The sequence below is a fragment of the Enterobacter cloacae complex sp. 370H10 genome, from assembly GCF_050031535.1.
Classification (GTDB): Bacteria; Pseudomonadota; Gammaproteobacteria; order Enterobacterales; family Enterobacteriaceae; genus Enterobacter; species Enterobacter intestinihominis.
Genome location: NZ_JBLGWG010000001.1, coordinates 627,771 through 743,113 on the forward strand (window position 1 = coordinate 627,771; position 115,343 = coordinate 743,113).

Consider the following 115,343-nt stretch of genomic DNA (forward strand, 5'->3'; position numbering starts at 1 on the left):
AGACCTCGTCCCTGCCAGTCCAGATGAACCGAAAGTTCCACAATAAACAGCGAAGATGGCTGGGCTTCGGCGAGAATAAAGCCCACGGGCCTGTCATCAGCCAGCGCCAGCCAGCTTAATCCGCGTCCGGCGTAACCGAGGTGATCTTCAACGGAAATAACCTCGCTGTCTGCCAGCCAGGCCAGCTCAGGAACGTCGCGAAATCGCTGCCCCGCAGCGCGTTCGATGGCGGGCAGGGCAGCGACGTCGTCGATGCACGTCGGGCGAAGGGTGAACGCCGTCATCAGCCAGCGCTGCTCACAATTTTAATCTCCACCATGCCGATCCCCAGCTTGCGCGGAGCGTGACCGAGAATATTCCCTTCGTTAGTGGACTGCGGCTCGGGCGGCACAATGACCAGCGTATTGCTGCGCGTGGGGTTATCGAAATGCAGCGTGCTGGTGGTGACATCATTGCTCAGCGTCAGCATCTGTTCTTTATCGCCGACGCGCACCGGCACAGGACGGTTTGCGTTGGGACCAAATGCCCTGGCGGTGATCACCAGATCGAATTTCTCCGGCAGCGGATGGGTATACTCAATTTTCACCTCATCACCTAACTGCGCGTTAGACCAGCGCCCCCAGGATTCGGGACGTGAAATACCGCTGAACTGCTTCACCTCTTCAGGCGCGCCAGCAACGTTAAAGATAAAGCTGTCAGCTTTATAACGAATGTCGTTGTCGACGATTTTCAGCAGGTCAACGTTGCGCTGATAGCGTGCGGTATCAATGACCGTATCTTTAAACGCGGTTTTCCCCTGCCACTGTGGTTTATCAACGTGTTGCACGGTCTGCTCGCCACCGAGTTGCCCCTGTGAGACGCACCAGTCGGTGGACAGTGACAGCTCTTGTGACCAGAGCTGGCCCATTTTGTAGCATTTATCGACCCAGACGAAATTATCGCGCGGGGCGAATTCCGCCAGCTGGAAGCGCAGTGGCGCGGAGTATTCGCTTTCCGGCAGCGGCTCGACGCGGTTATCCGACACGCGCAGCAGCAGAGGCAGGCGGAAATGGCTGCCGGAGAACGCGATCATTTTTTTATCCTGATCGATGGTGAAGTCGTTTATCTCTTTCGGGAAGTTCCACAGGCGAATGATATCCGGCTTCCAGGCGAGGATTTTTTCCTTCATGTTGAGGAAGATTTCCGACAGGGACTGGCCCGACAACGTACTGCGGCCCAGGCCAATGAAGTTATCGCCACCCAGAATATCCAGCACGGTAGCGCCGTTATCCATCGAGTTACGTTTAGCGGCAATGATCTCCTGCTGCGGTTTATCGCCGCGCAGCACAAAGAACAGGTTGCTGCGATCCAGCTTATTCAGCTCATCCCAGGCGCTGTTTTTCATCGCCAGATGGTCAGATGAAACGACGATGACCGTATTTTTGAAATACGGCGACGCTTTGATTTTCTCGATTAACGCCGCGATATGTTCCTGGCTACAGGTCACAGCGCTGAACGACTTGTTGTTTTTACCGTCAATGTCGTAGCCCTGACGTTTACAGGTGCGTGAGACGAAACCATCCGGATGATGCGTGTCGACGGTCAACGCAAACAGCGAGAAGCGTTTACCGGCGCGGGAAAGCTCCTCGAATTTCTTCCAGGTTTCATCCAGAACGGTATCGTCGTAAAAGCCCCAGTCGTTGCGGTAGGCCGGATCGGCGACCGTGGTTTTCAGCTCTTCGGAACCATATAAGTGATCGAAACCGTGGGATCTCAGGAACACATCTTTCCCGGCAAAACGCAGGTTAGCGCCCTGCATAAAGTAGTTTTCATAGCCCGAGTTTTTCAGGATATCGCCGAGGCAAATGTTCTGCGGGAAGAAGCTCGACATCGAGGCGGAGGCGTTGCCTTCAAACGGGGCGAACAGGGGAATGCCGCACTGGGAAGCCACCATCCCGGCGATGGTGTAATCCGTGCCAGGCAACTGCATGGTGTGGGTGAAGTCGAGGCCCTGGTTTTTCAGCGCGCCAAGCTCTGGCGTCAGGTTCGGGAAAGCATCGTTGTCAAACCAGGTGCGTTCCAGACTTTCGCCGTAGATATAGACCAGGTTGAGTTTGGGATTGTCGATCTTCTTCGAGGGTTCTTTGTAATAGGCCGCAAAGTCCGGATCGCCATCGCGCGACTGGGATTTTACCAGCTCGGTAATTTGATGGAATGCCGGGCTGGCATCCACGGAGGCCAGCGCCAGGCACAGCGCCAGCAGGCTGTAGCCATGATGATGCGGACGGTGACGGCGACGGCGCAGAACCCAGGCCAGCGCGGCGAAGATGCCCACCAGGGCGACCACCAGCCCCAGACCCGGAAGGATGTACTTACCCACACCTGCGCCGGTCAGACTGTTGGTCAATGTGTAGAGCACCGCGTCGTTAATACCGTCGCCGGTAAAGTAATCGCTGGCATATAACGTAATGTTTAAAACAATAAAAATACCGAGCACCACCAGGGTGGCCACAAACCACCAGGTGTGACGACCGGCTTTCCAGGCATAAACGCCGATGGAAGCCAGGAAAAGGACAAGGGACATTAACTCTGACAACAGCAGATCCTCATCATGCCGGACGCTTAGCCGGCTAATTGCTTATTTTTTGGGTAATACAATGTAATTGCGATGTCGCTTAGCTGCAATTTTAGTGTCACGAAAGTGTGCTGTTGTTAGGATTTGGTTTATAAAATCGGATTTTTGAATACAGTCGCATCGTGGCATACGGAGGCTGAGGTGGTGTCAGGGGGTAAAAAAACGCACTTCACGCCGCGGTATAAGACTAATGTAATAAACGCGGCGTGTTGTGGCAGAAAAAAGGGGGACAATCAGGAGAGGAAATTAACGCCTTGTTTCAGCACCAGATCGCAGGCTTTCGTTTTCACCTGTTTCGCCAGAGATGAATTTCCAAGGGTGCTGAGGTTCAGCTGCTGACCATTTTGCGCGTTCAGCAGGCCCTGAATACCGTCCATATAGTTGGTGTCCGCTTTCTGCGCCTGGGTGTCCAGTCCCAGTTTACCCAACACCTGGTTTTTGATGTTTTCGGTATCGGTGACGGAAGCCAGTTTCTGCTTCGCGCAGTATTCCAGAATACCCGCGGCGTTGTTCATCGTTCCGGCACTCAGGCTTTGGGAGCTGTTGCCCAGCAGGCCGGTGAGGGACGAGGCTGACAGTCCGCCCTGGGACGTGCCGCTCTCTTTGGTTAACTCACTTGCTGCGCTGGAGAGCGACTCCTGCCATGATGCGGCCTGCGCTGCGCCAGTCACCAGCAGGGCGCCAGTAAGGATGCTGATAAGAAATTGTTTTTTCATAATGATTTACTCAACAAGGTCCGTTTTGGGCCAGAAGTGGGTTCAGTATATACCTCTGCTCTTCCGGCGCTCCCTGGAAATATCTTAATACTCTTTGCCGGTGACGCGGCTGCGGTAGCTGTCCCAGTCGAAGATGACGTACAGGCTGTTACCCAGCTTCATGCGATCCATCACCCGCTCGCCAAGAAGTCGGGTCATCTCGTCGATATTGTGGTTCGTCAACATACCGGTTGGGCGTTTTGACGACGAACGGCGATCGACAATCTGGTTGATGATCACTTTTTCGTAGCGGGACTCCGTCTGGACACCGATCTCGTCGATGACCAGCAAATCCACGTTACTTAAATCATTTAGCAACTGTTCTTCGCTGGTTTCGCGATTACTGAAGGTGTCTTTCATGGCGGACATAATATCGGCCACGGTGATAATCAGCACTGACTTCCCGCGCAGCAGCAGCTCGTTGCAGATAGCGGCGGCGAGGTGATTTTTCCCGGTGCCGGGTTTTCCGCTAAAGATGAAGCTGGCGATGTTGCCGTCAAATTCATCCACGTACTGGCGCGCCTGGTTAAGGGCGTTCATCTGCCCCTGAGACTCGACCTTATAATTCTCGAAGGAGCAGTTCTGGTGCAGAGGGCGAATGCCCGAGCGGTTAAAGGTGCGCTGCATTTTCATCGCGCGGTTTTCGCGGGCGAGGGCAGCCGCGCGAATTTTACCCTGCTCTTTTTGCCATGCCAGCAGCTCTTCACCGGTGGTGAAGGCGGGCTTCACGTTGGCAGGCATCATCTTCTGCAAACGTTTCATCAGGTCGCCGACGTTTTTCATTTCGCACCTCGGAATCCATCAGGGATTTTTTTGTCCGGTTCTGAAAAAGCATTGATATCACGTTTTGGCTGGCCGTTGTTGCTGGCGCGGTTGATTTGCAGACTGCGCGCGAATTTTTGCTGCCACTGAACATGGTGGAAGACTTTTCCTTCAGCTTGCCAGTATGCGGTAAAGGCTGCCAGCTCTTCCGGTGTCGCGGGCTGCGAGAGGGCTATTCCCCATAAGGCCGCCTGCCGCTGAAAATCGGCGTCCGGCTGCCAACCGGCGTACATGGGAAATTTCCCCATTGGAACGGCCACCGGAGCGCTGGTGGGTTCGTCAAAAAACTGATTATCCAGCATGACATCGCTCGCCGGGCGCGACAGCTTCGCTTCAATGTCCAGAAGCTGCGCCAGACGTTCCGGCGTGACCGCATAAAACGCCGGGGCGTTGTCGGCAAATACCGCGAGCGTGCCGCCTTCGGCGTGCGTCAACACACCGCGAGGATCGCGCATAAAGGCATCAATGCCAGCAATGCTGGTGGTCAGAATTCTGGAGGACATAACACTTTCTCAACTGATTACTACGGGCGTGATTGAGGGTTATGGTAGCACAGAGAGAGGGGAGGAAAGGAGAGGATTTCCCCGGTGGCGTTACGCTTACCGGGGCTAAAATCACAGGGGCTGGTTACGCGATGATGTTCAGCGTCACGTCGATATTGCCGCGCGTCGCGTTAGAGTACGGACAGACGATGTGCGCCGCATCCACCAGTTTTTTGGCTTCCGCTGCGTCCATCCCTTCAACGTGGATGTTCAGCTTCGCTTCGATACCAAAACCGGTTGGCAGCGGGCCAATCCCCACTTCGCCTTCAATAAAGGCGTCTTTTGGCAGAGCGAATTTATCGCGTGCCGCAACGAACTTCATTGCGCCCAGGAAGCAGGCGGAGTAACCCGCAGCGAACAGCTGTTCAGGGTTGGTTACTTCACCCCCCATGCCGCCCATCTCTTTTGGCACACCCAGTTTGACATCCAGAACGCCATCGGAAGACGTGGCGCGGCCATCACGGCCTCCGGTTGCTTTGGCTTTGGCAGTGTAGACAACTTTTTCTAAAGACATGGCAGGTTCCTCATCTTACGTTTATATGCGCTATTAAATAGCGCGCGATGTTTTGAGTTAAAATTAGACGCGTAAAGTACAGCCTTACGCGCGATGCAGCTGTTGGCGCAAACTTTCGAGCTGTTGCTTGAGCGCCAGCATGGTGTCGGTATCACACTGCGCTGCACAGCCCACGGCGTGGGGTATCGTCACGGCCTGCTGTTGCAGCGCCCGACCCGCGTCGCTCAGGGTGACGGCGACCTGACGCTCATCCTGACGGGAACGCTGGCGGAGGATCAATCCTGCGCTTTCCAGGCGTTTCAGCAGGGGAGTCAGCGTGGCGGAATCCAGGAACAGCCGCTCGCCAATGTCTGACACCGTAATATCATCCTGTTCCCACAGCACCAGCATCACCAGGTATTGCGGGTAGGTCAGATTAAGCGGCGCCAGCAGTTGCCGGTACAGCTTGTTAAGCGCCAGATTTGCCGAATAGAGGGCAAAACAGAGCTGGTTATCCAGCAGAAGCGCGTTGGTGGTGTCGTTCGTTTTTGCGTCCATGAAATGAATATAGATAGTGCGCGATACAATTGCAAGCGATTTTATTATACGCGTGGACGTTTGCGGTAAAGCCATAAGCCGGGGATCGACAGGCCGATGGAGAGCGCACCCACGATCGACGAGGCTTTAAGGAAGTTGCTCAGGAGCAGGATCATCTGGGGTTCGCTGTAGCCAAAATGGCTGATTTTGACGGCGGAGATCATCGCCGTATAGGCTGAAATGCCCGGGAACATAGGAATCACTGCCGCCACGGTGAATACCTTCGGGTGCGCCAGATACCAGCGGGACCACTGAATACCGATGCTGCCAACCAGCATGGAGGCGATAAACGTCGACCATTCAATATTAAAGCCCGCTGTCATCATGATCATACGAGAGCCGTGGCCAATGGCACCCAGCAGCGCACACCAGGGTAATGCACGCTGTGGGACGTTAAACACCATCGCAAAACCAACGGCGGGAAGGGCAGACAAGAGCATGTCCTGTGCCAGTGCGAGCATAAAATCCATCACGCCCATCCGCGTAACCCCCAGAGTGTCATGGCCATTACCACCCCGATACAGGTCGCCAGCGTCAGCAGGCTGGCTATCGCCCAGCGCGCCAGACCGGTGTTGATATGGCCTTTGAACATATCAGCGACGGCATTAATTAAGGGAAAACCCGGCACCAGCAGCAATACGCTGGCGGCCATCGCAACAGTAGGCGTGCTGGCGAAGTAGGGCTGGCGCAAAAGCAGGCCGGATACGGTTGTCGCCACAAATGCCGTGATGCAGAAGTTAATTTGCGGATGTAGCTGTCTGTGCGTCAACAGCTGGCGGACATACATTGCGATGCTGCTGGCAAAGAAGGTCACGACAGCGCCGTCCCAGCCGCCCGCGTTGAGCTTGCAGAAGCAGGCGCAGGACAGTCCCACCATTAGCACAACCAGCCAGCGCGGATACCGGAGGGGTTTGATTTGATTGAAACGTTTTTCTATCTCCCCGAGATCGAGCAGCTTGTGTTCAGCAAGGATCACGATGTGCTGCACTTCCGTCACGACGTGCATGTTAATGCCGCGGTCATGATTTTTACGGGTGGAGGTCAGGCACTGTCCGTCTTTAATGGTGGTCAGCACAATGGCATTTGACGAGATGGAACTCTCAACGCTGTCCATCCCCAGCGCCAGCCCAAGGCGTGTGGAGAGCTCTTCGACGAGGGCGCTTTCTGCGCCGTGCTGTAAGAGAAAAAGCCCGCACTGAATACATAGCCGCGTGGTGGCACGTTGCGTAGACCGATCTGCCTGCATGAAACGCCCTGAAGAGAAGAGAGATTGCTTACTTTTAACACAAAGTGCAGGGCCCTTTGCGCTGGGCCAGATCAACATTTGTGCGATCAGTGGCGCGATGGGGGCGGAGGAAAGACAGCATTGTTATTTATTTAATGAATGTGAAATTAGGATTTATAAAAACAATATATTAAGTATTTCTAATTTCATATTTTCGATCTTTTCACGCAATTTGAATTAAATTTAAATGGTCTTTATGCGATATTAGGCCTGTATTGGGCGTTTCTTAACCCATGTGATATTTGTTCTATTTTGCGAGTATTAACCCGTTTGTACTTCGGAATGCAAACGTGTTTAACCTTGCAGGGTTAGTTCGTTCTTAAATAAAGAATTCATGACAGGGAGGGTCTATGTTGCCATTGAATGGTAAACACGGAGTGGTGATCAGCAGAGTACCGGTTATGCAAAATGGGTTAGGTGGCGTCATGTCGCGTCATTTTCCCGATTTTGAGATAACGTACTGCCGTTCGATGCAGGAGTTGACGTTATTACAATTGCGTCGCGCTGGGGTCGTTATTGCCGATATTTCGGGTGAGTATCGTAATCCACGCGGCACGCTTGAGCAATATTATGGGTTAATGAATCAGTACCGGGATATTCACTGGATATTCCTCGTTTCGCGCCCCCTTTATCCACTTGCAGTAGAGCTTCTTATGCGTCCGGAAAGCACGCTGCTTTCGGATATGGAACCCATTGAAGGCGTAATTAACGCTATTCGCGCGGGGAGTGAACGTGCCGAGCGAATAAGCCAGACGTTATTGATACCGGAAAATCCTGATATTGAAGAGGAGAGTGAGCAAATGATTGCGCTTACCCACTCTGAACGCAAGGTGTTGCGTTTGTTAGGTAAAGGTTGGGGAATCAACCAAATAGCCACGCTACTTAATAAAAGTAATAAAACGATCAGTGCACAGAAAAACAGTGCAATGCGTCGCTTATCACTTCGCAGTAATGCCGATATGTACGCGTGGATAAGCAGTACCCAGGGAATGCGAGAACTCAGTTTAATGTCGGCTTATGGAGAGTTTGAGGAATGGAAAAGACCACTGCAACAAAACATATCGCCGTCATCGAAAGCTGCTCAATGAGCGCTATGGGGCTGAAGCATCTTTTTGCGATGCCCGCCCTAAGCCATTACCAGGTGCACCTGTTTGCCAGATTTGACAGCTTCAAAGCGGCGCTCTCGGAAATCTCATTCTTTGCCGTAATTTATTCATTGTCCGATGAGCGTGAGGAGCGGCGAAACTGTCTGGCCTGTTTGCGGGATCTCACCTTCACCCACAGCGACGTCAAGCGTATCGTGCTGGCCTCTGATGAAATGGAGGCGAGACTGGTCAGCCATCTTTCGCCTTCTCGCTTACATGGAATTATCAGTAAATCGGTTCCGCTGAAGCAGTTAATGGAGGGGCTGGAGACATTACTCAGCGAAACGCATCACGTGAACGACAACGTGTACAATCACTGGTGTGTGAGCCAGCATCGTATGCTAAGCCCAACTGAAAGGGCGATTCTGCGATATATGTCATCGGGTTTTTCGATCCCTGAAATTGCGGCACAGCTTGAACGCAATATCAAAACCATCCGGGCGCATAAGTTTAACGCAATGGTAAAACTGGGCGTCAATTCTGATGTGGGATTACTGGATGCGGCAGATATCCTGGCGCATCTCCCGGTCAGGGAAATACGCCGTTCCGCTCTCACCGTTCCTTCTTTCTCGTAGTGTTAAGTGATGCGCCAGAATTTTTTTCTGGCGCAACGTTCAAATACAGACATCAACCCATTTCGCTGCGGTCAGTTCCGCCATTCTGTCGGGCGATATACGCACCGCACTGTGGATGGCGCCCGCTGCGGGTAACACTTCGGCGTACTGTTTTAAAGTGATGTCACAGTAAACAGAGAGCGGATTTTCCAGTCCAAAAGGGCAGACGCCGCCAACAGGATGACCCGTCAGGGTTACTACCTCATCGCAGCTGAGCATGCGGGCTTTTGCGCCGAATGTCTCTTTGAGCTTTTTGTTATCCAGACGCGCATCGCCTTTTGCAACCACCAGAATCACATCATTTTTAATTTTCAGTGACAGCGTTTTGGCAATTTGGCCGGGTTCAACGTTGTGCGCGGCAGCAGCAAGGGCAACAGTCGCTGTGCTTTGGTTAAGCTCGATGATTTCTATATCCGGAGCGTGTTCGGCGAAAAACTGCTGTACAGACTGCAAACTCATTGATTCCTCCTGACAAATATCTTCCGTAATCTGTCATAAGAATTTAGTCGCTGTAAATATCCCTTAAGTAACAAATATCCGTCAGGGGCGATTTCTGGATCGCCTTCACATTCACAGAAACCGGTTACAGTAACCGGTTGCAGAGCGTGATGCAGAGATTAATACTGAGTGTGTAACTTCCCCTGTATCGAATAATAAGAGCTAATTATGAAACCATTCCGTTTGAGCAGTACCGCAGGTACACGATCCGGCAAGGTTGTGACGCTGATGTATGGAACAACGTGTGACGTGAGAACGTCCGAAACGAACGTCTGACAGGAGATCTGCTATGTCTGCCAACCATGCTGCATTTAATCTGATTTTCCGCTTCGTTGAAAATTATGTCAGCCCTATTGCCGGGCGCATCTCTTCCCAGCGTCACGTTATGGCGATTCGTGACGGGTTCATCTCGGCAATGCCGTTTATGATTGTCGGGTCGTTTTTATTAGTGTTCGCTTACCCACCTTTTTCGCCAGATACCACCTGGGGCTTTGCTCGCGCCTGGCTGGATATGGCGAAGCAGTTTGAAGGTCAAATTCTGACGCCGTTTGATATGACGATGGGGGTGATGTCCCTCTATATCTGTGCGGCTATCGCCTACAACCTGGGCAAACATTACGTTAAAACCCATCAGTTGGATCCGTTCATGTGCGCGATGCTGTCGCTGATGGCGTTCCTGCTGGTCGCCGCGCCTAAAACCAAAGGCGCCTTACCGGTTGATAGCCTTGGAGGCACCGGGATTTTCACCGCGATCCTGGTGGCGATTTACTGCGTTGAGATGATGCGTTTCCTGAAAGCACACAATATCGGGATCCGCCTGCCAGACCAGGTTCCGCCGATGATCAAAAACTCGTTTGACCTGCTGATCCCGGTGCTGGTGGTGGTGCTGACGCTTTATCCGCTGAGTCTGTTGATCCAGTCGCAGTTCGGTATGCTGATCCCACAGGCCATCATGTCGATATTCAAACCGCTGGTCTCTGCGGCGGACTCGCTGCCAGCGATCCTGCTGGCGGTGCTGATTGGCCACCTGCTGTGGTTTGCCGGGATCCACGGCGCAGCGATTGTCTCGGGTATGCTGCAAATGTTCTGGCTGACGAACCTGGGGGCGAACCAGACCGCGCTGGCGGCGAGCCTGCCTTTACCACACATCTTTATGGAAGCCTTCTGGACGTTCTTTATTGTGATCGGTGGGTCAGGAGCGACGATGGGGCTGGTGTTCTGTTACCTGCGTAGCCGCTCCGCGCACCTGCGCTCCATTGGACGTCTGAGCGTGGTGCCAAGCATTTTCAATATCAATGAACCGGTGATTTTTGGTACGCCGATTGTGATGAACCCGGTGTTCTTTATTCCTTTCCTGCTGGCGCCGATGGTCAATGCCGTGCTGGCATGGGCAGCGATGAAGTTTGATCTGATTGGCCGCGTGATTTCCGTTGTGCCGTGGACGGCACCGGCTCCGGTTGGTGCCGCCTGGGCGCTGGGCTGGGATTTCCGTGCAGCCATTCTGGTGCTGGTTTTGGCCTGCGTTTCCGCCATTATCTATTTCCCGTTCTTCAAGGTGTACGAGAAACAGTTGCTTCAGCAGGAAGCGGAAGAAGCACAGCGTAATGGGGAAGAGGAAAATCAGCAGGTAGCCTAGATAAAAGCAAAACGGCAACGCAGGTTGCCGTTTTTAGTGTTTGTTCCCTCTCTCTGCGGGTTTCAGGCAGGGCCAGACTACTTAAGCGTGCAATCGCCGCACTGCTGGACATCCGGCAGACGGTAGCGCTGACAGCAGGTACGACGCACCAGAAGTCCCTCACGCGGAACCACGGTGCGGTAAAGAGGGTTATCCCGCCCATCCGACAGCTGTCTGGCAAAGAAACAGCTCTGACGCAGCGCATCCACTTTCTCGTCGCCGAGCAGCGGCTTCATCTCCGTTAAATACCAGTGGATAAGATACCCGGTATTACTCCAGATCAGTTTGCCGTTGATCTCCCCCGTCGCTTCCAGCGCATCAATGACCGGAACCAGCGCTCTTGTAATCAACCGTTCCATACGCGCCTGCGCTGACAGGTGACTCGCGCTCGGATCTTCGTGTACATCAATCCAGAAACAGGCGGCGCGTCCGGTCTCATGGAATTCGACGTGGAAATGTTCCGACGAGAGATCGAGCATCGTTTCCTGGGTCAACAGGGCCAGCATGACAGGCGGCACCATCAGCCCGATATACCATTGTGCCCAGAGGGAAAGCAGCGGTTTATTTTCCCGCGCCAGCGTCGGTTGGTTACGATAAATATGGTCGGAATAGGTTGCCAGCAGTGACCGCAGCTCGGCAGGTCGTTGCCACTGAGTCAGCGTCAGAGCATGATGCGGCGGTGCTTCATCCAGTTTGATGAAATCCAGCAGATGGGCGCGTGTTACGGCGATTTTTTCCCGAATGGCATCCGCAAGCGTCGTTTCTCCGGCGGAGAGTGGAGCTCGCCAGAGTAGTGGCTCAACGATGTGTGCGGTACGAGTCGCCATAGTGTGGATTACAAATCTAAATGATAATGATTGCCAATCCTAACTATAGATAAAACCGAGCGCAAGCGTTTTATCCTGGCGCTGTGAAGGCGGTTTCAGGCGATATGAAGCTCGTCGCTCAGCAGAATGCTGTTGCGTCCCATATGCTTGGCTTCATAGAGGGCTTTATCGGCTTTCGCCAGTGCGCCATCAACGTCTTCACCTTCGAACATGGCTATGCCAATGCTGATGGTCACGTTAGTGGCGACGCTTTCGTTAAACATGTGGGGGATTTTGAGATCGTAAACCTTCTGACGTATGCGTTCAGCTGTCTGGCGCGCTTGCTCCAGTGGGATGTTACTTAAAAGCACCATAAATTCTTCCCCGCCAAACCGGGCGACAACATCGCGTGAGCGCACGGCGTCGCGGATCGCAGCCGAGACCCTGATCAAGGCCTGATCGCCCATCATATGGCCGTAATGATCGTTGTAGGCTTTGAAATGGTCGATATCCATCAGCAGCACAAAGTGCTCGCCAGCGTCAGGCCTGGGGAGGTTCTCAAGCCGGCTTTGCAGCCCGCGACGGTTATATAGGCCGGTGAGCGGGTCCATCATGCTGAGATCGGTCAGGGTTTCACGCTCTTCGAGCAGTTCGGAAAGCAGCTCCTGGGCGAAACGGTCATTACGCCGCTGAAGAACATGATGGATACCAATGGCGACCACCGGCAGCGCGAAAAAATAGGCCATTCTCAACCAGTTTTCGGACGGGCTAAGCCACAGGCAGGATATAAAAGCGGGAAATGAATGTAACGTAAAGGCTTTAATATTACTGGCGAAAGCCAGAGACCCTATAAAAAGCACTGTTAATAGCGCCATCATTAAATAGGTTGCGTGATCGTGCGTTATTAACAGAAATTTTGAGACGATCTGCCATGCCCATAAAAACCCAAAAATAGCTGAAACAGCAGGGATATTTATTTTTCGCGTGCTATTTTTCCAGTGCCAGATAAGTAAGCCAGTGCTGGCAGTCAATACGGCAAACAGGGGGACTGATAACACACGAACGGAATAGAGAGGGTTTGTTACCGAGAACAATGCTGATGCAGCGTTCAGAAATAAAAATAAACGTAAAGAAAGCTGATATTTCTTGTTGACTAAGGACAGCCAGGATTGTGATGTCATATGCGTGCGTTTTTATTAAAACTCAATTAAAACAATGAGCAAGGTGTTGTTATGTATTATTGGTCGCTACAAAATTGAATTTTTATTATCAGAAAAACGTTATCGGAAGTTAACAGGTGGGCAATTTATCACCTTACACATTCTCTGTCATTATGGGAAAGCAATTGCTGGCGCAATTTCTTACGTCGCATGCTGACAAGTGATAATTACTATCATATGATACTGGTTATCATTATCAGTGCGAGAGGTGAAACCATGTTGAGCAAAGCGCTGGGAAGTGGGTGGGGAATATTGCTGCCTGGTTCCATTATCGGTGGGCTGATGTTTGCCGATCTTCCCATTGATGTCTGGAAAGCAATGATTGTTTCGGGCTTGCTGGTGACATCCGCGATGATCTGGCACAAACAGTTACGGCATTACGTGCTGTTGCCATCATGCGTTGCACTAATCAGTGGACTGCTGGTGATTCTGATGAGTTTGAAATAAAAGGGAAAAACAAGAGGTACTGCTGAAGGGATGTAAGATAATTGGTGCGAGGGGGGGGACTTGAACCCCCACGTCCGTAAGGACACTAACACCTGAAGCTAGCGCGTCTACCAATTCCGCCACCTTCGCACAGTCATCTTACTGGTTTGATATCGCCTCGTTGGTGCGAGGGGGGGGACTCGAACCCCCACATCCTAAGGACACTAACACCTGAAGCTAGCGCGTCTACCAATTCCGCCACCTTCGCCCAGTGCGAGCAATATCAACGTGATTTATGGTGCGAGGGGGGGGACTTGAACCCCCACGTCCGTAAGGACACTAACACCTGAAGCTAGCGCGTCTACCAATTCCGCCACCTTCGCATACCATCGACACTGTAAAAGTATCGTAACCACGGAGGCGCATTCTAGATGTTTTCAGCTTTACGTCAACAGAAAATTGCGCACGTTGTTTTGATTGCTGCAAAAATGGGCGATGGCAGCGTCAGCCATCGCCGGGCAGGGGAATTACTTTTTCGCCTGGCGCGTCATCACGGTGCGATACACCTTAAAGCGGCCTGTCTGGGCGATCACTTCGTGGAAGCCGAAGGTTTCATCCAGCACTTTCGGATACGCCAGGAAGGCATTCGCCACAATACGTAGCTCACCGCCGCTGTTAAGGTGACGGGTTGCGCCACGGATCAGCGTTTGCGCCGCTTCAAGGCTGGTTTCCATCCCGTCGTGGAACGGCGGGTTAGAGATGATCATGTCAAAGCGACCGGTCACGTCGGAGAAGACGTTGCTGGCGATCACTTCGCCTTCAATGCCGTTCGCAGCAAGCGTGGCGCGGCTGGCTTCTACCGCCGGGGCGCTCACGTCACACAGGGTTAAACGCACTTTTGGTGAGTGGCTGGCGAGAACCGTTGACAGCACGCCCGCGCCACAGCCGACATCCAGCACCTTGCCCTTGGTGTGCGGCGTCAGGGTGGACAGCAGCAGCTTGCTGCCCGTATCAAGCGCGTCACGGCTAAACACACCCGGCAGGGTTTTAATGGTCAGGCCGTCAAGCTGGTACTCGTCCCAGAAGGTGTTGGCATCAAAAGTGGTCTGTTTTTCCAGACGGCCATGATACAGGCCGCAGCGTCGGGCGCTGTCGATTTTCGTCAACGGCGCGTAGCCTTCGAGCATCTGCTCTGCGCTTCGCACCCCGCTGCGGTTCTCACCGACGACAAAAATATCGCAGCCGACCGGCAGCAGAGAAAGCAGGTTCATCAGCTGGAACTGGGCTTCCGGTTTGTTCTTCGGCCAGTAGTAAATGAGCGTATCGCAGTCAGCAATATCGCTCTGCTCCGCCACCAGGCTAAAGCGTGCGCGCTCGCCCATCTGGCGGCTCAGCACCTGCCAGTGGTGGTAGTATTGGGTGTGGGCACGGCTTTCAGCACAGTCGAAACGTGCGGGCAGGTCATCCTGCATATCTCCGGCAAACAGAATACGGCTTTCTTCGAAATCATCACTGTGACGCAGCAAGACTTCACTTGCCGGGGTAAATGCAGACATGAATTGTTCCTCAATAAACTCAGGCGGGGATTATAGTAGGTAGATGGCGCAGTTTCGACACATTTGCTATATTTGCGCGCCTGAGAGACAGGAGTTTTCGCTATGACATCCCGACGAGACTGGCAGTTGCAGCAGCTGGGCATCACCCAGTGGGCTTTGCGTCGCCCGACGGCGTTGCGGGGCGAAATAGCCATCTCCATCCCTGCGCATGTCCGCCTGGTGATGGTGGCAGAAGCGCCGCCTGCCCTGAACGAACCCCTGATTGAGGATGTCCTTCGCACCCTGAAGGTGACAAACGATCAGGTATTACAGCTGGCGCCCGAAAGCGTCGCGATGCTTCCCCCTGACAGCCGCTGTAACAGCTGGCGAATCGGGGCGGTGGATGAGCTACCTCTTGAAGGAAGCCAGATCAGCTCGCCAGCGCTGGACGAACTGAAAGCCAACCCAAAAGCGCGTAGCGCGCTATGGCAACAAATTTGCGAATATGAACACGATTTCTTCCCTCACGACGGCTGACCTGGCCACCGCGTTCGCGATTGAAACACGCGCCCATGCCTTTCCGTGGAGCGAAAAGACGTTTGCCAGCAATCAGGGCGAACGCTATTTAAATCTCCGCCTGGACGTTGACGGTGCGATGGCCGCGTTCGCCATCACGCAGGTCGTTCTGGACGAGGCGACGCTGTTTAATATCGCGGTCGATCCCGCTTACCAGCGCCGCGGGCTGGGCAGGGATCTGCTTGAGCACCTCATTCGTGAGCTGGAAACCCGTGACGTTTTCACCCTGTGGCTGGAGGTGCGCGCGTCCAATGTCGCCGCCATCGCGCTCTATGAAAGCTTAGGCTTCAACGAGGCGACTATCCGCCGTAACTACTACCCCACCGCAGAGGGACGTGAAGACGCCATTATCATGGCTCTGCCGATTGGATAACGAAAATAAGGTTGTAACGATGAAATGGGACTGGATTTTCTTTGATGCCGACGAAACGCTGTTTACGTTTGACTCGTTCGGCGGCCTACAGCGGATGTTTCTCGACTATAGCGTGACGTTCACCGCTGAAGATTTTCAGGACTATCAGGCGGTGAACAAGCCGCTGTGGGTGGATTACCAGAACGGAGCCATCACCGCGTTACAGCTTCAGCATCAGCGTTTTGACGTCTGGGCTGAACGCTTAAACATCAGTCCTGGGGTGCTGAACGAGGCCTTCCTGAATGCAATGGCAGATATCTGCGCGCCGTTGCCCGGCGCCGTTTCTCTGCTGGATTCGCTGAAAGGGAAGGTGAAGCTTGGGATCATCACCAACGGCTTTACCGCGCTTCAGCAGATCCGCCTTGAACGCACTGGCTTGCGCGATCATTTCGACGCGCTGGTGATCTCCGAAGAGGTAGGCGTGCCGAAGCCGGATCCGCGTATTTTCGATTATGCGCTGGCGCAAGCGGGCAATCCTGACCGCGATCGCGTGCTGATGGTGGGGGATACGGCAGAATCTGATATTCTGGGAGGTATGAGATCGGGCCTGTCGACCGTCTGGCTGAATGCGCATGGCCGCACGCTGCCGGAAGGCATCGAGCCGACCTGGACCGTTACGTCATTGAACGAACTGGAGCAGCTCCTGTGTAAACAATGATTGCCTGCCCCCTGTTGATGGGTAAAATAGCCGCATTTTTCGTATTCCATGATGCGCGGCCTGCTGCCGCGCTTACCTAAGAAGAATTGATTATGACGTTGTCTCCTTATCTGCAAGAGGTGGCCAAACGCCGCACTTTTGCCATTATCTCGCACCCGGATGCCGGTAAAACGACCATCACCGAGAAGGTGCTGCTGTTCGGACAGGCGATCCAGACCGCGGGTACCGTTAAAGGCCGTGGCTCCAGCCAGCATGCTAAATCCGACTGGATGGAGATGGAAAAGCAGCGTGGTATTTCGATTACCACCTCCGTGATGCAGTTCCCGTATCATGACTGCCTGGTGAACCTGCTGGACACCCCGGGGCACGAAGACTTCTCCGAAGATACCTACCGTACCCTGACGGCCGTGGACTGCTGCCTGATGGTGATCGACGCCGCGAAAGGTGTTGAAGATCGTACCCGCAAGCTGATGGAAGTCACTCGTCTGCGCGATACGCCGATCCTCACCTTTATGAACAAACTCGACCGTGACATCCGTGATCCGATGGAGCTGATGGATGAAGTGGAAAACGAGCTGAAAATCGCCTGCGCGCCAATCACCTGGCCGATTGGCTGCGGCAAGCTGTTCAAAGGGGTTTACCACCTCTATAAAGACGAAACCTACCTGTATCAGACCGGTAAGGGCCACACCATTCAGGAAGTCCGCATCGTGAAAGGGCTGGACAACCCGGAGCTGGACGCCGCTGTCGGTGAAGAGCTGGCCGCGCAACTGCGCGATGAGCTTGAGCTGGTCAAAGGCGCCTCTCACGAGTTCGACAGAGAACTGTTCCTGAGCGGTGACATTACCCCGGTCTTCTTCGGTACCGCACTCGGCAACTTCGGCGTTGACCATATGCTCGACGGTCTGGTTGAGTGGGCCCCGCAGCCGATGCCGCGTAAAACCGACACCCGCGAAGTAGAAGCGAAGGAAGAGAAGTTCTCCGGCTTCGTCTTTAAAATTCAGGCCAACATGGACCCGAAACACCGCGACCGCGTCGCCTTTATGCGCGTGGTTTCCGGTAAGTACGAAAAGGGCATGAAGCTGCGTCAGGTGCGTATTGGTAAAGACGTAGTGATCTCCGACGCGCTGACCTTCATGGCGGGCGACCGTTCGCATGTAGAAGAAGCCTATCCGGGTGACATCATTGGTTTACACAACCACGGTACCATTCAGATCGGCGATACCTTCACGCAGGGCGAGATGATGAAGTTCACCGGTATCCCGAACTTCGCGCCGGAACTGTTCCGCCGCATTCGCCTGCGCGATCCGCTTAAGCAGAAGCAGCTGCTGAAAGGCCTGGTCCAGCTTTCGGAAGAGGGGGCTGTACAGGTGTTCCGCCCTATCGCCAACAACGATCTGATCGTGGGCGCTGTGGGTGTGCTCCAGTTTGACGTGGTAGTTGCCCGTCTTAAGAGCGAGTACAACGTGGAAGCGATTTACGAATCGGTGAACGTGGCGACCGCGCGCTGGGTTGAATGTTCAGACGTGAAGAAATTCGAAGAGTTTAAGCGTAAGAACGAAGTTCAGCTGGCGCTGGACGGTGGCGATAATCTGACCTATATCGCCCCGACTATGGTTAACCTGAACCTGACGCAGGAACGTTATCCCGACGTTCAGTTCCGCAAAACGCGCGAGCATTAATTCCCTCACAGAGCACGGCAGCCGCCGTGCTCTTCTTTAATTCCAGTGTTATTAAACCCTTGCGGAATGTTCTTAATTCAACGTAATTTTTCGCTATTCGTTCGTTTTTTCCCCAATTCTGAATGCACCCCTCTGATTGTGATCTATATTTAACTCAGTGTTTAGCACCGGGCGTGGATGAATTAACTGTTCAATGCATGTCCACTGGTTCTCCACTTCGCCCGTGTGTTAATTCGCAATATATAAAACCAAGATTTAGGGAAGTATGTCGCCCAAATAACGGGCAAAACACAGGAATAAATCGATGAATATGACAAGACTGAAGATTTCTAAAACTCTGCTGGCTGTAACGTTGGGTAGTATCCTGGTAAGCGGTTCTGCTCTGGCGGAATCCAGCACCATGGATAAAGCGCAAAATACCGCTAATACCGCAGGGGAAAAAATCGATAGCTCTATGAATAAAGTCGGTAATTTCATGGATGACAGCTCTATCACAGCAAAAGTGAAAGCCGCACTGGTGGATCATGAATCCATTAAGAGCACCGATATTTCTGTTAAAACCGACAACAAGGTTGTCACTCTGAGCGGTTTCGTTGAAAGCCAGACCCAGGCTGAAGAGGCCGTTAAAGTAGCGAAAGGCGTTGAGGGCGTAAGCTCTGTAAGCGACAAACTGCACGTACGTGACAGCAAAGAATCGTCGGTGAAGGGCTATGCCGGAGATGCAGCAACTACCAGCGAAATCAAAGCTAAACTGTTAGCTGACGACATCGTGCCATCCCGTATGGTGAAAGTTGAAACCACCGATGGCGTGGTCCAGCTGTCCGGTACGGTTGAGAACCAGGCACAAAGCGATCGTGCCGAGTCAATTGCGAAAGCTATTGATGGTGTGAAAAGCGTCAAAAACGATCTGAAAACGAAGTAAAGCAGTACCACTCGCCCGTCTGGCTGAAAACCGCGGGCGAAATAAAAACGACTCTGGAAAAGCCGGTGAGTGACCTGAGCGCTCACGTTTAGCGGCCGACATTAACTATGGTAAAGGAGAGGCTTATGTTTCGTTGGGGCATTATATTTCTGGTTATCGCGTTAATTGCCGCCGCATTGGGCTTTGGTGGACTGGCGGGTACCGCGGCATGGGCAGCGAAAATTGTTTTCGTCGTCGGTATTATTCTGTTCCTGGTCAGCCTGTTTACGGGTCGACGTCGCCCGTAGCAAACGCAATAGTTATTAAACAAACTCAAGCCAGTCCTCGTGACTGGCTTTTTCTCGTTTGAGAACCATCGGGAATGTGCGTTACTGTGTCTCATCAAAATAATGAAAACAGGAAGGCAGAGGTGGGGCAACGAATTCCCGTGACGCTCGGCAATATTGCGCCGCTGACGTTAAAACCGTTTCATGCAGGCCAGCTTGCGCTGGTCTGTGAAGGGGGTGGGCAGCGCGGTATTTTCACCGCCGGCGTACTCGACGAATTTATGCGCGCGCAATTCAACCCGTTCGATCTCTATTTCGGTACCTCTGCCGGGGCGCAGAACCTCTCCGCCTATGTCTGCAACCAGCCCGGCTATGCGCGCAAAGTGATTATGCGCTACACCACCTCCAAAGAATTCTTCAATCCGGTACGCTTCGTACGCGGCGGGAACCTGATCGATCTCGACTGGTTACTGGATGCCACCTCCAGCCAGATGCCGCTGGCCATGGATACCGCGTCACGACTGTTCGATACCGGCAAAGCGTTCTGGATGTGCGCCAGCCGTGGCGATGACTATTCACCGGGTTACTTTTCGCCGCAGAAAGAGAACTGGCTGGATATCATTCGCGCTTCCAGCGCGATCCCGGGTTTCTACCGTACCGGCGCGCTGCTGGAGGGGATAAACTATCTTGACGGCGGTATCAGCGACGCGGTGCCGGTACAGGAGGCCGCACGTCGCGGGGCGAAAACCATTGTGGTGATCCGCACGGTGCCTTCTCAGATGTATTACACCCCACAGTGGTTTAAGCGGATGGAACGCTGGCTGGGCGACAGCAGCCTGCAACCGCTGGTGAATATCGCGAAGCAGCATGAAACCACCTACGGCGCGATGCAGCGTTTTATTGAAAAACCACCGGGCAAGCTGCGCATCTTTGAAATTTACCCGCCGAAGCCGCTGCTGAGCATGGCGCTGGGCAGTCGGCTGCCTGCGTTGCGTATGGATTACAAAACGGGGCGGCTATGCGGGCGATACTTCCTGGCGACCGTCGGGAAAATGCTGGCCGAGCAACCGCCTCTTCATCGGCATAAAAGCATCATATTGCCACCCGCTAGTGTGGCCAATGACGCGGTGGCGATGCCGCTGGTGGACGCGCCGCAGGCCAACGACGGCATACTCGATAACGAGGACCTGGCGTGACGCACTCTTTTATCGATACCCATTGCCACTTTGATTTCCCGCCGTTTAGCGGGGAGGAAACATCAAGTATTGCGCGTGCGGCTGAGGCCGGTGTGAGAGCCATTATTGTGCCCGCTATTGAAGCGGCGAGATTCGAGAAAGTCCTGGCGCTTGCCCAGGGTCACGATGCGCTGTATGCCGCGCTGGGTCTGCATCCGATCGTGATTGAGCACCATCTTGATGACCATCTCGACAGGCTGGATGCCACGCTGCAAAACGCGGATACGAAGCTGGTTGCCATCGGTGAGATCGGCCTCGATCTCTATCGTGAAGATCCGCAGTTTGAGCGCCAGCAGACGATCCTGGATGCGCAGCTCCGGCTGGCAAAGCGCCACGATCTGCCGGTGATCCTCCACTCCAGGCGTACCCATGACAAACTGGCGATGCACCTGAAGCGCATCGACGTGCCGCGCAGGGGCGTGGTCCATGGTTTCGCTGGAAGCCTTCAGCAGGCGCAGCGTTTTATCGAGCTGGGCTATAAAATTGGTGTCGGCGGCACTATCACCTATCCGCGTGCCAGCAAAACCCGGGATGTGATGGCGCAGCTCCCCCTGTCTTCGCTCCTGCTGGAAACGGATGCCCCTGACATGCCGCTGAATGGTTTTCAGGGCCAGCCCAACCGCCCGGAGCAGGCGGCGCGCGTTTTTGATGTGTTGTGCGAGCTGCGTCAGGAGCCTGAAGATGTGATTGCCAGCGCGCTGCTGGAAAATACCCGCGCGGTCTTCGGCATCACGCTATAGATAAAGGGTCGGGCGGATCACCGTGATCTGCTGCCTTTCCAGGGCCTGCGCCAGCGGCTCGATGTCCTCCGGCGCGGCGCTCCGCCATCGCGCCGCCTCCCCGTAAACCCCATGGGCATGAAACGCGTTGATCCGCACCGGAACGTTCCCCAACGCGTGGATAAAAGCGGTCAGCGATGACAGATGTTGCAGATAATCACACCGATCGGGGATCACCAGCAGGCGCAGCTCTGTCAGGCGATGACGATCGGCCAGCCAGCGGATGCTCTGCTTGATCAGCGTGTTTTCGCGCCCGGTCAGAAAACGGTGATGTTCATTGCCCCAGGCTTTCAGATCCACCATCGCGCCGTCAAACACCGGTAACAGCTTTTGCCAGCCGGTTTCGCTTAACAGGCCGTTGCTGTCCACCAGGCACGTCAGATGGCGCAGGGACGGATCGGCTTTGATCGCGGTGAACAGCGCAACCACAAACGGCAGCTGCGTGGTGGCCTCACCCCCGCTGACGGTCACGCCCTCAATAAACGGCGCGGACGTGCGGATCCGTGAGAGGATCTCCTCGACGCTGTATCGCTGCGCCATCGGCGTCGCCTGCTGCTGACACAGGTGCAGGCAGGTATCGCACTGCTGACAGTGACTCTCCTGCCACCAGACGCGCCCGGCCTGAATCGTCAGCGCATCATGAGGACAGTGGGGAACACAGTCGCCGCAGTCGTTGCAGCGCCCGATGGTCCACGGGTTGTGGCAGGTTTTGCAGCGCAGGTTACAGCCCTGGAGGAACAGCGCCAGGCGGCTGCCCGGCCCGTCCACGCAGGAGAAGGGAATAACCTGACTAACTAAAGCGCATCTGCTGTTCATGGCTTATCACGCGTGGCTGACGTTCCAGAATACGGGTATTGCGCGCGGCCTCCTCGCCGAGCCAGGTGGTGTTGGTGCGCGAGCCGGCCTCCCGATATTTCTCCAGATCGGAGAGCCGCACCATATACCCGGTAACGCGCACCAGGTCGTTTCCGGCCACATTCGCGGTGAACTCACGCATACCGGCGTTGAACGCCCCCAGGCACAGCTGCACCACCGCCTGAGGATTGCGTTTAACCGTCTCATCCAGGGTGAGAATATCGCTGATCCCCGAATGATAATGTTTATGGTGCGGGGCTACGGCCAGCAGGTGGCTGATGGGATCTGGCTCGTCACCGTACGGCAGACGCGCCCCCGGCGTGGTGCCTGAATCAGAACTGATCCCTGACTGCGCGTGCAGCATCGCGCGGTGCTGCCAGCCGTGTTTCACCGGCGTGTTTTCAACGAACGCCGCCAGCTGTTCACTGATGCGGTAACCCAGCGCATTGGCCTGCTCGTTTTTACCGTACCGTCCCGTAATGCCTGCTTTCTCGCACAGCACGTTTACCGCTTCGGCCAGACCGTACATGCCAAACATCGGTACAAAACGATCGGCATCAATCAGCCCCTCTTTCACCAGGAAGCTATTCTCAAAGAAGCCGGATTGTTCATATAAAAAATCGCAGCGCGCATTAATGATCGCGATTTGTTGCTGGCAGTAGTGGGGAAGGGTACGGGTGAAAAAGTCTTCCGGTGAGCGGCTGTGCTCCGCAATCGCTTTCAGGTTAAGGCGCACCAGCGTGCTGCCGCCGCCCGCCAGCGGCAGGGAGTTGTAACAGCTCACCACGCCATAGCGACCTTTTGTGAAAATTTTATCATTTACCGGGCCATTGGAAATATGCGGCTTACTACACTCACAAATGTTTTTCGCCACGCTCATCAGCAGATCGTCAGGGGTGACGTCCGGGTCGTAAATAAAGGTCAGGTTCGGCGCGACCTGCTTCAGCTCTGCGTCCGCTCGCAAAATGGCACGCGTGACGGGCGTATCCGCCGGGCCGATATTGGCATGCATAAAGGCATCGGGCAGGGTTCTGTCCAGGTAACGCCAGAAACGTTTTATTCGGCTATCGATTTCATCCTGTGTTAGAATTTTAACATATGGGTTGAGTATCTCATCGAGCTGACCCAGATAGACTGGCATCGATGTGACGGACGGAACATGGTGATAAAGGATAGTGAGCAGTGACAGGGCATCATCCAGATCTTTCGCCCCTTCCAGCTCCAGCCATTCTGAGCCGTTAGCCAGAAATTTAGCGTAGTCCGGCAGCACGTAGCGCGGTTTGTAAGGCGCATGACCTTCGAACATGTCGCAGATGTATCCCTCGTCCAGCGCGGCGCGGGCCGCCTCTGGCAGAGCGGGATAGAGCAGATTGTTCTCCGCTTCCAGCGCCAGAAAATGACGTTTTTGTTCCGGGGTTAACACCGGGCTGGTCACAATGTGCTGGCATCGTTGTTGCAGGGCGTCGGGCATGTTCAACTTCCTTGAGGGTTCTGCGGATGGTGAACGAATTGTAAGAAGCCAGCCTGCCGGGGCTTTTGATCCGACAGGGGGTATCGCTGCTTTTGTCGGCGGTTGACGCATGAAAGTTTGAAGAAGATCTCATTACAGTAATGCAAATTTGCACACAGTTTTCATTAACTGTGATGAATGTCGAAGTGTGGATGCGGGTGAATGTTAGAATACTCACAGACCCGCAAGGTAAAATTTATACGGCACTGCCGTTGGAGAATGTTATGACCGATTTAACTGCAAGCAGCCTGCGCGCGTTGAAACTGATGGACCTGACCACCCTGAATGATGACGACACCAATGAAAAAGTCATCGCCCTGTGCCATCAGGCAAAAACGCCAGTGGGTAATACCGCCGCCGTCTGTATCTACCCGCGCTTTATCCCGATTGCCCGCAAAACGCTGAAAGAACAGGGCACGCCGGACGTGCGCATTGCGACCGTGACTAACTTCCCGCACGGTAATGACGACATCGAGATCGCGCTGGCGGAAACCCGCGCGGCGATTGCGTACGGCGCAGACGAAGTTGACGTGGTTTTCCCGTACCGCGCGCTGATCGCCGGCAACGAGCAGGTCGGTTTTGACCTGGTGAAAGCCTGTAAAGACACATGTGCGGCGGCAAACGTGCTGCTTAAAGTGATCATCGAAACCGGCGAGCTGAAAGAAGAGGCGCTGATTCGTAAAGCGTCTGAAATCTCTATCAAAGCGGGCGCGGATTTCATTAAAACCTCTACCGGTAAAGTGCCGGTCAACGCGACTCCGGAAAGCGCGCGCATCATGATGGAAGTTATCCGTGATATGGGCGTGTCCAAAACTGTTGGCTTCAAACCGGCAGGCGGCGTGCGTACCGCAGAAGACGCGCAGCAGTTCCTGGCGATTGCCGACGAGCTGTTCGGCGCCGACTGGGCGGACTCCCGCCACTACCGCTTCGGCGCGTCCAGCCTGCTGGCCAGCCTGCTGAAAGCGCTGGGTCACGGTGACGGTAAGAGCGCAAGCAGCTACTAAGTTTGAATTGCCGGGTGGCCTACGCTAACCCGGCCTACAGGATCGTAGGGCGGGTCAACATACCCGCCGCCATTCACCCGATTCCGCATGGAGGTTACCGTGTTTCTCGCACAAGAAATTATTCGTAAAAAACGTGATGGTCATGCATTAAGCGACGAAGAGATCCGCTTCTTTATCAACGGCATTCGTGATAACACCATCTCTGAAGGGCAGATTGCGGCTCTGGCGATGACCATTTTCTTCCACGATATGTCGATGCCTGAGCGCGTGTCACTGACCATGGCGATGCGAGATTCAGGAACCGTTCTGGACTGGAAAAGCCTCAACCTCAACGGCCCGATTGTGGACAAACACTCCACCGGCGGCGTGGGCGACGTGACCTCCCTGATGCTTGGCCCGATGGTGGCAGCCTGCGGCGGTTACATTCCGATGATTTCCGGGCGCGGCCTGGGTCATACCGGCGGTACGCTCGACAAACTGGAAGCCATTCCGGGCTTCGATATCTTCCCGGATGACAACCGCTTCCGCGACATTATTAAAGACGTTGGCGTGGCGATTATTGGCCAGACCAGCTCTCTTGCGCCAGCAGACAAGCGTTTCTACGCGACGCGTGACATTACCGCGACCGTAGACTCCATCCCGCTGATCACCGCCTCTATCCTCGCCAAAAAGCTGGCGGAAGGGCTGGACGCGCTGGTGATGGATGTGAAAGTGGGCAGCGGCGCGTTTATGCCGACCTATGAACTCTCTGAGGCGCTGGCTGAAGCGATCGTTGGCGTTTCCAACGGCGCGGGCGTGCGCACCACCGCACTGCTGACGGACATGAACCAGGTGCTGGCGTCCAGCGCCGGTAACGCCGTTGAAGTCCGCGAGGCCGTGCAGTTCCTGACAGGCGAATACCGTAACCCGCGTCTGTTCGATGTCACCATGGCACTGTGCGTTGAGATGTTAATCTCCGGCAAGCTGGCCAAAGACGACGCTGACGCCCGCGCGAAGCTTCAGGCGGTGCTGGACAACGGCAAAGCGGCGGAGATCTTTGGTCGGATGGTGGCGGCGCAGAAAGGCCCGACCGACTTCGTGGAAAACTACGCGAAATACCTGCCCACCGCGATGCTCAGCAAAGCGGTCTATGCGGACAGTGAAGGCTTTGTCTCGGCTATGGATACCCGCGCGCTCGGCATGGCGGTCGTGTCTATGGGCGGCGGTCGTCGTCAGGCATCGGACACCATTGATTACAGCGTCGGCTTTACCGATATGGCCCGTCTGGGCGACAGCGTTGACGGCCAACGTCCGCTGGCGGTGATCCACGCGAAAGACGAAGCCAGCTGGCAGGACGCGGCGAAAGCGGTGAAGGCGGCAATAACTCTTGACGATAAAGCACCGGAAACCACACCGACGGTCTATCGTCGTATCACTGAATAGCGGTATACTGATCTGATCGCATTTTTATGAAGCACTAAGTACGGAGAACAATTATGAAACGTGCATTTATTATGGTGCTGGACTCATTCGGCATCGGCGCAACCGAAGATGCAGAACGTTTTGGTGACGTGGGTTCCGATACCCTGGGTCACATCGCGGAAGCCTGTGCAAAAGGCGAAGCGGACAACGGTCGTAAAGGCCCTCTGAACCTGCCAAACCTGACCCGCCTCGGGCTGGTAAAAGCGCATGAAGGTTCTACCGGTAAAATCGCAGCCGGTATGGACGGAAACGCGGAAGTGGTGGGCGCCTACGCGTGGGCGCACGAGCTCTCTTCCGGTAAAGATACGCCGTCCGGTCACTGGGAAATCGCTGGCGTGCCGGTGCTGTTTGACTGGGGTTACTTCTCCGATCACGAGAACAGCTTCCCGCAGGAGCTGCTTGATAAGCTGGTGAAGCGCGCCAACCTGCCGGGCTACCTCGGCAACTGCCACTCTTCCGGTACCGTGATTCTGGATCAGCTCGGCGAAGAGCACATGAAAACCGGCAAACCGATTTTCTATACCTCTGCTGACTCTGTGTTCCAGATCGCCTGCCACGAAGAGACGTTTGGCCTGGATAAACTGTACGAGCTGTGCGAGATCGCCCGTGAAGAGCTGACCGAAGGCGGCTACAACATTGGTCGTGTTATCGCGCGTCCGTTTATCGGCGACAAAGCGGGTAACTTCCAGCGTACCGGCAACCGTCACGATCTGGCCGTGGAGCCACCGGCGCCGACCGTGCTGCAAAAACTCGTCGACGAGAAAGACGGCCATGTCGTTTCCGTAGGTAAAATCGCGGACATCTACGCTAACTGCGGCATCACCAAAAAGGTCAAAGCGACCGGTCTGGATGCGCTGTTCGACGCCACCATCAAAGAGATGAAAGAAGCGGGCGACAAGACCATTGTCTTCACCAACTTCGTGGACTTCGACTCCTCCTGGGGTCACCGTCGCGACGTTGCCGGTTATGCCGCGGGTCTGGAGCTGTTTGACCGCCGTCTGCCAGAGTTGATGGAGCTGGTGGGGGAAGATGACATTCTGATCCTGACCGCTGACCATGGCTGTGACCCGACCTGGACCGGTACCGACCACACCCGTGAGCACATTCCGGTGCTGGTGTACGGCCCGAAAGTCAAACCGGGCTCGCTGGGTCATCGTGAAACCTTCGCGGACATCGGCCAGACGATTGCGAAATACTTTGGTACGTCTGACATGGAATATGGCAAGGCTATGTTCTAAACGGATTGGGTGAGGCCTGATGCCCTCACCCCGACCCTCTCCCACAGGGAGAGGGAGAACAGAATGTAGGCCGGGTAAGGCGCAGCCGCCACCCGGCAAAAACAACAATGTAAAAGGAACTGAAGATGGCAACTCCTCACATTAATGCAGAAATGGGTGATTTCGCTGACGTCGTATTGATGCCGGGCGACCCGCTGCGCGCGAAGCACATTGCTGAAACCTTCCTCGAAGACGTGCGTGAAGTGAACAACGTGCGTGGCATGCTGGGCTTCACCGGTACCTATAAAGGCCGCAAAATCTCCGTGATGGGTCACGGCATGGGTATCCCATCCTGCTCCATCTACACCAAAGAGCTGATCACCGATTTCGGCGTGAAGAAAATCATCCGTGTCGGCTCCTGCGGCGCGGTGCGCATGGACGTTAAGCTGCGTGACGTGGTGATCGGCATGGGCGCGTGCACCGACTCTAAAGTCAACCGCATTCGCTTTAAAGATCATGACTTTGCGGCCATCGCTGATTTTGACATGGTGCGTAACGCGGTTGACGCAGCAAAAGCGCTGGGCGTTGACGCGCGCGTGGGCAACCTGTTCTCTGCCGATCTGTTCTACTCGCCAGAAGGCGATATGTTCGACGTGATGGAAAAATACGGCATTCTGGGCGTAGAAATGGAAGCGGCCGGTATTTACGGCGTGGCGGCTGAATTCGGTGCGAAAGCGCTGACCATCTGCACCGTGTCTGACCATATCCGTACTCACGAGCAGACCACCGCTGCCGAGCGTCAGACCACCTTCAACGACATGATCAAAATCGCGCTGGAATCCGTTCTGCTGGGCGATAAAGAGTAAGAGCTGTTGTGCCGGGTGGCGGCCTCGCCTGACCCGGCCTACGGTTTTGTAGGCCCGCTAAGCGCAGCGCCAGCGGGCTTTTTTACTAGCGCACGGCCTGAGCAATCCACGCCGATACATCCCGCAGCTCTTTTTCCTGCTCCGGAAAATCCCCAATTAATGCATCACACTCCTGCTGCAACATATCCGCCCGATACAGACAGCCCTGTAAACGTGCGGCCAGCGCCTCCAGCGGTGCAGGATTGAGACTATCCGTAAAGACCTGCGTGCGGGTAATATGGCCCTTCTCCACGTCAAAGTGCAGCTCAACGCCGCCCCATGTAAATCGCTCATCCAGCAGGTGTGAAAACGCCGGTGCCTGACCGAAGTTCCACTCCCAGCTGCTCTGGCGCGCAAAGGTTTCCGCGAAGTTGGGCAGGTCCGGTGTTTTGTCAGGGGAGATCACTTCAGCTTCTACCCGCTCACCGTAATGTTTGAAGAAGGCTTCACGGATCGCATCGCAAATGCGTTCATGAGTAATCCCCGGCAGCAGATCCACCAGATTCGCCACGCGACCGCGCACGGAGGTAATGCCTTTCGCCTGGAGCTTTTTCTTGTCCGGGTTCAGATAGTTTGCCAGACGGCTCAGATCGGCATTCAGCAATAATGTGCCGTGGTGGAATCCGCGATCCATCGTTTCGCGGTAGGCTGAGCCTGACACTTTCCGGTCGCCTTCAGGTGTTTTCACTACCAGATCGTTACGACCCGAGGCTTCAGCCGTCACGCCGAGCGAATTGAGCGCGTTGAGCACAATGGAGGTCGAGATGGTTTTGTCGTATTCCGGCTTGCCCGCCATAAAGGTAAAGCAGGTGTTGCCGAGATCGTGGAACACCGCACCGCCGCCGCTGCTGCGGCGCGCCAGGCGGACGTTGTCCTCTTCCATACGGCGGGTGTTACACTCTTTCCACGGATTTTGCGCGCGGCCAATAACGACCGTATCAGCGTTGCGCCAGAGAAACAGGACGCGCTGGGTGGCGGGCATCTGGCGGAAGATGCACTCTTCTACCGCGAGATTAAACCAGGGATCGTAAGAGTCAGAGATAAGCAGGCGTAACGTCGACATGGCAGAGTTCCTTTTCCGAATCATCCGCCTACTTTATCACTATTCTTTCTTCTCGCTCTCTTCCTCTTCGGGAACTGACTTGCTGGCGGTTAACAGGAACGGCGACTGCTGCCAGCGGGTGCGCTTGCCTTGCAGCAGCGTGCGCGCCAGTACCACGCCAATCGCCAGCGAGAGCAGCAGCATCAGGCGCAAAATATTGGTGGTGTTATCCACCTGTTTGGCTTCGGTTGGCAGGGTGTGGGTGTCGAGTGTCAGACGTAAATAGCCGAGTGGGCCATTCTTGCCCTGAATGGGTTCAACGATTTGTTGATTGAAATAACCGCCAGCTTTTTTGCCGTCCAGCGCCAGCCTGTCGCGCACGTCGACATGCTCACCCGCGCGGGCAATCAGGTCGCCCTGTTCATCGTACACGCCCGCATCCAGAATGCGGCTGTTTTCCGTAAGCTGGCGCAATACCTGCGCTATCCGCTTGTCATCCGGTGTTTCGGTGCGCATAGACGGCGCAACGTTGAGCGTCACCTGGCGCGCCAGCGTACGGGCCAGTTCTTCAAACTGTGGGTTACGCTGTCGTTGGTGATTCTGGCTAAACCAGGATGCCCCCTGCATAAGCGCCACTAATAGTGCGAGACAGATAAGGACAATCACGGCGCGATGAAGCCGGAATTTCAGTTTTGCGCGAGCCATATTCCACCTGCTTAAAATTTACGGCTTAATGTTGCCAGAAGTGATGGTTACAGGGTAGCCTCATGCGTTATTTTCCCTCTGGAACCTTCCGGCGCGAACGAAATTACAGGAGCTTCAATGCCGAACATTACCTGGTGCGACCTGCCAACGGATGTCTCTTTATGGCCAGGATTGCCGCTCTCTTTAAGTGGCGATGAGGTGATGCCTCTCGATTACCACGCTGGCCGTAGCGGCTGGCTGCTGTACGGACGCGGCCTGGATAAGCAACGCCTCACCCAGTATCAAACTAAACTGGGCGCAGCGATGGTCATCGTTGCGGCCTGGTGCGTGGAAGATTATCAGGTTATTCGCCTGGCGGGTTCCCTGACGCAGCGCGCCACGCGTCTGGCGCACGACGCCGGGCTGGACGTAGCCCCGCTCGGCAAAATTCCGCACCTGAAAACGCCCGGCCTGCTGGTAATGGACATGGACTCCACCGCCATTCAGATCGAATGTATTGATGAGATTGCTAAACTGGCGGGTAGCGGCGAGCTGGTGGCGGAAGTCACCGAGCGCGCGATGCGCGGCGAGCTGGATTTCACCGCCAGCCTGAGACAGCGCGTGGCGACCCTGAAGGGGGCCGATGCTAACATTTTGCGTCAGGTGCGCGATGAACTGCCCCTGATGCCAGGGCTGACGCAGCTGGTGCTCAAGCTGGAGACGCTCGGCTGGAAAGTGGCGATTGCCTCCGGTGGGTTCACCTTCTTTGCCGATTACCTGCGTGACAAGCTGCGTCTGACCACCGTGGTGGCAAACGAGCTGGAGATCATGGACGGCAAACTCACCGGACAAGTGATTGGCGACATCGTGGATGCGCAGTACAAAGCCAATACGCTGACGCGTCTGGCGGAGAAATACGCCATTCCGGTCGAACAGACCGTCGCCATCGGCGATGGCGCGAACGATCTGCCGATGATCAAAGTTGCCGGACTGGGTATTGCCTACCACGCCAAGCCGAAAGTGAATGAAAAGACGGAAGTCACTATCCGTCATGCTGACCTGATGGGCGTGTTCTGCATTCTCTCCGGCAGCATTAATCAAAAATAGCGGCCTGCTTTTGTAGGCCGGGTAAGCGTCAGCGCTATCCGGCGCGCAGACCGCACAGAAATAACGAGGTAAACCGTGGCGAAAGCTCCAAAACGCGCATTTGTCTGTAATGAATGTGGTGCGGATTATCCGCGCTGGCAGGGGCAATGCAGCGCCTGTCATGCCTGGAACACCATCACCGAAGTGCGTGGTGTGGCGGCTTCGCCGAGCGTGGCTCGCAATGAACGGCTGAGCGGCTATGCGGGCAATGCAGGCGTGTCGAAGGTACAAAAACTTTCGGATATCAGCCTTGAGGCGCTGCCGCGCTTCTCAACCGGATTCAAAGAATTTGACCGCGTGCTCGGCGGTGGCGTAGTGCCGGGCAGCGCTATTCTGATCGGCGGTAACCCGGGCGCGGGTAAATCGACCCTGCTGCTGCAAACGCTCTGCAAGCTCGCCGAACAGATGAAAACCCTGTACGTCACGGGCGAAGAGTCACTCCAGCAGGTGGCGATGCGCGCGCACCGCCTCGGTCTGCCGACCGGCAATCTGAATATGCTCTCGGAAACCAGCATCGAGCAGATCTGCATGATCGCCGAAGAAGAGCAGCCGAAGCTCATGGTGATCGACTCCATCCAGGTGATGCACATGGCGGACATTCAGTCGTCACCGGGGAGCGTGGCGCAGGTGCGTGAAACGGCTGCGTACTTAACGCGCTTTGCCAAAACGCGCGGCGTAGCGATAGTGATGGTGGGCCACGTCACCAAAGACGGCTCGCTGGCCGGCCCGAAAGTGCTTGAGCACTGTATCGACTGCTCGGTGATGCTCGACGGCGATGCGGATTCCCGTTTTCGTACCCTGCGCAGCCATAAAAACCGCTTCGGCGCGGTGAATGAACTGGGCGTGTTTGCCATGACCGAGCAGGGGCTACGCGAAGTCAGCAACCCGTCGGCCATCTTCCTGAGCCGTGGCGACGAAATTACGTCCGGTAGTTCGGTGATGGTGCTGTGGGAGGGGACGCGTCCGCTGCTGGTTGAAATTCAGGCGCTGGTGGATCACTCGATGATGGGTAATCCGCGGCGCGTGGCGGTCGGTCTGGAACAGAACCGCCTGGCGATCCTGCTGGCGGTGTTGCACCGTCACGGCGGCCTGCAAATGGCGGATCAGGACGTGTTCGTCAACGTGGTTGGTGGGGTGAAGGTTACGGAAACCAGCGCGGATCTGGCGCTGTTGCTGGCGATGGTCTCCAGCCTGCGCGACAGACCGTTGCCGCAGGATCTGGTGGTATTTGGCGAAGTAGGGCTGGCGGGCGAAATTCGCCCGGTGCCGAGCGGTCAGGAGCGTATCTCCGAAGCGGCAAAACATGGCTTTCGCCGCGCAATTGTTCCGGCCGCCAACGTGCCGAAAAAAATCCCGGAAGGGATGCAGGTTTTTGGCGTTAAAAAACTCGCAGATGCGTTAAATGTCTTTGACGACTTATAATTACGTATTCGATTTTGCAGGAGGCACCGTAATTTATGTCATCATTTGACTACATCAAGACCGCTATCCGCCAGAAGGGCTGCACGTTGCAGCAGGTGGCGGACGCCAGCGGCATGACCAAGGGCTACCTGAGCCAACTGCTGAACGCCAAAATCAAAAGCCCCAGCGCGCAGAAGCTGGAAGCGCTGCACCGTTTTCTGGGGCTTGAATTTCCGCGGATGCAAAAGAACATTGGCGTGGTGTTCGGTAAGTTCTACCCGCTGCATACCGGGCATATCTATCTGATCCAGCGCGCCTGTAGCCAGGTCGACGAGCTGCATATCATCATGGGTTATGATGAAACCCGCGATCGCCAGCTGTTTGAAGACAGCGCTATGTCGCAGCAGCCCACCGTGCCGGACCGCCTGCGCTGGCTGCTTCAGACCTTTAAGTATCAGAAAAATATTCGTATTCATGCCTTTAACGAAGAGGGCATGGAGCCGTACCCGCACGGCTGGGACGTGTGGAGCAACGGCATCAAAGCGTTTATGGAAGAGAAGGGCATTGCACCTAACTGGATCTACACCTCTGAAGAGTCCGACGCGCCGCAGTTCCGCGAGCATCTGGGTATCGAAACCGTGCTGATCGATCCTAAACGCACCTTTATGAACATCAGCGGGGCGCAGATCCGCGAGAACCCGTTCCGCTACTGGGACTACATTCCGACCGAGGTGAAGCCGTTCTTCGTGCGTACGGTGGCGATCCTCGGCGGCGAGTCGAGCGGGAAATCGACGCTGGTGAATAAGCTGGCGAATATCTTCAATACCACCAGTGCGTGGGAGTATGGCCGCGATTACGTCTTCTCACACCTCGGTGGTGACGAGATGGCATTACAGTATTCCGACTACGATAAAATCGCGCTTGGTCATGCCCAGTACATTGATTTTGCGGTGAAATACGCCAATAAAGTCGCGTTTATTGATACCGATTTCGTCACCACGCAGGCATTCTGTAAAAAGTACGAGGGGCGCGAGCACCCGTTTGTGCAGGCGCTGATTGATGAATACCGCTTTGATCTGGTTATCCTGCTGGAAAACAACACCCCATGGGTAGCCGACGGCATGCGCAGCCTGGGCAGCTCGGTAGACAGGCGTGAGTTCCAGACCATGCTGGTGGAGATGCTTAACGAGAACAACGTTGAGTTTGTGCATGTGGAAGAGTCGGATTACGACACCCGTTTCCTGCGCTGCGTCGAGCTGGTGAAAGAGATGATGGGTGAGCAGGGGTAAAAGATTTACCCCTCACCCTAACCCTCTCCCCAAAGGGGAGAGGGGATCGCACGGAGCTGTCTTTACCCTCTCCCCCGTGGGGAGAGGGCAGGGTGAGGGGGAACAAACCACTCAGAACTCAACCACCACTTTCCCACGCATATGCCCCTCCAGCACCATGCGGTGCGCTTCGGTAATGCTTTCCACGCTCAGCCCGTGCAGCGTTTCGCTGAGCGAGCTTTCCACCACGCCGTTATCCACCAGCTTCGCCACCTCATTTAAAATCTCGCCCTGGCGCGCCATATCCGCGGTCTGGTACATGCTGCGGGTGTACATAAATTCCCAGTGCAGGGCGGCAGATTTGGACTTCAGCTTGTCCTGGTTTAGCGGATGCGCATTTTCAACGATGGAACAAATGTGTCCCTGAGGGGCAATCAGATCGCTGACCGCATCCCAATGCCCGTCAGTGTCGTTGAGGATAAAAATGTAATCCACAAAGGTGAGCCCCTGTTTCGCCAGTTCACCCTTCAGGTCGCGGTAATCTACGACAACGTCAGCCCCGCGATCGCGACACCATCGGGCGGAATCTTCTCGTGAGGCGGTTGCGACGATCTTCACCTTACTGTTGTGCTTCGCAAACGGGATCGCCAGCGATCCGACTCCACCCGCGCCGCCAATTATCAGCAGCGTTTTATCTGCGTCGGCATCCTGAATCTTCAGCCGTTCAAACAGGCCTTCCCACGCGGTGAGCGCCGTCAGCGGCAGTGCTGCCGCAGAGGCCCAGCCAAGGTTTGCAGGCTTGTGCCCGACAATGCGCGCATCGATAAGCTGGTGCGTGGTATTGCTGCCCGGTCGGGTGATATCCCCCGCGTACCATACTTCGTCACCCGGTTTAAATCCGGTGACGCCAGCCCCGACGGCTTTGACGATCCCGCTGGCATCCCACCCGAGAATGCGCGGCTCCTTCAGCCCGCTTTTAGCAATGCCTGCATGTACCTTGGTGTCCACCGGGTTTACGGAGACGGCTTTCACCTCCACCAGCAGATCGTACTCGCCGGGCTGCGGCATCGGCGGGGTAATTTCAACGAAGGTGGAGGGATTTTCTGGGTTAACGGCAATGGCTTTAACAGACATGATGTTCTCCTCAATGAATGCGTTGTGTTGAGGCTAGTCTATTAAGTGGTCAGTTGCATGATAAGATGGACAATCAAGAACTCAGCGTTCGTACAGGGTGAACAATCATGTTTAAACAGCTACAGGATATGGCGCTGTTTGCGCTGGTGGCTGAGATGGGCAGCTTTACTGCGGCGGCCCAGAAGGCTGAACTGCCGAAATCCAGCGTCAGCCAGCGCATTAGCCAGCTGGAGCAGCAGGTGGGGATCCGCCTGCTTAACCGCACGACGCGCAGAATAAGCCTGACGTTTGCGGGCGAGCACTATCTGGTGCACTGCCGCGAGATGCTGGCGGCCAGCGAGCGCGCGGAGTATGCCATTCAGCGCCTGCGAGAAAACCCCAGCGGACGGCTGAGGATCACCTGTCCGGCAGGGATTGGCGCGACGCTGCTGGCGCATATGAATGCCGAGTTCCAGCTTCGCTACCCTGACGTGTCGCTGGATGTATCAATCTCAGACGATGTGGTGGATCTGGTCGAGGCGGGCTTTGACGTGGCGCTGCGTACCGGTAAACCGCAGGATTCTTCCCTGATTGGTCGCATGATTGGGCACTGTCCGCGCTACATGCTGGCCTCGCCTGACTATCTGGCACGTCGGGCGCCGTTAATCCATCCACGACAGCTGGTGGATCACCGCTGCATTACGCACCGGGCATGGTCGGAGTGGCTTCTGCGAAGCGAGAGTGAAGATTACCGCTACCTGCCGGATAACGCCCACATGACGGATAACCTGGTGTACGCCCGAGAATGCGCCATTGCCGGGGCGGGGATCACGCTGTTACCCGCATTCCTGCTGGAAGATAAAATCGAAAAGGGCGCGCTGGTAAAGGTGCTACCGGAGTGGCGCGTTGAGGGGAACGATCTCTGGCTGGCCTATCCGAGCCGTAAGCTCAATTCGCCTGCGCTGATGAGCTATATCGACTTTGCGATGCAGTTTGATGAGGTGAAGCGGTATTACGTGGGCAAATAAAAAAGCCGGGTGGTGGCTTCGCCTTACCCGGCCTACACACTGTGCGGCCTGATGCCCTCACCCAGGCCCTCTCCCACGCGGAGAGGGAACAAACATAAAAAACGGCAACCGAAGTTGCCGTTTTGCTTTTATTTCGCAATACGCTTGTACTTAATACGCTTCGGCTCCAGCGCGTCTGCGCCCAGCGTGCGTTTCTTGTACTCTTCGTATTCGGTGAAGTTACCTTCGAAGAACTCCACTTTACCTTCGTCCTGGTAGTCCAGAATGTGGGTCGCGATACGGTCAAGGAACCAGCGGTCGTGCGAGATAACCATGGCGCAGCCCGGGAATTCCAGCAGGGCGTTTTCCAGCGCGCGCAGGGTTTCGATGTCCAGGTCGTTGGTAGGTTCGTCGAGCAGCAGAACGTTGCCGCCAACCTGAAGCAGCTTCGCCAGGTGCAGACGACCACGCTCACCGCCAGACAGCTCGCCCACGCGTTTGCCCTGGTCGGTGCCCTTGAAGTTAAAGCGGCCAACATAGGCGCGGCTTGGCATCTCGGTGTTGCCGATACGCATGATATCCAGACCGCCGGAGACTTCTTCCCACACGGTTTTGCTGTTGTCCATCGCGTCACGGAACTGGTCAACGGAGGCCAGCTTCACGGTCTCACCCAGGGTGATAGAGCCGCTGTCAGGCTGTTCCTGACCGGACATCATGCGGAACAGGGTGGATTTACCCGCGCCGTTCGGACCGATGATGCCGACGATAGCGCCTTTCGGTACGGAGAAGGTCAGATCGTCGATCAGCAGGCGGTCGCCGTATGACTTACGCAGGTTGGTCACTTCAACCACTTTATCCCCCAGACGTGCTCCAGGCGGGATAAACAGTTCGTTGGTTTCGTTACGCTTCTGGTATTCGGTGTTGTTCAGCTCTTCGAAGCGCGCCAGACGGGCTTTGCCCTTGGACTGACGGCCTTTCGCGCCCTGACGAACCCACTCCAGCTCTTTCTCGATAGACTTACGACGCGCCGCTTCCTGAGACGCTTCCTGCGCCAGACGCTGATCTTTCTGTTCCAGCCAGGAGGAGTAGTTACCTTCCCACGGAATACCTTCGCCGCGGTCCAGCTCCAGGATCCAGCCCGCCACGTTGTCGAGGAAGTAGCGGTCGTGGGTAATTGCCACCACGGTGCCTTCGAAGTCGTGCAGGAAGCGTTCCAGCCACGCCACGGATTCCGCATCCAGGTGGTTGGTCGGTTCGTCGAGCAGCAGCATGTCTGGTTTTTCCAGCAGCAGGCGGCACAGCGCCACGCGGCGGCGTTCACCACCGGAGAGATTCGCGATTTTCGCATCCCAGTCCGGCAGACGCAGGGCATCTGCCGCGCGCTCCAGCTGCACGTTCAGGTTGTGACCGTCGTGCGCCTGGATAATCTCTTCAAATTTGCCTTGCTGAGCGGCCAGTTTGTCGAAGTCCGCATCCGGCTCGGCGTATTTGGCATACACTTCATCCAGACCTTTCAGGGCGTTAACCACTTCGGATACCGCTTCTTCAACGGATTCACGCACGGTGTGTTCCGGGTTCAGCTGAGGTTCCTGCGGCAGGTAGCCGATCTTGATGCCAGGCTGCGGACGGGCTTCACCTTCGATGTCTGTATCGATGCCGGCCATGATGCGCAGCAGGGTGGACTTACCGGCACCGTTGAGACCCAGAACACCGATTTTTGCGCCCGGGAAAAAGCTCAGCGAGATATTTTTAAGAATATGACGTTTCGGCGGGACAACTTTGCCGACACGATGCATGGTATAAACGAATTGAGCCACGTTGGACTTCGCCTCTTTTATCGTGATGAGAATGAATTTCAGCCTCGAAGTGTAGCCTTTTTCACGCCCTAATCCCAGCCAGGAACGTCGGGAGTGTTAAAACGCGCAAGAAAGGTAAAAAAGTGTCCATGACGTGGCGCGTTGTGGGATGCCTGGTTAGCATAAGTTGAGGTAACTTTAACGTGGCAAGACGCTGCAACTGACGAAAAACAATGAGGAAGAGCTTGTGGAAAAAGCCAAACGGGTGGTCTGGCGTCTGCTGGCTGCCAGCGTATGCGTAATGGCGGTAAGCCAGGCGGTGCATGCCGATTCACTGGATGAACAACGTAACCGCTATGCCCAGATTAAGCAGGCATGGGACAACAAGCAGATGGATACCGTGCAGGCGCTGATGCCGACGCTGAAGGATTATCCGCTGTATCCGTATCTGGAGTATCGTCAGATCACTGATGATCTCATGAATCAACCGACCGTCACCGTAAATAACTTCATTCAGGCGAACCCGACACTGCCGCCTGCGCGTACCCTGAAGTCCCGGTTTGTGAACGAGCTGGCCCGTCGCGAAGACTGGCGCGGCCTGCTGGCTTTCAGCCCGGATAAGCCGGGCGCGACGGAAGCGCAGTGTAATTACTATTATGCGAAATGGGCGACCGGTCAGCAGGAGGAAGCCTGGACCGGCGCGAAAGAGCTGTGGTTGACGGGCAAAAGCCAGCCAAACGCCTGTGACCCGCTGTTCAGCGCCTGGCGCGCCTCGGGCAAGCAGGATCCGCTCTCTTACCTGGAACGTATTCGCCTGGCGATGAAGGCCGGAAACACCCGGCTGGTTACCGTGCTGGCGGGCCAGATGCCCGCGGATTATCAGACCATTGCCTCTGCCGTTATCAGTCTGGCAAACGATCCCAATACCGTGCTGACGTTTGCGCGTACCACCGGCGCGACCGATTTTACCCGCCAGATGGCGGCGGTGGCCTTTGCCAGCGTGGCGCGTGAGGATGTGGAAAACGCCCGGCTGATGATCCCGCAGCTGGTGCAGGCCCAGCAGCTTAATGACGATCAAACCCAGGAACTGCGCGATATTGTGGCATGGCGACTGATGGGAACAGATGTCACCGACGAACAGGCGCGCTGGCGTGACGACGCGGTAATGCGTTCAAACTCTGTCTCGCTGGTGGAGCGTCGCGTGCGCATGGCGCTGGGAACGGGCGATCGTCGTGGCCTCAATACCTGGCTGGCGCGCCTGCCGATGGATGCTAAAGAGAAAGATGAATGGCGTTACTGGCAGGCGGACCTGCTGCTGGAGCGTGGTCGTGAAGACGAAGCCAAAGCGATCCTCCACTCCCTGATGCAGCAGCGCGGCTTCTACCCGATGGCGGCGGCGCAGCGTCTGGGCGAGGAGTACACCCTGAAGATCGACAAAGCGCCAGCCAACGCGAACCCGGCGCTGACGCAGGGTCCGGAAATGGCGCGCGTGCGCGAGCTGATGTACTGGAATCTGGATAATACCGCGCGCAGCGAATGGGCCAACCTGGTCACTAGCCGTACCACCGACGAGAAGGCGCAGCTTGCCCGCTATGCGTTTGATAATCGCTGGTGGGATCTGAGCGTGCAGGCGACGATCGCCGGCAAGCTGTGGGATCATCTCGAAGAGCGTTTCCCGCTGGCTTATAATGATCTGTTCGATCGCTACACCAGCGGCAAAGATATTCCGCAAAGCTACGCGATGGCCATTGCCCGTCAGGAAAGCGCCTGGAACCCGAAAGTGCGTTCACCGGTGGGGGCCAGCGGCCTGATGCAGATTATGCCGGGCACCGCGACGCACACGGTGAAGATGTTTAATATTCCAGGCTACAGCAGCCCGTCCCAGCTGCTGGATCCGGAGACCAACATCAACATCGGTACCAGCTACTTGCAGTACGTCTATCAGCAGTTCGGTAATAACCGCATCTTCGCGTCAGCGGCGTACAACGCCGGGCCAGGCCGCGTGCGGACATGGCTTGGTAACAGCGCAGGGCGACTCGACGCCGTGGCGTTCGTCGAGAGCATTCCGTTCTCGGAAACGCGCGGATATGTGAAGAACGTGCTGGCGTATGACGCCTACTATCGGCACTTCATGGGGGAGAAAGATGCCCTGATGAGCGATGCCGAGTGGCAGAGACGTTACTGATCGGCGCGGGTTGTGTTATGCTGTACTCGCTAATGAGTACAAGAGGCAGCATAACATGACCCAGCATTCCCCGTATTCCTCGGCCATGGCCGAACAGCGTCATCAGGAGTGGCTTCGTTTTGTGGAGTTGCTCCGCCAGTCTTACGACAAAGATCTGCATTTACCCTTGCTACAGCTGATGCTGACGCCAGACGAGCGTGAAGCGCTGGGTACACGGGTACGCATTATTGAGGAACTGCTGCGTGGCGAAATGAGCCAGCGTGAACTGAAAAACGAGCTGGGCGCGGGCATCGCGACGATTACCCGGGGTTCAAACAGCCTGAAGTCGGCGCCGGTTGAACTGCGTCAGTGGCTTGAAGCGGTATTGCTGAAAAACGCCGGATGACGGCTTCGCCTTATCCGGCCTACAAACTTAACGATAAATCGCGTTATGGAACGGACTTAACGCCAGAATAACGGCTTGGTGGTAAACGCTCGAACGGGTGAGCTTGCCCGCGGTAAAGACGCCAATCGCCCCCTCTTTACGACCAATCTCATCAATGCCGGTGTAGTGCGACATTACCGGCCCCAGCGCCTCACCCGCGCGGACTTTCTCCAGTATGACCTCCGGCAGCGGCAGCGTGGCTGAACGCGCTTCGCCGCGCTGTTCGCGGCTTTCGATGACAACCCAGCTGAAGGTCGCCCCTTCGTCGATACCTGCTTCAATCGCGACCCAGAAGTCAGCATCTGGCGCGGCGGCTTTTGCATTCGCCACGCGATTTCGTGCGCCAGCGCGTGTTTCCTCGCTGCCAAACGGCTGTTCCGGCACACCGCTCTCGACGCCGACGGCGTCAATATGGCAGGATCCTTCGCCGAAGATCTCTTCAAATGCCCTTAGAATTGCCTGAATTTTGGCAGGATTGGTGGTAGCAGAGACAACATGGTGCATAATTAAGCTCGATTTAAAAAATTCATCGCAGTATAACGGAAAAAAAGCATGTTACAGGTATACCTTGTTCGCCACGGTGAAACGCAGTGGAACGCCGAGCGACGTATTCAAGGCCAGTCAGACAGTCCTCTCACCGACAAAGGTGTGCAGCAAGCGTGGCAGGTGGCGGAGCGCGCCAGAACGCTGGGTATCACTCACGTCATCTCCAGTGATTTAGGCCGCACGCAGCAGACGGCACGCATCATCGCTGATGCCTGTGGCTGCGACGTGACCCTTGAACCGCGCCTGCGCGAGCTGGATATGGGCGTGCTGGAAAAACGCCCTATCGATACGCTGACGGAAACCGAAGAAGGCTGGCGTCGCACGCTGGTGAACGGCACTGAAGATGGTCGCATCCCTGAGGGGGAATCCATGCAGGAGCTGAGCGTGCGCATGCATGCCGCGCTGGCCGAGTGCCTGAAACTCCCGGCAGGTAGCCGACCGCTGCTGGTGAGCCACGGTATCGCGCTGGGTTGCCTGGTGAGTACCATTCTGGGGCTGCCAGCTTACGCCGAGCGCCGTTTGCGTCTGCGCAACTGTTCCATTTCCCGTATCGACTATCAGGAAAGTGCCTGGCTGGCATCGGGGTGGGTGGTTGAGATGGCAGGGGACATTTCGCATCTTGATGCCCCTGCACTGGATGAGTTGCAGCGTTAACGACGTACCGGAATCAGGAATTCCATACGCAGATTGATAGGGCCTTCTTCCGGTTTTGCATCTTGCGCCGGATAGTAGCGCTCAATGTCCTGACCTTTACGGCGATTCAGATTCAGCATTGGCATGCAGGTCCCGTAAACGGTCAGGATGAACTCCTGAACGCCCGTTCCTAACCCTTCGTATGAGAACATCACATACTCGCCGCCTTCCAGCACGACAGGCTTCGAGCCATGAATGTAACCGTTCGCCATGTCAGGCGTCAGCGCCGTGGTATAGAACACTTCCTGCTCGTCGTCTTTTTCCTGGCTTGGATACGTTTCGTTCAGGCCATACAGAATCGGCGGGATCGCCGGAGCGTGACTTAAAAATTCGCGCCAGAACTGAACGCGCATCTGATGGCGGAACTCGGAGATCTGCTCCAGGGAACAGGAGTAGCTCTGCGTGGTGCCGACCAGGTGCGTTTCCAGCAGGGTGATGATTTCATATTTTGGCATCGCAAACTCGCCCAGACGCAGCGGCGGACGCATACCAAAGGAGCTCCAGTCCGGCGAGCGGCGATAAAGCGCTGGCGTTAACGAGAACTGTTTTTTAAAGGCGCGAGTGAAGGTTTGCTGTGAATCGAAGCGATATTGCAGGGCAATATCCAGGATTGGTCGCGCGGTCAGGCGCAACGCGACAGCAGACTTTGATAAACGACGTGCGCGAATATAGGCACCGATAGCATGACCGGTGACATCCTTGAACATCCTTTGCAGATGCCACTTGGAATAGCCTGCTTTTGCCGCCACATTATCCAGTGACAAAGGCTGGTCGAGATGACCTTCCAGCCAGGTGAGCAGGTCGCGAATAATTCCAGCCTGATCCATATACTATCCTCATCCTTAAAACTGCCGCAGGTGCCTGTTTACAGGTTAGCGGATAATAGCATTTTTTGACGTTTTAGCATTCAGTGTTTTTTTTGCGCATAAATGCTTTTTGTGGTGATTTAAGTGCGGATATATTCTAATCCTGTGATCTTGCTACATTTTTATCTAACCTGTTGAATAATCGCTCAGCGTAATTTTTATGAATGGTAACAATATGAAATACAAGGTTTTAGTCTTTGCAGCACTGGCGCTGATGGCAGGGCGCGTGGCACAGGCGGAGCAAATTGGCTCCGTGGACACCGTGTTTAAAATGTTTGGGCCGGACCACAAAATTGTGGTTGAGGCCTTTGACGATCCGGACGTTAAAAACGTCACCTGCTATGTCAGCCGGGCGAAGACCGGCGGGATTAAAGGCGGCCTGGGGCTGGCTGAAGACACGTCTGACGCGGCCATCTCCTGCCAGCAGGTTGGTCCGGTGGAATTGAGTGACAAAATTAAAAACGGCAAAGCGCAGGGCGACGTTGTATTCCAGAAACGGACCTCGCTGGTGTTCAAAAAGCTACAGGTGGTCCGTTTTTATGACGCGAAGCGCAACACACTGGCTTATCTGGCTTATTCCGACAAAGTCGTGGAAGGCTCACCGAAAAACGCGATTAGCGCGGTGCCGATTATGCCGTGGCATTGATAAAAAAAACGGCGCAAAAGCGCCGTTTTTTACTGCGTGACGGGAGGATTACTCCTGGAGGTCACCGCAGAAACGATAGCCTTCACCATGGATCGTGGCGATGATTTCCGGCGTATCAGGCGTAGATTCGAAATGTTTACGAATACGACGGATGGTTACGTCAACGGTACGATCGTGTGGCTTCAACTCACGACCGGTCATTTTCTTCAGCAGTTCTGCACGGGACTGGATCTTGCCCGGGTTTTCGCAGAAGTGCAGCATCGCGCGGAATTCACTGCGCGGCAGTTTGTACTGCTCACCGTTCGGGCTAATCAGCGAACGGCTATTGATATCAAGTTCCCAGCCGTTGAATTTGTAGCTGTCGACGCTACGACGCTCTTCACTGACCGTACCCAGATTCATGGTGCGGGACAGCAGGTTGCGTGCACGAATGGTTAACTCGCGAGGGTTGAACGGCTTGGTGATGTAGTCATCCGCGCCGATTTCCAGACCAAGAATTTTATCAACCTCGTTGTCACGGCCTGTCAGGAACATCAACGCGACGTTCGCCTGTTCACGCAGTTCGCGCGCCAGAAGAAGCCCGTTTTTGCCCGGCAGATTGATATCCATAATCACCAGGTTGATATCATTTTCAGAAAGGATCTGATGCATCTCTGCGCCATCGGTCGCTTCAAAGACATCGTAGCCTTCTGCTTCGAAAATGCTCTTTAACGTGTTGCGTGTTACCAACTCGTCTTCAACGATAAGAATGTGCGGGGTCTGCATGTTTGCTACCTAAATTGCCAACTAAATCGAAACAGGAAGTACAAAAGTCCCTGACCTGCCTGATGCATGTCGCAAATTAACATGATCGGCTTAACGTGACTAAAGTACGTAATTGCGTTCTTGATGCACTTTCCATCAACGTCAACAACATCATTAGCTTGGTCGTGGGTACTTTCCCTTTGGACCCGACAGTGTCAAAAACGGCTGTCATCCTAACCATTTTAACAGCAACATAACAGGCTAAGTGACACCGGACACCCAATAAAACTACGCTTCGTTGACATATATCAAGTTCAATTGTAGCACGTTAACAGTTTGATGAAATCATCGTAGCTGAATGCTAGCCTTTGTCACAATTTTTCAATAAACCAACTAGTTGCGGACATTGATTGATAAACGGTACGAATCCAATCGGAAAAGAGTATTCATAAGGTCATTATCATTACAAAACATAAGGATAATGGACTTCTGTTAACATTCTAACTGATTGTTCAGCCACAAAATAGTTTAGCTTTTTTTAATTGTTATGAAACGCTATTTCGGTGATTTGTGTTGCAAAATTGTAAATTCGTGCTGCGTAATATGTTGAAGTGAATCACATTTTTACCTGCTAACTGATTAAAAAGAGAGCATAAATGCATCTGTCGATTGTGCTGGTGGCACCAGCAAGAGCTGAAAATATTGGCGCTGCGGCGCGTGCCATGAAGACCATGGGTTTTACCGATTTGCGTATCGTAGACAGCACGGCGCATCTGGAGCCTGCTGCGCGATGGGTGGCGCACGGTTCGGGTGATATTCTCGATAATATAACCACTTACGCTACGCTCGCTGAGGCGCTGCATGATATTTCGTTTACCGTCGCGACGACCGCGCGCAGCCGGGCGAAGTTTCATTATTACGCCACGCCTGCTGAACTGGTGCCAATACTGGAAGAAAAAAGCCAGTGGCTGGAGAAAGCCGCGCTGGTGTTTGGGCGAGAAGATTCCGGGCTAACTAACGAAGAACTGGAACTGGCTGACGTGCTGACGGGCGCGCCGATGGTGGCGGATTATCCGTCACTCAATCTGGGGCAGGCGGTGATGGTGTACTGCTATCAATTAGCATCCTTAATACAAATTTCTCAGCCGCCAGCGTCAGTAACGGATGAAAACCAGCTGGCGGCGCTGCGTATTCGTGCAGATAAGCTTCTCGAGCAACTGGGCGTCGCTGACGATCAAAAAATGGTGGACTGGTTACAGCAGCGCCTGGGGCGTCTTGAACAGCGCGACACGGCAATGCTGCACCGATTGCTTCATGATATTGAAAAAAAATTAGCCGAGTAAAATAGTGTCATAGGTTTTTATTATGGCCGATCCTGCTGATGTTTGGGGTTGCATCTGGGGTATTCCGATGAAAATAAATCTGCACGCAGCGGGACGTGAGAATGTCCCGAATTGTGATCAAATTAAAAATTCATTGACTTAAGGTGTCCGATCCTTTAACCCTAAAAGAATAGAGCACAGACAGATAATAATGACAGAGTACACAACATCCATGAAACGCATCAGCATCACCACCATTACTACAACCATCATCATTACCACAGGTAACGATGCGGGCTGACGCGTACAGGAAAAACAGAAAAAAGCCCGCACCTGAACAGTGCGGGCTTTTTTTTCGGCTAAAGGAAATGAGGTAGAACCATGCGAGTGTTGAAGTTCGGCGGTACATCAGTGGCAAATGCAGAGCGTTTTCTGCGTGTTGCCGATATCCTGGAAAGTAACGCCAGGCAGGGGCAGGTTGCTACCGTGCTCTCTGCCCCGGCAAAAATCACGAACCACCTGGTGGCGATGATTGAAAAAACCATCGGTGGCCAGGATGCACTTCCGAACATCAGCGACGCCGAGCGTATCTTCGCTGAACTGCTTCAGGGGCTGGCAGACGCCCAGCCTGGCTTCCCGCTGGCGCAGCTGAAAAGCACCGTGGAACTCGAATTTGCCCAGATTAAACATGTCCTTCACGGTATCAGCCTGCTGGGTCAATGCCCGGACAGCATCAACGCGGCGCTAATTTGCCGGGGTGAAAAACTCTCTATCGCCATCATGGCAGGCGTGCTGGAAGCGCGCGGTCACCACGTGACGGTCATCGATCCGGTTGAAAAACTGCTGGCTGTGGGACACTACCTTGAATCCACCGTCGACATTGCCGAGTCGACACGCCGCATTGCGGCGAGCAAAATCCCGTCTGACCACATGATCCTGATGGCAGGCTTCACCGCCGGTAACGAGAAGGGCGAACTGGTGGTGCTGGGGCGTAACGGCTCTGACTACTCCGCTGCCGTGCTGGCGGCCTGTTTACGTGCAGACTGTTGTGAGATCTGGACTGACGTTGATGGTGTATATACCTGTGACCCGCGCCAGGTGCCGGACGCCAGGCTGTTGAAGTCGATGTCGTACCAGGAAGCGATGGAGCTTTCCTACTTCGGCGCCAAAGTGCTTCACCCACGTACCATCTCCCCGATTGCCCAGTTCCAGATCCCTTGCCTGATTAAAAACACCGGTAATCCGCAGGCGCCGGGTACGCTGATTGGCGCCAGCGCTGATGAAGATGACCTGCCGGTAAAAGGCATTTCGAACCTTAATAACATGGCGATGTTCAGCGTCTCTGGCCCGGGTATGAAAGGTATGGTTGGCATGGCGGCACGCGTGTTTGCGGCCATGTCCCGTAATGGGATCTCCGTGGTGCTGATCACGCAGTCTTCTTCCGAATACAGCATCAGCTTCTGCGTCCCGCAGGGCGATTGCCTGCGCGCCCGTCACGCGCTGGAAGAAGAGTTCTACCTGGAGCTGAAAGAAGAGCTGCTGGAGCCGCTCTCTATTCAGGAGCGTCTGGCCGTGATCTCCGTGGTAGGCGACGGCATGCGCACCCTGCGCGGAATCTCCGCCAAATTCTTTGCCGCCCTGGCGCGGGCCAATATCAATATCGTGGCGATTGCCCAGGGCTCATCAGAGCGTTCAATTTCCGTTGTCGTGGATAACGATGACGCCACTACCGGCGTGCGCGTGGTGCATCAGATGCTGTTCAACACCGACCAGGTGATTGAGCTGTTCCTGGTGGGCGTCGGCGGCGTCGGCGGCGCGCTGCTGGAGCAGGTAAAGCGCCAGCAGGAGTGGCTTAAGAAGAAACATATCGATTTGCGCGTCTGCGGAATTGCGAACTCGAAAGCGTTGCTGACTAACGTCCACGGTCTGAACCTGGAAAACTGGCAGGCGGAACTGGAAGAGGCGAAAGAGCCGTTCAACCTGGGTCGTCTGATCCGTCTGGTGAAAGAGTATCACCTGCTTAACCCGGTGATCGTCGACTGTACCTCCAGCCAGGCGGTGGCCGATCAGTACGCGGATTTCCTGCGCGAAGGTTTCCATGTGGTGACGCCGAACAAAAAGGCCAACACCTCGTCGATGGATTACTATCACCAGCTGCGTCTGGCGGCGAGCAAGTCGCGCCGCAAGTTTCTGTATGACACCAACGTGGGCGCAGGCCTGCCGGTCATCGAGAACCTGCAAAACCTGCTGAACGCGGGCGACGAACTACAGCGTTTCTCCGGCATCCTCTCCGGCTCCCTGTCGTTTATCTTCGGCAAGCTGGACGAAGGGATGAGCCTGTCGGAAGCCACCCGCGCCGCGCGCGAGCTGGGCTACACCGAGCCGGATCCGCGCGACGACCTCTCCGGTATGGATGTGGCGCGTAAGCTGCTGATCCTGGTGCGCGAAACCGGCCGCGAGCTGGAGCTTTCGGATATCGTGATTGAGCCGGTGCTGCCAGCAGAATTTGATGACAGCGGCGACGTCAGCGCTTTTATGGCCAGGTTACCGCAGCTTGACGACGCCTTTGCCGCCCGCGTTGCGAAAGCCCGTGATGAAGGTAAGGTATTGCGCTATGTTGGCAATATTGAAGAAGACGGCGTCTGCCGCGTGAAGATTGCCGAAGTGGATGGCAACGATCCGCTGTACAAGGTGAAAAACGGCGAGAACGCCCTGGCGTTCTACAGCCATTATTATCAGCCACTGCCGCTGGTACTTCGCGGCTATGGCGCAGGGAATGATGTGACGGCGGCGGGCGTGTTTGCCGATCTGCTGCGTACCCTGTCATGGAAGTTAGGAGTTTAAGATGGTTAAAGTATATGCCCCGGCTTCCAGCGCCAATATGAGCGTCGGATTTGACGTGCTGGGCGCGGCGGTTACGCCGGTGGATGGTTCGCTGCTGGGCGATACGGTAACGGTTGAGGCGGCAGAGCGCTTTAGCCTGAATAACGTCGGCCGTTTTGCCAGCAAGCTGCCGCCTGAACCGCGTGAGAATATCGTTTATCAGTGCTGGGAACGCTTCTGTCAGGAGATCGGTAAAAACGTGCCGGTCGCCATGACGCTGGAAAAGAGCATGCCGATTGGTTCGGGACTCGGCTCCAGCGCCTGCTCGGTGGTCGCCGCGCTGGTGGCGATGAATGAGCACTGCGGCAAGCCGCTGAACAACAGCCGCCTGCTGGCGCTGATGGGCGAGCTGGAAGGGCGCATCTCCGGCAGCATTCATTATGATAACGTGGCGCCGTGCTTCCTTGGCGGCATGCAGCTGATGATTGAAGAAAATGGCATCATCAGCCAGCAGGTGCCAGGGTTTGATGAGTGGCTGTGGGTGCTTGCCTATCCGGGCATTAAGGTTTCTACCGCAGAAGCGCGTGCGATCCTGCCGGCGCAGTATCGTCGTCAGGACTGTATCGCCCACGGGCGTCATCTGGCGGGCTTTATTCATGCCTGCTATACCCGACAGCCGCAGCTGGCGGCGAAACTGATGAAAGACGTTATTGCCGAGCCGTATCGCACGAAGCTGCTGCCGGGCTTTAACGAAGCGCGACAGGCATCCATGGATATCGGCGCACAGGCGTGCGGCATCTCCGGCTCCGGCCCAACGCTGTTCGCCTTATGCGACAAGCCAGACACCGCGCAGCGCGTGGCGGACTGGCTCTCTAAACACTACCTGCAAAATCAGGAAGGCTTTGTTCATATTTGCCGTCTGGACACGGCTGGCGCACGAGTACTGGGATAACGAATGAAACTCTACAACCTTAAAGATCATAACGAGCAGGTCAGCTTTGCGCAGGCGGTAACGCAGGGTTTGGGCAAAAATCAGGGGCTGTTCTTCCCCCACGACCTGCCGGAATTTCAACTGACTGAAATCGATGAACTGCTTAAGCAGGACTTTGTCACCCGCAGCACCAAAATTCTGTCTGCGTTTATTGGCGACGAAATCCCGCAGGAGCTGCTCGAAGAGCGCGTGCGCGCGGCGTTTGCTTTCCCGGCCCCGGTGAAGCAGGTGGAGCCTGACGTTGGCTGCCTGGAGCTGTTCCACGGCCCGACGCTGGCGTTCAAAGATTTCGGCGGTCGCTTCATGGCGCAGATGCTGACCCACATCAGCGGCGACAAACCGGTGACCATCCTGACCGCGACCTCAGGTGATACCGGTGCGGCGGTGGCTCATGCGTTCTACGGCCTGAAAAACGTCCGCGTGGTGATCCTCTATCCGAAAGGCAAAATCAGCCCGCTTCAGGAAAAACTGTTCTGCACTCTTGGGGGCAACATTGAAACCGTGGCGATCGACGGCGATTTCGATGCCTGCCAGGCGCTGGTGAAGCAGGCCTTTGATGACGAAGAGCTGAAGGCGGCGCTGGGGCTGAACTCTGCCAACTCCATCAACATCAGCCGTCTGCTGGCGCAGATCTGCTACTACTTCGAAGCGGTGGCCCAGCTGCCGCAGGACGCGCGCAATCAGCTGGTAGTTTCCGTGCCAAGCGGGAACTTCGGCGATCTGACGGCGGGCCTGCTGGCGAAATCACTCGGCCTGCCGGTGAAGCGCTTTATCGCCGCTACCAACGCCAACGACACCGTGCCGCGTTTCCTGAAGGACGGAAAATGGGCGCCGAACGCGACGCAGGCCACGCTCTCCAATGCGATGGATGTGTCACAGCCTAACAACTGGCCGCGTGTGGAAGAGCTGTTCCGCCGTAAGGTCTGGCGTCTGGGCGACCTGGGCTACGCAGCGGTGACGGACGAAACCACGAAAGCCACCATGCGCGAGCTGAAAGCGGTGGGCTATACCTCTGAGCCGCACGCGGCGATTGCCTATCGTGCCCTGCGCGATCAGCTTCAACCGGGTGAGTATGGCCTGTTCCTCGGTACCGCCCATCCGGCCAAGTTCAAAGAGAGCGTGGAAGCGATCCTGGGTGAAACGCTGCCGCTGCCAAAAGAGCTGGCCGAGCGCGCCGACCTGCCGTTGCTGTCCCATGAGCTGCCCGCAGACTTTGCCGCACTGCGTAAGCTGATGATGACCCGAGCGTGAGTTTATTGCCCGGTGGCGGCTACGCCTTACCGGGCCTGGAACATTTCAGAAAGTAGGCCGGGTAAGGCGAAGCCGCCACCCGGCTTTTTTATGGAGAAAATAAGGAGAAAAATAGCAGGAAAAAAGCAGAAATTCCCAATAAATGCGGTCACTTAGGGTTTAGGATTGCAGAGAATAACATCCACCGTTCCCATCACGTACTCTCCTTACATCGGCCCACGTTGGGCAAGAAGAATAAGGAGTCACCTATGTCTACACTGAAACCTGCACTTATCGCGCTTTCACTGATGCTGGTCGCTCCCATGGCGGTGCAGGCAGCTGAGATCACCCTCGTCCCTGCGGTAAAACTGCAAATTGGCGATCGGGATAATAACGGACACTACTGGGATGGCGGCCGCTGGCGCGACCATGACTGGTGGAAAGCGCACTATGACTGGCGCGATAACCACTGGCGTCCGCACGATGAACATCGCGATCGTCACGATCATCACCGTCATGACGATCATCGCCCGGGGCCGGACCGGAAGCACCATTAACACAAACCCCGCCAGCTGGCGGGGTTGTCTTTTATTGCTCGTGACGCTTAAACACCAGCTCGTTTTTTCCTGACGATGCCTCGTCGAAGAAATACCCTTCACTGTTAAAGCCAGTGAGCTGCTCTGGCTTCGTCAGGCGGTTTTGAATGATGAAGCGGCTCATCAGACCGCGCGCTTTTTTGGCGTAGAAGCTGATCACTTTAAATTTGCCGTTTTTCTCGTCGAGGAACACCGGCTTGATAATGTCCGCATCCAGCTTTTTCGGCTTCACCGATTTGAAGTACTCATCGGAGGCCAGGTTGATCACCACGTTGTCCCCCTGGGCTTGCAGCGCCGCGTTAAGCTTATCGGTAATGACATCGCCCCAGAACTGGTACAGATCTTTGCCTTTGGCATTTTCCAGGCGGATACCCATCTCCAGACGATACGGCTGCATCAGATCCAGCGGGCGCAGCACCCCGTACAGGCCGGATAACATGCGCAGATGCTGCTGGGCAAAATCGAAATCGGCTTCGCTAAACGTTTCTGCTTGCAGGCCAGTGTAGACGTCACCTTTGAAGGCCAACAGCGCCTGGCGGGCGTTAGCGGGCGTGAAGTCAGGCTGCCACTCGTGAAAACGGGTGGCGTTCAGGTCGGCGAGTTTATCACTGATGCTCATCAGCGAAGCGATTTGCGGAGCCGAAAGCTTACGCGCCTCGTGGATCAGCTGTTGCGAGTAGTCCAGCAATTCCGGCTGGGTATAACGCTCAGTGGCGAGCGGGCTCTGGTAGTCGAGCGTTTTGGCAGGTGAAATCAGAATCAGCATATCCAGTCCTTGCAGGAAATTTAGAGCGACTTTAACAAAAAATCGCCCTGAATTGATCGATAGCTGTTATTGCCGCGGCAAATCATCCCAGGTGCCAGGGGCAATTTGTGATTCGATTTCGGGATAGCGTGAGGCGTCAAAGACGGGCTGTACGCCGAGCTTGCGCTGACGCAGATAATCGCGCGCGATCAGCGCCACAACCGGTGAAAGAAGCAAAATTGCCGTCAAATTGGTGATGGCCATCAGCGCCATAATGACATCCGCCAGTTGCCAGATCATCGGCATGCTGAGCAGGCAACCGACAAATACCATCGCCAGCACACCCGCGCGAAGGATGTTGCGGGCCAGACGCGAGTCAACTTTCAGGAAAATAAGGTTGTTCTCGGCATAGATATAGTTCACCACAATAGAACTGAAGGCAAAAAGCCCCACGACAAGGGCGACAAGGCCTGCGCCCCAACCGCCGACGAGGGAGACCAGCGCCTGTTGTACCCAGTGAATGCCTGCTGTACTGCCGGATGGATGTTCAACGGCGCCGGACAGCAACATTATCATCGCACTGGCGGAGCAGATAACAATGGTGTCTGTGAAGACGCCAATCATCTGTACAATGCCCTGCGCGGCGGGATGCGGGGGCCAGGATGCGGCCGCTGCGGCGGCATTCGGCGTGGAGCCCATTCCCGCTTCGTTGGAGAACATGCCTCGCTGAAAACCCGCAGTGAGAGCCTGGCTAAGGGTGTAACCCAGCGCGCCGGAAGCCGCTTCGCGCCAGCCGAACGCGCTTTGGAAAATGGTGACGATGACGTTCGGCACTTCGTCGATATGTATCGCGCATACCAACAGGCTGGTTGACACCCACAGCAGCGCCATCAGCGGAACCAGCCACTGCATCAGGCGGGCTACCCCTCTCAGCCCGGTCACAATGGTCAGCAGGGTGAGAAGGGCAAGCGCGCTGCCCGTCAGCCACTCCGGACAATTGAAGGCAAAGCGCAGCGCGTGGGCGACGGAATTAGCCTGAACGGTATTGAAAATAAGACCATAGGCCATCAGTAAAAAGATTGAGAACAGGACGCCCATCCAGCGCATTCCCAGTCCGCGAGCCATATACCAGGCGGGGCCGCCGCGAAATTGACCGTTGCCGTCTTTTTCTTTGTAGAGCTGCGCAAGCGAGCATTCAGCAAAGGAGGTGGCCATACCGATAATCGCCGTCACCCACATCCAGAATACCGCGCCCGGACCGCCCGCGCCGATTGCCAGCGCGACACCGGCCAGGTTACCGCTGCCGACGCGCGCGGCCAGGCTGGTACAGAGCGCCTGAAATGAGGTCAGGCCGCCCGGCTGTGGTGTGACGCTGTTTTTCAGACTTCTGCCAAATTTGCGAATATAGCGAAACTGAATCAGTCCGCTGCGCCACGTAAACCAGATACCTGCCCCTGAAAGCAGGTATATCATGATTGAACCCCAGAGAACTTCGTTAATAAAGAAAAAGAAATCAGGCACTAACGTCCCTCTTGTTGATGCCAACGTGAATATGTAAGCGCTACCACTGATTGTGCATGCTGTTACTTAGCAGCCTGTTAATATTCTGAGTTTATCATACTCTGCCTAAGCGCACTGTCTGCGGTTGCGCTGCCTCTCACTCGTGTTATCATCAGGGCAGACCGGTTACATCCCCCTAACAAGTAAACCTGTCATTTTTCCGCTGCTGGCAGGCTGTCGGTAGTGTGAATTATCCAGGGAACGTTAAAAGAGAAACACTATCATGACGGATAAATTGACCTCCCTTCGTCAGTTCACCACTGTCGTCGCTGACACCGGAGATATTGCGGCAATGAAGCTGTACCAGCCGCAGGATGCTACAACCAACCCTTCTCTGATCCTTAACGCCGCGCAGATCCCTGAGTATCGCAAACTGATCGACGAGGCGGTGACCTGGGCAAAAGCACAGAGCAATGACCGCGCGCAGCAGGTTGTGGATGCGACTGACAAACTGGCAGTAAACATCGGTCTGGAAATCCTGAAGCTCGTTCCTGGCCGTATCTCTACTGAAGTTGATGCTCGCTTGTCCTACGACACCGAAGCGTCTGTTGCCAAAGCAAAACGCCTGATCAAACTGTACAACGATGCGGGCATCAGCAACGACCGTATCCTGATCAAACTGGCCTCTACCTGGCAGGGCATTCGCGCCGCTGAACAGCTGGAAAAAGAAGGGATCAACTGTAACCTGACTCTGCTGTTCTCCTTCGCACAGGCGCGTGCATGTGCCGAAGCTGGCGTATACCTGATTTCTCCGTTTGTGGGCCGTATTCTGGACTGGTACAAAGCCAACACCGACAAGAAAGAGTATGCGGCGTCTGAAGATCCAGGCGTGATTTCCGTGACAGAAATCTACGAATACTACAAACAGCACGGCTATGAGACCGTTGTTATGGGCGCAAGCTTCCGTAACGTCGGTGAAATCATTGAGCTGGCTGGCTGTGACCGCCTGACCATCGCCCCTGCGCTGCTGAAAGAGCTGGCAGAAAGCGAAGGTGCTATCGAGCGTAAACTGTCCTACACCGGCGAAGTGAAAGCGCGCCCAGAGCGCATCACCGAATCCGAGTTCCTGTGGCAGCACAACCAGGATCCAATGGCCGTAGATAAACTGGCAGACGGTATCCGTAAGTTTGCTATCGACCAGGAAAAACTGGAAAAAATGATCGGCGACCTGCTGTAATCATTCTGCGTGACCGGGTTCCCGGTCACGCCTCTTTCCCCCGCCTCTGTCTGAATTTTCTCTCTGCGTGTATCATTCCCTTTAATCAGTACTTTTTGAATGGAATGGATATGAATACCTTACGCATCGGCTTAGTGTCGATTTCTGACCGCGCCTCCAGCGGTGTTTATCAGGATAAAGGCATCCCTGCTCTGGAAGCGTGGCTGGGCAGCGCGCTCACTACCCCGTTTGAGATCCAGACTCGCCTGATCCCGGACGAGCAGCCGATCATCGAGCAGACCCTGTGTGAGCTGGTGGATGAGATGAGCTGCCACCTTGTGCTGACGACGGGCGGAACCGGCCCCGCGCGCCGCGATGTAACGCCGGACGCGACGCTGGCTATCGCCGATCGTGAAATGCCGGGCTTCGGTGAACAGATGCGCCAGATCAGTCTACACTTTGTCCCGACGGCCATTCTTTCCCGTCAGGTCGGGGTGATCCGCAAACAGGCGCTGATCCTGAACCTGCCGGGGCAGCCGAAGTCGATAAAAGAAACGCTGGAAGGAGTAAAAGCCGAAGACGGGACCGTTATCGTCCACGGTATCTTTGCAAGTGTACCGTATTGTATACAACTGCTTGACGGTCCGTACGTGGAAACTGACGGCAACGTGGTAGCAGCATTTCGCCCTAAAAGCGCTCGCCGCGAAACAATCTCCTGAAAATGCTTTAAATGTGACATTAGCGCCAGCCGCAGTAGCGTGTAAATGGATTTACGATATAGTAATTTTTTCTTTACGATTGCTGTAAAAAATAATCCACAACACATGCACAATGGTTCGCTATGTCACATAACACCCGACCTCTGAATCGACAGGACTACAAAACCCTCACGCTCGCTGCTCTGGGCGGCGCGCTGGAGTTTTACGACTTCATCATCTTTGTCTTCTTCGCCGCCGTCGTGGGGGCGCTGTTTTTCCCGGCGGATATTCCTGAATGGCTGCGTCAGGTGCAAACCTTCGGCATTTTCGCTGCCGGGTATCTGGCGCGTCCGCTGGGCGGCATTGTTATGGCGCACTTTGGCGATCTGGTTGGGCGCAAGAAGATGTTTACCCTCAGCATCCTGCTGATGGCCGTGCCGACGCTGGCGATTGGCCTTTTGCCTACCTATGAGTCGATGGGCATTATCGCCCCGTTATTGCTGCTACTGATGCGTATTCTCCAGGGCGCGGCCATCGGCGGGGAAGTGCCGGGCGCGTGGGTGTTTGTCGCTGAGCACGTCCCGGTGCGCCGCATCGGCATTGCGTGCGGAACGCTGACCGCAGGGCTGACGATTGGGATCCTGCTTGGCTCCGTGGTTGCAACCATCATCAATACCAGCATGACGCAACAGGCCGTTCACGACTGGGGCTGGCGTATCCCGTTCCTGCTGGGCGGGGCGTTTGGGCTAGTGGCAATGTACCTGCGACGCTGGTTGCAGGAGACGCCAGTATTTCTGGAAATGCAGCAGCGGAAGGCGCTGGCGCAAGAATTGCCGGTAAAAACCGTAGTAGTGCGGCATAAAAAAGCGGTAGTCGTGTCGATGCTTCTGACCTGGCTGCTGTCTGCGGGTATCGTGGTGGTCATTTTGATGTCGCCGGTCTGGCTGCAAAAACAGTACGGTTTTGCGCCTGCTGTGACGTTACAGGCGAACAGTATCGCGACAATTATGCTCTGCTTTGGCTGTCTGGCCGCGGGACTGGCGGCGGATCGTTTCGGTGCCAGCGTGACCTTTATTGTCGGCAGCCTGCTGCTGGCCGCGTCGAGCTGGGCATTCTACCATCTTGCGGGCAGCCATCCTGAACAGTTGTTCCTGCTGTACGGCATCGTCGGGCTGTGCGTGGGCGTCGTTGGCGCCGTACCGTACGTAATGGTCCGCGCCTTCCCGCCGGAGGTACGCTTCACTGGCATCTCTTTCTCTTATAACGTCTCGTATGCCATTTTCGGTGGGCTGACCCCGATTGTGGTCACGGTGTTGATGGGGCTGTCACCCCTTGCACCTGCATGGTACGTGCTGGCGTTATCGCTGATGGGGCTGGTATTGGGGATGTGGCTTCGCCAGTCAGAGGGATGTCGTGCCCGCGACGCGGGCACGACAGAGGGATCAGTGTTTTTCACCAATCGGTAATACGGTGCGGCCGAACTGCTCGTTCAGCACTTCACCCATTGCCAGGTAGATAGCGCTTGCGCCGCACACCAGACCGACCCAGCCGGCAACGTGAACGATGCCTTCGTTATCCGCCAGGTGACCCGCGGCAAGCAGAGCGAACAGCACGGTCAGGCTCAGGAAGACGAATTGCAGCGCGCGGTTCGCCTTCAGGGTGCCGAAGAACATGAACAGGGTGAACACGCCCCACAGTCCCAGGTACACGCCCAGGAAATGGGCGTTTGAAGCATCTGCCAGGCCCATTTTAGGCATCAGCAGAATGGCGACCAGCGTCAGCCAGAACGAACCGTAAGAGGTAAAGGCGGTTAAGCCGAAGGTATTGCCTTTCTTATATTCCAGCAGGCCCGCGAAAATTTGCGCGATACCGCCGTAAAAAATGCCCATCGCCAGGATTACGCCGTCCATCGGGAACATCCCGATGTTGTGCAGGTTCAGCAGAATGGTGGTCATGCCAAAACCCATCAGGCCCAGCGGAGCCGGATTAGCCAACTTAGTGTTGCCCATAAGTCCTCAAAAAAATCATCATTAATATGGTGAAATGGTTAAACCCGCGCCAGTTCTACCTGACGGGGCGCGGCATCATAATGGGCGGCATCGGCGCCGTCTATGATCTCATCGGGGTGAAATTAAAAAATTTTTTATCCTTCCCCCTTGATGGATGCCGTTGTGACCCCATCTTGTAAGCAACCGCAGTGTGTGGACCTGAAAAAAATCAAATCTGGGCAGTTGAAAAAGCACGTTCTGCCCTTATTACAGGTACACAACCACATGTTGACTGAATTTTTAGTGGAGACGTTTAGATGGGTAAAATTATTGGTATCGACCTGGGTACTACCAACTCTTGTGTAGCGATTATGGATGGCACTACTGCACGTGTGCTGGAGAACGCCGAGGGCGATCGCACCACGCCTTCTATCATTGCTTATACCCAGGATGGTGAAACTCTGGTTGGTCAGCCGGCTAAACGTCAGGCAGTGACAAACCCGCAAAACACCCTGTTTGCGATCAAACGCCTGATTGGCCGCCGCTTCCAGGACGAAGAAGTTCAGCGTGACGTTTCCATCATGCCTTACAAAATCATCGCAGCCGATAACGGCGATGCATGGCTTGATGTGAAAGGCACCAAAACTGCACCTCCGCAGATCTCTGCTGAAGTGCTGAAGAAAATGAAGAAAACCGCGGAAGATTACCTGGGTGAACCGGTAACTGAAGCTGTTATCACCGTACCTGCTTACTTCAACGATGCTCAGCGTCAGGCAACCAAAGATGCTGGCCGTATCGCAGGTCTGGAAGTAAAACGTATCATCAACGAACCAACCGCAGCAGCACTGGCTTACGGTCTGGATAAAGAAGTTGGTAACCGTACTATCGCGGTTTACGACCTGGGTGGTGGTACCTTCGATATCTCTATTATCGAAATCGACGACGTTGACGGCGAAAAAACCTTCGAAGTTCTGGCAACCAATGGTGATACCCACCTGGGTGGTGAAGACTTCGATACCCGTCTGATCAACTACCTCGTTGACGAGTTTAAGAAAGATCAGGGCATTGACCTGCGTAACGACCCGCTGGCCATGCAGCGCCTGAAAGAAGCGGCTGAGAAAGCGAAGATCGAACTGTCTTCCGCTCAGCAGACCGATGTGAACCTGCCGTACATCACCGCAGACGCGACCGGTCCAAAACACATGAACATCAAAGTGACCCGTGCGAAACTGGAAAGCCTGGTAGAAGACCTGGTGAACCGTTCTATCGAGCCACTGAAAGTTGCATTGCAGGACGCTGGCCTGTCCGTGTCTGATATTCAGGACGTTATCCTGGTAGGTGGTCAGACTCGTATGCCAATGGTTCAGAAGAAAGTTGCTGAATTCTTTGGTAAAGAGCCACGTAAAGACGTGAACCCGGACGAAGCGGTTGCTATCGGTGCTGCGGTTCAGGGTGGTGTTCTGACGGGTGAAGTGAAAGACGTACTGCTGCTGGATGTTACTCCGCTGTCACTGGGTATCGAAACCATGGGTGGCGTGATGACTCCGCTCATCAACAAAAACACTACTATCCCGACGAAACACAGCCAGGTGTTCTCTACCGCTGAAGACAACCAGTCTGCGGTAACCATCCATGTGATTCAGGGTGAGCGTAAGCGTGCGGCGGATAACAAATCTCTGGGTCAGTTCAACCTGGACGGTATTAACCCGGCACCACGCGGCATGCCACAGATCGAAGTCACCTTCGACATCGATGCTGACGGTATCCTGCACGTGTCTGCGAAAGACAAAAACAGCGGTAAAGAGCAGAAGATCACCATCAAGGCATCTTCTGGCCTGAACGAAGCGGAAATCGAAAAAATGGTTCGTGATGCCGAAGCTAACGCGGAATCCGACCGTAAGTTCGAAGAGCTGGTTCAGACCCGTAACCAGGGTGACCATCTGCTGCACAGCACCCGTAAGCAGGTTGAAGAAGCGGGCGATAAACTGCCAGCGGAAGACAAAACTGCGATCGAAACTGCACTGAGCGCGCTGGAAACGTCTCTGAAAGGCGAAGACAAAGCGGACATTGAAGCGAAGATGCAGGAGCTGGCACAGGTTTCTCAGAAGCTGATGGAAATCGCTCAGCAGCAGCACGCACAGCAGCAGGCGGGCGCTGATGCTTCCCAGAACAACGCGAAAGACGACGATGTTGTCGACGCTGAGTTCGAAGAAGTGAAAGATAAAAAATAATCGCCCTGATGCAGGGTAATTAATCGGCACGGGCGTAGGAGTATTCTCCACGCCCGTGCTCGCATGTTAAGGGGCTTAAAAAAACCAATGGCAAAGCAAGACTATTACGAGATTTTAGGCGTTCCGAAAACTGCGGAAGAGCGTGAAATCAAAAAGGCATATAAGCGCCTGGCCATGAAATTCCACCCTGACCGTAATCAGGGTGACAAAGAGGCTGAAGCCAAATTTAAAGAGATTAAAGAAGCCTATGAAGTCCTGACCGATGCACAAAAACGTGCGGCTTATGACCAGTATGGTCACGCGGCCTTTGAACAGGGCGGCATGGGCGGCGGTGGATTTGGTGGCGGCGGCTTCGGCGGCGGCGCTGATTTCAGCGACATCTTTGGCGATGTATTTGGCGATATCTTCGGCGGCGGTCGTGGTCGTCAGCGCGCGGCGCGCGGCGCAGATCTGCGCTATAACATGGACCTGACACTGGAAGAAGCGGTTCGTGGCGTAACCAAAGAGATCCGTATCCCGACGCTGGAAGAGTGTGACGTTTGCCACGGCAGCGGCGCGAAAGCGGGGACTCAGCCACAGACCTGTCCAACCTGTCACGGTTCCGGTCAGGTGCAGATGCGCCAGGGCTTCTTCGCGGTGCAGCAGGCCTGTCCGCATTGTCATGGTCGCGGTACGCTGATTAAAGATCCGTGCACCAAATGCCACGGTCACGGTCGCGTGGAGAAAACCAAAACGCTGTCCGTTAAGATCCCGGCAGGCGTAGATACGGGCGACCGCATCCGTCTGGCAGGTGAGGGGGAAGCTGGCGAGCACGGCGCACCGGCAGGGGATCTGTACGTTCAGGTTCAGGTTAAACAGCACGCCATCTTCGAGCGTGAAGGTAACAACCTGTACTGTGAAGTGCCGATCAACTTTGCGATGGCGGCGCTGGGCGGCGAAATCGAAGTGCCGACGCTGGACGGCCGCGTTAACCTGAAAATCCCTGGCGAAACCCAGTCCGGGAAGCTGTTCCGCATGCGCGGCAAAGGCGTTAAATCCGTTCGCGGTGGCGCGCAGGGTGACCTGTTATGCCGCGTGGTCGTTGAAACGCCGGTCGGCCTGAACGACAAGCAGAAACAGCTGCTGAAAGAGCTTCAGGAGAGTTTTGGTGGCCCGACGGGTGAGAAAAACAGCCCGCGCTCCAAAAGCTTCTTCGATGGCGTCAAAAAATTCTTCGACGATTTAACCCGCTAACCTGCCAGCTGGTTACTATCCTTTAAAGCCCGGAAGCGATTCCGGGCTTTTTGCTTTATAGCGTTATTCCTCGGTTAAACTGAATCTATAACCAATATTAATCTGTTTTTACCGATCTGTTTGCGCTGATATTATGGTTTTACCGAGGTATTGTTGTAAAAGAGAGTTTAAACGTGAAATTACTACACCGTTTCTTTAGCAGTGAGGCATCCGGCGGCGTCATCCTGATTATTGCTGCTGCAGCCGCCATGCTGCTCGCCAATATGGGCATGACGCGCGATCTCTATCACGCATTTCTGGAAACCCCCGTCGAGCTGAAGGTCGGGGCGCTGGAAATTAACAAGACCATGCTGCTGTGGATCAACGATGCGCTGATGGCGGTGTTCTTCCTGCTGGTAGGCCTGGAGGTCAAACGTGAGCTGGTGATCGGTTCTCTTGCCAGCCGACAGCGCGCGGCGTTTCCGGTGATCGCGGCGATTGGCGGGATGATCGTTCCCGCGTTGCTCTTTCTCGCGTTTGCGTGGCAGGATCCGGTTGCGCGTGACGGCTGGGCGATCCCGGCCGCAACGGATATCGCGTTTGCGCTCGGGGTCTTAGCCTTGCTCGGTAGCCGCGTCCCGGTAGCACTGAAAATTTTCCTGATGGCGCTGGCGATTATCGATGACCTGGGCGCTATAGTGATTATCGCGCTGTTCTACACCAGCGATCTGTCGGTTCTGTCGCTGAGCGTGGCGGCCGTGGCTATTGCGGTGCTGGCGTTGCTGAACGTCTTCAACGTCCGACGCACGGGTATTTATATTCTGGTGGGGATGGTGCTGTGGACGGCGGTGCTGAAGTCTGGCGTGCATGCCACGCTGGCGGGCGTCATCGTTGGCTTCTTTATTCCGCTGAAGGAGCAGGACGGCAAATCGCCTGCCAGACAGCTGGAGCATGTGCTTCATCCGTGGGTGGGCTTTATGATCCTGCCGCTGTTTGCATTTGCCAACGCGGGTGTTTCCCTGGCCGGTGTTACCCTGGACGGACTCACCTCTGTGCTGCCGCTGGGTATCATCGCTGGTTTGTTTATCGGTAAGCCGCTGGGTATCAGCCTGTTCTGCTGGCTGGCGCTGAAGCTGAAGCTAGCGTCATTGCCAAACGGAACCACCTTTAGTCAGATTATGGCCATCGGCGTGCTGTGCGGTATTGGATTCACCATGTCGATCTTTATCTCGACGCTGGCGTTTGGCACCAGCGCGCCTGAGCTTATCGTCTGGGCGAAACTCGGCATTCTTATCGGGTCGTTACTGGCCGCGGTTATTGGTTATACCTTGTTGAAGGTGAAGTTGTCCGGACAGGCTGTCCAGGCATAACAGGAAACCGGGAGAAGGGAAGCCTTCTCCCGATAAACTATCAGGGAGTGAAAACGTGATGTCTCATTTGAACTATAACCATCTCTATTACTTCTGGCATGTCTACAAGCAGGGCTCGGTCGTGGGAGCGGCAGAGGCGCTCTACCTGACACCACAAACTATTACCGGGCAAATCAAAGCCCTGGAAGAGCGCTTACAGGGCAAGCTTTTTAAGCGGAAAGGACGTGGCATTGAGCCGAGCGAGCTGGGCGAACTGGTGTTCCGCTATGCGGACAAGATGTTCACCCTGAGCCAGGAGATGCTGGATATCGTTAACTATCGCAAAGAGTCGAACCTGCTCTTTGACGTGGGCGTGGCGGATGCGTTGTCCAAACGGCTGGTAAGCGGTGTGCTGGATGCGGCGGTGGTGGAAGATGAACAGATTCATTTACGCTGCTTTGAGTCCACTCACGAGATGCTGCTGGAACAGCTGAGCCAGCATAAGCTGGATATGATTATCTCGGACTGCCCAATCGACTCCACGCAGCAGGAAGGCTTGTTCTCGGTGAAAATTGGCGAATGCGGCGTCAGTTTCTGGTGCATTAATCCGCCGCCGGAAAAACCGTTTCCTGCTTGCCTGGAAGAGCGCCGCCTGCTGGTGCCGGGTAGGCGGTCTATGCTCGGACGTAAGCTGCTGAACTGGTTTAACTCGCAGGGGCTGAACGTGGAGATCCTCGGTGAGTTCGACGATGCGGCTTTGATGAAGGCTTTTGGCGAGGCGCACAACGCTATCTTCGTTGCCCCGACGCTGTACGCGCACGATCTCTATTCAGACGACAAGATTACCGAGATTGGCAGGGTGGATAACGTGATGGAAGAGTATCACGCCATATTCGCCGAAAGGATGATTCAGCACCCGGCGGTGCAGCGAATCTGCAACCGCGACTACTCGGCGCTGTTTACGCCGCCGGCAATCTGAAGACATAAAAAAACCCGCGTTAAGCGGGTTCTTTCAAACAAGCAACAACAAGTAGCGATTAAGCCAGTTTGTTGATCTGCGCGGTCAGGTTTGCTTTATGACGCGCTGCTTTGTTTTTGTGGATCAGACCTTTAGCAGCCTGACGATCCACGATTGGTTGCATTTCGTTAAATGCGTTCTGCGCTGCAGCTTTGTCGCCTGCTTCGATTGCTGCGTATACTTTCTTGATGAAAGTACGCATCATAGAGCGACGGCTTGCGTTGTGCTTACGAGCCTTTTCAGACTGAACGGCACGTTTCTTAGCTGATTTGATATTAGCCAAGTCCAACTCCCAAATATGTTCTATGTGGACAATTCAAAGGCCGAGGAATATGCCCTCTTTGCCTTCTTTTGTCAATGGATTTGTGCAAATAAGCGCCGTTAATGAGCGACGCTACGTTACGTAGTGATGGCGCAGGATTCTACCAGCTTGTCTTTCGTGAATACAGCCTTTCGGCATAAAAATCGCAGTTCTCGGGCAGATTTTTTTGCTGTGAAAGGTCAGCCTGATGAAATCATACGGCTTTCTGTTTCGCGTGAACAATCGCCGGTTAACCTTAACCGCCGTACAAGGTATACTTTGGCGATTTTCACTGTTTTGAGCCAGTCATGAAGCTGATACGCGGCATACATAATCTCAGTCAAGCCCCGCACGGGTGCGTACTGACCATTGGTAATTTTGACGGCGTGCATCGTGGGCATCAGGCGCTGTTGCAGGGATTGCGTAAAGAAGGGGAGGCGCGTGGCCTGCCCGTTGTGGTGATGATTTTCGAACCGCAGCCGCTGGAGCTGTTTGCCGGCGAGAAATCCCCCGCGCGGCTGACGCGTCTGCGTGAGAAGTTACGCTACCTGGCGGAGTCCGGCGTGGACTACGTCCTGTGCGTACGCTTCGACCGTCGGTTTGCCGCGCTGACCGCACAAAACTTTGTCAGCGATCTGTTGGTCAGGCAGCTTGGCGTGCAGTTTCTCGCCGTGGGCGATGATTTCCGCTTTGGCGCTGGTCGTCAGGGCGATTTCTTGTTATTACAGAAGGCTGGCCTGGAGTACGGGTTTGACGTCACCAGTACGATGACCTTCTGTGAGGGCGGGGTGCGCGTCAGCAGCACGGCGGTACGTCAGGCGCTGGCGAACGATGAACTGGACACGGCAGAAACGCTGCTGGGTCATCCGTTCACAATTTCAGGTCGTGTGGTCCATGGCGATGCGCTGGGCCGCACGATAGGTTTTCCGACGGCGAATATACCGCTGCGTCGTCAGGTCTCCCCGGTTAAAGGGGTCTATGCGGTGGAAGTGGCAGGACTGGGTGAGAAGCCTTTTTACGGTGTTGCCAACATTGGTACACGTCCAACGGTTTCCGGTGTGCGTCAACAGTTAGAAGTACACCTGCTGGACGTTGTAATGGACCTCTACGGTCGCCATATAGATGTGATACTGCGTAAAAAAATACGCAATGAACAGCGATTCGCTTCGCTGGATGAACTTAAGGCGCAAATCGCGCGAGATGAATTAACGGCCCGCGAGTTTTTTGGGCTTTAGAACCGGCTTAACTGCCTACGTGATAAATACGGAACCGAGAATCTGATGAGTGACTATAAATCAACCCTGAATTTGCCGGAAACAGGGTTCCCGATGCGCGGCGATCTCGCCAAGCGCGAACCGGGAATGCTGGCGCGTTGGACTGATGATGACCTGTACGGCATCATTCGTGCAGCCAAAAAAGGCAAAAAAACCTTCATTCTGCATGATGGCCCTCCCTATGCGAATGGCAGCATTCATATTGGTCACTCTGTAAACAAGATTCTGAAAGACATTATCGTGAAGTCCAAAGGACTCGCGGGATATGACTCGCCTTATGTTCCGGGCTGGGACTGCCATGGTCTGCCAATCGAGCTGAAAGTGGAGCAAGAGTACGGTAAGCCAGGTGAGAAGTTCACCGCCGCAGAGTTCCGCGCGAAATGCCGCGAATACGCTGCCACCCAGGTTGACGGTCAGCGCGCTGACTTCATCCGTCTGGGCGTGCTGGGCGACTGGTCGCACCCGTACCTGACCATGGACTTCAAAACCGAAGCCAACATTATCCGTGCGCTGGGTAAAATCATCGGCAACGGTCACCTGCATAAAGGCGCTAAGCCGGTGCACTGGTGCGTGGACTGCCGTTCTGCGCTGGCAGAAGCGGAAGTAGAGTATTACGACAAAACCTCGCCTTCTATCGACGTGGCGTTCGAAGCGGTCGATCAGGATGCGATCAAAGCTAAATTTGGCCTGCCAGGCGTAAGCGGTCCAGTCTCGCTGGTTATCTGGACCACCACCCCGTGGACGTTACCAGCCAACCGTGCCATTTCCCTGTCCGGTGAGTTTGAGTACGCGCTGGTACAAATTGATGGTCGCGCGGTTATCCTGGCAAAAGATCTGGTTGAAAGCGTGCTTAAACGCGCGAACATCACTGATTACAGCGTGCTGGGTACCGTAAAAGGCGACGCGCTGGAGCTGATGCGCTTCAAACACCCGTTCCTGGACTTCGACGTTCCGGCGATCCTGGGCGACCACGTCACGCTGGACGCGGGTACCGGTGCGGTGCATACCGCCGGCGGCCACGGTCCTGACGACTACAACATCAGCCTGAAATACGGTCTGGAAATCGCCAACCCGGTCGGTCCGGATGGCTCTTACCTGCCTGGCACCTACCCGGCGCTGGACGGTATCAACGTCTTTAAAGCCAACGACATCATCGTTGACATGCTTCGCACCAGCGGCGCGCTGCTGCACGTTGAGAAAATGCAGCACAGCTATCCGTGCTGCTGGCGCCATAAGACCCCGATTATCTTCCGTGCGACCCCGCAGTGGTTCGTCAGCATGGACCAGAAAGGCCTGCGCGAGCAGTCTCTGAAAGAGATCAAAGGCGTGCAGTGGATCCCGGACTGGGGCCAGGCGCGTATCGAATCCATGGTGGCTAACCGTCCTGACTGGTGTATCTCCCGTCAGCGCACCTGGGGCGTGCCGATGTCGCTGTTCGTGCATAAAGAGACGCAGGAACTGCACCCGAACACCCTGGAACTGATGGAAGAGGTGGCGAAGCGCGTTGAAGTTGACGGCATTCAGGCGTGGTGGGATCTCGATTCCCGTGACATCCTGGGCGCTGACGCGGACAACTACGAGAAAGTGCCGGATACCCTGGACGTGTGGTTCGACTCCGGGTCTACCCACTCCTCCGTGGTTGACGTGCGCCCTGAGTTCGCCGGTCACGCTGCCGACATGTATCTGGAAGGCTCCGACCAACACCGCGGCTGGTTCATGTCATCCCTGATGATCTCCACCGCCATGAAGGGCAAAGCACCTTACCGCCAGGTACTGACCCACGGCTTCACCGTGGATGGTCAGGGCCGTAAGATGTCCAAATCCATCGGTAACACCGTTTCTCCGCAGGACGTGATGAACAAGCTGGGCGCGGATATTCTACGCCTGTGGGTGGCATCCACCGACTACACGGGCGAAATGGCGGTGTCTGACGAGATCCTGAAACGTGCTGCTGACAGCTATCGTCGTATCCGTAACACCGCGCGCTTCCTGCTGGCGAACCTGAACGGGTTTGATCCGGTAAAAGACATGGTGAAGCCGGAAGAGATGGTGGTGCTCGATCGCTGGGCGGTAGGCTGCGCGAAAGCGGCACAGGAAGATATTCTGAAAGCCTATGAGTCTTACGACTTCCACGAAGTGGTGCAGCGCCTGATGCGCTTCTGCTCCATTGAGATGGGGTCGTTCTATCTCGACATCATCAAAGACCGCCAGTACACCGCGAAAGCGGACAGCGTGGCGCGTCGTAGCTGCCAGACCGCGCTGTTCCACATCGCAGAGGCGCTGGTACGCTGGATGGCGCCGATCATGTCCTTCACCGCAGATGAAATCTGGGGTTACCTGCCGGGCGACCGTGAGAAGTATGTCTTCACCGGCGAGTGGTACGAAGGTCTGTTCGACCTCTCCAGCACTGAAGCAATGAACGACGCCTACTGGGACGAGCTGCTGAAAGTGCGTGGCGAAGTGAACAAGGTTATCGAGCAGGCGCGCGCTGACAAGAAAGTCGGTGGCTCTCTGGAAGCGACGGTGACCCTGTACGCAGAGCCTGAGCTGGCCGCGAAGCTGACCGCGCTGGGCGATGAATTACGATTTGTCCTGTTGACCTCCGGTGCGAAAGTTGCGGATTATGCCGAGGCATCTGCTGATGCTCAGCAGAGCGAACTGCTCAAAGGACTGAAGGTCGCACTGAGCAAAGCCGATGGTGAAAAATGCCCGCGTTGCTGGCATTACACTACCGATGTCGGCCAGGTGGCGGAACACGCAGACATCTGCGGACGCTGTGTAAGCAACGTCGCCGGCGACGGCGAAAAACGTAAGTTTGCCTGATGAGTAAAACTCTCTGTTCAACAGGACTGCGCTGGCTGTGGCTGGTGGTAGTGGTGCTGATTATTGATTTGGGTAGCAAGTTCCTGATCCTCCAGAATTTCGCTCTGGGGGATACGGTCCCGCTGTTCCCGTCGCTTAACCTGCACTACGCCCGCAACTACGGTGCGGCGTTTAGTTTCCTTGCCGACAGCGGTGGCTGGCAGCGTTGGTTCTTCGCAGGTATCGCAATGGGTATCTGCGTCGTGCTCGCGGTGCTGATGTACCGCTCGAAGGCCACGCAAAAGCTGAATAACATCGCCTACGCGCTGATCATTGGTGGCGCACTGGGTAACCTGTTTGACCGCCTGTGGCACGGCTTTGTAGTCGATATGATCGACTTCTACGTCGGCGACTGGCACTTTGCGACCTTTAACCTCGCCGATAGCGCAATATGCGTTGGTGCAGCGTTAATCGTGCTGGAAGGCTTCTTGCCTAAACCGGCCGCGAAAGAGCAGGCGTAACAAAACCAGCCGGGTGACGCGTAGCGATCCCGGCCTACAGAATTTGTGGCCCCCGTAGGCCCGGTAAGCGTAGCGCCACCGGGCAACAGGTGACCCAAAACAAGCGAGCAATTTGCATGTCTAAATCCGTACAGAGCAACAGCGCGGTTCTCGTTCATTTCACGCTGAAGCTGGATGACGGCTCCACGGCCGAATCCACCCGCAACAATGGCAAACCGGCGCTGTTTCGTCTGGGCGACACCTCCCTGTCTGAAGGCCTCGAACAACAGCTTCTCGGGCTGAAAGAGGGTGAGAAAAAAGCGTTCTCACTGGAGCCGGATGCGGCATTCGGTGTGCCAAGCCCGGATCTGATTCAGTACTTCTCGCGCCGTGAGTTTATGGATGCGGGTGAACCGGAGATCGGGGCGATTATGCTCTTTACCGCTATGGACGGCAGCGAAATGCCTGGCGTGATCCGCGAAATCAACGGGGATTCCATCACCGTTGACTTCAACCATCCGCTTGCCGGGCGTACCGTTCATTTTGATGTAGAAGTGCTGGAGATCGATCCGGCGCTGGAGGACTGAAATGCAGATCCTGTTGGCTAACCCGCGCGGTTTTTGCGCCGGTGTAGACCGCGCTATCAGCATTGTTGAAAATGCGCTGGAGATTTACGGCGCGCCGATTTACGTGCGTCACGAAGTGGTGCACAACCGCTACGTGGTCGACAGCCTGCGCGAGCGCGGTGCGATTTTTATCGAGCAGATCAGCGAAGTGCCGGACGGCGCAATCCTCATCTTCTCCGCGCACGGCGTATCCCAGGCCGTACGTAACGAAGCCAAAAGCCGCGATCTGACCGTATTCGATGCCACCTGTCCGTTAGTGACCAAGGTGCATATGGAAGTGGCGCGTGCAAGCCGTCGTGGTGAAGAGTCGATTCTGATTGGCCATGCCGGTCACCCGGAAGTTGAAGGCACCATGGGTCAGTACAGCAACCCGGAAGGGGGTATGTATCTGGTTGAGTCGCCGGAAGACGTTTTTACGCTGAATGTGAAAAACGAAGCGCGTCTGTCGTTTATGACCCAGACGACGCTTTCCGTGGACGACACCTCAGACGTGATTGACGCCCTGCGCCAGCGCTTCCCAAAAATCGTCGGGCCGCGCAAAGATGATATCTGCTACGCAACCACCAACCGTCAGGAAGCCGTGCGCGCGCTGGCTGAACAGGCGGACGTGGTGCTGGTGGTCGGTTCAAAAAACTCCTCTAACTCTAACCGTCTGGCCGAACTGGCGCAGCGTATGGGGAAAGCGGCGTTTCTGATCGACGACGCAACGGACATTCAGGAAGCGTGGGTGAAAAACGCGGCCTGCGTCGGTGTTACCGCAGGTGCTTCAGCGCCGGATATTCTGGTGCAAAACGTCATTGCCCGCCTGCAAGAGCTGGGTGGTGGCGAAGCGGTGCCGCTGGAAGGCCGTGAAGAGAACATTGTCTTTGAAGTGCCGAAAGAGCTGCGAATCGACGCCCGCGAAGTGGAATAATTTCTTTTCTGATGAAAGGCCAGCACCTTCTGTGCTGGCCTTTTTTTTGCTTCGTATCTTATCGTGACGACAAAATCATGTCTTTTACTGATATCTGAGTCGGTTTCACGTTAAATTCTAATTATTGGTGTTTTCAGTTGGCAGCCTTAGCGAAGGCTGGTTAATCTGAAAACGGTTTACATCATTTTAACGTAAGAGAATAACTATGCATGATGCACAGATCCGTGTCGCCATTGCTGGCGCGGGTGGACGTATGGGTCGCCAGCTGATTCAGGCGGCACTACAGATGGATGGCGTGGCACTTGGCGCGGCGCTGGAGCGTGAAGGTTCATCCCTGCTGGGCTCCGATGCGGGCGAGCTGGCAGGCGCGGGCAAGACAGGCGTTACCGTACAGAGCAACCTGGAGGCGGTGAAAGAAGACTTTGACGTGTTCATCGACTTTACCCGTCCGGAAGGCACTTTGACTCACCTGGCGTTTTGCCGCCAGCACGGTAAAGGGATGGTGATTGGCACCACCGGTTTCGATGATGCCGGTAAACAGGCCATTCAGGAAGCAGCCGCCGACATTGCAATTGTCTTCGCCGCGAACTTTAGCGTAGGCGTTAACGTTATGCTTAAACTGCTGGAAAAGGCAGCGAAGGTGATGGGCGACTATACCGACATTGAGATTATTGAAGCGCACCACCGCCATAAAGTCGATGCCCCATCTGGCACGGCGCTGGCGATGGGCGAAGCGATTGCTTATGCAATGGATAAAGATTTGAAAGACATCGCGGTCTATTCTCGCGAAGGTCACACTGGCGAGCGCGTGCCTGGCACCATTGGTTTTGCCACCGTTCGCGCGGGTGATATCGTCGGCGAACATACCGCTATGTTCGCCGATATTGGTGAAAGGGTCGAAATCACACATAAAGCATCCAGCCGCATGACGTTTGCAAACGGGGCGGTACGCTCCGCACTGTGGCTAAAAGGTAAGCCAAATGGTCTTTTTGATATGCGAGATGTGCTCGAACTCAACAATTTGTAAGCGTTATTACCCATCGTGATGTGGTTATTGCAGTCGTAACTATTTGATTGCATAGGGCAATATTTTATTGCCCTTTTATTTTGTCTATTTCACAGGATTATTGCATTTAACTCATTTAAAGTAAGTGTTTTCATGCTATTTTATGTTGCTGCACTGTAAATTTTGACCATCTGGTCCACTTTTTATTCCCGCAAGACGATTGTTTCTTTTAAACTGCCTGCGCAAGCGGTTTCCACAGTGATTTAGTTGATCTTTTTGCCGCTTAATTTGAAATCAAGCCATCAGGCCTGCAAAAGAATAAACAAAATCCCCGTTTTAAGTTGACTTTTACATGGCAAATCCCCAGAATGCCGCCGTTTGCCAAAAATCCGCTGGCAACACATTTGCATTGATCCATGACATGGTTATGAATTAATATGCAAATAAAGTGAGTGAATATTCTCTGGAGGGTGTTTTGATTAAGTCAGCGCTATTGGTTCTGGAAGACGGAACCCAGTTTATCGGTCGGGCCATAGGGGCAACGGGTTCGGCGGTTGGGGAAGTCGTTTTCAATACTTCAATGACCGGTTATCAAGAAATCCTCACTGATCCTTCCTATTCTCGCCAAATCGTTACTCTTACTTATCCTCATATCGGCAATGTCGGCACCAATGCGGCTGACGAAGAATCCTCTCAGGTACATGCACAAGGCCTGGTCATTCGCGACCTGCCGCTGATTGCCAGCAACTTCCGCAACACCGAAGACCTCTCTTCTTACCTGAAGCGCCATAACATTGTGGCGATTGCCGATATCGATACCCGTAAGCTGACGCGTCTGCTGCGCGAGAAGGGTGCACAAAATGGCTGCATCATCGCAGGGGACAACCTCGATGCGGCGCTGGCGCTGGAAAAAGCGAAAGCCTTCCCGGGCCTGAACGGGATGGACCTGGCGAAAGAAGTGACTACCACAGAAGCCTACAGCTGGACGCAGGGAAGCTGGACGCTGGAAGGCGACCTGCCGGAAGCGAAACCGGAAAGCGAGCTGCCGTTCCACGTGGTGGCCTACGATTTTGGTGCCAAGCGCAACATCCTGCGTATGCTGGTTGACCGTGGCTGCCGCCTGACGGTCGTCCCGGCACAAACGTCTGCGGAAGATGTTCTGAAGATGAACCCGGACGGCATCTTCCTCTCTAACGGTCCTGGCGACCCGGCGCCGTGCGACTACGCTATCGACGCCATTAAGTCCTTCCTTGAAACCGATATCCCGGTATTCGGCATCTGTCTCGGCCATCAGCTGCTGGCGCTGGCGAGCGGAGCGAACACCGTCAAGATGAAGTTCGGCCACCATGGTGGTAACCACCCGGTGAAAGATATCGACAACAACACGGTAATGATCACCGCGCAGAACCACGGCTTCGCTGTGGATGAAGCGACGATGCCCGCTAACCTGCGCGTGACGCATAAGTCACTGTTCGATGGTACCTTGCAGGGTATCCATCGCACCGATAAGCCTGCGTTCAGCTTCCAGGGCCACCCTGAAGCCAGCCCGGGCCCACACGATGCCGCGCCGCTGTTCGATCACTTCATCGAACTTATCGAGCAATACCGTAAGACTGCTAAATAATCAGGAGCTGAGAAGACCATGCCAAAACGTACAGACATAAAAAGCATCCTGATCCTTGGCGCTGGCCCGATCGTGATCGGCCAGGCCTGCGAATTTGACTACTCCGGCGCGCAGGCGTGTAAAGCCCTGCGCGAAGAGGGTTACCGCGTCATCCTGGTCAACTCTAACCCGGCCACCATCATGACCGACCCGGAAATGGCAGATGCGACCTACATCGAGCCAATTCACTGGGAAGTGGTACGCAAAATTATTGAGAAAGAGCGTCCGGACGCGGTGCTGCCAACCATGGGCGGCCAGACGGCGCTGAACTGCGCGCTGGAGCTGGAGCGTCAGGGTGTGCTGGAAGAGTTCGGCGTGACCATGATTGGGGCAACCGCCGACGCGATTGATAAAGCAGAAGACCGTCGTCGCTTCGACGTGGCAATGAAAAAAATTGGCCTCGACACCGCGCGTTCCGGTATCGCACACAACATGGAAGAAGCGCTGGCCGTCGCGGCTGACGTGGGCTATCCGTGCATCATCCGTCCATCATTCACTATGGGCGGCACCGGCGGCGGTATCGCCTACAACCGCGAAGAGTTCGAAGAGATTTGCGAACGCGGTCTGGATCTCTCCCCAACCAAAGAGCTGCTGATTGATGAATCGCTGATTGGCTGGAAAGAGTACGAGATGGAAGTGGTGCGTGATAAAAACGACAACTGCATCATCGTTTGCTCCATCGAAAACTTCGACGCGATGGGGATCCACACCGGCGACTCCATCACCGTTGCGCCAGCTCAGACGCTGACCGACAAAGAGTACCAAATCATGCGTAACGCCTCGATGGCGGTACTGCGTGAAATCGGCGTGGAAACCGGCGGCTCGAACGTGCAGTTCTCGGTGAACCCGAAAACCGGCCGTCTGATTGTTATCGAAATGAACCCGCGCGTGTCCCGTTCCTCCGCGCTGGCCTCCAAAGCCACCGGCTTCCCGATTGCGAAAGTGGCGGCGAAACTGGCGGTGGGTTACACCCTTGACGAGCTGATGAACGACATCACCGGTGGCCGCACGCCAGCGTCCTTCGAACCGTCCATCGACTACGTTGTGACCAAAATTCCTCGCTTTAACTTCGAGAAATTCGCCGGCGCGAACGACCGTCTGACTACCCAGATGAAATCCGTTGGTGAAGTCATGGCGATTGGCCGCACGCAGCAGGAATCCCTGCAAAAAGCGCTGCGTGGCCTGGAAGTGGGCGCGACCGGCTTTGACCCGAAAGTCAGCCTGGACGACCCGGAAGCACTGACCAAAATCCGCCGCGAGCTGAAAGACGCGGGTGCAGAGCGTATCTGGTACATCGCCGATGCCTTCCGCGCGGGCCTGTCCGTTGACGGCGTATTTAACCTGACCAACATCGACCGCTGGTTCCTGGTGCAGATTGAAGAGCTGGTGCGTCTGGAAGAGAAAGTGGCGGAGCTGGGCATCAACGGCCTGGACGCAGACTTCCTGCGCATGCTGAAGCGTAAAGGCTTCGCCGATGCGCGTCTGGCTAAACTGGCGGGCGTGCGTGAAGCGGAAATCCGCAAGCTGCGCGACCAGTATGACCTGCACCCGGTTTACAAGCGCGTGGACACCTGTGCGGCAGAGTTCTCGACCGATACCGCGTACATGTACTCCACTTATGAAGACGAGTGCGAGGCGAACCCGTCCGTCGACCGCGACAAGATCATGGTGCTGGGCGGCGGTCCAAACCGTATCGGCCAGGGCATCGAGTTCGATTACTGCTGCGTACACGCCTCGCTGGCGCTGCGCGAAGACGGGTACGAGACCATCATGGTCAACTGTAACCCGGAAACCGTGTCGACCGACTACGACACCTCCGACCGCCTCTACTTCGAGCCGGTAACCCTGGAAGACGTGCTGGAAATCGTGCGCATCGAGAAGCCAAAAGGCGTGATCGTGCAGTACGGCGGCCAGACTCCGCTGAAGCTGGCGCGCGCGCTGGAAGCCGCAGGCGTGCCGGTTATCGGCACCAGCCCGGACGCGATTGACCGCGCGGAAGACCGCGAGCGTTTCCAGCAGGCAGTTGATCGTCTCAAGCTGAAACAGCCGGCGAACGCCACCGTGACCGCGATTGAAATGGCCGTTGAGAAAGCGAAAGAGATTGGTTACCCGCTGGTGGTGCGTCCATCCTACGTACTGGGCGGCCGTGCGATGGAAATCGTCTATGACGAAGCCGACCTGCGTCGCTACTTCCAGACGGCGGTGAGCGTCTCCAACGATGCGCCAGTGCTGCTCGACCGCTTCCTCGACGACGCGGTTGAAGTCGACGTTGACGCTATCTGCGACGGCGAAATGGTGCTGATTGGCGGCATCATGGAGCACATCGAGCAGGCTGGCGTGCACTCCGGTGACTCCGCATGTTCTCTTCCTGCGTACACCCTGAGCCAGGAGATTCAGGATGTGATGCGTCAGCAGGTGCAGAAGCTGGCCTTCGAGTTGCAGGTTCGCGGCCTGATGAACGTTCAGTTCGCAGTGAAAGACAACGAAGTTTATCTGATTGAAGTCAACCCGCGTGCGGCACGTACCGTACCGTTCGTCTCTAAAGCGACCGGTATTCCGCTGGCGAAAGTGGCGGCGCGCGTGATGGCTGGCCAGACGCTGACTCAGCAGGGCGTCACGAAAGAAATCATCCCGCCGTACTACTCGGTGAAAGAGGTGGTGCTGCCGTTCAACAAATTCCCGGGCGTTGACCCACTGTTAGGGCCAGAGATGCGCTCTACCGGGGAAGTGATGGGCGTGGGCCGCACCTTCGCAGAAGCGTTTGCCAAGGCACAGCTGGGCAGCAGCTCCACCATGAGAAAATCGGGCCGTGCGCTGCTCTCCGTTCGCGAAGGCGATAAAGAGCGCGTGGTTGACCTGGCCGCCAAGCTGCTTAAACAGGGCTTCGAGCTGGATGCAACCCACGGCACGGCAATTGTGCTGGGTGAAGCTGGGATCAACCCGCGTCTGGTGAACAAGGTGCATGAAGGTCGTCCGCACATTCAGGACCGTATCAAGAATGGTGAGTACACCTACATCATCAACACCACCGCAGGTCGCCAGGCGATTGAAGACTCCAAGCTGATTCGCCGCAGCGCGCTCCAGTATAAAGTGCATTACGACACCACCCTGAACGGCGGTTTCGCGACGGCCATGGCGCTGAATGCGGATGCCACCGAGAAGGTGATTTCGGTGCAGGAAATGCACGCTCAGATTAGCAAGTAATCTGCGTAGGCCCGGCAAGCGTTAGCGCCGCCGGGCAAGTGGCGGGTGGCGCTTCGCTTACCCGCCCTACGGTTTTCTTTACCCATCTTAAGAACCTTCTGGTTTTTCATCCGCTTTCAGTCAGTTAGCCTAAAATGGTTAGGTCGATAACGAAAATTCAACTGAGAGCAGGGGAAAACACCATGCAAAATAAACTACTGATCGCTTCCGTTCTGGCTGCCACTGCAATGTTCACCGTGGCGGGCTGTTCGTCAAATCAGGCCGTAAAAACCACCGATGGTAAAACTATCGTTACTGACGGGAAACCGCAGGTGGATGACGATACCGGTCTGGTATCGTACAAAAACGCCGAAACCGGTCAAACTGAACAGATTAACCGTGACCAGGTTAAATCAATGGGTGAGCTGGATAACTAAAAAAAAGCAGTGGCACATGCCACTGCTTTTTTTGCGTCAGAATGATCGATTACCAGCGATGGTTTAACAAAATATGACCGCCGTAAGCGGCATAGCTGTTTTCACCCCACTCACCGCTGGCACGCAGGGAGATCGTTGTGGTTTCGTTCAGGTTGCCGGTTACGCCCAGCTCTAACTGACCACGATCTTCTGGCGTATCGTTGCTGACGGTTTCGTCGTTGAATGCCAGATCGTTTTGACCAGCACCTTTCAACCAGTTAACTGCGACGTATGGCTGCCAGGCCTTGACGTCCTTCTGCTGGAAGTAGCTTGCTTTAACGCCAAGACGACCAAAGACGCTGTCATTGTCCAGCGTGGTTACGCGAACGCCGTCGCGATCGGTGTGATTTTCCTGATCGAGATAGCTGTAGATCACCTGCGCCTGTGGCTCGATCTTCCATGTACGTTCATTTTCAGACTGGATAACCCACGCGTGGCCGACTTCAACAGACGCGGCGAAACCTTCGCTATCGTAATCTTCATCGTTACGATTGCTGGTGACTTTGTTGTTGTACCAGCTATAAGCGGCCCAGGTATCAACGTAGCTGCCCAGACGTAATTTCTGATCTTCCTGCCAGGTGGCGTACAGCCCAACATTAAAGCCATCAACCTTACCCTGTGCGTCACGCACGTTGTGCTTCGCATCAGAGTGGGTCTTCGCCTGGCCAGCACCGAACATACCACCGGCACGCAGGATGCCGTTATCCATTGGCTTGCTCATGAAATCGCTGCCGACTTGCAGAACGGTGGTGGTGGTGTCGTAGCTGACTTTATCGCCACCCGCATCGTTCTCATGATAGCGACCCTTAACGTACATCCAGGTGTTCAGATCGTCTTCATTGCGGAAAGTGAGCTGGTCGCGATCGTCGCGCTTATGCAGGAACATGCTCTGCGCGGCAAGGTAGTTACCTAAGTAAGCACCCACTTCAGGTGCCATAACTTCCGGGGCACTGTTACCGCCGTTATCGGTGTTGCCGCCGTTATCGGTGTTGCCGCCGTTATCGGTGTTGCCACCGTTGTCAGTGTTGCCGCCGTTATCGGTGTTGCCGTCGTTGTCAGTGTTGCCGCCGTTGTCGGTGTTACCACCATCATCGGCGTTACCACCGTCATCTGTGTTACCACCATTATCGGTGTTGCCACCGCCGTCGGTGTTACCGCCGTCATCATTATTGCCACCGTCATCGGTGTCGTCGGAAGGATCATCAGAAGGCGTCGCCTTTGATTCCAGATACCAGTTTCCGTCACTGTGCTGGTAGAGGTTATATTCCCAGGCGCCTGCGACGACCGGTTTTGCCAGCGTCAGCTGGGCTTCGGAACTGCCGCCAATGCTGACAATTTCCATACCGTTAATGGTTTGCGCGCCTGCGCCGCCAATGTTGGTAATGCTGACGCCGGACTGACCGAAGCTGCTGCCCGTAATGGTGAGGTGGTCAGTTGGTGAGTTGTCTTCACCCAGAGTGCTGTTCATCACAATCTGGCTACCGTCAGAGCCGGTGTAGTCGCCATTAATCGTAAAATTATTGCCAACGCTATTATCAGCCGCACTCAGCAACAGCGTGCCGCCATTAGCCACGTTGCCGTTGATGGTATCAACACCGGAAGCGCTGAGCGTGGAGTTACCCTGGACTGCATTCCATGCCGCCAGCGTACCGCCGCTAAGAATCGCGATGTTGTTGTTCACTTCGCCTGCGGTGGCAAAGGTCGCGCCGTTTTCAACGGTAACGGTGGCGTTACTGCCCTTGACGCCGAGCGTTGCGCCGGTGGAGACCAGCGTGGTGCCACCGTGCAGAACCGTATTCCCTGTATAGCTATTTTTGCCTGTCAGGGTCAGCGTGTTGGAATCAACTTTTTCGACGTTACCGCTACCGGTCATGTCGGTGGCGAAAGTGAAATCGCTACCCTGATTAAAAATGACGGTACCATTGTTGGTGAGCCCACCGCTGAGCGTCGCAGTTTTTTCGCCATCGCCCAGTTGCAGCGAGGCGTCTTTGGCCACCCGCGTATTACCGGTATTCGATACCGCACCCGACAGGGTTAACGCGCCAGTCTCTATCAGCAAGGAGTCGCCAGAGCCAATAATGTCGAGATCGCCCGACAGTGCCCAGCTTTCACCCTCCATTTTTACGCTGGCAAAACCGTCGCCTTCATTCAGACCCACGAAGTTACTGTCTTCCGTACCGGTGCCGATCAGAGTGAGAGTGTTTCCCATGGAATTGGTGGAAATAACGTCACCGATAAGAGTGGAACCCGTATCAAGTACCAGGGTGTTATTTTTATTGCTGGCGAACATAATAGCCGCAGTATCGCCACTAATCGTTCCGCTATTCGTAATATCTACTTTTGCCGTATCTTTTACATTAATGCCGTTCTGGGTTCCTTGTACCGTACCACTGTTTAATATCTTTGTATTGCCAGTGCCTAGTGTGATAGCGTCACCGCTTGTACCAATAATTGCACCACTGTTATTAATACCAATGCCAGTCTGAGAACTCAGGCCTGTTTTTCCTTTTATCACTCCAGTGCTGGTGTTGGTAATATTTACTGCTGAGGAGCTTTCACTGACATAAATGCCATTTTCCGCACCGATGATATTTCCATTGTTGTTGAAATCGCCGAGTAATGACTGAATATTCACAGCATTCGCAGTGGTGGAAGAAATGGTTGCACCACTGTCATTGTTAATAACTACACGTTGCGCGCCAGTATTAATATCGAGGCCAGTTCCTGTACCGGAAATATTTCCTTTGTTAGTGACATTATCGATCGCAAACCCAGAGACCGATACCGCCGCTTCACTACCGGCGGAGGAGATCGTCACGTTTTTATTAATAATATATTCAGCATCGGCTGAGAAATCTTGAGGAACAGAAGTTGATTGGTCAATCGTTGCAGAAAACGCAACCGCAGGGGTGCATATCAACAAGGCAGGAAATATCTTTCCAAGAGTTTTGGTTGTATGATTTAATCTAAAGAAATTGTTGCTCATGTACACATCCATTTGAGTGAGAAGGAACATTAGATAACGTGCGTAAAACGTATTTAGTCCGTCTTAAAGCGTGAGCTTAAAACAAAAAAAGCATAAAATTATTATTTTTTTCAATAGGTTATGTACAGGTTGATTTATTAAATAATGACTTAAGTTTCGCTAAAAATATCTGTTGATAATATGAATGGCCATAACTATTTTGTAGGATGAATTTGTCTCGCGTATCGCTCTTCGTGTTTAGCGCCACTGTCGCTGGTAAGGTGGGATGGGTTGCCAATACTTGCGTTTTACTTTTAACCGTTAGATAGCCCCTTTAAGTCGGGGTGGTAACTGTCTACACTCAATGCTACAAGAAAAGTAAAAGACAGGCATATTCATGGTTCTGATAATTTATGCGCATCCCTATCCGCAACATTCGCATGCGAATAAACGGATGCTTGAGCAGGCAAGGACGCTCGAAAACGTTGAGATACGTTCCCTCTATCAACTCTATCCTGATTTCAGTATCGATGTCGCCGCCGAACAGGAGGCGCTCTCTCGTGCCGATCTGATCGTCTGGCAGCATCCGATGCAGTGGTACCGCACACCTCCGCTGCTGAAATTGTGGATCGACAAAGTCTTGTCGCACGGTTGGGCATACGGACACAACGGCAAAGCGCTTCAGGGAAAAAGCCTGATGTGGGCTGTAACCACCGGTGGGGGTGAAAGCCACTTTGAGATTGGCGCTTTCCCCGGATTTGACGTGCTGGCGCAGCCGCTCCAGGCTACCGCCCTTTACTGTGGCCTGAACTGGCTTCCGCCTTTTGCAATGCACTGTACCTTTGTCTGCGACGATGAAACCTTGCAGGCGCAGGCTCGTCACTACAAACAACGCTTACTCGAGTGGCAGGAGGGGCACAATGGATAGCCATACGATGATACAGGCGCTGATTTACCTCGGCGCGGCGGCATTAATTGTGCCCGTGGCGGTCCGTCTGGGGCTGGGCTCGGTGCTCGGCTATCTGATTGCCGGGTGTGTGATTGGCCCCTGGGGCTTTCGGCTGGTGACGGATGCCGAGTCAATCCTGCATTTTGCGGAAATCGGCGTGGTGCTGATGCTGTTTGTGATTGGCCTGGAATTGGATCCGCAGCGGCTGTGGAAACTGCGCGCCTCGGTGTTTGGCGGTGGCGCTTTGCAAATGCTGGCCTGCGGTCTGCTGTTGGGCGGGTTCTGCATTTTGCTGGGGATGGAGTGGAAAGTCGCAGAGCTGATCGGCATGACGCTGGCGCTCTCCTCGACGGCGATTGCCATGCAGGCAATGAACGAACGTAACCTGACGGTCTCGCAAATGGGGCGCAGCACCTTCTCCGTACTGCTGTTCCAGGATATTGCCGCCATCCCGCTGGTAGCGATGATCCCGCTGCTGGCAACCAGCGGCGCTTCAACGACGCTGGGGGCATTTGCCTTATCTGCGCTGAAGGTTGTCGGTGCGCTGGCGCTGGTAATTCTTCTGGGGCGCTACGTAACGCGTCCGTTGCTGCGCTTTGTGGCTCGCTCTGGCCTGCGCGAAGTATTCAGCGCCGTTGCGTTATTCCTGGTGTTTGGTTTTGGATTGCTGCTTGAAGAGGCTGGGCTGTCGATGGCGATGGGCGCTTTCCTCGCAGGGGTCTTACTGGCAAGCTCCGAATATCGTCACGCGCTGGAAAGCGATATCGAGCCGTTTAAAGGATTGCTGCTTGGGCTGTTTTTCATCGGCGTCGGGATGTCTATCGACTTCGGGACGCTGGTAACCCACCCGCTGCGCATCATCATTCTGCTGGTGGGTTTCCTGGTCATTAAAATGGCGATGCTGTGGCTGATTGCCCGACCGTTAAACGTGCCAAAACCGCAACGCCGTTGGTTTGCCGTGCTGCTGGGGCAGGGGAGTGAGTTTGCTTTCGTGGTCTTTGGCGCAGCGCAAATGGCAAATGTACTCGATCCGGAATGGGCAAAAGCGCTGACGCTGGCGGTCGCGCTGTCGATGGCCGCAACGCCAATTCTGCTGGTGCTGCTGACGCGTCTGGAAAAAACGGGAAGCGAACAGGAGCGAGAAGCCGATGAGATCGACGAGGAGCAGCCGCGCGTGATCATCGCCGGATTTGGCCGCTTCGGGCAGATCGCAGGCCGTTTACTGCTCTCCAGCGGTGTGAAAATGGTTATCCTCGATCACGATCCTGACCATGTTGATACGCTGCGTAAATTCGATATGAAAGTGTTTTACGGTGATGCGACCCGGGCGGACCTGCTGGAATCCGCCGGGGCGGCGAAAGCCGAGGTGCTGATTAACGCCATCGACGATCCTGAGACCAGCATGCAGATGGTTGAGCTGGTTAAAGAGCATTTTCCGCATCTGACCATTATCTCCCGTGCGCGCGATGTGGATCACTACATCCAGCTGCGTCAGGCGGGGGTGGCAGCCCCTGAACGTGAAACCTTCGAAGGGGCGCTCAAATCTGGCCGCATGGCGCTGGAAAGTCTGGGGCTTGGTGCGTATGAAGCGCGTGAACGTGCCGATCTGTTCCGCCGCTTTAACCATGAGATGGTGGAAGAGATGGTGGCGATGGCGAGCAGTACGGCAACCGAACGCGCAGCGGTGTTTAAACGCACCAGCACCATGCTGACGGAAATCATCAACGAGGATCGTAATCACCTGTCGCTGGTTCAGCGCCACGGCTGGCAGGGGACGGAAGAGGGCAAGCATACCGGCGATCCTGCGGATGAACCGGAGAGTAAACCCTCTGCGTGAAGTGGAGTTGCCAGCAATATTAAAAAATTTCTAATTCTTTACCCTGCCGCCAGTCGACGAAAGATTAAGCTTTCCGTATAGTGGCGGCAATTTTTTGCATCCGGGAAATTTTCAATGATCAGTCTGATTGCAGCGCTGGCGGTAGACCGCGTTATCGGCATGGAAAACGCCATGCCGTGGAACCTGCCTGCCGATCTCGCATGGTTTAAACGTACTACGTTAAACAAGCCGGTAGTGATGGGCCGCCTGACCTGGGAGTCGATTGGTCGTCCATTGCCGGGTCGTAAGAATATTGTGATCAGTAGCCAGCCGGGCACTGACGATCGCGTGCAGTGGGTGAAATCCGTTGATGAAGCGATTGCCGCCTGCGGCGATGCCGAAGAGATCATGGTGATCGGTGGTGGTCGCGTGTATGAGCAGTTCCTGCCAAAAGCGCAGAAACTGTATCTGACGCACATTGATGCGGAAGTGGAAGGGGATACCCATTTTCCGGATTACGATCCGGACGAGTGGGAGTCCGTATTCAGTGAGTTTCACGATGCGGATGCGCAGAACTCGCACAGCTACTGCTTCGAAATTCTGGAACGTCGTTAACGTTTTTATCCTCTCCCCAAAGGGAGAGGATAAACATCTTCAGGAGGCGACCGCCTCTCCCTCGCCTAAATCCAGCTGTCGGTTGGATGGCTGGACAAAGTAGGTTTTATCTTCCCAGCGTAAGCAGGTTAAATCCCCGCCCCAGCAGCATCCGGTATCCAGCGCATAGATATTTTCCGGGGTGCCTTTTCCTTCCAGTGATGCCCAGTGCCCAAATACCACGCTATATTCGTTTGTCACGGGGCCCGGAATCGCAAACCATGGCTTAAGCGGCGCAGGGGCATTTTCCGGCGTATCTTTGCAATACATATCCAGCTGCCCGTTCGGGAAGCAGTAGCGCATCCGCGTAAAAGCATTGGTGATAAAACGTAGCCGCGCCAGGCCGCTGAGGTCATCACTCCAGTTATTCGGCATGTCGCCGTACATCGCATCGAGGAAGAACGGGTAGGAGTCGCTCGCCAGCACCGCTTCGGCGTCGCGCGCGCAGGTTTTTGCCGTCTCAAGATCCCACTGAGGCGTGATGCCGGCATGAGCCATCACCAGCTTTTTCTCTTCGTCAATCTGTAGCAGTGGCTGGCGACGCAGCCAGTTGAGCAACTCATCGGCATCCGGTGCTTCCAGCAGGGGGGTAATGCGATCTTTCGGCTTATTACGGCTGATCCCGGCGTATACGGCCAGCAGATGCAGATCGTGGTTGCCCAGTACCAGCCGCACGCTGTCGCCCAGAGATTTGACGTAACGCAGGACGTCAAGGGAGCCAGGGCCGCGCGCCACTAAATCGCCTGTAAGCCAGAGCGTGTCCTGCCCGGGAGTAAAATCGACCTGTTTTAATAATGCGATCAGTTCATCGTAGCAACCGTGAACGTCGCCAATCAGATATGTAGACATTAGATTAATGAATAAGTGTAGGTACGGCGAGACGGAACACAGGAATAGCAATGCGGAAAGCATTACCGTCGGCATCGACCATTTCGTAATGGCCTTGCATGGTACCCAGTGGCGTTTCAATGACCGCACCGCTGGTGTACTGATACTCTTCGCCAGGGGCGATATGGGGTTGTTCACCGACCACACCTTCACCCTGGACTTCAATTTCGCGGCCATTGCCGTTGGTGATAAGCCAGTAGCGCCCGAGCAGTTGCACAGGCATCCGCCCCAGATTGCGAATGGTTACGGTATAAGCAAAGACAAAACGTTCTTCATCCGGTGTGGATTGGGACTCAATGTAGACGCTTTGAACCTGAACACAGACGCGGGGCGAATCAATCATGGCTTAGCTCTCCTTCGGCGGCGCATTGTCGCTGATGTAATTAGCCAGCTTGCAGTACTGCTCTACGGAAATATTTTCCGCACGCATTGCCGGGTCGATGCCCAACTCAGCTAACACGTCAACGGTAAACAGATTGCCAAGGCTGTTACGAATCGTTTTACGGCGCTGGTTAAAGGCTTCTGTCGTGATACGGCTCAGCACGCGCAGGTCTTTGACCGGATACGGCATCGTTTTATGTGGCACCAGGCGCACAACCGCAGAATCCACTTTTGGTGGTGGCGTGAACGCGGAAGGCGGCACTTCTAATACCGGGATCACGTTGCAGTAATATTGCGCCATCACGCTTAAACGACCATACGCTTTACTGTTCGGCCCTGCAACCAGACGGTTAACGACCTCTTTTTGCAACATGAAGTGCATGTCGGCAATGGCATCAGTATAGCTAAACAGATGGAACATCAGCGGGGTGGAGATGTTGTACGGCAGGTTACCGAACACGCGCAGCGGCTGTCCCATTTTTTCTGACAGTTCGCCAAAGTTCATGGTCATCGCATCCTGCTGATAAATCGTCAGCTTCGGCCCGAGGAAAGGGTGCGTTTGCAGACGCGCGGCCAGATCGCGGTCGAGTTCGATAACGGTCAGTTCGTCAAGGCGTTCGCCTACCGGCTCGGTCAGCGCGGCAAGACCCGGGCCGATTTCGACCATGGCCTGGCCTTTCTGCGGATTAATGGCAGAAACGATACTGTCGATCACAAACTGATCGTTGAGGAAGTTTTGCCCGAAGCGTTTACGGGCTAAGTGGCCCTGATGGACTCGATTAGTCATTGAGTATTAACAATCATTTTGATGGCGAGATTAAGCGCCGTGATAAAACTGCCGACATCCGCTTTTCCCTGGCCTGCCAGATCCAGCGCAGTACCGTGGTCAACGGACGTTCGAATAAAGGGTAAGCCGAGGGTGATATTCACCCCGCGACCAAATCCCTGGTATTTTAGCACGGGCAGACCCTGATCGTGGTACATCGCGAGTACGGCATCGGCTTTATCCAGGTATTTGGGCTGGAAAAGGGTGTCGGCAGGCAGTGGCCCGCTGAGGTTCATCCCCTTCGCCCGCATCTCCTCAAGCACCGGAATGATGGTGTCGATCTCTTCAGTGCCCATATGTCCGCCCTCACCCGCGTGCGGATTCAGGCCGCAAACCAGCACATGCGGCTGCGGAATACCGAATTTGGTTTGCAGATCGTGATGCAAAATGCCAATGATCTCACGCAGGAGTTCAGGCGTAATGGCATCCGGAATGGCTTTGATCGGCAGGTGCGTTGTTACCAGCGCAACGCGCATTGCTTCGGTTGCCAGCATCATCACCACTTTCGGGCTGTGCGAACGCTCTTCGAAAAATTCGGTATGCCCGGTAAACGGAATGCCCGCGTCGTTGATTACGCCTTTATGCACCGGACCGGTGATCAGGGCTGCAAATTCGCCCTGAAGGCAACCGTCACAGGCGCGCGCCAGCGTCTCGACAACGTAGTGGCCGTTTTCGATGTGTAACTCACCGGGGACAACAGGTGCACGGAGCGGAACTGAAAGCAGGGTGAGAGTACCAGCCTGCTGCGGTGCGGGCTGTTGGCCTTCAACGTAAGGGAGGAGCGTTAAAGGCAGACCGAGCAAGGCTGCCCGGTCTTGTAACAGTGTTGCATCTGCGCAAACAACCAACTCCACCGGCCAGCTGCGCTGGGCGAGCTGAACCACAAGGTCAGGCCCAATCCCGGCGGGTTCGCCGGGAGTGATCACAACACGATGCGGTTTCATTAGTTGCTCAACACTTTCACGTAAGCGCTGGCGCGTTGTTCCTGCATCCAGGTTGCGGCTTCTTCAGAGAACTTACGGTTAAACAGCATGCGATACGCACGATCTTTCTGCGCCGCGTCGGTTTTATCCACGTTGCGCGTGTCCATCAGCTGGATCAGATGCCAGCCGAAGGAGGAGTGCACTGGCGCGCTCATCTGACCCTTATTCAGCTTCATTAACGCATCGCGGAAAGCTGGATCGTAAATATCCGCTGCCGCCCAACCCAGGTCACCGCCCTGGTTTGCAGAGCCAGGATCCTGAGAGAACTCTTTTGCCGCTTTATCGAAGGTGGTTTTACCGCTCTTGATGTCTGCGGCGATTTGTTCCAGCTTCGCACGGGCCTGATCGTCAGTCATGATCGGAGACGGTTTGAGCAGGATATGGCGCGCATGCACTTCGGTAACCGAAATGTTCTGGCTCTGACCGCGCAGGTCGTTCACTTTCAGAATGTGGAAGCCCACACCGGAACGGATTGGACCGACGATGTCGCCTTTCTTCGCCGTGCTCAGCGCCTGGGCAAACAGGGATGGCAGCTCCTGAATACGGCCCCAGCCCATCTGACCGCCTTTCAGCGCCTGCTGGTCAGCAGAGTAGGTGATCGCCAGTTTGCCGAAGTCATCGCCATTACGCGCCTGCTCAACGATAGCGCGCGCCTGACTTTCCGCCTCAGCCGCCTGATCGGAGGTTGGGTTTTCCGGCAGTGGGATCAGGATGTGGCTCAGGTTAAGTTCAGTGCTGGCATCATTCTGATTACCCACCTGTTTCGCCAGGGCATCCACTTCCTGAGGCAGGATGGTGACGCGGCGACGGACTTCATTGTTACGCACTTCTGAAATCAGCATCTCTTTACGGATCTGATTACGGTAGGTGGCATAGCTGATGCCGTCATAGGCCAGGCGGCTACGCATCTGGTCCGGGGTAATGTTGTTCTGCTTTGCAATGTTGGCGATCGCCTGATCGAGCTGCTCGTCAGAGATCTTCACACCCATTTTCTGGCCCATTTGCAGGACAATCTGATCCATGATCAGACGTTCCAGGATCTGGTGGCGCAGCGTAGCGTCATCCGGAAGTTGTTGACCTGCCTGGCCCGAGTTGAGCTTTACAGATTTCATCAAACCGTCAACGTCACTTTCAAGCACGACGCCGTTGTTAACCACAGCCGCGACTTTATCGACAACCTGTGGGGCCGCGAAGCTGGTATTCGCAACCATAGCGACACCGAGTAGCAGCGTTTTCCAGTTCTTCATACTTTTTCCATTTCAATTAACCGCAAAGCGGATTACGTTGTAAATCAAGCACATTACAATGAACTACGATACGGCAGAATGTTCGAGCGCAGCATCTGCTGCGTGCCCAGACCGTAGTTAGAGCTCAGGCCGCGCAACTCGATATTAAAGCCAATCACGTTATCGTATTTGCCCTGACTGTTTTGCGTATCCCAGCCGTTAAGTTTGCGTTCGTAACCGACACGTATTGCGTAACAGCAGGAGTTATATTGCAGACCCAGCATCTGGTCAGCAGGTTTTTGGGCATTCGTGTCATAGTAGTAGGCTCCGACGACTGACCAACGATCGGCGATAGGCCAGCTCGCGGCGGTACCCACCTGTGAAATACCGTCTTTGTATGGGTCGGAAGTGGAATAATTAGGCAGTGTCGCCTGAATGTATTCCGGGCTGGCGTAACGGTATGTCAACTGCAACATACGGTCCTCATCACGACGATATTCGATGGCAGCGCTGCCCGTCGCGATATTGTCCAGTCGTGTATCGTACTGAACACCACCGCGCAGACCCCAACGATCCGTCATGCGCCAGTAAGTGTCGCCCGCCCATACCAGTGAGCCCGTTTTGTTGTCTTTCTCCCACTGAATTTTATCATCGCCAGTGCGTGATTCTGTGAAATAGTAGATTTGACCAACAGAAACGTTAAAACGTTCAACGGCAGCATCATCATAAACGCGCGTTGTGACGCCGGTCGTTAACTGGTTTGCTGACGCAATACGGTCAAGGCCACCGTAGGAACGATCGCGGAACAGGCCGCTATAGTCAGATTGCAGTAAGGACGAGTCGTAGTTTTGAATCTTGCTCTGATCGCGATAAGGCACGTACAGATACTGCATACGTGGCTCAAGCGTCTGGGTATATCCATCTGCGAGCATGCCCATATCGCGTTCGAAGATCAGCTTGCCGTCCATTTTAAACTGAGGGAGGACACGGTTTACTGAATCTGCAAGATCGTTCGCGTTGTTCGGATTCGCATTGTATTTATCAATATTTTTCTGCTGGTAGTGGGTGGCCATCACTTTGGCTTCGGTATTCAGGCTCGCCCAGTCGTTTGACCACGGCAGGTTGATCGTCGGCTCGATATGCAGACGCGTAGCTTCCGGCATATCTGAGTTGGTGTTGACGAAATGGACCGCCTGCGCGTAAACGTGCGTGTCGAAAGGACCCACATCGTTCTGGTACCAGTTCACGTCCAGCTGCGGCTCTGAACCGTAGGTGCTGTTTGTTTGCGTATCAAACACCTGGAACTGCTTGGTCGACACCGTTGCGTCAAAATTTTCAATGGCGTAGCCCACGCTGAATATCTGCGTGGCGTAACCGTCGGTACTGGACCCGTATTTAGAGTCGAAGTCGTTGAAGTAATACGGATCGCTGACTTTGGTGTAGTCGATGTTGAAGCGCCAAACCTGATCCATTACCCCGGCGTGCTGCCAGTAGTACATCCAGCGGTGCTTATCACCTTCGCTCGGATGTTCGTCCTGGAACACCTTATCTGATGGCAGATAATCAAACTCCATCAGACCCGCGCCCGCTTTGGTCAGATAGCGGAATTCGTTCTCCCACATGATGTTACCGCGCTTATGGATGTAGTGCGGCGTGATCGTGGCGTCCATGTTGGGCGCAATGTTCCAGTAGTACGGCAGGTAGAACTCAAAGTAGTTCGACGTGCTGTACTTGGCGTTCGGGATCAGGAAGCCTGAACGACGTTTGTCACCCACAGGCAGTTGCAGGTAAGGACTATAGAAAATGGGCACCGGGCCGAGTTTAAAACGGGCGTTCCAGATCTCTGCAACCTGTTCTTCACGGTCGTGGATCACTTCGCTGCCCACAACGCTCCAGGTATTTGACCCTGGCAAACAGGACGTAAACGAGCCGTTTTCGAGAATGGTGTAGCGGTTCTCGCCGCGCTGCTTCATCAGGTCTGCGGTACCGCGCCCCTGACGACCGACCATCTGATAATCACCTTCCCAGACGTTGGTGTCTTTGGTATTCAGATTCGACCAGGCTTTCGGACCTTTCAGGATGACCTGATTGTCGTCATAGTGCACATTACCCAGCGCATCCACCGTACGGACAGGCGCCTGAGCACCTTCCGGCTGCTTCTGGTGCAATTGCACTTCGTCAGCCAGCAGACGGCTGTTTCCCTGGTTAATATCGACATTGCCCGTAAAGGTTGCATTGTCAGGATAATTACCTTTTGCGCTGTCGGCATTAATGGTGACGGGTAAGTCATTCGTATCGCCTTTCACCAGTGGGCGATTGTAACTTGGGACGCCAAGCATACACTGCGAGGCGAGATCGGCTGCGAGCCCCTGTTGGCTATACAGGGCGGTGCCAATCATTGTGGCCAGAAGGGTGGGGATACGTTTTTTCATACGTTGTATTTTATTGTTCCGTCATCAGTGGCTACGGCTTACAAACGCTCAGAGACTATCTTACTCATCAGCGCAGTACCAGCGTTAATCCTGCCCGTTTGCGCGCCAGAGTGTTAGGCTCGCTATCGAATGACGAGTATGATAATGCAAATTATAGGCGATGTCCCTCAATTGACCGTGGCGCGACCACTGTAATGATGGCGTTGCGTCGGCCAGGAACATGACCATTCGGGGAGTATATGCAGTATTGGGGTAAAATAATCGGCGTTGCGTTCGCAATTATTATGGGTGCCGGATTCTGGGGTGTTGTTCTTGGCCTCATTATCGGCCATATGTTTGATAAAGCACGCAGCCGCAAAATGGCCTGGTTTGCCAACCAGCGCGAGCGCCAGTCACTCTTCTTCTCCACCACCTTCGAGGTGATGGGGCACTTAACCAAATCAAAAGGGCGCGTAACGGAAGCCGATATTCAGGTTGCCAGCGTCTTTATGGATCGCATGAATCTGCACGGCGAATCCCGCGTCGCGGCGCAGAATGCATTCAGGATTGGTAAAGCGGATAACTACCCGCTGCGTGAAAAAATGCGGCAGTTCCGTAGCATCTGCTTCGGGCGCTTTGATTTAATTCGGATGTTTCTGGAAATTCAAATCCAGGCCGCCTTCGCGGATGGCTCTCTGCATCCGAATGAACGGGACGTCCTGTATGTGATTGCTGAAGAGCTGGGCATTTCCCGCATGCAGTTCGATCAGTTCCTGCGCATGATGCAGGGCGGCGCGCACTTTGGCGGCGGTTATCAACAGCAATCGTCCGGTGGCGGTTGGCAGCAGGCGCAGCGTGGCCCTACGCTTGAAGATGCCTGTAATGTCCTCGGCGTGAAGCCCTCTGACGATGTCACGACCATCAAACGCGCCTATCGTAAGCTGATGAGCGAGCACCATCCGGATAAGCTGGTGGCGAAAGGCCTGCCGCCTGAGATGATGGAGATGGCGAAACAGAAAGCGCAGGAAATCCAGAAAGCCTACGAGCTGATTAAAGAGCAGAAAGGTTTTAAATAAAAAAATGGCCCGACAGTGTCGGGCCATTTTTTCAGAAGTCCACCGGGGCTTTGAACGTCATGGCGTTGCCGAAAGCAGGGTGGGTGATGGTGAGCGTCTGCGCATGCAGTTGCAGGCGCGGCGCTAACGCCAGCGCTTCCGGCGGCGCATAGAATCTGTCACCCAGAATCGGGTGACCCATCGCAAGCATATGCACACGCAGCTGATGGGAGCGCCCGGTAATCGGCTTCAGCAGGACGCGCGCGGTATTATCCGGCGCGTACTCCAGCACTTCATACTCGGTCTGCGCAGCCTTGCCGGTTTCATAACACACCTTCTGCTTTGGCCGGTTCGGCCAGTCACAAATCAGCGGTAAATCCACCAGCCCTTCCGCCTGCGCCGGATGGCCCCACACGCGGGCGACATACTGCTTCTTCGGCTCGCGCTCGCGGAACTGACGCTTCAGCTCACGTTCTGCCGCCTTATTAAGAGCCACCACAATCACGCCGCTGGTCGCCATATCCAGACGATGGACAGACTCGGCCTGGGGATAATCGCGCTGGATACGCGTCATCACGCTGTCTTTATGCTCTTCCAGACGCCCCGGCACGGACAACAGGCCGCTCGGCTTGTTAACCACCATAATGTGCTCGTCCTGATACAGAATGACCAGCCACGGATCCATCGGGGGATTGTAGGGCTCCATTACCATTTTGCGCTCCGCTTACTGATGCGTCACAACGATAAGACGCAGGGCGTCGAGACGCCATCCCGCCTGATTCAGACTTTCCAGCACCTGCTGGCGGTTGCTCTCAATTGCGGCCAGCTCATCGTCACGAATGTTCGGGTTCACCGCTTTCAACGCTTCCAGACGCGACAGCTCGGCAGAAAGCTTCTCATCGGCTTCGCTGCGCGCCGCATCAATCAGCACTCTGGCCGCTTTTTCGGCCTGGGTTTCACCCAGTTGCAGAATGGCATGCACGTCCTGTTGCACCGCATTTACCAGCTTGCTGCCGGTATGGCGGTTCACCGCGCTCAACTGACGGTTGAAGCTTTCAAACTCCACCTGGCCGGCCAGATTCGTACCGTTTTTATCCAGCAGCAGACGCACCGGCGTTGGCGGGAGGAAGCGGTTAAGCTGAAGCTGTTTCGGCGCCTGCGCTTCCACAACGTAGATCATCTCCACCAGCAGCGTGCCCACAGGCAAGGCTTTGTTCTTCAACAGGGAAATGGTGCTGCTGCCGGTATCGCCGGAGAGGATCAGATCCAGACCGTTGCGGATCAGCGGGTGCTCCCAGGTAATGAACTGTGCGTCTTCGCGGGACAGCGCCACATCACGCTCAAAGGTGATTGTGCAGCCGTCTTCCGGCAGGCCCGGGAAATCCGGCACCAGCATATGATCGGACGGGGTCAGCACGATCATGTTCTCGCCGCGATCGTCCTGGTTTATACCGACGATGTCGAACAGATTCATGGAGAAGCTGATCAGGCTGGTGTCGTCGTCCTGCTCTTCAATGCTTTCGGCCAGCTGCTGCGCTTTTTCACCGCCGTTGGAGTGGATCTCCAGCAGGCGATCGCGACCCTGCTCCAGCTGCGCTTTCAGTGCGTCGTGCTTCTCACGGCAGGATTTAATCAGCTCATCAAAGCCCTCGCTATTTTCAGGCGCGGCCAGGTAACCGATCAGATCGCCATGGACCTGATCGTAAATGGTGCGGCCGGTCGGGCAGGTGTGTTCAAACGCGTCCAGCCCTTCGTGGTACCAGCGCACCAGCACGGACTGGGCGGTTTTCTCCAGATACGGCACGTGGATCTGAATATCGTGCGCCTGCCCGATACGATCCAGACGGCCGATACGCTGCTCCAGAAGATCCGGGTTAAACGGCAGATCGAACATCACCAGATTGCTGGCGAACTGGAAGTTACGGCCTTCAGAACCGATTTCAGAGCACAGCAGAACCTGCGCGCCGCTGTCCTCTTCACCAAACCAGGCTGCTGCACGATCGCGCTCAACTATGGACATGCCTTCGTGGAACACGGCGGCGCGAATGCCTTCGCGCTCACGCAGAACCTGCTCCAGCTGCAATGCGGTAGCGGCTTTGGCGCAGATCACCAGCACTTTCTGGGAACGGTGAGCGGTGAGGTAGCCCATCAACCACTCCACGCGCGGATCGAAGTTCCACCAGGTGCCGGTGTCGCCTTCGAATTCCTGATAAATCTGCTCCGGGTAGAGCATGTCGCGCGCGCGATCTTCCGCAGATTTACGGGTACCCATAATGCCGGAGACTTTAATCGCCGTCTGGTACTGGGTCGGCAGCGGCAGTTTGATGGTGTGCAGCTCGCGTTTCGGGAAGCCTTTCACGCCGTTACGGGTGTTACGGAACAGCACGCGGCTGGTACCGTGGCGATCCATCAGCATGTCGATCAGCTCTTTACGCGCGGATCCCGCATTATCGCTGTCGCTGTTCGCGGCCTGAAGCAGCGGCTCAATATCCTGCTCGCCAATCAGATCGCTGAGAGTGTTAAGCTCATCATTAGAGAGACGATTACCGGCCAGCAGCAGCGCGACGGCGTCCGCCACCGGGCGGTAGTTTTTCTGCTCTTCAACAAACTGCTCAAAATCGTGGAAACGGTTGGGATCGAGCAGACGCAGACGGGCGAAGTGGCTCTCAAGACCCAGCTGCTCCGGCGTGGCGGTCAGGAGCAGAACGCCCGGTACGCGCTCGGCAAGCTGCTCAATCGCCATGTATTCACGGCTTGGCGCGTCTTCGCTCCAGACGAGGTGATGCGCTTCGTCGACGACCATCAGATCCCATTCAGCGTCGCACAGATGCTCCAGGCGCTGCTTGCTGCGGCGCACGAAGTCCAGGGAACAAATGACCAGCTGTTCGGTTTCAAACGGGTTGTCCGCGTCGTGCTGGGCTTCGGCATAGCGCTCATCGTCGAACAGGGAGAAGCGCAGGTTAAAGCGGCGCAGCATTTCAACCAGCCACTGATGTTGCAGCGTTTCTGGAACCACAATCAGCACGCGCTCGGCAGCGCCAGAGAGCAGCTGCTGGTGCAGGATCATGCCTGCTTCGATGGTTTTACCCAGGCCCACTTCGTCAGCCAGCAGCACGCGAGGCGCATGGCGACGGCCCACGTCATGGGCGATATTCAGCTGATGGGGAATAAGGCTGGTACGCTGACCGCGCAGGCCGCTCCACGGCATGCGGTACTGCTCACTCTGGAACTTACGCGCGCGGTAGCGCAGGGAGAAGCGATCCATTCGGTCGATTTGCCCGGCAAACAGACGGTCCTGCGGCTTGCTGAACACCAGTTTGCTGTCGAGCAGCACTTCACGCAGGATGACATTTGTCTCGTCGGTATCAAGACGCGTTCCGATGTAGGCGAGCAGTCCATTCTCTTCTTTTACGTCTTCAACCTTCAGTTGCCAGCCGTCATGGCTGGTCACGGTATCACCCGGATTGAACATTACGCGGGTAACAGGGGAGTCATTGCGAGCGTACAGGCGGTTTTCACCGGTAGCAGGGAAAAGGAGGGTAACCATGCGCGCATCGACGGCAACGACGGTTCCTAATCCAAGTTCGCTTTCTGTATCGCTGATCCAGCGTTGACCAAGTGTAAAAGGCATAGTTGTTCGGCTCTAATCTTTAATTGCAGGCAATAGTTCGACCCCGTCAAAAAAGACGGTCATCGAAAAATGGGTCCGGGAATGGAAAGGGCGCTATGGTACTGGATGGCAACGGTTTCGTCACGCGTCAAAATAGCCCAAGTTGTCCTGTCACTAGTGTAGCAAAGTCGTCGTTGATGAACGGTAAAATTCCCTCCGCAACAGGCTGAAGCTGGCGGGTCAGGTAGTGATCGTAATCGAGCGGAGACTGCTGGTAATCAACGGGTTCTGGTCCGTTCGTTGTCCAGACGTATTTGATCGTTCCCCGGTTCTGATACTGCGGCGCGCGGCCCCGGCGAACGTTCTCTTCATCCGCCAGCCGCGCCGCGCGGACGTGCGGAGGAACATTACGCTGGTAGTCCGCCAGCGGGCGGCGCAAGCGCTTGCGATACACCAGCTGCGCGTCAAGTTCGCCTGCCATCAGGCTGGCTATCGTCTCGCGCACGTAGTCCTGATACGGCTCATTGCGGAACACCCGCAGATAAAGGGTTTGCTGAAATTGCTGTGCCAGCGGCGTCCAGTCGGTGCGCACTGTCTCCAGCCCTTTAAACACCATCCGCTGCTTGTCGCCTTCCTGAATCAGTCCGGCGTAGCGCTTCTTGCTGCCCTGGTCGGTTCCGCGAATGGTCGGCATTAAGAAGCGGGCAAAATGGGTTTCAAACTCCAGCTCTAACGCGCTGGTTAACCGCTCTTTTTGCAAACTTTCGCGCCACCAGGCGTTCACGAAGGCGACCAGTTCTTTGCCGATTTGCGCGGCGTCGTCTTCTGAATGGGCCGATTTCAGCCAGACAAAGGTGGAATCGGTGTCGCCATAAATAACGTCATAACCCCGGGATTCAATCAACGCTTTGGTCTGGCGCATAATGTCGTGCCCGCGCATGGTGATGGACGACGCCAGACGCGGATCAAAGAAGCGGCAGGCGCTGGTGCCCAGCACCCCGTAAAAGGCATTCATAATAATTTTCAACGCCTGTGAGAGCGGCTTGTTGCCGTAACGTTTTGCCTCGTCGCGGCCGTGCCAGATGTTTCCCACGATTTCAGGCAGGCAGTGTTTTTCGCGCGAGAAGCGTGCCCCAAGAAAACCTTCGGTGCTGTGCGCATCGTCTGGCTGCGCCATCCCCTCGACCAGCCCTACCGGATCAATCAGAAATGTGCGGATAATCGACGGGTACAGACTTTTATAATCCAGCACCAGCACCGAATCATACAGCCCGGGCCGTGAATCCATCACGTAACCGCCGGGACTGGCCTGCGGCGGCACGTCACCGAGGTTAGGGGCCACATAGCCCGCCCGGTGCATCCGCGGGAAATAGAGGTGGCTGAAGGCCGCTACCGAGCCGCCGTGCCTGTCGACCGCGAGACCGTTCACCGTTGCGCGTTCCAGCAGGAAGGGCATGATCTCGGTTTTATGGAAAATCTGCGTTACCAGCTCACAGTCTTTCAGGTTATAGGTAGCGAGCGCTGGCTTATCCTCATTAAAGCGCCGGTCGATCTCGTCCATTCGGTCCCAGGGATTGTCGATGGATTTACCTTCACCGAGCAGCGCCTGGGCGACCGCTTCCAGCGAGAAGGAAGAGAAGTTCCAGAAGGCGGATTTCAGCGCCTCGATGCCGTCGATTATCAGGCGACCGTTAGCCTGTGCGAAGAATACGCCGTTCTTAAAACCGTGCTCACGCCACTCCAGCTCCGTGTTTCCGCGCCCTAACGTCAGGGGAATGCGGTACCGCTCGGCATGTTTTTGCAACACGCGCAGGTCAAACTGCACCACGTTCCAGCCGATCAATACATCCGGGTCGTGCTCGGCAAACCACTGGTTAAGCTTCTCCAGCAGCTGTGGTCGGCTGGTAACGTATTCCAGATGAAAATCCAGCGCGGACGCATCGCCGTTCGGGGGCCCGAGCATATAGACAACCCGCTGCCCGCAGCCTTCAAGGCCGATGCAGTACAGCTCGCCGTGACGGGTGGTTTCGATATCCAGCGAGACCCACTTCAGCGGCGGGCGATAGTGCGGATTAGGCTTCAGGCGCGCGTTAACGATCCTGCCGTTTTGCGCGGTGCCATCTACCCAGACGGGGGCGGTGATAAACCGCTCCATCAGAAAACGTTCCGGCGGGCGAATGTCCGCTTCATAGAGCGTCACGCCCGCTTCGCGGAGCAATTTTTCATAGCGCATCAGCTGGCGATGGGCGCGACAGTAGAGGCCATAAACCGGCTGGCGGTGGAAGTCTTTTAGCTCAAGAGGCGTGAGGCGCCAGCCGTTTTCACCGCGCAGCAGCTGCTTTACCTTCTCGACGTGGTGTTCAGGGATAAACGCCACGGACTCCTGAGGCGGCAGGGTAACGTGCAGCGGGCCGTTATCCGTCGCCAGCCAGAACGCAACCTCGGTGCCCTGAGGGGTATCCCGCCAGTGTCGGGTCAGTAAAAAGCCTTCTTGCGCCTGTGCCACGCCGCTATCCCACAAAACAAACCAGGCCTGATTATAGCCTGGTTGAGGGGTGTTTGCTGGGGTTTTATACAGTGCCTGTTTTGCCGGATGGCGCTACGCTTATCCGGCCAACAGGATCCGTAGGCCCGATAAGCGCAGCGCCGCCGGGCAATGATTTACTGCCCGTAGTACGCCTTCGCACCGTGCTTGCGCAGATAATGCTTATCCAGCAGGGTTTGCTGCATATCCGGCATCTGCGGTGCCAGCTGGCGGCAGAAGATCCCCATGTAGGCGACTTCCTCCAGCACGATCGCGTTGTGCACCGCGTCCTCCGCGTTTTTACCCCAGGCAAACGGGCCGTGGGAGTGCACCAGCACGCCGGGCATTTGCGCCGCGTCGATTCCCTGTTTTTCGAAGGTTTCGACAATCACGTTTCCTGTTTCCCATTCGTACTCACCGTTGATCTCCGCATCGGTCATCAGACGCGTGCAGGGAATGGTGCCGTAGAAGTAGTCCGCGTGTGTGGTGCCGGTGGCCGGGATGGACTGGCCCGCCTGCGCCCAGATGGTCGCGTGACGTGAATGGGTATGCACAATCCCGCCGATGGTTGGGAATGAGCGGTAGAGCAGGCGGTGGGTTGGCGTATCGGAGGAGGGCTTTTTATTGCCTTCAACCACTTCACCCGTTTCGAGGCTGACCACAACCATATCGTCTGCGGTCATTACCGTGTAATCCACGCCGGAAGGCTTGATCACGAACACCCCTTTTTCCCGGTCAACGGCGCTGACGTTGCCCCATGTCAGGGTCACGAGGTTATGTTTTGGCAGCGCCAGGTTGGCTTCGAGTACCTGACGTTTGAGATCTTCTAACATTGTCGTCTCCTGCCGGATGGCGCTGCGCTTATCCGGCCTACAGAACCGTAGGCCCGGTAAACGAAGTGCCACCGGGCATTCAGGGCTTAACGTTTTGAACCGTAATAGACTTCGTTCCAGCGCAGCGCGTCTTTAAAGGCTGGCAGACGGGTGTCGTTATCAATCACGGTCAGTTCGATGTCGTGCAGCTCGGCAAACTGACGCATATCGTTCAGGTCAAGCGCGTGGCTGAATACGGTGTGGTGCGCGCCGCCGGCCAGGATCCAGGCTTCCGACGCGGTTGGCAGGTCAGGCTGCGCTTTCCACAGGGCGTTGGCGACCGGCAGTTTCGGCAGAGAATGCGGAGTTTCCACCGCATCGACGCAGTTCACCAGCAGGCGGAAACGATCGCCGAGGTCGATCAGGCTGGCGTTAATGGCCGGGCCGGTACGGGTGTTGAAGATCAGACGGGCCGGATCCGCTTTGCCGCCAATGCCGAGGTACTGCACATCGAGGATCGGTTTCTCTTCGACGGCGATAGAGGGACACACTTCCAGCATGTGCGAGCCGAGCACCAGATCGTTGCCGTTCTCGAAGTGGTAGGTGTAGTCTTCCATAAAAGAGGTGCCGCCCTGCAGACCGGTTGACATCACCTTCATGATGCGAAGCAGAGCGGCAGTTTTCCAGTCGCCTTCGCCCGCAAAACCGTAGCCCTGCTGCATCAGACGTTGTACCGCCAGACCCGGGAGCTGTTTCAGGCCGTGGAGATCTTCAAAGGTGGTGGTGAAGGCATGGAAGCCGCCCTGTTCCAGGAAGCGCTTCATGCCCAGTTCAATGCGTGCGGCATCCAGCACGTTCTGGCGCTTGTCGCCGTTGACCTGTGCCGCAGGCGTCAGGCGGTAGCTGCTTTCGTACTCGTCCACCAGCGCGTTAACGTCGCCATCGCTGATGTCATTCACCACCTGCACCAGGTCGCCCACTGCCCAGGTATTCACGGAGAAGCCGAACTTGATCTGCGCGGCCACTTTGTCGCCGTCGGTTACGGCAACTTCACGCATGTTGTCGCCGAAACGCACCACTTTCAGGTGACGGGTATCCTGCTTAGAGACCGCCTGACGCATCCATGAGCCAATGCGTTTTTGTGCCTGGCCGTCCTGCCAGTGGCCGGTCACCACGGCATGCTGTTGACGCATACGCGCGCCGATGAAGCCGAACTCGCGACCGCCGTGCGCGGTCTGATTCAGGTTCATGAAGTCCATGTCGATGCTGTCCCACGGCAGAGAGGCGTTGAACTGAGTGTGGAATTGCAGCAGCGGTTTGTTGAGGATAGCCAGGCCGTTGATCCACATTTTGGCTGGCGAGAAGGTGTGCAGCCACACCACCAGGCCAGCGCATTTGTCATCGTAATTGGCATCGCGGCAGATGTTAGTGATTTCGTCCGGCGTAGTACCCAGCGGCTTCAGCACCAGTTTGCACGGCAGTTTGGCTTCCGCGTTCAGCGCATTCACAACGTGCTCCGCGTGTTTCGTCACCTGCTGCAACGCTTCCGGTCCGTATAAATGCTGGCTGCCAATCACAAACCACACTTCATAATTATTAAAAATGGTCATTATCGTGTCCTTAATGTGTCAGGGTTGCCGTAGTGTCCGCGGTAGTTTTGGCCGGGGCGGCGACAGGGAGATAGTGAAGTTCGGCGCTTTTTGCCCATTGCTGGTAGCGCTGATAAAGCTGTTCAAAGCGTTGTGCCTGCTGAGCCTGCGGCTGGAGCGTACTTTCGACGGCGCTCGCCATATGCTGTTGCGCGGTCGGGATATCCGCATGGACGCCTGCGGCCACGGCAGCGAAAATCGCGGCACCCAGCGCACAGCACTGATCGGAGGCCACAATTTGCAGCGGACGGTTGAGCACGTCGCAGCAGGCCTGCATGATCACCGGGTTTTTACGGGCGATACCGCCCAAAGCCATCACGTTGTTCACGTCAATGCCCTGCCCGGTGAAGCACTCCATAATGGCGCGCGCGCCGAACGCGGTGGCGGCGATCAGGCCGCCAAACAGCGCGGGCGCGTCGGTCGCCAGGTTGAGATCGGTAATCACCCCTTTCAGACGCTGGTTGGCAAACGGCGTACGACGGCCGTTGAACCAGTCCAGCACCACCGGCAGGTGATCGAGAGACGGATTTTTTGCCCAGGCTTCGGTGAGCTGCGGCAGGAGCTGTTTTTTGCTCGCGGTAATCTGGGTTTTCAGTTCAGGATGCGCGGCTGCCAGCTGATCCAGCGGCCAGCCGAGCACCCGGCCAAACCAGGCGTAGATATCGCCAAACGCGGACTGACCCGCTTCGAGGCCGATAAAATCGGGCACCACGCTGCCGTCAACCTGACCGCAGATACCCTTCACCGCGCGGTCGCCAACGGTCGTTTTATCCGCCGTCAGAATGTCGCAGGTGGAGGTGCCAATCACTTTCACCAGCGTGTTAGGCTGCGCACCCGCGCCCACGGCGCCCATATGGCAGTCGAACGCGCCGCCGGAAATGGTCACGTTTTGCGGCAGACCGAGGCGTTTCGCCCACTCTTCACAGAGCATGCCGACCGGAATATCGGCGGTGAAGGTGTCGGTAAACAGCGGGTATGTCAGGTTTTTGTTGATGATCGGGTCGAGTTCATCGAAGAACGCTGCCGGAGGCAGACCACCCCAGCTTTCATGCCACAGCGATTTATGCCCGGCGCTGCAACGGCCACGGCGAATAGCCTGCGGGCGAGTGGTGCCGGAAAGCAGGGCGGGAACCCAGTCGCACAGCTCAATCCATGACGCCGCTGCCTGTGCGACCGACGCGTCCGCGCGGGTAACGTGCAGGATTTTTGCCCAGAACCATTCGCTGGAGTAGATCCCGCCGATGTAGCGCGAGTAGTCGGTTTTGCCCGGCTGGTGGCATAAGCGGGTGATGGCTTCCGCCTCTTCCACGGCGGTATGGTCTTTCCACAGCACAAACATGGCGTTCGGGTTATCAGCAAACTCCGGGCGAAGCGCCAGTACGCGGCCTTCTGCATCAACCGGGGCTGGCGTTGAACCGGTACTGTCGACGCCAATCCCCACGACGTCGGCCCGCTGGGCGTCCGTCAGCTCCGCCAGCACGGTTTTGATCGCCGCTTCCATTGATTCAATGTAATCGCGCGGGTGGTGGCGGAACTGGTTGTTCGGCGCATCGCAGTAGCGCCCCTCTTGCCAGCGCGGATACCACTCAACGCTGGTTGCTATCTCCCGGCCAGTCGTACAGTCCACTGCCAGCGCGCGAACTGAGTCGCTGCCAAAATCGAGGCCAATTGCAATTGCCATGGTGTTGCTCCATCCAAAACAGGTATGGAAGAACATTAGAGACTGGGGACAAAAATCGTCAGGCAGGATCCGCTAATCTTATGGACTAAATTGCTGTTACGATTGAAAGTGTGACGCCGTGCAAATATTCAATGTGGACATTTCTGCCGTACTTATAGACACTTTTGTTACTGCTTAACCGCCCGTGCTGGCGGAGAAATCAGGGGGAAAGGCTGAAACATGGCGGACGTAAAAGAGGCGTGATGCTTTTTGGATCTTTTCGCGGGCCATTTTTATACTGCTTTTATCGATATGGACAATTGGTTTCCTTCAGGACCCTTGGGAGAACTGAATCTATGGCCGAACCGCAAAACGATCCCCTGCTGCCGGGATACTCATTTAACGCCCATCTGGTGGCGGGGCTGACGCCCATTGAGGCCGAGGGGTATCTCGATTTCTACGTCGATCGACCGCTCGGAATGAAAGGGTATATTCTGAACCTGACCGTTCGCGGGGAAGGGGTGATTAAAAACGGCGATCGGCAGTTTATCTGCCGCCCTGGTGATATGCTGCTGTTCCCGCCGGGGGAGATCCACCACTACGGGCGCCACCCGGATGCCAAAGAGTGGTATCACCAGTGGGTCTATTTCCGTCCGCGCGCCTACTGGCAGGAGTGGCTCTCGTGGCCGGCCATTTTCGCGCAAACCGGTTTTTATCGCCCGGATGAGGCGCATCTGGCGCAGTTCCGTGAGCTGTTCGCACAAATTATTGAGGCAGGGCAGGCGGGAGGGCGCTACGCTGAACTGCTGGCCATCAATCTGCTTGAACAGGTGCTGCTGCGCCGCATGGAGGCCATCAACGAGTCGCTTAATCCGCCGCTGGACAACCGCGTCCGCGACGCCTGCCAGTACATCAGCGACCACCTTGCCGACAGCCAGTTTGATATTGCCAGCGTCGCCCAGCATGTGTGCCTGTCGCCGTCACGGCTGTCGCATCTGTTCCGCCAGCAGCTTGGCGTGAGTGTGCTCAGCTGGCGCGAGGATCAGCGCATCAGCCAGGCGAAACTGCTGCTCAGCACCACCCGAATGCCTATCGCCACCGTCGGGCGTAACGTCGGCTTTGAAGATCAGCTCTATTTCTCTCGCGTGTTTAAGAAGTGCACCGGTGCCAGCCCGAGCGAATTCCGTGCGGGATGTGAATAATCGGTAAACATTCAGGTGAACTTCAGGCGCATCTTGTAAACTATTCAGACAATTGATGCCTTGACGCGGTGCAGGGCGCTAAGCAGAATCGCTGATTCGTTTTCTGACCGGAATAGTTATGCAGGCATTGCTGGAACATTTTATTACCCAGTCCGTTATGTATTCGCTCATCGCCGTGGCGCTGGTGGCGTTTCTGGAGTCGCTGGCGCTGGTCGGGCTGATCCTGCCCGGCACCGTGATGATGGCGGGGCTTGGGGCGCTTATCGGCAGCGGTGAGGTCAATTTCTGGCAGGCGTGGATGGCCGGTATTATCGGCTGTTTGCTGGGGGACTGGATCTCCTTCTGGCTGGGCTGGCGCTTTAAGAAGCCGCTACACCGCTGGTCGTTCATGAAAAAAAACAAAGCGCTGCTGGATAAAACCGAGCATGCGCTGCACCAGCACAGCATGTTCACCATCCTCGTGGGGCGCTTCGTTGGGCCAACGCGTCCACTGGTGCCGATGGTGGCCGGGATGCTGGATCTGCCCGTCGCGAAGTTTGTGGTGCCGAACATTATCGGCTGCGTCTTCTGGCCGCCGTTCTACTTCCTGCCGGGTATCCTGGCGGGCGCGGCGATTGATATTCCTGACGGTATGCAAAGCGGTGAGTTTAAATGGCTGCTGCTGGGTACGGCGGTGCTGCTGTGGCTGGCGGTTTGGCTCTGCTGGCGCCTGTGGCGCAGCGCGAAAGCGAGCGTCGATCGCCTGACCCGCTATCTCCCGCGCACGCGCCTGCTCTGGCTGGCCCCACTTACGCTCGGCGTGGCGGTGGTAGCGCTGGTGGCGCTAATCCGCCACCCGCTGATGCCGGTGTACGGCGAGATCCTGTTGAAGGTGGTGAGCCGTTAAGGTGTTTTCCCTCTCCCCGTGGGAGAGGGCCAGGGTGAGGGCATCAGACCGCACGAATGCCCAACAATGAAGATGCCCCTGCGTTACCACTCACAAGTTCTTCTGTTTCTCCATCCCACAAAATACGTCCCTCTGCGATCACCACCGATCGCGGCGCGATGCGTGCGGCATCTTCAATGCTGTGCGAAACCATCAGCATCGTCAGTTGTTCGCGCTCGCACACCTCCTCAACCAGCGAGAGCATTTCCTGACGCAGGGCCGGGTCGAGCGCCGAAAAGGGTTCGTCGAGCAGCAGCAGCGGCTGCTCGCGCACCAGACAGCGTGCCAGCGCCACGCGCTGGCGCTGGCCGCCGGAAAGCTCCCCCGGAAGCCTGTTGATAAACGCAGACAGGCCCATTTGTTCGGCGATCGCCTCAAGCGTCTGACGCTGCGCAGCACTGAGCTTTAACCCCGGATCCATACCCAGCGCGATGTTCTGCCAGACCGTAAGATGATTGAACAGATTGTTTTCCTGAAACAGCATCGACACCGGGCGCTTAGCCGGCGGAGCGTAGGTAAACTCGCCGTTATCAATGACGATCGACCCGCTGGCAGGTTGCAGAAAACCGGCGATCAGATTGAGCAGGGTACTTTTTCCGGCCCCGCTGGGGCCAAGCACTGCGATTCGCTCTCCCTGACGAACGGAGAGGGTAAAACGCATTGGCAGGTGCTCATAAAGCCAGGTTACATCAGTCAGTTTTAACATCACGCCCCGGAAGTTTTTCGATAACGGTAAATAACGCAAAGCACAGCAGCAACAGGAGCAGCGCCGTGACGGCGCCGTCCTGGCTACGATAGGAGCCGATTTGCTGATAAAGCCAGAACGGCAGCGTGCGGAAATCCTCGTTGCCGAAGAGCGCCACTACGCCAAAATCGCCAATCGACAGCACGCAGGCAAACGCCAGCGCCTGGGCGAGCGGACGTTTCAGTGCGCGCAATTCTACCACCTTCAGACGCTGCCAGCCCTGCATGCCCAGCGACTGACACAGCAAGCTGTAGCGGCTGTTGACGTCGCGCATCGGGTTTTCCAGTACCTTGAGCGCGTAAGGGATGGCCATCAGTGCGTTGGTAAAAATGACGATGCCGTCGGCGCTTTCCGGCAGGCCGAGGGTGCTGTTGAACAGTAAAAAGAATCCGGTCGCCAGCACAATGCCCGGCATCGCCAGGATCAGCATACCCGTCAGTTCCAGCGCGTGTCCGGCTTTACGTGCATGACGCGCGTACAGCTCGCGGCTGCTCCAGAGCAGCATCATGGTCAGGATCACGCACAGTAGCCCGGCTGCCAGCGCAATGCGCAAGGAGGTCCACGTCGCTTGCCACAGGACAGGTTGTTGCAGTACCGACAACACATTGCGATTCAGTCCATCAACGATAACGGCCAGCAGCGGGGGCAGCAAAAGCAGGAGTGCCAGTGCGATCAGCATAAAATCCGCGACGCGGCTATACAGGCTGTCCTGCGGATCGCGCCAGCCTGTCATGTTATTGCTTCCTGCGGGGATCGTTTTGCTTAGCCTCTGGCTGAGTAACACCAGTGCCAGACAGCATACCATCTGCACGATCGCCAGCAGCGCGGCGCGGCCCGGATCGTAGTCGTAACTTAAAGCCTGATAGATCGCCAGCTCAATGGTGGTGGCCTGCGGCCCGCCGCCGAGAGAAAGTACGGTCGCGAAGCTGGCGAAGCAGAGCATAAAGATTAGCGCGGCAACCGGGGCAATCTGGCGTCGCAGCCACGGCCATTCGACAAAGCGGAAGAACGACCAGCCGCGCATGCCAAGCTGGGCGGCAATCTGACGCTGCTCACCGGGAATGTTTTCCAGCGCCTGTAAAAAGAGGCGCGTGGCCATCGGCATATTGAAAAAAATATGCGCCAGCAGAATGCCTTTCAGGCCGTATGGCGAGAAGGTCCATTCCAGACCAAGCAGGTTGAAAAGGAATGCCAGCCATCCCTGCCGACCATAGACGCTCAGAATGCCGAACACCGCCACCAGCACGGGCAGGATCAGCGTCATCGCGCACAGCCGCAGCAGGGCAAGCCTGCCGGGGAAACGTCTGCGATAGAGGGCGCGGGCGAGGAAAATGGCCGGGATGACTGACAGCAGCGCGGAGAGAAACGCCTGCCAGAACGAGAAACGGATGACGTGCCAGAGATAGCTGTCGTGCCAGAGGGCAAGCAGATCGCTCTCTGGCGCGTTAAACCACAGCGCAAGGAATGCACCCAGGCTGACGACCACCATCAGTATAGCGGCGAGCAGCCCGGGAACTAACCAGCCGGGGATCAGCGGCTGACGGCGCGTTGCCATTCACTTATCCATGCGGCGCGCTGGGTGGCAACCTGCTGCGGCGTAAATTCCAGGGAGGTTTGCGGTTTGTTCAGCTGCTCAAAACCTGCCGGCAGCGCAACATCAGTGACCGGGTACATCCAGTTTCCTGTCGGAATAGCATTCTGGAATGCCGGTGAAACCATAAACTTCAGGAATTTCTCGGCGAGCTCCGGCTGTTTGCTCGCGGCGGTGCGGGCGGCCACTTCCACCTGCAAATAATGTCCTTCAGCAAAGTTCGCGGCGGCGTAGTTGTCTTTCTTCTCGGCGATAATGTGGTAGGCCGGAGAAGTCGTGTAGCTCAGCACAAGGTCGCTTTCGCCTTTCAGGAACAGGCCGTAGGCTTCGCTCCAGCCTTTGGTGACGGTAACGGTTTTCGCAGCCAGTTTCTGCCACGCCTCAGGCGTTTTGTCGCCATAGACTTTCTGCATCCACAACAGCAGCCCCAGACCCGGCGTGCTGGTGCGCGGATCTTCATAAATCACGCGCCACTTCTGATCGCTTTCGACCAGCTCTTTCAGGCTTTTGGGCGGATTCTTCAGCTTGTTTTTATCGTAGACAAACGCAAAGTAACCGTAATCAAAGGGAACGAAGGTGTCGTTTTTCCAGCCGCCCGGCACGTTGACGGCATCTGCCGCCACGCCGCTTTTGGCGAACAGTCTGGTTTGAGTGGCGGCTTGCAGCAGGTTGTTATCCAGCCCGAGCACCACGTCGGCTTTGCTGTTTTTGCCTTCCATACGCAGCCGGTTAAGCAGAGAGACACCATCTTCCAGTGCCACGAATTTCAGCTCGCAGTTGCAGTCGGCTTCAAAGGCTTTTTTCACCGCCGGGCCGGGGCCCCAGTCGGCGGAGAAGGAGTCGTAGGTGTAGACCGTCAGGACAGGCTTAGCAAAAACAGGCAGCGCAAACAGCGCCAGCAGAGGAAGAACGTTTTTTAACACTTTGCACCTCAGGGTTGAGTGGCAAAGGATTTTGAGAGACAGCCTCAAATCCCTTCGCCGGCGTTATCCGGATCAGGTTCGACGGGTATTATCTCAGCGCACATCAGTGATGCAGCACCCCGTTGAGAACGGCGCTATTGTAATGATTTGGTGAATATTACGAAAGCGTTATGGCTCCGGCGGCGCAAACCACGCGGATTTAAAATCAAACCAGCCCAGGGTATTCATTCGCAGGCCGCGCATGCTGCGCTGACCCTGGATCAGCAGCCAGTGGTGAATCAGCGGTACGATCGTCTGCCCGGCCAGCAGCTCCTGACACCAGGCGGCCAGATCCATTTCTCCTGCCCGCCACCGTGCGGCGTCTCGCTGCCAGTCCCGATTAATACAGTGCTGAATCAGGGGCACTTCATAAAGGTGAGAGAAGAGCGAAAAATCAAGCGGCAGCGTGAAGTTCGCACTGTTGAGCCAGATATCGCTGATAACATCTCCACGGTGCCATTCATCATAGTCCACTTCCTGTATCGCCAGCGTCACGCCCTCGGCTGCCAGCAGCTTACTCATGATCCTTGCGATAAACCGGTGCTCAATGTGATCGCGATAGTAGCTGAGGGTGATGGTCTCCAGTCCGGCAGGTTTTTCACTGCGTACTGGCTGCGCATGGTGCCAGCGCGGAAGCAGGCCATAGGCCGGGAACCACCAGGTCTGGTATTGCTCCTCTGCGTGATAAATCAGGTTAGCGGGCGCCAGAACATGGCTGATCCACCAGCGTACGTCGTGATTCGCCCCGCGATGGCTGCGGCTATCGAAGAGCAGGTAGTAGCAGCCCTCCTCCAGGCGGCTTTCGAACGCCTTTTCACCGGCTGTTGGCCCTTCCAGCGTCAGGCCTGCGCTCAGCTCTTCGTTGAGATCCGGTAGTACCCAGACGTTGACTTCGTCGATCAGCGCCCTATAGCCAAAGTAATCATCAAAGGCGCGGATCTTCAGCTGATTACTGTTGTTCCGTGAAACGGAGTAGGGGCCCGTACCAATCGGCTGGCTGGAAAAATTGTTCAGGGATCGCCACTCGGCAGGCAGGATCATCGAGGGCACGTAGCCCAGAAGCCACGGAAGCCATTTGTCCGGCTGCGATAGCTCAATATCCAGGGTCCAGGCCGTGGGGGAGTGGATCCGCGCGATATGCGAATAGAGCGGCAGCGTGCGGGCGCGCTCTAAGGAATCGATAACGTCGCGCATCTCCAGCTCGCGTCCATGGTGGAAATGTATGCCGGGGCGTAAAAAGAAGCGCCAGTGCAACGGAGACACCTGTTGCCAGTGATGGGCAATATCCGCTTCCAGTTCCCCGTTTTCCTCATTTATCCGCGTCAGGCCGCTGAATATCTGCCGGGCCATGTGGGTTTCAGAGCGACGTAACGCCGTACCGGGCAACAGATTTTTCATTGGGCGGTAGTAAAGCACCCGCAGAATGTGGCGTCCCTGACGAAAGCTGCGTCCCAGATGCGAGACCAGCATCTGGCGCACGGCGGCTTTGTCGCCCACCAGCTGGACCAGCTGATCGATGCGGTCCTGCTCCAGCAGATCCTCTGCCCGCTGTTGCTGTAGCGCCAGGCCGGTATAAAGGAAAGTCAGGCGCGAGCGCTTGCCGCGTCCGGCTTCAGCCTCCCAGTTTAGCCAGCCCTGCTGCTGCATGGTGTTGAGGAGGGTACGCATATGACGCCGGGAGCAGTTGAGGAGCTCGGCCAGCTCGTTCAGCGTGGTCTCCTGCGATTGCCCCTCGCAGCACTGCCAGAGGCGGATAAATTGTTGTTGCAGACGACCAGAAGGCATAAAAGAGGAACTCCTGACAAAAAATCAGCAATTTATTAATCCCTATATTAAGCCAATAATCCTTATCGATGAAGCGAGGAGGTAAATTATGAAGAGGTCTACCGCACGTCAGTTTTATCAGCACTATTTTTCAGCGACAAAGGGAGTGTCCTGGCTGGCCCGCCAGTGCGCAGAGCAGCGGCTGAGAATACTGGAAGATCTGATGCAGTGGGACGTTACGAAACCGACCTCTTCTCGCTAACTCGCCTCGATCATGTGTGACTGAGTATTGGTGCTAATCACCCGCCAGCAAAATGTTTTTGCTGGCTTTTTTCGTTTACTATTTCACCCAATTTCGATTCGCTTTCATAAGGACTTGCGCATGCTCTGGTTGATGACGATGGGGCGACGCCTGAACGGCGTGTACGCCGCTTTTATGCTGGTGGCCTTCATGATGGGCGTGGCCGGTGCGCTACAGGCGCCGACGCTGAGCCTGTTTCTCAGCCGTGAGGTTGGGGCGCAGCCATTTTGGGTAGGCCTGTTCTACACCGTCAACGCCATTGCCGGGATCCTCGTCAGCCTGTGGCTGGCGAAACGATCCGACAGCCAGGGCGATCGCCGCAAGCTGATCCTCTTTTGTTGCGCCATGGCCGTGGGCAACGCGTTGCTGTTTGCCTTTAATCGTCACTACCTGACGCTTATCACCTGTGGCGTGCTGTTGGCCTCTCTGGCGAACACCGCCATGCCGCAGCTCTTCGCCCTGGCCCGGGAGTACGCCGACAACTCGGCGCGGGAAGTGGTGATGTTCAGCTCGGTGATGCGTGCGCAGCTCTCTCTCGCATGGGTCATCGGCCCCCCGCTGGCGTTCATGCTGGCGCTGAACTACGGTTTCACCGTCATGTTCACCATCGCCGCGGGAATTTTTGCCATCAGCCTGGCGCTGATAGCCTTTGTGCTGCCATCGGTGGCGCGCGTAGAGCAGGTGACGGACAAGCCCATCACCCAGGTAAGCGGCTGGCAGGATAAACACGTCCGCATGTTGTTTATCGCCTCCACGCTGATGTGGACCTGCAACACCATGTACATTATCGATATGCCGCTGTGGATCAGCAGCGATCTGGGACTGCCCGACAAGCTCGCGGGGATCCTGATGGGCACCGCTGCCGGGCTGGAGATCCCGGCGATGATTCTGGCGGGTTACTACGTAAAACGTTTCGGAAAGCGTCGGATGATGGTCGTCGCCGTGGCGGCTGGGGTGGTGTTCTACGCGGGGTTAATCCTTTTCCATTCGCGGGAAGCTTTGCTGGCGTTACAGCTATTTAACGCGGTATTTATCGGAATCGTTGCCGGGATCGGCATGCTCTGGTTCCAGGATTTAATGCCGGGGCGAGCAGGCTCCGCGACCACGCTGTTTACAAACAGTATCTCTACCGGCGTGATTCTGGCAGGGGTAATTCAGGGGGCGCTGTCGCAAAGCTATGGACATGCATCCGTGTACTGGGTGATCGCAGCGATTTCGGTCATCACGCTTGTGTTAACGTGCCGGGTTAAAGACGTTTGATTCTGGAAGGCGGCTTCACGAAATGAAACGATTTTCTGACAGGAGCAGAGAAGGCGCATAGAGTGCGTGACGGGTGCTTGAGGCTGTTTGCCTCAGGCTTTCGCAAGAGGCAAACAGTGGAGAGTCCCACATCAAAAAACTGATGGGGAGACCAACTTCACAACCAACATTGCGAGGTTAGTCTCTTCATTGCCGAAAAGCAATAAGGAGGCTGGAATGCCAAAACGTACTCTGCTGTTAGGTTTGTTTCTGATCTGTACGACGTTGTTGATCTTCACCTGGATGGTGCGCGACTCGCTGTGTGAGCTGCACTTCAGACAGGAGAAAACAGAGCTGGCGGCAGTGTTGGCTTACGAAGCAAAACGTTAGCGGTATTGGCGGGGTTTTTCCCCGCCTCTCCAGAGTGGTTACGCCTCAACGCACCCTTATCAATGGCCCGCGCCCTGCGGGCCATTGCCTTTAGCCCATAAACGCAGGCTGTTTTTTCTCGTAGGTGGAGATAGCCTCTTCGTGTTGCAGCGTCAGGCCAATGCTATCCAGACCGTTCAGCATGCAGTGGCGACGGAACGCATCAATGCTAAAGCTGTAGGTCTTGTCACCGGCTTTCACCACTTCTGCTTCCAGATCCACTTCAAACGACATCCCCGGATTTGCCTGCACCAGCGCAAACAGTTCATCGACCTGTTCGTCACTCAGCGTCACCGGCAGCAGCTGGTTGTTGAAGCTGTTGCCGTAGAAGATATCCGCGAAGCTTGGGGCGATAACCACTTTAAAACCGTAGTCGGTCAATGCCCATGGCGCGTGTTCACGCGACGATCCGCAGCCAAAGTTTTCCCGCGCCAGCAAAATGGAGGCGCCTTTGTATTCCTGAAAGTTCAGGACGAATTCCGGGTTCGGCACTTCGCCTTTATCGTCGAGGAAGCGCCAGTCGTTGAACAGATGCGCCCCAAAACCCGTGCGCGTCACTTTCTGCAAAAACTGTTTAGGAATGATCGCGTCAGTATCGACGTTAGCGGCGTCCAGCGGGACAACACGGCCCGTATGTTGGGTAAATTTCTCTGCCATGATTGTCTCCTTATTTCAGGCTGCGAATATCGGCGAAATGACCGGTGACTGCCGCAGCGGCGGCCATTGCCGGGCTGACCAGGTGGGTGCGCCCACCGCGGCCCTGACGGCCTTCAAAGTTACGGTTGCTGGTGGAGGCACAGCGCTCGCCCGGATTCAGGCGGTCGTTGTTCATCGCCAGACACATGGAGCAGCCGGGCAGGCGCCACTCGAAGCCTGCTTCGATAAAGATCTTATCCAGACCTTCCGCTTCCGCCTGGGCTTTCACCGGACCGGAGCCCGGCACAACCAGCGCCTGCACGCCCGGTGCCACTTTGCGGCCTTTTGCAATTTCTGCCGCAGCGCGTAAATCTTCGATACGGGAGTTAGTGCAGGAGCCGATGAACACTTTATCAATGCTCACGTCGGTCAGCGGTACGCCGGGTTTCAACCCCATGTAAGCCAGCGCCTTTTCCGCACTCGCGCGCTCGACCGGATCGGTGAAGGAAGCCGGGTCAGGAATGCTGTCGTTGACGGAAATGACCTGGCCCGGGTTGGTGCCCCAGGTGACTTGCGGGGCGATCTCTTCCGCCTGCAACGTCACAACGGTATCAAAAATTGCCCCCTCGTCCGTTTTCAGGGTTTTCCAGTACGCTACCGCGTCGTCAAAATCCTGTCCTTTCGGCGCATGAAGACGCCCCTTCACATAGTTGAAGGTGGTGTCGTCTGGGGCCACCAGGCCTGCTTTGGCACCCATCTCAATGGCCATGTTGCACAGGGTCATACGACCTTCCATGCTCAGCGCCTGGATAGCGTCGCCGCAGAACTCAACGACGTGACCGGTACCGCCTGCACTGCCGGTTTTGCCGATAATCGCCAGCACGATATCTTTCGCGGTGATACCCGGCGCGGCTTTCCCCTTCACTTCAATCTTCATGGTTTTGGCGCGGCCCTGCTTCAGGGTCTGCGTCGCCAGAACGTGTTCCACTTCAGAGGTGCCAATCCCGAACGCCAGGGCGCCAAATGCGCCGTGCGTCGCGGTGTGGGAGTCGCCGCAGACAATGGTCATGCCCGGCAGAGTAATACCCTGTTCAGGCCCCATTACGTGGACGATGCCCTGATAGGGGTGGTTCAGATCGTACAGCTCCACGCCAAACTCGTTACAGTTCTTAATCAGCTCCTGCATCTGGATACGCGCCATCTCGCCAGATGCATTAATGTCTTTGGTCTGGGTGGAAACGTTGTGATCCATCGTGGCAAAGGTTTTACCCGGCTGACGCACCGGGCGCTTGTGCGCACGCAGGCCGTCAAATGCCTGAGGAGACGTCACTTCGTGTACCAGATGACGGTCGATGTACAACAGTGGGGTTTCGTCTGGCGTCTCGTAAACAACGTGCGCATCAAACAACTTCTCATATAACGTCTTAGCCATGATTACACCCCTTCAGCGACATAGCGGGCAATGATGTCGCCCATTTCATCGGTACTGACTGCCGCCGTGCCGCGTGCTAAATCACCGGTACGGACGCCTTCTTCTAACGCCCGGTTAATGGCGTTTTCAATTGCGGTTGCTGCATCGCCTGCATCCAGGCTGTAGCGCAGCAGCAGAGCCAGGGAGAGGATCTGCGCAATCGGGTTGGCGATGTTTTTGCCTGCGATATCCGGCGCGGAGCCCCCCGCCGGTTCGTACAGGCCAAAGCCTTCTTCGTTCAGGCTGGCCGAGGGCAGCATGCCCATGGAGCCAGTGATCATGGCGCATTCATCCGAGAGAATATCGCCGAACAGGTTGGAGCACAGCAACACGTCAAACTGAGACGGATCTTTGATCAGCTGCATCGTTGCGTTGTCGATATACATATGCGACAGCGCAACGTCCGGGTACTGCTTAGCGACTTCACTGACGATTTCGCGCCACAAAATGGAAGACTGGAGCACGTTCGCTTTATCAATAGAGGTCACTTTACGGCGGCGTTTGCGCGCTGACTCAAACGCGATATGGGCGATACGTTCAATTTCAAAACGGTGATAGACCTCGGTATCAAACGCTTTCTCATGCTGACCGCTGCCTTCGCGACCTTTTGGCTGACCGAAGTAGATGCCGCCGGTCAGCTCACGCACGCAGAGAATGTCGAAACCGTTGGCCGCGATATCCGCGCGCAGCGGGCAGAACTCTTCCAGCCCCGGGTACAGCTTCGCCGGACGCAGGTTGCTGAACAGTTTGAAATGTTTACGCAGCGGCAGCAGCGCACCGCGCTCCGGCTGCTCTGCTGGCGGCAAATGTTCCCACTTAGGGCCGCCCACGGAGCCAAACAGCACGGCATCGGCATTTTCACAGCCTTCCACAGTGGCTTTCGGCAATGGCGTACCGTGGTTATCAATTGCAATACCGCCCACATCGTAGTGGCTGGTGGTAATTTTCATCGCAAAACGCGAACGAACGGCTTCCAGTACTTTCAGCGCCTGTGCCATCACTTCCGGGCCAATACCGTCACCCGGCAACACAGCAATATGGTAATTCTTCGACATCACACGGTTTCCTTGTTGTTCTCTTTATTCTGAGCTTTGCGTTGCAACTCTTTTTCGACTTCGGCGGCACGCCAGATGTTGTTCAGGACATGCACCATCGCTTTCGCGGAGGATTCGACGATATCTGTCGCCAGACCCACACCGTGGAAGCGGCGACCGTTATAATTGACGACGATATCCACCTGACCCAGGGCGTCTTTACCGTGCCCTTTAGCCGTCAGGTCGTATTTCACCAGCTCTACGTCGTACTCAGTGACGCGGTTAATCGCCTGGTAAATGGCATCCACAGGGCCGTTGCCGTTGGCGGCTTCCGCTTTAATTTCATCCCCGCAGGCCAGCTTCACGGAGGCGGTGGCGATGTCGCTTGAGCCGGACTGGACGTTGAAGTAGTCCAGACGGAAGTGCTCTGGCTCTTCCTGCTGTTTGTTGATGAATGCCAGCGCTTCCAGATCGTAATCGAACACCTGGCCCTTCTTGTCCGCCAGCTTCAGGAAGGCGTCGTACAGCTGATCCATGTTGTAATCGCTGTCCTTGTAGCCCATCTCTTCCATACGGTGCTTCACTGCCGCGCGACCAGAGCGTGAGGTCAGGTTCAACTGAACCTGGTTCAGACCGATGGATTCCGGAGTCATGATTTCGTAGTTTTCACGGTTCTTCAGCACCCCATCCTGGTGGATACCGGAAGAGTGAGCGAACGCGCCCGTACCGACAATCGCTTTGTTGGCCGGGATCGGCATGTTGCAAATCTGGCTGACGGTCTGGCTGGTGCGCCAGATTTCGTTGTGATTGATGCGTGTGTGCACGTCCATGATGTCTTTGCGCACTTTGATCGCCATGATCACTTCTTCCAGCGAACAGTTGCCTGCGCGTTCGCCGATGCCGTTCATCGCGCCTTCTACCTGACGCGCGCCGGCGTGCACCGCCGCGATAGCATTGCCAACGGCCAGACCCAGGTCATCGTGGGTGTGTACAGAGATAATGGCTTTATCAATATTTGGTACGCGGTCATACAGACCGGTAATGATGTTGGCAAACTCAAACGGCATGGTGTAGCCGACGGTATCCGGGATGTTGATGGTTCTGGCTCCGGCATTAATAGCGGCTTCCACTACACGGGCCAAATCGTCAATCGGCGTGCGGCCTGCATCTTCACAGGAAAATTCCACGTCGTCAGTGTAGTTACGCGCCCGTTTAACCATATACACCGCACGTTCGATCACTTCATCCAGCGTGCTGCGCAACTTGGTTGCAATGTGCATGGGGGAGGTGGCAATAAAAGTATGGATACGGAAAGCTTCTGCAACTTTCAGGGATTCCGCGGCCACATCGATATCTTTCTCAACGCAGCGAGCCAGAGCGCACACGCGGCTGTTTTTGATGGTGCGGGCGATGGTCTGCACTGACTCAAAATCACCCGGCGAGGAGACAGGAAAACCGACCTCCATTACGTCTACACCCATGCGTTCCAGGGCCAGCGCAATTTGCAGTTTTTCTTTAACACTCAGGCTCGCCTGTAATGCCTGTTCACCGTCACGTAAAGTAGTATCGAAAATAACGACTTGCTGGCTCATGGGTTAGGTCCTTGTCAGTCTTAGGGCGCCTTGCTACGAGCATAAAAAAACCCGCGCAGTGGCGCGGGTTTTTAGTTTTACTGAAGACGATTCAACGCTGAATTTCGCCCGCCAGTCTACCGCGCACAGTGGATGCGTTTAGTAGTAGTAGACCGGTGAAACGAAGGGTGCGAATCATGAATCCTGCTCCAGGTGAATGCGATATGCTTTTAGTGGTACTGGATACGCCGACTCATGTCAACCCCTCCCCGACAAAACGGGGACCCAACGCAGGGAGAATACATTAGCTAATTGTGCTGGTTTTTGCGTGGCTAACCGATTTTATTGTCTATTATTGGACTGGGGATTCATCTCTGGAATAATTTGAATATAATTGGTAGCAATTGAACATACTATTTTCATCAACATGCTATGAAATGGAATGTGTTTCATATCATTGATTTATAGACTTCATGAATGATTTACGGGTAAGTAAGTTATCAAAATTGATATCAATTTGTTAATGAATATGCGTTGTATACTATTAATAGTTTAATAACGCTTAAGTCATTATTAATGAGAGCGTTGATTGTGTATTTGTCTGGTTTATGGTTTCATGCTCACAATAAAGTTTGAGATATCTTTTGAACGATTTTTAACTCTTCATTTATGGGGTGCGTAAAGCCGCTCGGTGAATGGGGCTCTTTATATATTCCGAATTTTAAATAATTTCCTTTCGCTTGTTGTATATGCATGGTAAATCATATTTTTCGAAGTTATTACTGTACCTGGGCAAAGGGAATTTAGCGTGACGGTGGAGTCAGAAATGCCAGAAAATAATATTAACCAACCACAGACTTATGATGGGGTTAAGCCTCAGTTACGCACAGTGGATCTTAACTTGTTAACTGTATTCGATGCAGTGATGCAGGAGCAGAATATTACGCGAGCAGCGCAATCTCTGGGAATGTCTCAGCCTGCCGTGAGTAATGCCGTAGCCAGACTTAAGGTGATGTTTAACGACGAGTTATTCGTTCGTTATGGGAGGGGAATTCAGCCCACAGCGCGTGCATTCCAGCTATTCGGTTCGATTCGTCAGGCGCTACAGCTAGTTCAAAATGAACTTCCCGGTTCGGGCTTTGAACCCTTAAGCAGTGAGCGGGTTTTCCATCTCTGTGTTTGCAGTCCGTTAGATAATTATTTGACGTCTGTTATATATAATAAAGTTGAACAGATCGCCCCAAATATTCATCTCGTTTTTAAATCATCATTAAATCAAAACACTGAACACCAGCTTCGTTATCAGGAAACAGAGTTTGTTCTGGGATACG

Annotated in this window: 105 protein-coding genes, 3 tRNA genes, 1 pseudogene, 1 riboswitch and 1 other annotated feature (2 of these 111 cut by a window edge); of the genes and pseudogenes, 58 read left to right on the forward strand and 51 right to left on the reverse strand. The window is 55.4% G+C overall.

Annotated features, from left to right (window positions below):
* The 9 genes from ACQG2Q_RS02975 to ACQG2Q_RS03015 all read right to left on the reverse strand — a co-directional run.
* Positions 1–284: the 5' portion of a GNAT family N-acetyltransferase gene (locus tag ACQG2Q_RS02975; RefSeq protein ID WP_063849731.1), read on the reverse strand. It extends 226 nt beyond the left edge of the window; only the first 284 of its 510 coding nucleotides appear in the window; the start codon lies at positions 282–284; its stop codon lies beyond the left edge, outside the window.
* Entirely contained in the window at positions 284–2,575 is a 2,292-nt protein-coding gene (gene opgB / locus ACQG2Q_RS02980; RefSeq protein WP_063849732.1) for a phosphatidylglycerol--membrane-oligosaccharide glycerophosphotransferase, read from the reverse strand. The genes ACQG2Q_RS02975 and opgB overlap by 1 nt, the downstream gene beginning before the upstream one ends.
* Positions 2,576–2,847: 272 nt before the next feature.
* Positions 2,848–3,330 carry a DUF2501 domain-containing protein gene (locus tag ACQG2Q_RS02985; protein ID WP_063849733.1) on the reverse strand — a complete coding sequence of 161 codons (483 nt, stop codon included), beginning with the start codon at positions 3,328–3,330 and terminating at the stop codon, positions 2,848–2,850.
* 84 nt (positions 3,331–3,414) lie between these two features.
* Positions 3,415–4,152 carry a DNA replication protein DnaC gene (gene dnaC, locus ACQG2Q_RS02990; RefSeq protein ID WP_003856580.1) on the reverse strand — a complete coding sequence of 246 codons (738 nt, stop codon included), beginning with the start codon at positions 4,150–4,152 and terminating at the stop codon, positions 3,415–3,417.
* Entirely contained in the window at positions 4,149–4,694 is a 546-nt protein-coding gene (gene dnaT, locus ACQG2Q_RS02995) for a primosomal protein DnaT (protein ID WP_063849734.1), read from the reverse strand. Before dnaT ends, dnaC begins: the two co-directional genes overlap by 4 nt.
* 124 nt (positions 4,695–4,818) lie before the next feature.
* Positions 4,819–5,247, reverse strand: a complete 429-nt coding sequence (locus ACQG2Q_RS03000; protein ID WP_003856578.1) for an organic hydroperoxide resistance protein — start codon at positions 5,245–5,247, stop codon at positions 4,819–4,821.
* A gap of 84 nt (positions 5,248–5,331) precedes the next feature.
* Entirely contained in the window at positions 5,332–5,784 is a 453-nt protein-coding gene (locus tag ACQG2Q_RS03005; RefSeq protein ID WP_022646966.1) for a MarR family winged helix-turn-helix transcriptional regulator, read from the reverse strand.
* Positions 5,785–5,828: 44 nt separating this feature from the next.
* Positions 5,829–6,302, reverse strand: a complete 474-nt coding sequence (locus tag ACQG2Q_RS03010; RefSeq protein WP_032621429.1) for a threonine/serine exporter — start codon at positions 6,300–6,302, stop codon at positions 5,829–5,831.
* Complete coding sequence (locus tag ACQG2Q_RS03015) at positions 6,293–7,069, reverse strand: threonine/serine ThrE exporter family protein (protein ID WP_063849735.1); 777 nt, start codon at positions 7,067–7,069, stop codon at positions 6,293–6,295. The genes ACQG2Q_RS03010 and ACQG2Q_RS03015 overlap by 10 nt, the downstream gene beginning before the upstream one ends.
* A 389-nt stretch (positions 7,070–7,458) precedes the next feature.
* On the opposite strand from ACQG2Q_RS03015, the gene ACQG2Q_RS03020 reads away from it, so the two are divergent.
* Together ACQG2Q_RS03020 and bglJ are read left to right on the forward strand one after the other, a co-directional pair.
* On the forward strand, positions 7,459–8,196 hold the full coding sequence (locus ACQG2Q_RS03020) for a helix-turn-helix transcriptional regulator (protein ID WP_022646969.1): 738 nt from the start codon (positions 7,459–7,461) through the stop codon (positions 8,194–8,196).
* Complete coding sequence (gene bglJ, locus ACQG2Q_RS03025) at positions 8,193–8,828, forward strand: DNA-binding transcriptional activator BglJ (protein ID WP_063849736.1); 636 nt, start codon at positions 8,193–8,195, stop codon at positions 8,826–8,828. Before ACQG2Q_RS03020 ends, bglJ begins: the two co-directional genes overlap by 4 nt.
* Positions 8,829–8,867: 39 nt before the next feature.
* On the opposite strand, the gene ACQG2Q_RS03030 is transcribed toward bglJ, so the two are convergent.
* Positions 8,868–9,326 (reverse strand): YbaK/EbsC family protein, encoded by a 459-nt coding sequence (locus tag ACQG2Q_RS03030; protein WP_022646971.1) that lies wholly within the window; start codon positions 9,324–9,326, stop codon positions 8,868–8,870.
* Between the two features lie 328 nt (positions 9,327–9,654).
* Between ACQG2Q_RS03030 and ACQG2Q_RS03035 the strand changes: the two genes are divergently transcribed.
* A complete protein-coding gene (locus ACQG2Q_RS03035) occupies positions 9,655–11,001 on the forward strand; it encodes a PTS cellobiose transporter subunit IIC (protein WP_006810218.1) in 1,347 nt (448 codons plus the stop codon).
* Positions 11,002–11,078: 77 nt separating this feature from the next.
* Here the strand turns inward: ACQG2Q_RS03035 and fhuF are convergent, their stop codons facing one another.
* Together fhuF and ACQG2Q_RS03045 are read right to left on the reverse strand one after the other, a co-directional pair.
* The gene (gene fhuF, locus ACQG2Q_RS03040) at positions 11,079–11,867 is read right to left on the reverse strand and encodes a siderophore-iron reductase FhuF (RefSeq protein ID WP_022646974.1); all 789 of its coding nucleotides are present in this window, start codon (positions 11,865–11,867) and stop codon (positions 11,079–11,081) included.
* A 95-nt stretch (positions 11,868–11,962) separates the two neighbouring features.
* Complete coding sequence (locus ACQG2Q_RS03045; RefSeq protein WP_023305406.1) at positions 11,963–13,027, reverse strand: GGDEF domain-containing protein; 1,065 nt, start codon at positions 13,025–13,027, stop codon at positions 11,963–11,965.
* 216 nt (positions 13,028–13,243) lie between these two features.
* On the opposite strand from ACQG2Q_RS03045, the gene ACQG2Q_RS03050 reads away from it, so the two are divergent.
* The gene (locus ACQG2Q_RS03050) at positions 13,244–13,513 is read left to right on the forward strand and encodes a DUF1435 domain-containing protein (protein ID WP_026080652.1); all 270 of its coding nucleotides are present in this window, start codon (positions 13,244–13,246) and stop codon (positions 13,511–13,513) included.
* 42 nt (positions 13,514–13,555) lie between these two features.
* Here ACQG2Q_RS03050 and ACQG2Q_RS03055 read toward each other — a convergent pair.
* The 4 genes from ACQG2Q_RS03055 to rsmC all read right to left on the reverse strand — a co-directional run bounded on the left by ACQG2Q_RS03055 (position 13,556) and on the right by rsmC (position 15,048).
* Positions 13,556–13,642 (reverse strand) — tRNA-Leu (locus tag ACQG2Q_RS03055).
* 32 nt (positions 13,643–13,674) lie between these two features.
* A tRNA-Leu gene (locus ACQG2Q_RS03060) sits at positions 13,675–13,760 on the reverse strand.
* A gap of 28 nt (positions 13,761–13,788) precedes the next feature.
* Positions 13,789–13,875: transfer RNA gene (locus ACQG2Q_RS03065), tRNA-Leu, on the reverse strand.
* Positions 13,876–14,019: 144 nt separating this feature from the next.
* Entirely contained in the window at positions 14,020–15,048 is a 1,029-nt protein-coding gene (rsmC, locus tag ACQG2Q_RS03070) for a 16S rRNA (guanine(1207)-N(2))-methyltransferase RsmC (protein WP_032625390.1), read from the reverse strand.
* 102 nt (positions 15,049–15,150) lie between these two features.
* Here rsmC and ACQG2Q_RS03075 point away from each other — a divergent pair, with 102 nt between their 5' ends.
* The 8 genes from ACQG2Q_RS03075 (at position 15,151) to ACQG2Q_RS03110 (ending at position 21,518) form a co-directional block, all read left to right on the forward strand.
* Positions 15,151–15,564, forward strand: a complete 414-nt coding sequence (locus ACQG2Q_RS03075) for a DNA polymerase III subunit psi (RefSeq protein ID WP_022646978.1) — start codon at positions 15,151–15,153, stop codon at positions 15,562–15,564.
* Positions 15,533–15,976, forward strand: a complete 444-nt coding sequence (rimI, locus tag ACQG2Q_RS03080) for a ribosomal protein S18-alanine N-acetyltransferase (RefSeq protein ID WP_022646979.1) — start codon at positions 15,533–15,535, stop codon at positions 15,974–15,976. Before ACQG2Q_RS03075 ends, rimI begins: the two co-directional genes overlap by 32 nt.
* Positions 15,977–15,995: 19 nt before the next feature.
* Positions 15,996–16,673, forward strand: a complete 678-nt coding sequence (gene yjjG / locus ACQG2Q_RS03085; RefSeq protein ID WP_022646980.1) for a pyrimidine 5'-nucleotidase — start codon at positions 15,996–15,998, stop codon at positions 16,671–16,673.
* Positions 16,674–16,765: 92 nt separating this feature from the next.
* Positions 16,766–18,355, forward strand: a complete 1,590-nt coding sequence (prfC, locus tag ACQG2Q_RS03090; protein WP_022646981.1) for a peptide chain release factor 3 — start codon at positions 16,766–16,768, stop codon at positions 18,353–18,355.
* 304 nt (positions 18,356–18,659) lie between these two features.
* Positions 18,660–19,277: a molecular chaperone OsmY gene (gene osmY / locus ACQG2Q_RS03095; protein WP_046619834.1), complete on the forward strand. Its 618-nt coding sequence runs from the start codon at positions 18,660–18,662 to the stop codon at positions 19,275–19,277.
* A gap of 125 nt (positions 19,278–19,402) precedes the next feature.
* The gene (locus ACQG2Q_RS03100) at positions 19,403–19,564 is read left to right on the forward strand and encodes a DUF1328 domain-containing protein (protein WP_003856556.1); all 162 of its coding nucleotides are present in this window, start codon (positions 19,403–19,405) and stop codon (positions 19,562–19,564) included.
* Between the two features lie 122 nt (positions 19,565–19,686).
* Positions 19,687–20,739, forward strand: coding sequence for a patatin-like phospholipase family protein (locus ACQG2Q_RS03105; protein WP_023299272.1), 1,053 nt, complete (start codon positions 19,687–19,689; stop codon positions 20,737–20,739).
* Entirely contained in the window at positions 20,736–21,518 is a 783-nt protein-coding gene (locus ACQG2Q_RS03110) for a TatD family hydrolase (RefSeq protein ID WP_022646984.1), read from the forward strand. Before ACQG2Q_RS03105 ends, ACQG2Q_RS03110 begins: the two co-directional genes overlap by 4 nt.
* On the opposite strand, the gene ACQG2Q_RS03115 is transcribed toward ACQG2Q_RS03110, so the two are convergent.
* A complete protein-coding gene (locus ACQG2Q_RS03115) occupies positions 21,513–22,373 on the reverse strand; it encodes a YjjW family glycine radical enzyme activase (protein ID WP_032625395.1) in 861 nt (286 codons plus the stop codon). The two genes, ACQG2Q_RS03110 and ACQG2Q_RS03115, sit on opposite strands and share 6 nt — an antisense overlap.
* Positions 22,348–23,883 (reverse strand): YjjI family glycine radical enzyme, encoded by a 1,536-nt coding sequence (locus ACQG2Q_RS03120; protein WP_032625398.1) that lies wholly within the window; start codon positions 23,881–23,883, stop codon positions 22,348–22,350. Before ACQG2Q_RS03120 ends, ACQG2Q_RS03115 begins: the two co-directional genes overlap by 26 nt.
* A gap of 263 nt (positions 23,884–24,146) precedes the next feature.
* On the opposite strand from ACQG2Q_RS03120, the gene deoC reads away from it, so the two are divergent.
* From deoC to deoD, 4 genes are all read left to right on the forward strand, one after another.
* Positions 24,147–24,926, forward strand: a complete 780-nt coding sequence (deoC, locus tag ACQG2Q_RS03125; protein WP_199004814.1) for a deoxyribose-phosphate aldolase — start codon at positions 24,147–24,149, stop codon at positions 24,924–24,926.
* A 99-nt stretch (positions 24,927–25,025) separates the two neighbouring features.
* Positions 25,026–26,348, forward strand: a complete 1,323-nt coding sequence (deoA, locus tag ACQG2Q_RS03130) for a thymidine phosphorylase (RefSeq protein ID WP_023299277.1) — start codon at positions 25,026–25,028, stop codon at positions 26,346–26,348.
* A 53-nt stretch (positions 26,349–26,401) separates the two neighbouring features.
* On the forward strand, positions 26,402–27,625 hold the full coding sequence (deoB, locus tag ACQG2Q_RS03135; protein ID WP_003856540.1) for a phosphopentomutase: 1,224 nt from the start codon (positions 26,402–26,404) through the stop codon (positions 27,623–27,625).
* 125 nt (positions 27,626–27,750) lie between these two features.
* Positions 27,751–28,470 (forward strand): purine-nucleoside phosphorylase, encoded by a 720-nt coding sequence (gene deoD / locus ACQG2Q_RS03140; RefSeq protein WP_003856538.1) that lies wholly within the window; start codon positions 27,751–27,753, stop codon positions 28,468–28,470.
* Positions 28,471–28,555: 85 nt separating this feature from the next.
* Here deoD and lplA read toward each other — a convergent pair whose 3' ends face one another.
* Positions 28,556–29,572, reverse strand: coding sequence for a lipoate--protein ligase LplA (lplA, locus tag ACQG2Q_RS03145; protein ID WP_063849738.1), 1,017 nt, complete (start codon positions 29,570–29,572; stop codon positions 28,556–28,558).
* A gap of 39 nt (positions 29,573–29,611) precedes the next feature.
* On the reverse strand, positions 29,612–30,256 hold the full coding sequence (locus tag ACQG2Q_RS03150) for a YtjB family periplasmic protein (protein ID WP_015572615.1): 645 nt from the start codon (positions 30,254–30,256) through the stop codon (positions 29,612–29,614).
* Between the two features lie 117 nt (positions 30,257–30,373).
* Between ACQG2Q_RS03150 and serB the strand changes: the two genes are divergently transcribed.
* The 3 genes from serB (at position 30,374) to nadR (ending at position 34,071) form a co-directional block, all read left to right on the forward strand.
* On the forward strand, positions 30,374–31,342 hold the full coding sequence (gene serB / locus ACQG2Q_RS03155) for a phosphoserine phosphatase (protein ID WP_003856524.1): 969 nt from the start codon (positions 30,374–30,376) through the stop codon (positions 31,340–31,342).
* A 75-nt stretch (positions 31,343–31,417) separates the two neighbouring features.
* A complete protein-coding gene (gene radA / locus ACQG2Q_RS03160; RefSeq protein ID WP_003856523.1) occupies positions 31,418–32,803 on the forward strand; it encodes a DNA repair protein RadA in 1,386 nt (461 codons plus the stop codon).
* A 35-nt stretch (positions 32,804–32,838) separates the two neighbouring features.
* Complete coding sequence (nadR, locus tag ACQG2Q_RS03165) at positions 32,839–34,071, forward strand: multifunctional transcriptional regulator/nicotinamide-nucleotide adenylyltransferase/ribosylnicotinamide kinase NadR (protein WP_003856522.1); 1,233 nt, start codon at positions 32,839–32,841, stop codon at positions 34,069–34,071.
* A gap of 111 nt (positions 34,072–34,182) precedes the next feature.
* Here the strand turns inward: nadR and ACQG2Q_RS03170 are convergent, their stop codons facing one another.
* Complete coding sequence (locus tag ACQG2Q_RS03170; RefSeq protein WP_032676682.1) at positions 34,183–35,184, reverse strand: zinc-binding alcohol dehydrogenase family protein; 1,002 nt, start codon at positions 35,182–35,184, stop codon at positions 34,183–34,185.
* A gap of 107 nt (positions 35,185–35,291) precedes the next feature.
* Between ACQG2Q_RS03170 and ACQG2Q_RS03175 the strand changes: the two genes are divergently transcribed.
* The gene (locus tag ACQG2Q_RS03175; protein WP_063152281.1) at positions 35,292–36,191 is read left to right on the forward strand and encodes a LysR family transcriptional regulator; all 900 of its coding nucleotides are present in this window, start codon (positions 35,292–35,294) and stop codon (positions 36,189–36,191) included.
* 128 nt (positions 36,192–36,319) lie between these two features.
* On the opposite strand, the gene ettA is transcribed toward ACQG2Q_RS03175, so the two are convergent.
* A complete protein-coding gene (ettA, locus tag ACQG2Q_RS03180) occupies positions 36,320–37,987 on the reverse strand; it encodes an energy-dependent translational throttle protein EttA (RefSeq protein ID WP_014882470.1) in 1,668 nt (555 codons plus the stop codon).
* 226 nt (positions 37,988–38,213) lie between these two features.
* On the opposite strand from ettA, the gene sltY reads away from it, so the two are divergent.
* Complete coding sequence (gene sltY, locus ACQG2Q_RS03185; protein WP_063849739.1) at positions 38,214–40,151, forward strand: murein transglycosylase; 1,938 nt, start codon at positions 38,214–38,216, stop codon at positions 40,149–40,151.
* A gap of 55 nt (positions 40,152–40,206) precedes the next feature.
* Positions 40,207–40,536, forward strand: a complete 330-nt coding sequence (gene trpR / locus ACQG2Q_RS03190) for a trp operon repressor (protein WP_003856511.1) — start codon at positions 40,207–40,209, stop codon at positions 40,534–40,536.
* Between the two features lie 27 nt (positions 40,537–40,563).
* Here the strand turns inward: trpR and yjjX are convergent, their stop codons facing one another.
* Positions 40,564–41,079: an inosine/xanthosine triphosphatase gene (gene yjjX, locus ACQG2Q_RS03195; RefSeq protein WP_022646994.1), complete on the reverse strand. Its 516-nt coding sequence runs from the start codon at positions 41,077–41,079 to the stop codon at positions 40,564–40,566.
* Between the two features lie 48 nt (positions 41,080–41,127).
* On the opposite strand from yjjX, the gene gpmB reads away from it, so the two are divergent.
* Positions 41,128–41,775 carry a 2,3-diphosphoglycerate-dependent phosphoglycerate mutase GpmB gene (gene gpmB / locus ACQG2Q_RS03200; protein ID WP_006810187.1) on the forward strand — a complete coding sequence of 216 codons (648 nt, stop codon included), beginning with the start codon at positions 41,128–41,130 and terminating at the stop codon, positions 41,773–41,775.
* On the opposite strand, the gene robA is transcribed toward gpmB, so the two are convergent.
* Positions 41,772–42,641 carry an MDR efflux pump AcrAB transcriptional activator RobA gene (gene robA, locus ACQG2Q_RS03205; protein WP_063849740.1) on the reverse strand — a complete coding sequence of 290 codons (870 nt, stop codon included), beginning with the start codon at positions 42,639–42,641 and terminating at the stop codon, positions 41,772–41,774. The genes gpmB and robA overlap by 4 nt on opposite strands.
* A 214-nt stretch (positions 42,642–42,855) precedes the next feature.
* Here robA and creA point away from each other — a divergent pair, with 214 nt between their 5' ends.
* Positions 42,856–43,326 carry a protein CreA gene (gene creA, locus ACQG2Q_RS03210; protein ID WP_003856503.1) on the forward strand — a complete coding sequence of 157 codons (471 nt, stop codon included), beginning with the start codon at positions 42,856–42,858 and terminating at the stop codon, positions 43,324–43,326.
* 48 nt (positions 43,327–43,374) lie between these two features.
* Here the strand turns inward: creA and arcA are convergent, their stop codons facing one another.
* Positions 43,375–44,091 carry a two-component system response regulator ArcA gene (arcA, locus tag ACQG2Q_RS03215; RefSeq protein ID WP_003856501.1) on the reverse strand — a complete coding sequence of 239 codons (717 nt, stop codon included), beginning with the start codon at positions 44,089–44,091 and terminating at the stop codon, positions 43,375–43,377.
* A 95-nt stretch (positions 44,092–44,186) separates the two neighbouring features.
* Between arcA and yjjY the strand changes: the two genes are divergently transcribed.
* The 7 genes from yjjY to ACQG2Q_RS03250 all read left to right on the forward strand — a co-directional run bounded on the left by yjjY (position 44,187) and on the right by ACQG2Q_RS03250 (position 50,993).
* A complete protein-coding gene (gene yjjY / locus ACQG2Q_RS03220) occupies positions 44,187–44,327 on the forward strand; it encodes a protein YjjY (protein WP_001541509.1) in 141 nt (46 codons plus the stop codon).
* 399 nt (positions 44,328–44,726) lie between these two features.
* Positions 44,727–45,413, forward strand: coding sequence for a tRNA/rRNA methyltransferase (locus ACQG2Q_RS03225; RefSeq protein ID WP_022646996.1), 687 nt, complete (start codon positions 44,727–44,729; stop codon positions 45,411–45,413).
* Positions 45,414–45,624: 211 nt separating this feature from the next.
* Entirely contained in the window at positions 45,625–45,693 is a 69-nt protein-coding gene (gene thrL / locus ACQG2Q_RS03230) for a thr operon leader peptide (RefSeq protein ID WP_015572623.1), read from the forward strand.
* Positions 45,632–45,749 (forward strand) — a sequence feature (Thr leader region). (Overlaps the previous gene by 62 nt.)
* A gap of 24 nt (positions 45,750–45,773) precedes the next feature.
* Positions 45,774–48,236, forward strand: coding sequence for a bifunctional aspartate kinase/homoserine dehydrogenase I (gene thrA / locus ACQG2Q_RS03235; RefSeq protein ID WP_063849741.1), 2,463 nt, complete (start codon positions 45,774–45,776; stop codon positions 48,234–48,236).
* A gap of 1 nt (position 48,237) precedes the next feature.
* Positions 48,238–49,167, forward strand: a complete 930-nt coding sequence (thrB, locus tag ACQG2Q_RS03240) for a homoserine kinase (protein ID WP_023299286.1) — start codon at positions 48,238–48,240, stop codon at positions 49,165–49,167.
* Positions 49,168–49,170: 3 nt separating this feature from the next.
* Entirely contained in the window at positions 49,171–50,457 is a 1,287-nt protein-coding gene (gene thrC / locus ACQG2Q_RS03245; RefSeq protein WP_003856490.1) for a threonine synthase, read from the forward strand.
* A gap of 248 nt (positions 50,458–50,705) precedes the next feature.
* Positions 50,706–50,993: a DUF2502 domain-containing protein gene (locus tag ACQG2Q_RS03250; RefSeq protein ID WP_022646999.1), complete on the forward strand. Its 288-nt coding sequence runs from the start codon at positions 50,706–50,708 to the stop codon at positions 50,991–50,993.
* 31 nt (positions 50,994–51,024) lie between these two features.
* On the opposite strand, the gene yaaA is transcribed toward ACQG2Q_RS03250, so the two are convergent.
* Positions 51,025–51,798, reverse strand: a complete 774-nt coding sequence (gene yaaA / locus ACQG2Q_RS03255) for a peroxide stress protein YaaA (protein WP_022650381.1) — start codon at positions 51,796–51,798, stop codon at positions 51,025–51,027.
* A 66-nt stretch (positions 51,799–51,864) separates the two neighbouring features.
* Positions 51,865–53,298, reverse strand: coding sequence for an alanine/glycine:cation symporter family protein (locus tag ACQG2Q_RS03260; RefSeq protein WP_023299289.1), 1,434 nt, complete (start codon positions 53,296–53,298; stop codon positions 51,865–51,867).
* 262 nt (positions 53,299–53,560) lie between these two features.
* On the opposite strand from ACQG2Q_RS03260, the gene tal reads away from it, so the two are divergent.
* From tal to ACQG2Q_RS03275, 3 genes are all read left to right on the forward strand, one after another.
* Positions 53,561–54,514 (forward strand): transaldolase, encoded by a 954-nt coding sequence (gene tal, locus ACQG2Q_RS03265; RefSeq protein WP_063849742.1) that lies wholly within the window; start codon positions 53,561–53,563, stop codon positions 54,512–54,514.
* A gap of 110 nt (positions 54,515–54,624) precedes the next feature.
* Positions 54,625–55,212, forward strand: a complete 588-nt coding sequence (gene mog / locus ACQG2Q_RS03270) for a molybdopterin adenylyltransferase (protein ID WP_426759059.1) — start codon at positions 54,625–54,627, stop codon at positions 55,210–55,212.
* Between the two features lie 122 nt (positions 55,213–55,334).
* Positions 55,335–56,657: an MFS transporter gene (locus ACQG2Q_RS03275; RefSeq protein WP_023305417.1), complete on the forward strand. Its 1,323-nt coding sequence runs from the start codon at positions 55,335–55,337 to the stop codon at positions 56,655–56,657.
* On the opposite strand, the gene satP is transcribed toward ACQG2Q_RS03275, so the two are convergent.
* On the reverse strand, positions 56,634–57,200 hold the full coding sequence (gene satP, locus ACQG2Q_RS03280) for an acetate uptake transporter (protein WP_022647004.1): 567 nt from the start codon (positions 57,198–57,200) through the stop codon (positions 56,634–56,636). The genes ACQG2Q_RS03275 and satP overlap by 24 nt on opposite strands.
* A gap of 296 nt (positions 57,201–57,496) precedes the next feature.
* On the opposite strand from satP, the gene dnaK reads away from it, so the two are divergent.
* From dnaK to nhaR, 4 genes are all read left to right on the forward strand, one after another.
* Complete coding sequence (dnaK, locus tag ACQG2Q_RS03285; RefSeq protein WP_006810169.1) at positions 57,497–59,410, forward strand: molecular chaperone DnaK; 1,914 nt, start codon at positions 57,497–57,499, stop codon at positions 59,408–59,410.
* A gap of 87 nt (positions 59,411–59,497) precedes the next feature.
* Complete coding sequence (gene dnaJ, locus ACQG2Q_RS03290) at positions 59,498–60,643, forward strand: molecular chaperone DnaJ (protein ID WP_063849743.1); 1,146 nt, start codon at positions 59,498–59,500, stop codon at positions 60,641–60,643.
* A 173-nt stretch (positions 60,644–60,816) separates the two neighbouring features.
* On the forward strand, positions 60,817–61,992 hold the full coding sequence (gene nhaA / locus ACQG2Q_RS03295; protein ID WP_063849744.1) for a Na+/H+ antiporter NhaA: 1,176 nt from the start codon (positions 60,817–60,819) through the stop codon (positions 61,990–61,992).
* A 58-nt stretch (positions 61,993–62,050) separates the two neighbouring features.
* The gene (gene nhaR / locus ACQG2Q_RS03300) at positions 62,051–62,950 is read left to right on the forward strand and encodes a transcriptional activator NhaR (RefSeq protein ID WP_003856462.1); all 900 of its coding nucleotides are present in this window, start codon (positions 62,051–62,053) and stop codon (positions 62,948–62,950) included.
* Between the two features lie 58 nt (positions 62,951–63,008).
* Here the strand turns inward: nhaR and rpsT are convergent, their stop codons facing one another.
* Complete coding sequence (gene rpsT / locus ACQG2Q_RS03305; RefSeq protein WP_003856458.1) at positions 63,009–63,272, reverse strand: 30S ribosomal protein S20; 264 nt, start codon at positions 63,270–63,272, stop codon at positions 63,009–63,011.
* Positions 63,273–63,373: 101 nt separating this feature from the next.
* Between rpsT and ACQG2Q_RS03310 the strand changes: the two are divergent.
* The 10 genes and pseudogenes from ACQG2Q_RS03310 (at position 63,374) to ACQG2Q_RS03355 (ending at position 75,694) form a co-directional block, all read left to right on the forward strand.
* A pseudogene (locus ACQG2Q_RS03310) lies at positions 63,374–63,591 on the forward strand (DUF2575 domain-containing protein).
* A 7-nt stretch (positions 63,592–63,598) separates the two neighbouring features.
* Positions 63,599–64,525 carry a bifunctional riboflavin kinase/FAD synthetase gene (gene ribF, locus ACQG2Q_RS03315; RefSeq protein ID WP_023299293.1) on the forward strand — a complete coding sequence of 309 codons (927 nt, stop codon included), beginning with the start codon at positions 63,599–63,601 and terminating at the stop codon, positions 64,523–64,525.
* Positions 64,526–64,570: 45 nt separating this feature from the next.
* On the forward strand, positions 64,571–67,387 hold the full coding sequence (gene ileS / locus ACQG2Q_RS03320; protein WP_038415308.1) for an isoleucine--tRNA ligase: 2,817 nt from the start codon (positions 64,571–64,573) through the stop codon (positions 67,385–67,387).
* Positions 67,387–67,887 (forward strand): signal peptidase II, encoded by a 501-nt coding sequence (gene lspA, locus ACQG2Q_RS03325; protein WP_063148247.1) that lies wholly within the window; start codon positions 67,387–67,389, stop codon positions 67,885–67,887. The genes ileS and lspA overlap by 1 nt, the downstream gene beginning before the upstream one ends.
* 116 nt (positions 67,888–68,003) lie before the next feature.
* Entirely contained in the window at positions 68,004–68,453 is a 450-nt protein-coding gene (gene fkpB / locus ACQG2Q_RS03330; protein WP_022647009.1) for an FKBP-type peptidyl-prolyl cis-trans isomerase, read from the forward strand.
* A 1-nt stretch (position 68,454) separates the two neighbouring features.
* On the forward strand, positions 68,455–69,405 hold the full coding sequence (gene ispH, locus ACQG2Q_RS03335) for a 4-hydroxy-3-methylbut-2-enyl diphosphate reductase (RefSeq protein ID WP_022647010.1): 951 nt from the start codon (positions 68,455–68,457) through the stop codon (positions 69,403–69,405).
* Between the two features lie 205 nt (positions 69,406–69,610).
* Positions 69,611–70,432: a 4-hydroxy-tetrahydrodipicolinate reductase gene (dapB, locus tag ACQG2Q_RS03340; protein WP_022647011.1), complete on the forward strand. Its 822-nt coding sequence runs from the start codon at positions 69,611–69,613 to the stop codon at positions 70,430–70,432.
* Between the two features lie 454 nt (positions 70,433–70,886).
* Positions 70,887–72,035 carry a glutamine-hydrolyzing carbamoyl-phosphate synthase small subunit gene (carA, locus tag ACQG2Q_RS03345; RefSeq protein WP_023299297.1) on the forward strand — a complete coding sequence of 383 codons (1,149 nt, stop codon included), beginning with the start codon at positions 70,887–70,889 and terminating at the stop codon, positions 72,033–72,035.
* 18 nt (positions 72,036–72,053) lie between these two features.
* A complete protein-coding gene (carB, locus tag ACQG2Q_RS03350) occupies positions 72,054–75,278 on the forward strand; it encodes a carbamoyl-phosphate synthase large subunit (protein ID WP_022647013.1) in 3,225 nt (1,074 codons plus the stop codon).
* 182 nt (positions 75,279–75,460) lie between these two features.
* On the forward strand, positions 75,461–75,694 hold the full coding sequence (locus tag ACQG2Q_RS03355) for a YgdI/YgdR family lipoprotein (protein WP_003856439.1): 234 nt from the start codon (positions 75,461–75,463) through the stop codon (positions 75,692–75,694).
* A 49-nt stretch (positions 75,695–75,743) separates the two neighbouring features.
* Here the strand turns inward: ACQG2Q_RS03355 and ACQG2Q_RS03360 are convergent, their stop codons facing one another.
* Positions 75,744–78,719 carry an autotransporter outer membrane beta-barrel domain-containing protein gene (locus ACQG2Q_RS03360; protein WP_063849745.1) on the reverse strand — a complete coding sequence of 992 codons (2,976 nt, stop codon included), beginning with the start codon at positions 78,717–78,719 and terminating at the stop codon, positions 75,744–75,746.
* A gap of 376 nt (positions 78,720–79,095) precedes the next feature.
* Between ACQG2Q_RS03360 and kefF the strand changes: the two genes are divergently transcribed.
* From kefF to folA, 3 genes are all read left to right on the forward strand, one after another.
* Positions 79,096–79,626 carry a glutathione-regulated potassium-efflux system oxidoreductase KefF gene (gene kefF / locus ACQG2Q_RS03365; RefSeq protein ID WP_426759061.1) on the forward strand — a complete coding sequence of 177 codons (531 nt, stop codon included), beginning with the start codon at positions 79,096–79,098 and terminating at the stop codon, positions 79,624–79,626.
* Positions 79,619–81,484, forward strand: coding sequence for a glutathione-regulated potassium-efflux system protein KefC (kefC, locus tag ACQG2Q_RS03370; RefSeq protein ID WP_022647016.1), 1,866 nt, complete (start codon positions 79,619–79,621; stop codon positions 81,482–81,484). The genes kefF and kefC overlap by 8 nt, the downstream gene beginning before the upstream one ends.
* A gap of 114 nt (positions 81,485–81,598) precedes the next feature.
* The gene (folA, locus tag ACQG2Q_RS03375) at positions 81,599–82,078 is read left to right on the forward strand and encodes a type 3 dihydrofolate reductase (protein ID WP_003856431.1); all 480 of its coding nucleotides are present in this window, start codon (positions 81,599–81,601) and stop codon (positions 82,076–82,078) included.
* Between the two features lie 39 nt (positions 82,079–82,117).
* On the opposite strand, the gene apaH is transcribed toward folA, so the two are convergent.
* Genes apaH through lptD form a run of 6 tightly spaced genes read right to left on the reverse strand, consistent with a single transcriptional unit; the run spans position 82,118 to position 88,853 of the window.
* Positions 82,118–82,966 (reverse strand): bis(5'-nucleosyl)-tetraphosphatase (symmetrical) ApaH, encoded by an 849-nt coding sequence (gene apaH, locus ACQG2Q_RS03380; RefSeq protein WP_022647017.1) that lies wholly within the window; start codon positions 82,964–82,966, stop codon positions 82,118–82,120.
* 4 nt (positions 82,967–82,970) lie between these two features.
* Positions 82,971–83,348 carry a Co2+/Mg2+ efflux protein ApaG gene (gene apaG, locus ACQG2Q_RS03385; RefSeq protein ID WP_003856425.1) on the reverse strand — a complete coding sequence of 126 codons (378 nt, stop codon included), beginning with the start codon at positions 83,346–83,348 and terminating at the stop codon, positions 82,971–82,973.
* A gap of 3 nt (positions 83,349–83,351) precedes the next feature.
* On the reverse strand, positions 83,352–84,173 hold the full coding sequence (gene rsmA, locus ACQG2Q_RS03390) for a 16S rRNA (adenine(1518)-N(6)/adenine(1519)-N(6))-dimethyltransferase RsmA (RefSeq protein WP_003856423.1): 822 nt from the start codon (positions 84,171–84,173) through the stop codon (positions 83,352–83,354).
* Positions 84,170–85,156, reverse strand: a complete 987-nt coding sequence (pdxA, locus tag ACQG2Q_RS03395) for a 4-hydroxythreonine-4-phosphate dehydrogenase PdxA (RefSeq protein ID WP_022647019.1) — start codon at positions 85,154–85,156, stop codon at positions 84,170–84,172. The genes rsmA and pdxA overlap by 4 nt, the downstream gene beginning before the upstream one ends.
* On the reverse strand, positions 85,156–86,442 hold the full coding sequence (gene surA / locus ACQG2Q_RS03400; RefSeq protein ID WP_003856417.1) for a peptidylprolyl isomerase SurA: 1,287 nt from the start codon (positions 86,440–86,442) through the stop codon (positions 85,156–85,158). The genes pdxA and surA overlap by 1 nt, the downstream gene beginning before the upstream one ends.
* 53 nt (positions 86,443–86,495) lie before the next feature.
* Positions 86,496–88,853 (reverse strand): LPS assembly protein LptD, encoded by a 2,358-nt coding sequence (gene lptD, locus ACQG2Q_RS03405; protein ID WP_063849746.1) that lies wholly within the window; start codon positions 88,851–88,853, stop codon positions 86,496–86,498.
* 239 nt (positions 88,854–89,092) lie between these two features.
* On the opposite strand from lptD, the gene djlA reads away from it, so the two are divergent.
* A complete protein-coding gene (gene djlA, locus ACQG2Q_RS03410; protein ID WP_023299305.1) occupies positions 89,093–89,908 on the forward strand; it encodes a co-chaperone DjlA in 816 nt (271 codons plus the stop codon).
* A gap of 31 nt (positions 89,909–89,939) precedes the next feature.
* On the opposite strand, the gene rluA is transcribed toward djlA, so the two are convergent.
* From rluA to araB, 6 genes are all read right to left on the reverse strand, one after another.
* Positions 89,940–90,599, reverse strand: a complete 660-nt coding sequence (gene rluA, locus ACQG2Q_RS03415; RefSeq protein ID WP_003856412.1) for a bifunctional tRNA pseudouridine(32) synthase/23S rRNA pseudouridine(746) synthase RluA — start codon at positions 90,597–90,599, stop codon at positions 89,940–89,942.
* A gap of 12 nt (positions 90,600–90,611) precedes the next feature.
* Positions 90,612–93,518 carry an RNA polymerase-associated protein RapA gene (rapA, locus tag ACQG2Q_RS03420; RefSeq protein ID WP_063849747.1) on the reverse strand — a complete coding sequence of 969 codons (2,907 nt, stop codon included), beginning with the start codon at positions 93,516–93,518 and terminating at the stop codon, positions 90,612–90,614.
* Positions 93,519–93,645: 127 nt separating this feature from the next.
* Positions 93,646–96,003 carry a DNA polymerase II gene (polB, locus tag ACQG2Q_RS03425; RefSeq protein WP_063849779.1) on the reverse strand — a complete coding sequence of 786 codons (2,358 nt, stop codon included), beginning with the start codon at positions 96,001–96,003 and terminating at the stop codon, positions 93,646–93,648.
* Between the two features lie 155 nt (positions 96,004–96,158).
* Positions 96,159–96,854: an L-ribulose-5-phosphate 4-epimerase gene (araD, locus tag ACQG2Q_RS03430; protein WP_063849748.1), complete on the reverse strand. Its 696-nt coding sequence runs from the start codon at positions 96,852–96,854 to the stop codon at positions 96,159–96,161.
* An 86-nt stretch (positions 96,855–96,940) separates the two neighbouring features.
* Positions 96,941–98,443, reverse strand: coding sequence for an L-arabinose isomerase (gene araA, locus ACQG2Q_RS03435; RefSeq protein ID WP_015572656.1), 1,503 nt, complete (start codon positions 98,441–98,443; stop codon positions 96,941–96,943).
* Between the two features lie 10 nt (positions 98,444–98,453).
* A complete protein-coding gene (gene araB, locus ACQG2Q_RS03440) occupies positions 98,454–100,163 on the reverse strand; it encodes a ribulokinase (RefSeq protein ID WP_063849749.1) in 1,710 nt (569 codons plus the stop codon).
* Positions 100,164–100,498: 335 nt separating this feature from the next.
* On the opposite strand from araB, the gene araC reads away from it, so the two are divergent.
* Both araC and ACQG2Q_RS03450 read left to right on the forward strand, forming a co-directional pair.
* On the forward strand, positions 100,499–101,344 hold the full coding sequence (gene araC / locus ACQG2Q_RS03445) for an arabinose operon transcriptional regulator AraC (protein ID WP_032625458.1): 846 nt from the start codon (positions 100,499–100,501) through the stop codon (positions 101,342–101,344).
* Between the two features lie 118 nt (positions 101,345–101,462).
* A complete protein-coding gene (locus ACQG2Q_RS03450; RefSeq protein WP_017383796.1) occupies positions 101,463–102,230 on the forward strand; it encodes a DedA family protein in 768 nt (255 codons plus the stop codon).
* 43 nt (positions 102,231–102,273) lie between these two features.
* Here the strand turns inward: ACQG2Q_RS03450 and thiQ are convergent, their stop codons facing one another.
* The 4 genes from thiQ to sgrR all read right to left on the reverse strand — a co-directional run bounded on the left by thiQ (position 102,274) and on the right by sgrR (position 107,352).
* Positions 102,274–102,975 (reverse strand): thiamine ABC transporter ATP-binding protein ThiQ, encoded by a 702-nt coding sequence (thiQ, locus tag ACQG2Q_RS03455; RefSeq protein WP_063849750.1) that lies wholly within the window; start codon positions 102,973–102,975, stop codon positions 102,274–102,276.
* Positions 102,959–104,569: a thiamine/thiamine pyrophosphate ABC transporter permease ThiP gene (gene thiP / locus ACQG2Q_RS03460; protein ID WP_063137939.1), complete on the reverse strand. Its 1,611-nt coding sequence runs from the start codon at positions 104,567–104,569 to the stop codon at positions 102,959–102,961. Before thiP ends, thiQ begins: the two co-directional genes overlap by 17 nt.
* Positions 104,545–105,528 carry a thiamine ABC transporter substrate binding subunit gene (gene thiB / locus ACQG2Q_RS03465; RefSeq protein WP_022647029.1) on the reverse strand — a complete coding sequence of 328 codons (984 nt, stop codon included), beginning with the start codon at positions 105,526–105,528 and terminating at the stop codon, positions 104,545–104,547. The genes thiP and thiB overlap by 25 nt, the downstream gene beginning before the upstream one ends.
* Positions 105,529–105,559: 31 nt before the next feature.
* Positions 105,560–105,660, reverse strand: a riboswitch (TPP riboswitch).
* Between the two features lie 36 nt (positions 105,661–105,696).
* Positions 105,697–107,352 carry an HTH-type transcriptional regulator SgrR gene (gene sgrR / locus ACQG2Q_RS03470; RefSeq protein ID WP_426759062.1) on the reverse strand — a complete coding sequence of 552 codons (1,656 nt, stop codon included), beginning with the start codon at positions 107,350–107,352 and terminating at the stop codon, positions 105,697–105,699.
* Positions 107,353–107,440: 88 nt separating this feature from the next.
* Here sgrR and sgrT point away from each other — a divergent pair, with 88 nt between their 5' ends.
* From sgrT to ACQG2Q_RS03485, 3 genes are all read left to right on the forward strand, one after another.
* Complete coding sequence (gene sgrT / locus ACQG2Q_RS03475) at positions 107,441–107,593, forward strand: glucose uptake inhibitor SgrT (RefSeq protein ID WP_003856388.1); 153 nt, start codon at positions 107,441–107,443, stop codon at positions 107,591–107,593.
* Positions 107,594–107,713: 120 nt separating this feature from the next.
* Positions 107,714–108,892 (forward strand): sugar efflux transporter, encoded by a 1,179-nt coding sequence (locus ACQG2Q_RS03480; protein ID WP_063849751.1) that lies wholly within the window; start codon positions 107,714–107,716, stop codon positions 108,890–108,892.
* A gap of 216 nt (positions 108,893–109,108) precedes the next feature.
* Positions 109,109–109,261 (forward strand): Hok/Gef family protein, encoded by a 153-nt coding sequence (locus ACQG2Q_RS03485; RefSeq protein WP_010427008.1) that lies wholly within the window; start codon positions 109,109–109,111, stop codon positions 109,259–109,261.
* A 90-nt stretch (positions 109,262–109,351) separates the two neighbouring features.
* Here ACQG2Q_RS03485 and leuD read toward each other — a convergent pair whose 3' ends face one another.
* The 5 genes from leuD to leuL form a co-directional block, all read right to left on the reverse strand.
* Positions 109,352–109,957 (reverse strand): 3-isopropylmalate dehydratase small subunit, encoded by a 606-nt coding sequence (leuD, locus tag ACQG2Q_RS03490; RefSeq protein ID WP_023299315.1) that lies wholly within the window; start codon positions 109,955–109,957, stop codon positions 109,352–109,354.
* Positions 109,958–109,967: 10 nt separating this feature from the next.
* Positions 109,968–111,368, reverse strand: a complete 1,401-nt coding sequence (gene leuC, locus ACQG2Q_RS03495) for a 3-isopropylmalate dehydratase large subunit (protein WP_063849753.1) — start codon at positions 111,366–111,368, stop codon at positions 109,968–109,970.
* Positions 111,369–111,370: 2 nt separating this feature from the next.
* On the reverse strand, positions 111,371–112,462 hold the full coding sequence (leuB, locus tag ACQG2Q_RS03500) for a 3-isopropylmalate dehydrogenase (RefSeq protein ID WP_022647034.1): 1,092 nt from the start codon (positions 112,460–112,462) through the stop codon (positions 111,371–111,373).
* Entirely contained in the window at positions 112,462–114,033 is a 1,572-nt protein-coding gene (leuA, locus tag ACQG2Q_RS03505; protein WP_022647035.1) for a 2-isopropylmalate synthase, read from the reverse strand. The genes leuB and leuA overlap by 1 nt, the downstream gene beginning before the upstream one ends.
* Positions 114,034–114,124: 91 nt before the next feature.
* Entirely contained in the window at positions 114,125–114,211 is an 87-nt protein-coding gene (leuL, locus tag ACQG2Q_RS03510) for a leu operon leader peptide (RefSeq protein ID WP_057979999.1), read from the reverse strand.
* A gap of 627 nt (positions 114,212–114,838) precedes the next feature.
* Here leuL and leuO point away from each other — a divergent pair.
* Positions 114,839–115,343, forward strand: partial view of a transcriptional regulator LeuO gene (gene leuO / locus ACQG2Q_RS03515; protein ID WP_038415328.1) — the 5' portion only. 440 nt of this gene lie beyond the right edge of the window; only the first 505 of its 945 coding nucleotides appear in the window; it begins with the start codon at positions 114,839–114,841; its stop codon lies beyond the right edge, outside the window.

Coding starts and splice junctions, on each gene's coding strand:
- ACQG2Q_RS02985 (WP_063849733.1), bottom strand. CDS start 3,330: ATGAAAAAACAATTTCTTATCAGCATCCTTACTGGCGCCCTGCTGGTG.
- dnaC (WP_003856580.1), bottom strand. CDS start 4,152: ATGAAAAACGTCGGCGACCTGATGAAACGTTTGCAGAAGATGATGCCT.
- dnaT (WP_063849734.1), bottom strand. CDS start 4,694: ATGTCCTCCAGAATTCTGACCACCAGCATTGCTGGCATTGATGCCTTT.
- ACQG2Q_RS03000 (WP_003856578.1), bottom strand. CDS start 5,247: ATGTCTTTAGAAAAAGTTGTCTACACTGCCAAAGCCAAAGCAACCGGA.
- ACQG2Q_RS03005 (WP_022646966.1), bottom strand. CDS start 5,784: ATGGACGCAAAAACGAACGACACCACCAACGCGCTTCTGCTGGATAAC.
- ACQG2Q_RS03010 (WP_032621429.1), bottom strand. CDS start 6,302: ATGGGCGTGATGGATTTTATGCTCGCACTGGCACAGGACATGCTCTTG.
- ACQG2Q_RS03015 (WP_063849735.1), bottom strand. CDS start 7,069: ATGCAGGCAGATCGGTCTACGCAACGTGCCACCACGCGGCTATGTATT.
- ACQG2Q_RS03020 (WP_022646969.1), top strand. CDS start 7,459: ATGTTGCCATTGAATGGTAAACACGGAGTGGTGATCAGCAGAGTACCG.
- bglJ (WP_063849736.1), top strand. CDS start 8,193: ATGAGCGCTATGGGGCTGAAGCATCTTTTTGCGATGCCCGCCCTAAGC.
- ACQG2Q_RS03030 (WP_022646971.1), bottom strand. CDS start 9,326: ATGAGTTTGCAGTCTGTACAGCAGTTTTTCGCCGAACACGCTCCGGAT.
- ACQG2Q_RS03035 (WP_006810218.1), top strand. CDS start 9,655: ATGTCTGCCAACCATGCTGCATTTAATCTGATTTTCCGCTTCGTTGAA.
- fhuF (WP_022646974.1), bottom strand. CDS start 11,867: ATGGCGACTCGTACCGCACACATCGTTGAGCCACTACTCTGGCGAGCT.
- ACQG2Q_RS03045 (WP_023305406.1), bottom strand. CDS start 13,027: ATGACATCACAATCCTGGCTGTCCTTAGTCAACAAGAAATATCAGCTT.
- ACQG2Q_RS03050 (WP_026080652.1), top strand. CDS start 13,244: ATGATACTGGTTATCATTATCAGTGCGAGAGGTGAAACCATGTTGAGC.
- rsmC (WP_032625390.1), bottom strand. CDS start 15,048: ATGTCTGCATTTACCCCGGCAAGTGAAGTCTTGCTGCGTCACAGTGAT.
- ACQG2Q_RS03075 (WP_022646978.1), top strand. CDS start 15,151: ATGACATCCCGACGAGACTGGCAGTTGCAGCAGCTGGGCATCACCCAG.
- rimI (WP_022646979.1), top strand. CDS start 15,533: ATGAACACGATTTCTTCCCTCACGACGGCTGACCTGGCCACCGCGTTC.
- yjjG (WP_022646980.1), top strand. CDS start 15,996: ATGAAATGGGACTGGATTTTCTTTGATGCCGACGAAACGCTGTTTACG.
- prfC (WP_022646981.1), top strand. CDS start 16,766: ATGACGTTGTCTCCTTATCTGCAAGAGGTGGCCAAACGCCGCACTTTT.
- osmY (WP_046619834.1), top strand. CDS start 18,660: ATGAATATGACAAGACTGAAGATTTCTAAAACTCTGCTGGCTGTAACG.
- ACQG2Q_RS03100 (WP_003856556.1), top strand. CDS start 19,403: ATGTTTCGTTGGGGCATTATATTTCTGGTTATCGCGTTAATTGCCGCC.
- ACQG2Q_RS03115 (WP_032625395.1), bottom strand. CDS start 22,373: ATGAACAGCAGATGCGCTTTAGTTAGTCAGGTTATTCCCTTCTCCTGC.
- ACQG2Q_RS03120 (WP_032625398.1), bottom strand. CDS start 23,883: ATGCCCGACGCCCTGCAACAACGATGCCAGCACATTGTGACCAGCCCG.
- deoC (WP_199004814.1), top strand. CDS start 24,147: ATGACCGATTTAACTGCAAGCAGCCTGCGCGCGTTGAAACTGATGGAC.
- deoB (WP_003856540.1), top strand. CDS start 26,402: ATGAAACGTGCATTTATTATGGTGCTGGACTCATTCGGCATCGGCGCA.
- deoD (WP_003856538.1), top strand. CDS start 27,751: ATGGCAACTCCTCACATTAATGCAGAAATGGGTGATTTCGCTGACGTC.
- lplA (WP_063849738.1), bottom strand. CDS start 29,572: ATGTCGACGTTACGCCTGCTTATCTCTGACTCTTACGATCCCTGGTTT.
- ACQG2Q_RS03150 (WP_015572615.1), bottom strand. CDS start 30,256: ATGGCTCGCGCAAAACTGAAATTCCGGCTTCATCGCGCCGTGATTGTC.
- serB (WP_003856524.1), top strand. CDS start 30,374: ATGCCGAACATTACCTGGTGCGACCTGCCAACGGATGTCTCTTTATGG.
- nadR (WP_003856522.1), top strand. CDS start 32,839: ATGTCATCATTTGACTACATCAAGACCGCTATCCGCCAGAAGGGCTGC.
- ACQG2Q_RS03170 (WP_032676682.1), bottom strand. CDS start 35,184: ATGTCTGTTAAAGCCATTGCCGTTAACCCAGAAAATCCCTCCACCTTC.
- ACQG2Q_RS03175 (WP_063152281.1), top strand. CDS start 35,292: ATGTTTAAACAGCTACAGGATATGGCGCTGTTTGCGCTGGTGGCTGAG.
- trpR (WP_003856511.1), top strand. CDS start 40,207: ATGACCCAGCATTCCCCGTATTCCTCGGCCATGGCCGAACAGCGTCAT.
- yjjX (WP_022646994.1), bottom strand. CDS start 41,079: ATGCACCATGTTGTCTCTGCTACCACCAATCCTGCCAAAATTCAGGCA.
- gpmB (WP_006810187.1), top strand. CDS start 41,128: ATGTTACAGGTATACCTTGTTCGCCACGGTGAAACGCAGTGGAACGCC.
- robA (WP_063849740.1), bottom strand. CDS start 42,641: ATGGATCAGGCTGGAATTATTCGCGACCTGCTCACCTGGCTGGAAGGT.
- creA (WP_003856503.1), top strand. CDS start 42,856: ATGAAATACAAGGTTTTAGTCTTTGCAGCACTGGCGCTGATGGCAGGG.
- arcA (WP_003856501.1), bottom strand. CDS start 44,091: ATGCAGACCCCGCACATTCTTATCGTTGAAGACGAGTTGGTAACACGC.
- ACQG2Q_RS03225 (WP_022646996.1), top strand. CDS start 44,727: ATGCATCTGTCGATTGTGCTGGTGGCACCAGCAAGAGCTGAAAATATT.
- thrA (WP_063849741.1), top strand. CDS start 45,774: ATGCGAGTGTTGAAGTTCGGCGGTACATCAGTGGCAAATGCAGAGCGT.
- thrB (WP_023299286.1), top strand. CDS start 48,238: ATGGTTAAAGTATATGCCCCGGCTTCCAGCGCCAATATGAGCGTCGGA.
- thrC (WP_003856490.1), top strand. CDS start 49,171: ATGAAACTCTACAACCTTAAAGATCATAACGAGCAGGTCAGCTTTGCG.
- ACQG2Q_RS03250 (WP_022646999.1), top strand. CDS start 50,706: ATGTCTACACTGAAACCTGCACTTATCGCGCTTTCACTGATGCTGGTC.
- yaaA (WP_022650381.1), bottom strand. CDS start 51,798: ATGCTGATTCTGATTTCACCTGCCAAAACGCTCGACTACCAGAGCCCG.
- tal (WP_063849742.1), top strand. CDS start 53,561: ATGACGGATAAATTGACCTCCCTTCGTCAGTTCACCACTGTCGTCGCT.
- mog (WP_426759059.1), top strand. CDS start 54,625: ATGAATACCTTACGCATCGGCTTAGTGTCGATTTCTGACCGCGCCTCC.
- ACQG2Q_RS03275 (WP_023305417.1), top strand. CDS start 55,335: ATGTCACATAACACCCGACCTCTGAATCGACAGGACTACAAAACCCTC.
- satP (WP_022647004.1), bottom strand. CDS start 57,200: ATGGGCAACACTAAGTTGGCTAATCCGGCTCCGCTGGGCCTGATGGGT.
- dnaK (WP_006810169.1), top strand. CDS start 57,497: ATGGGTAAAATTATTGGTATCGACCTGGGTACTACCAACTCTTGTGTA.
- dnaJ (WP_063849743.1), top strand. CDS start 59,498: ATGGCAAAGCAAGACTATTACGAGATTTTAGGCGTTCCGAAAACTGCG.
- nhaR (WP_003856462.1), top strand. CDS start 62,051: ATGTCTCATTTGAACTATAACCATCTCTATTACTTCTGGCATGTCTAC.
- ribF (WP_023299293.1), top strand. CDS start 63,599: ATGAAGCTGATACGCGGCATACATAATCTCAGTCAAGCCCCGCACGGG.
- ileS (WP_038415308.1), top strand. CDS start 64,571: ATGAGTGACTATAAATCAACCCTGAATTTGCCGGAAACAGGGTTCCCG.
- lspA (WP_063148247.1), top strand. CDS start 67,387: ATGAGTAAAACTCTCTGTTCAACAGGACTGCGCTGGCTGTGGCTGGTG.
- fkpB (WP_022647009.1), top strand. CDS start 68,004: ATGTCTAAATCCGTACAGAGCAACAGCGCGGTTCTCGTTCATTTCACG.
- ispH (WP_022647010.1), top strand. CDS start 68,455: ATGCAGATCCTGTTGGCTAACCCGCGCGGTTTTTGCGCCGGTGTAGAC.
- dapB (WP_022647011.1), top strand. CDS start 69,611: ATGCATGATGCACAGATCCGTGTCGCCATTGCTGGCGCGGGTGGACGT.
- carB (WP_022647013.1), top strand. CDS start 72,054: ATGCCAAAACGTACAGACATAAAAAGCATCCTGATCCTTGGCGCTGGC.
- ACQG2Q_RS03355 (WP_003856439.1), top strand. CDS start 75,461: ATGCAAAATAAACTACTGATCGCTTCCGTTCTGGCTGCCACTGCAATG.
- ACQG2Q_RS03360 (WP_063849745.1), bottom strand. CDS start 78,719: ATGAGCAACAATTTCTTTAGATTAAATCATACAACCAAAACTCTTGGA.
- kefF (WP_426759061.1), top strand. CDS start 79,096: ATGGTTCTGATAATTTATGCGCATCCCTATCCGCAACATTCGCATGCG.
- kefC (WP_022647016.1), top strand. CDS start 79,619: ATGGATAGCCATACGATGATACAGGCGCTGATTTACCTCGGCGCGGCG.
- folA (WP_003856431.1), top strand. CDS start 81,599: ATGATCAGTCTGATTGCAGCGCTGGCGGTAGACCGCGTTATCGGCATG.
- apaH (WP_022647017.1), bottom strand. CDS start 82,966: ATGTCTACATATCTGATTGGCGACGTTCACGGTTGCTACGATGAACTG.
- apaG (WP_003856425.1), bottom strand. CDS start 83,348: ATGATTGATTCGCCCCGCGTCTGTGTTCAGGTTCAAAGCGTCTACATT.
- rsmA (WP_003856423.1), bottom strand. CDS start 84,173: ATGACTAATCGAGTCCATCAGGGCCACTTAGCCCGTAAACGCTTCGGG.
- pdxA (WP_022647019.1), bottom strand. CDS start 85,156: ATGAAACCGCATCGTGTTGTGATCACTCCCGGCGAACCCGCCGGGATT.
- surA (WP_003856417.1), bottom strand. CDS start 86,442: ATGAAGAACTGGAAAACGCTGCTACTCGGTGTCGCTATGGTTGCGAAT.
- lptD (WP_063849746.1), bottom strand. CDS start 88,853: ATGAAAAAACGTATCCCCACCCTTCTGGCCACAATGATTGGCACCGCC.
- djlA (WP_023299305.1), top strand. CDS start 89,093: ATGCAGTATTGGGGTAAAATAATCGGCGTTGCGTTCGCAATTATTATG.
- rluA (WP_003856412.1), bottom strand. CDS start 90,599: ATGGTAATGGAGCCCTACAATCCCCCGATGGATCCGTGGCTGGTCATT.
- rapA (WP_063849747.1), bottom strand. CDS start 93,518: ATGCCTTTTACACTTGGTCAACGCTGGATCAGCGATACAGAAAGCGAA.
- araD (WP_063849748.1), bottom strand. CDS start 96,854: ATGTTAGAAGATCTCAAACGTCAGGTACTCGAAGCCAACCTGGCGCTG.
- araA (WP_015572656.1), bottom strand. CDS start 98,443: ATGACCATTTTTAATAATTATGAAGTGTGGTTTGTGATTGGCAGCCAG.
- araB (WP_063849749.1), bottom strand. CDS start 100,163: ATGGCAATTGCAATTGGCCTCGATTTTGGCAGCGACTCAGTTCGCGCG.
- araC (WP_032625458.1), top strand. CDS start 100,499: ATGGCCGAACCGCAAAACGATCCCCTGCTGCCGGGATACTCATTTAAC.
- ACQG2Q_RS03450 (WP_017383796.1), top strand. CDS start 101,463: ATGCAGGCATTGCTGGAACATTTTATTACCCAGTCCGTTATGTATTCG.
- thiQ (WP_063849750.1), bottom strand. CDS start 102,975: ATGTTAAAACTGACTGATGTAACCTGGCTTTATGAGCACCTGCCAATG.
- thiP (WP_063137939.1), bottom strand. CDS start 104,569: ATGGCAACGCGCCGTCAGCCGCTGATCCCCGGCTGGTTAGTTCCCGGG.
- sgrR (WP_426759062.1), bottom strand. CDS start 107,352: ATGCCTTCTGGTCGTCTGCAACAACAATTTATCCGCCTCTGGCAGTGC.
- sgrT (WP_003856388.1), top strand. CDS start 107,441: ATGAAGAGGTCTACCGCACGTCAGTTTTATCAGCACTATTTTTCAGCG.
- ACQG2Q_RS03480 (WP_063849751.1), top strand. CDS start 107,714: ATGCTCTGGTTGATGACGATGGGGCGACGCCTGAACGGCGTGTACGCC.
- ACQG2Q_RS03485 (WP_010427008.1), top strand. CDS start 109,109: ATGCCAAAACGTACTCTGCTGTTAGGTTTGTTTCTGATCTGTACGACG.
- leuD (WP_023299315.1), bottom strand. CDS start 109,957: ATGGCAGAGAAATTTACCCAACATACGGGCCGTGTTGTCCCGCTGGAC.
- leuC (WP_063849753.1), bottom strand. CDS start 111,368: ATGGCTAAGACGTTATATGAGAAGTTGTTTGATGCGCACGTTGTTTAC.
- leuB (WP_022647034.1), bottom strand. CDS start 112,462: ATGTCGAAGAATTACCATATTGCTGTGTTGCCGGGTGACGGTATTGGC.
- leuA (WP_022647035.1), bottom strand. CDS start 114,033: ATGAGCCAGCAAGTCGTTATTTTCGATACTACTTTACGTGACGGTGAA.
- leuL (WP_057979999.1), bottom strand. CDS start 114,211: ATGATTCGCACCCTTCGTTTCACCGGTCTACTACTACTAAACGCATCC.